This window comes from Natrinema sp. CBA1119, from assembly GCF_002572525.1.
Lineage (GTDB): Archaea > Halobacteriota > Halobacteria > Halobacteriales > Natrialbaceae > Natrinema.
Genome location: NZ_PDBS01000001.1, coordinates 1,862,677 through 1,974,231, shown reverse-complemented (window position 1 = coordinate 1,974,231; position 111,555 = coordinate 1,862,677). Strand labels below are relative to the sequence as shown.

At 64.2% G+C, this 111,555-nt stretch carries 110 protein-coding genes and 3 pseudogenes (1 of these 113 only partly in view); 53 read left to right on the top strand and 60 right to left on the bottom strand.

Annotated elements, in window-relative coordinates; translation table 11 throughout:
* Positions 1-88: 88 nt before the first annotated feature.
* Complete coding sequence (thsB, locus tag CP556_RS09700) at positions 89-1,759, bottom strand: thermosome subunit beta (RefSeq protein WP_098725427.1); 1,671 nt, start codon at positions 1,757-1,759, stop codon at positions 89-91.
* Positions 1,760-2,165: 406 nt separating this feature from the next.
* Between thsB and CP556_RS09695 the strand changes: the two genes are divergently transcribed.
* Positions 2,166-2,918, top strand: a complete 753-nt coding sequence (locus CP556_RS09695) for a hypothetical protein (protein WP_098725426.1) — start codon at positions 2,166-2,168, stop codon at positions 2,916-2,918.
* A gap of 60 nt (positions 2,919-2,978) precedes the next feature.
* On the opposite strand, the pseudogene CP556_RS09690 reads toward CP556_RS09695, so the two are convergent.
* From CP556_RS09690 to CP556_RS09675, 4 genes and pseudogenes are all read right to left on the bottom strand, one after another.
* Positions 2,979-3,200: pseudogene (locus CP556_RS09690) on the bottom strand (HalOD1 output domain-containing protein); the annotation flags it as partial.
* Positions 3,201-3,416: 216 nt separating this feature from the next.
* Entirely contained in the window at positions 3,417-3,746 is a 330-nt protein-coding gene (locus tag CP556_RS09685; protein WP_098727353.1) for a DUF7577 domain-containing protein, read from the bottom strand.
* Between the two features lie 86 nt (positions 3,747-3,832).
* Positions 3,833-4,720 (bottom strand): acyltransferase, encoded by an 888-nt coding sequence (locus CP556_RS09680; RefSeq protein ID WP_098725424.1) that lies wholly within the window; start codon positions 4,718-4,720, stop codon positions 3,833-3,835.
* 76 nt (positions 4,721-4,796) lie between these two features.
* Complete coding sequence (locus CP556_RS09675; RefSeq protein WP_098725423.1) at positions 4,797-5,018, bottom strand: hypothetical protein; 222 nt, start codon at positions 5,016-5,018, stop codon at positions 4,797-4,799.
* Positions 5,019-5,207: 189 nt separating this feature from the next.
* On the opposite strand from CP556_RS09675, the gene CP556_RS09670 reads away from it, so the two are divergent.
* Positions 5,208-6,263 (top strand): aldo/keto reductase, encoded by a 1,056-nt coding sequence (locus CP556_RS09670; protein WP_098725422.1) that lies wholly within the window; start codon positions 5,208-5,210, stop codon positions 6,261-6,263.
* A 27-nt stretch (positions 6,264-6,290) separates the two neighbouring features.
* Here CP556_RS09670 and CP556_RS09665 read toward each other — a convergent pair whose 3' ends face one another.
* Both CP556_RS09665 and CP556_RS09660 read right to left on the bottom strand, forming a co-directional pair.
* Positions 6,291-6,611 (bottom strand): DUF7521 family protein, encoded by a 321-nt coding sequence (locus tag CP556_RS09665; RefSeq protein ID WP_098725421.1) that lies wholly within the window; start codon positions 6,609-6,611, stop codon positions 6,291-6,293.
* A gap of 1 nt (position 6,612) precedes the next feature.
* Positions 6,613-6,956 (bottom strand): annotated as a pseudogene (locus tag CP556_RS09660) (helix-turn-helix domain-containing protein).
* A gap of 102 nt (positions 6,957-7,058) precedes the next feature.
* Here CP556_RS09660 and CP556_RS09655 point away from each other — a divergent pair.
* The gene (locus tag CP556_RS09655; protein ID WP_098725420.1) at positions 7,059-7,484 is read left to right on the top strand and encodes a hypothetical protein; all 426 of its coding nucleotides are present in this window, start codon (positions 7,059-7,061) and stop codon (positions 7,482-7,484) included.
* A gap of 22 nt (positions 7,485-7,506) precedes the next feature.
* Here the strand turns inward: CP556_RS09655 and CP556_RS09650 are convergent, their stop codons facing one another.
* The gene (locus CP556_RS09650; protein ID WP_098725419.1) at positions 7,507-8,283 is read right to left on the bottom strand and encodes an SDR family oxidoreductase; all 777 of its coding nucleotides are present in this window, start codon (positions 8,281-8,283) and stop codon (positions 7,507-7,509) included.
* A gap of 725 nt (positions 8,284-9,008) precedes the next feature.
* Here CP556_RS09650 and CP556_RS09645 point away from each other — a divergent pair.
* The 3 genes from CP556_RS09645 to CP556_RS09635 all read left to right on the top strand — a co-directional run bounded on the left by CP556_RS09645 (position 9,009) and on the right by CP556_RS09635 (position 10,360).
* Complete coding sequence (locus tag CP556_RS09645; RefSeq protein WP_098725418.1) at positions 9,009-9,143, top strand: DUF7560 family zinc ribbon protein; 135 nt, start codon at positions 9,009-9,011, stop codon at positions 9,141-9,143.
* Between the two features lie 206 nt (positions 9,144-9,349).
* Positions 9,350-9,808, top strand: coding sequence for an NUDIX hydrolase (locus tag CP556_RS09640; RefSeq protein ID WP_098725417.1), 459 nt, complete (start codon positions 9,350-9,352; stop codon positions 9,806-9,808).
* A 297-nt stretch (positions 9,809-10,105) separates the two neighbouring features.
* Complete coding sequence (locus CP556_RS09635) at positions 10,106-10,360, top strand: hypothetical protein (RefSeq protein WP_098725416.1); 255 nt, start codon at positions 10,106-10,108, stop codon at positions 10,358-10,360.
* Between the two features lie 340 nt (positions 10,361-10,700).
* On the opposite strand, the gene CP556_RS09630 is transcribed toward CP556_RS09635, so the two are convergent.
* Both CP556_RS09630 and CP556_RS09625 read right to left on the bottom strand, forming a co-directional pair.
* Positions 10,701-12,146, bottom strand: coding sequence for a ribonuclease FAU-1 family protein (locus CP556_RS09630; protein ID WP_098725415.1), 1,446 nt, complete (start codon positions 12,144-12,146; stop codon positions 10,701-10,703).
* A gap of 139 nt (positions 12,147-12,285) precedes the next feature.
* Positions 12,286-12,663, bottom strand: a complete 378-nt coding sequence (locus CP556_RS09625; protein ID WP_098725414.1) for a DUF7532 family protein — start codon at positions 12,661-12,663, stop codon at positions 12,286-12,288.
* Between the two features lie 372 nt (positions 12,664-13,035).
* Between CP556_RS09625 and CP556_RS09620 the strand changes: the two genes are divergently transcribed.
* Entirely contained in the window at positions 13,036-14,049 is a 1,014-nt protein-coding gene (locus CP556_RS09620) for a PrsW family intramembrane metalloprotease (protein ID WP_098725413.1), read from the top strand.
* Positions 14,050-14,201: 152 nt separating this feature from the next.
* On the opposite strand, the gene CP556_RS09615 is transcribed toward CP556_RS09620, so the two are convergent.
* Together CP556_RS09615 and CP556_RS09610 are read right to left on the bottom strand one after the other, a co-directional pair.
* Positions 14,202-14,807, bottom strand: coding sequence for a riboflavin synthase (locus tag CP556_RS09615; protein WP_098725412.1), 606 nt, complete (start codon positions 14,805-14,807; stop codon positions 14,202-14,204).
* Positions 14,808-14,859: 52 nt separating this feature from the next.
* Entirely contained in the window at positions 14,860-16,734 is a 1,875-nt protein-coding gene (locus CP556_RS09610) for a sensor histidine kinase (RefSeq protein WP_098725411.1), read from the bottom strand.
* A 184-nt stretch (positions 16,735-16,918) separates the two neighbouring features.
* On the opposite strand from CP556_RS09610, the gene CP556_RS09605 reads away from it, so the two are divergent.
* Positions 16,919-17,173, top strand: a complete 255-nt coding sequence (locus CP556_RS09605; protein ID WP_098725410.1) for a DUF7533 family protein — start codon at positions 16,919-16,921, stop codon at positions 17,171-17,173.
* 132 nt (positions 17,174-17,305) lie between these two features.
* Entirely contained in the window at positions 17,306-17,491 is a 186-nt protein-coding gene (locus CP556_RS09600; RefSeq protein WP_098725409.1) for a hypothetical protein, read from the top strand.
* Between the two features lie 54 nt (positions 17,492-17,545).
* Here CP556_RS09600 and CP556_RS09595 read toward each other — a convergent pair whose 3' ends face one another.
* The 4 genes from CP556_RS09595 to CP556_RS09585 all read right to left on the bottom strand — a co-directional run bounded on the left by CP556_RS09595 (position 17,546) and on the right by CP556_RS09585 (position 21,222).
* Entirely contained in the window at positions 17,546-18,727 is a 1,182-nt protein-coding gene (locus CP556_RS09595; RefSeq protein ID WP_394340732.1) for a M24 family metallopeptidase, read from the bottom strand.
* Positions 18,724-20,601 (bottom strand): UvrD-helicase domain-containing protein, encoded by a 1,878-nt coding sequence (locus CP556_RS09590; RefSeq protein ID WP_098725408.1) that lies wholly within the window; start codon positions 20,599-20,601, stop codon positions 18,724-18,726. Before CP556_RS09590 ends, CP556_RS09595 begins: the two co-directional genes overlap by 4 nt.
* A gap of 63 nt (positions 20,602-20,664) precedes the next feature.
* Complete coding sequence (locus tag CP556_RS25920) at positions 20,665-20,823, bottom strand: DUF7563 family protein (protein ID WP_176548162.1); 159 nt, start codon at positions 20,821-20,823, stop codon at positions 20,665-20,667.
* Between the two features lie 213 nt (positions 20,824-21,036).
* Entirely contained in the window at positions 21,037-21,222 is a 186-nt protein-coding gene (locus tag CP556_RS09585) for an HVO_0416 family zinc finger protein (RefSeq protein WP_098725407.1), read from the bottom strand.
* Between the two features lie 299 nt (positions 21,223-21,521).
* Here CP556_RS09585 and ubaA point away from each other — a divergent pair, with 299 nt between their 5' ends.
* Positions 21,522-22,385, top strand: coding sequence for an SAMP-activating enzyme E1 (gene ubaA / locus CP556_RS09580; protein WP_098725406.1), 864 nt, complete (start codon positions 21,522-21,524; stop codon positions 22,383-22,385).
* 307 nt (positions 22,386-22,692) lie between these two features.
* On the opposite strand, the gene CP556_RS09575 is transcribed toward ubaA, so the two are convergent.
* The 3 genes from CP556_RS09575 to CP556_RS09565 all read right to left on the bottom strand — a co-directional run bounded on the left by CP556_RS09575 (position 22,693) and on the right by CP556_RS09565 (position 25,095).
* Positions 22,693-23,685 carry a hypothetical protein gene (locus tag CP556_RS09575; protein WP_098725405.1) on the bottom strand — a complete coding sequence of 331 codons (993 nt, stop codon included), beginning with the start codon at positions 23,683-23,685 and terminating at the stop codon, positions 22,693-22,695.
* A gap of 78 nt (positions 23,686-23,763) precedes the next feature.
* Positions 23,764-24,549: an SDR family oxidoreductase gene (locus tag CP556_RS09570; protein WP_098725404.1), complete on the bottom strand. Its 786-nt coding sequence runs from the start codon at positions 24,547-24,549 to the stop codon at positions 23,764-23,766.
* Positions 24,550-24,720: 171 nt separating this feature from the next.
* The gene (locus CP556_RS09565; RefSeq protein ID WP_176548161.1) at positions 24,721-25,095 is read right to left on the bottom strand and encodes a CBS domain-containing protein; all 375 of its coding nucleotides are present in this window, start codon (positions 25,093-25,095) and stop codon (positions 24,721-24,723) included.
* Between the two features lie 151 nt (positions 25,096-25,246).
* Between CP556_RS09565 and CP556_RS09560 the strand changes: the two genes are divergently transcribed.
* Positions 25,247-26,092 (top strand): RNA ligase family protein, encoded by an 846-nt coding sequence (locus tag CP556_RS09560; protein WP_098725403.1) that lies wholly within the window; start codon positions 25,247-25,249, stop codon positions 26,090-26,092.
* 27 nt (positions 26,093-26,119) lie between these two features.
* Here the strand turns inward: CP556_RS09560 and CP556_RS09555 are convergent, their stop codons facing one another.
* Both CP556_RS09555 and CP556_RS09550 read right to left on the bottom strand, forming a co-directional pair.
* Positions 26,120-26,578, bottom strand: coding sequence for a Tfx family DNA-binding protein (locus tag CP556_RS09555; RefSeq protein WP_098725402.1), 459 nt, complete (start codon positions 26,576-26,578; stop codon positions 26,120-26,122).
* A gap of 251 nt (positions 26,579-26,829) precedes the next feature.
* The gene (locus CP556_RS09550) at positions 26,830-27,183 is read right to left on the bottom strand and encodes a hypothetical protein (RefSeq protein WP_098727350.1); all 354 of its coding nucleotides are present in this window, start codon (positions 27,181-27,183) and stop codon (positions 26,830-26,832) included.
* 104 nt (positions 27,184-27,287) lie between these two features.
* On the opposite strand from CP556_RS09550, the gene CP556_RS09545 reads away from it, so the two are divergent.
* Entirely contained in the window at positions 27,288-28,241 is a 954-nt protein-coding gene (locus CP556_RS09545) for an AAA family ATPase (protein WP_098725401.1), read from the top strand.
* Between the two features lie 401 nt (positions 28,242-28,642).
* On the opposite strand, the gene CP556_RS09540 is transcribed toward CP556_RS09545, so the two are convergent.
* From CP556_RS09540 to CP556_RS09515, 6 genes are all read right to left on the bottom strand, one after another.
* Positions 28,643-29,635 (bottom strand): MBL fold metallo-hydrolase, encoded by a 993-nt coding sequence (locus CP556_RS09540; protein ID WP_098725400.1) that lies wholly within the window; start codon positions 29,633-29,635, stop codon positions 28,643-28,645.
* A 106-nt stretch (positions 29,636-29,741) separates the two neighbouring features.
* Positions 29,742-31,469: a DUF7519 family protein gene (locus tag CP556_RS09535; RefSeq protein ID WP_176548160.1), complete on the bottom strand. Its 1,728-nt coding sequence runs from the start codon at positions 31,467-31,469 to the stop codon at positions 29,742-29,744.
* On the bottom strand, positions 31,466-33,022 hold the full coding sequence (locus CP556_RS09530) for a DUF58 domain-containing protein (protein WP_098725399.1): 1,557 nt from the start codon (positions 33,020-33,022) through the stop codon (positions 31,466-31,468). Before CP556_RS09530 ends, CP556_RS09535 begins: the two co-directional genes overlap by 4 nt.
* Positions 33,019-33,756: a DUF7269 family protein gene (locus tag CP556_RS09525; protein ID WP_098725398.1), complete on the bottom strand. Its 738-nt coding sequence runs from the start codon at positions 33,754-33,756 to the stop codon at positions 33,019-33,021. Before CP556_RS09525 ends, CP556_RS09530 begins: the two co-directional genes overlap by 4 nt.
* Positions 33,749-35,254, bottom strand: coding sequence for a hypothetical protein (locus CP556_RS09520; RefSeq protein ID WP_098725397.1), 1,506 nt, complete (start codon positions 35,252-35,254; stop codon positions 33,749-33,751). Before CP556_RS09520 ends, CP556_RS09525 begins: the two co-directional genes overlap by 8 nt.
* 123 nt (positions 35,255-35,377) lie before the next feature.
* The gene (locus CP556_RS09515) at positions 35,378-35,878 is read right to left on the bottom strand and encodes a TRAM domain-containing protein (protein WP_098725396.1); all 501 of its coding nucleotides are present in this window, start codon (positions 35,876-35,878) and stop codon (positions 35,378-35,380) included.
* A gap of 206 nt (positions 35,879-36,084) precedes the next feature.
* Here CP556_RS09515 and CP556_RS09510 point away from each other — a divergent pair, with 206 nt between their 5' ends.
* The 3 genes from CP556_RS09510 to CP556_RS09500 all read left to right on the top strand — a co-directional run bounded on the left by CP556_RS09510 (position 36,085) and on the right by CP556_RS09500 (position 39,062).
* On the top strand, positions 36,085-36,876 hold the full coding sequence (locus CP556_RS09510) for an electron transfer flavoprotein subunit beta/FixA family protein (protein ID WP_098727349.1): 792 nt from the start codon (positions 36,085-36,087) through the stop codon (positions 36,874-36,876).
* Positions 36,873-37,829: an electron transfer flavoprotein subunit alpha/FixB family protein gene (locus tag CP556_RS09505; protein ID WP_098725395.1), complete on the top strand. Its 957-nt coding sequence runs from the start codon at positions 36,873-36,875 to the stop codon at positions 37,827-37,829. The genes CP556_RS09510 and CP556_RS09505 overlap by 4 nt, the downstream gene beginning before the upstream one ends.
* A 390-nt stretch (positions 37,830-38,219) precedes the next feature.
* Complete coding sequence (locus CP556_RS09500; RefSeq protein WP_098725394.1) at positions 38,220-39,062, top strand: polyprenyl synthetase family protein; 843 nt, start codon at positions 38,220-38,222, stop codon at positions 39,060-39,062.
* Positions 39,063-39,109: 47 nt separating this feature from the next.
* On the opposite strand, the gene CP556_RS09495 is transcribed toward CP556_RS09500, so the two are convergent.
* Positions 39,110-40,225, bottom strand: coding sequence for a DUF373 family protein (locus CP556_RS09495; protein ID WP_098727348.1), 1,116 nt, complete (start codon positions 40,223-40,225; stop codon positions 39,110-39,112).
* 193 nt (positions 40,226-40,418) lie between these two features.
* Positions 40,419-42,497: a PAS domain S-box protein gene (locus CP556_RS09490; protein WP_098725393.1), complete on the bottom strand. Its 2,079-nt coding sequence runs from the start codon at positions 42,495-42,497 to the stop codon at positions 40,419-40,421.
* Positions 42,498-42,649: 152 nt separating this feature from the next.
* On the opposite strand from CP556_RS09490, the gene CP556_RS09485 reads away from it, so the two are divergent.
* Complete coding sequence (locus CP556_RS09485) at positions 42,650-43,645, top strand: radical SAM protein (RefSeq protein ID WP_098727347.1); 996 nt, start codon at positions 42,650-42,652, stop codon at positions 43,643-43,645.
* Between the two features lie 425 nt (positions 43,646-44,070).
* Complete coding sequence (locus CP556_RS09480; protein WP_098727346.1) at positions 44,071-44,844, top strand: hypothetical protein; 774 nt, start codon at positions 44,071-44,073, stop codon at positions 44,842-44,844.
* 33 nt (positions 44,845-44,877) lie between these two features.
* Here CP556_RS09480 and CP556_RS09475 read toward each other — a convergent pair whose 3' ends face one another.
* Complete coding sequence (locus CP556_RS09475) at positions 44,878-46,236, bottom strand: helix-turn-helix transcriptional regulator (protein WP_176548159.1); 1,359 nt, start codon at positions 46,234-46,236, stop codon at positions 44,878-44,880.
* A 202-nt stretch (positions 46,237-46,438) separates the two neighbouring features.
* On the opposite strand from CP556_RS09475, the gene CP556_RS09470 reads away from it, so the two are divergent.
* Both CP556_RS09470 and CP556_RS09465 read left to right on the top strand, forming a co-directional pair.
* Positions 46,439-47,671, top strand: a complete 1,233-nt coding sequence (locus CP556_RS09470) for a DUF7096 domain-containing protein (protein ID WP_098725392.1) — start codon at positions 46,439-46,441, stop codon at positions 47,669-47,671.
* A 140-nt stretch (positions 47,672-47,811) separates the two neighbouring features.
* A complete protein-coding gene (locus tag CP556_RS09465) occupies positions 47,812-48,258 on the top strand; it encodes a type IV pilin domain-containing protein (RefSeq protein ID WP_098727344.1) in 447 nt (148 codons plus the stop codon).
* Positions 48,259-48,281: 23 nt separating this feature from the next.
* On the opposite strand, the gene CP556_RS09460 is transcribed toward CP556_RS09465, so the two are convergent.
* Positions 48,282-48,905 carry a methyltransferase domain-containing protein gene (locus tag CP556_RS09460; protein WP_098725391.1) on the bottom strand — a complete coding sequence of 208 codons (624 nt, stop codon included), beginning with the start codon at positions 48,903-48,905 and terminating at the stop codon, positions 48,282-48,284.
* Between the two features lie 156 nt (positions 48,906-49,061).
* Here CP556_RS09460 and ahaH point away from each other — a divergent pair, with 156 nt between their 5' ends.
* The 14 genes from ahaH to CP556_RS09390 all read left to right on the top strand — a co-directional run bounded on the left by ahaH (position 49,062) and on the right by CP556_RS09390 (position 63,975).
* On the top strand, positions 49,062-49,394 hold the full coding sequence (gene ahaH, locus CP556_RS09455) for an ATP synthase archaeal subunit H (protein ID WP_098725390.1): 333 nt from the start codon (positions 49,062-49,064) through the stop codon (positions 49,392-49,394).
* Positions 49,381-51,669, top strand: coding sequence for a V-type ATP synthase subunit I (locus tag CP556_RS09450; protein WP_255291438.1), 2,289 nt, complete (start codon positions 49,381-49,383; stop codon positions 51,667-51,669). The genes ahaH and CP556_RS09450 overlap by 14 nt, the downstream gene beginning before the upstream one ends.
* 488 nt (positions 51,670-52,157) lie before the next feature.
* The gene (locus CP556_RS09445; protein ID WP_394340731.1) at positions 52,158-52,412 is read left to right on the top strand and encodes a hypothetical protein; all 255 of its coding nucleotides are present in this window, start codon (positions 52,158-52,160) and stop codon (positions 52,410-52,412) included.
* 24 nt (positions 52,413-52,436) lie between these two features.
* Positions 52,437-53,018, top strand: coding sequence for a V-type ATP synthase subunit E (locus CP556_RS09440; protein WP_098725388.1), 582 nt, complete (start codon positions 52,437-52,439; stop codon positions 53,016-53,018).
* Complete coding sequence (locus CP556_RS09435; protein WP_098725387.1) at positions 53,015-54,067, top strand: V-type ATP synthase subunit C; 1,053 nt, start codon at positions 53,015-53,017, stop codon at positions 54,065-54,067. Before CP556_RS09440 ends, CP556_RS09435 begins: the two co-directional genes overlap by 4 nt.
* Positions 54,064-54,396 (top strand): V-type ATP synthase subunit F, encoded by a 333-nt coding sequence (locus CP556_RS09430; protein ID WP_098725386.1) that lies wholly within the window; start codon positions 54,064-54,066, stop codon positions 54,394-54,396. The genes CP556_RS09435 and CP556_RS09430 overlap by 4 nt, the downstream gene beginning before the upstream one ends.
* Before the next feature lie 3 nt (positions 54,397-54,399).
* Positions 54,400-56,163: an ATP synthase subunit A gene (locus tag CP556_RS09425; RefSeq protein ID WP_098725385.1), complete on the top strand. Its 1,764-nt coding sequence runs from the start codon at positions 54,400-54,402 to the stop codon at positions 56,161-56,163.
* A gap of 3 nt (positions 56,164-56,166) precedes the next feature.
* Positions 56,167-57,576 (top strand): ATP synthase subunit B, encoded by a 1,410-nt coding sequence (locus CP556_RS09420; protein WP_098725384.1) that lies wholly within the window; start codon positions 56,167-56,169, stop codon positions 57,574-57,576.
* 89 nt (positions 57,577-57,665) lie between these two features.
* Positions 57,666-58,043 carry a hypothetical protein gene (locus CP556_RS09415; protein WP_141551662.1) on the top strand — a complete coding sequence of 126 codons (378 nt, stop codon included), beginning with the start codon at positions 57,666-57,668 and terminating at the stop codon, positions 58,041-58,043.
* Between the two features lie 79 nt (positions 58,044-58,122).
* The gene (locus CP556_RS09410; protein ID WP_098725382.1) at positions 58,123-59,736 is read left to right on the top strand and encodes a long-chain-fatty-acid--CoA ligase; all 1,614 of its coding nucleotides are present in this window, start codon (positions 58,123-58,125) and stop codon (positions 59,734-59,736) included.
* Positions 59,737-59,857: 121 nt separating this feature from the next.
* On the top strand, positions 59,858-61,003 hold the full coding sequence (locus tag CP556_RS09405; RefSeq protein WP_098725381.1) for an extracellular solute-binding protein: 1,146 nt from the start codon (positions 59,858-59,860) through the stop codon (positions 61,001-61,003).
* Positions 61,004-61,009: 6 nt separating this feature from the next.
* Complete coding sequence (locus tag CP556_RS09400) at positions 61,010-61,933, top strand: ABC transporter permease (RefSeq protein WP_098725380.1); 924 nt, start codon at positions 61,010-61,012, stop codon at positions 61,931-61,933.
* Position 61,934: 1 nt separating this feature from the next.
* A complete protein-coding gene (locus CP556_RS09395) occupies positions 61,935-62,882 on the top strand; it encodes an ABC transporter permease (protein WP_098725379.1) in 948 nt (315 codons plus the stop codon).
* Between the two features lie 79 nt (positions 62,883-62,961).
* On the top strand, positions 62,962-63,975 hold the full coding sequence (locus CP556_RS09390) for an ABC transporter ATP-binding protein (protein WP_098725378.1): 1,014 nt from the start codon (positions 62,962-62,964) through the stop codon (positions 63,973-63,975).
* Between the two features lie 36 nt (positions 63,976-64,011).
* On the opposite strand, the gene CP556_RS09385 is transcribed toward CP556_RS09390, so the two are convergent.
* Positions 64,012-64,284 (bottom strand): DUF8143 family protein, encoded by a 273-nt coding sequence (locus CP556_RS09385; protein WP_098725377.1) that lies wholly within the window; start codon positions 64,282-64,284, stop codon positions 64,012-64,014.
* A 63-nt stretch (positions 64,285-64,347) separates the two neighbouring features.
* On the opposite strand from CP556_RS09385, the gene CP556_RS09380 reads away from it, so the two are divergent.
* Together CP556_RS09380 and CP556_RS09375 are read left to right on the top strand one after the other, a co-directional pair.
* Positions 64,348-64,551 carry a zinc ribbon domain-containing protein gene (locus CP556_RS09380; RefSeq protein ID WP_098725376.1) on the top strand — a complete coding sequence of 68 codons (204 nt, stop codon included), beginning with the start codon at positions 64,348-64,350 and terminating at the stop codon, positions 64,549-64,551.
* 96 nt (positions 64,552-64,647) lie between these two features.
* On the top strand, positions 64,648-65,394 hold the full coding sequence (locus CP556_RS09375; protein WP_098725375.1) for a V-type ATP synthase subunit D: 747 nt from the start codon (positions 64,648-64,650) through the stop codon (positions 65,392-65,394).
* A gap of 111 nt (positions 65,395-65,505) precedes the next feature.
* On the opposite strand, the gene CP556_RS25915 is transcribed toward CP556_RS09375, so the two are convergent.
* The 9 genes from CP556_RS25915 to CP556_RS09335 form a co-directional block, all read right to left on the bottom strand.
* Complete coding sequence (locus CP556_RS25915; protein WP_176548158.1) at positions 65,506-65,643, bottom strand: hypothetical protein; 138 nt, start codon at positions 65,641-65,643, stop codon at positions 65,506-65,508.
* A 194-nt stretch (positions 65,644-65,837) separates the two neighbouring features.
* On the bottom strand, positions 65,838-66,233 hold the full coding sequence (locus tag CP556_RS09370; RefSeq protein ID WP_098725374.1) for a DUF5811 family protein: 396 nt from the start codon (positions 66,231-66,233) through the stop codon (positions 65,838-65,840).
* A 54-nt stretch (positions 66,234-66,287) separates the two neighbouring features.
* The gene (locus CP556_RS09365; RefSeq protein ID WP_098725373.1) at positions 66,288-66,773 is read right to left on the bottom strand and encodes a pyruvoyl-dependent arginine decarboxylase; all 486 of its coding nucleotides are present in this window, start codon (positions 66,771-66,773) and stop codon (positions 66,288-66,290) included.
* Between the two features lie 281 nt (positions 66,774-67,054).
* Positions 67,055-68,287 (bottom strand): proteasome-activating nucleotidase Pan2, encoded by a 1,233-nt coding sequence (gene pan2 / locus CP556_RS09360; RefSeq protein WP_098725372.1) that lies wholly within the window; start codon positions 68,285-68,287, stop codon positions 67,055-67,057.
* Positions 68,288-68,409: 122 nt separating this feature from the next.
* A complete protein-coding gene (gene pepF / locus CP556_RS09355; RefSeq protein WP_098725371.1) occupies positions 68,410-70,203 on the bottom strand; it encodes an oligoendopeptidase F in 1,794 nt (597 codons plus the stop codon).
* Positions 70,204-70,257: 54 nt separating this feature from the next.
* Entirely contained in the window at positions 70,258-70,494 is a 237-nt protein-coding gene (locus CP556_RS09350) for a hypothetical protein (protein ID WP_098725370.1), read from the bottom strand.
* Between the two features lie 92 nt (positions 70,495-70,586).
* A complete protein-coding gene (gene truA / locus CP556_RS09345) occupies positions 70,587-71,432 on the bottom strand; it encodes a tRNA pseudouridine(38-40) synthase TruA (RefSeq protein WP_098725369.1) in 846 nt (281 codons plus the stop codon).
* A 308-nt stretch (positions 71,433-71,740) separates the two neighbouring features.
* Entirely contained in the window at positions 71,741-72,262 is a 522-nt protein-coding gene (locus tag CP556_RS09340) for a hypothetical protein (RefSeq protein WP_098725368.1), read from the bottom strand.
* A gap of 100 nt (positions 72,263-72,362) precedes the next feature.
* The gene (locus CP556_RS09335) at positions 72,363-73,109 is read right to left on the bottom strand and encodes an SDR family oxidoreductase (protein ID WP_098725367.1); all 747 of its coding nucleotides are present in this window, start codon (positions 73,107-73,109) and stop codon (positions 72,363-72,365) included.
* Positions 73,110-73,314: 205 nt separating this feature from the next.
* Between CP556_RS09335 and CP556_RS09330 the strand changes: the two genes are divergently transcribed.
* Positions 73,315-73,911: a hypothetical protein gene (locus tag CP556_RS09330; RefSeq protein ID WP_098725366.1), complete on the top strand. Its 597-nt coding sequence runs from the start codon at positions 73,315-73,317 to the stop codon at positions 73,909-73,911.
* A 153-nt stretch (positions 73,912-74,064) separates the two neighbouring features.
* Here CP556_RS09330 and CP556_RS09325 read toward each other — a convergent pair whose 3' ends face one another.
* On the bottom strand, positions 74,065-75,696 hold the full coding sequence (locus tag CP556_RS09325) for a carboxypeptidase M32 (RefSeq protein WP_098725365.1): 1,632 nt from the start codon (positions 75,694-75,696) through the stop codon (positions 74,065-74,067).
* Positions 75,697-75,928: 232 nt separating this feature from the next.
* Between CP556_RS09325 and CP556_RS09320 the strand changes: the two genes are divergently transcribed.
* A complete protein-coding gene (locus CP556_RS09320) occupies positions 75,929-76,297 on the top strand; it encodes a hypothetical protein (RefSeq protein WP_098725364.1) in 369 nt (122 codons plus the stop codon).
* Positions 76,298-76,333: 36 nt separating this feature from the next.
* Here CP556_RS09320 and CP556_RS09315 read toward each other — a convergent pair whose 3' ends face one another.
* Both CP556_RS09315 and CP556_RS09310 read right to left on the bottom strand, forming a co-directional pair.
* On the bottom strand, positions 76,334-77,437 hold the full coding sequence (locus tag CP556_RS09315) for a M20 family metallopeptidase (protein ID WP_098725363.1): 1,104 nt from the start codon (positions 77,435-77,437) through the stop codon (positions 76,334-76,336).
* A 66-nt stretch (positions 77,438-77,503) separates the two neighbouring features.
* Positions 77,504-79,147 (bottom strand): globin-coupled sensor protein, encoded by a 1,644-nt coding sequence (locus CP556_RS09310; protein ID WP_098725362.1) that lies wholly within the window; start codon positions 79,145-79,147, stop codon positions 77,504-77,506.
* Positions 79,148-79,305: 158 nt separating this feature from the next.
* Here CP556_RS09310 and CP556_RS09305 point away from each other — a divergent pair, with 158 nt between their 5' ends.
* A complete protein-coding gene (locus CP556_RS09305) occupies positions 79,306-81,201 on the top strand; it encodes a PINc/VapC family ATPase (protein WP_098725361.1) in 1,896 nt (631 codons plus the stop codon).
* Between the two features lie 726 nt (positions 81,202-81,927).
* A pseudogene (locus CP556_RS09300) lies at positions 81,928-82,844 on the top strand (NAD+ synthase).
* A 51-nt stretch (positions 82,845-82,895) separates the two neighbouring features.
* Here the strand turns inward: CP556_RS09300 and CP556_RS09295 are convergent.
* The 7 genes from CP556_RS09295 to CP556_RS09265 form a co-directional block, all read right to left on the bottom strand.
* Positions 82,896-83,309 carry a hypothetical protein gene (locus CP556_RS09295; protein ID WP_098725360.1) on the bottom strand — a complete coding sequence of 138 codons (414 nt, stop codon included), beginning with the start codon at positions 83,307-83,309 and terminating at the stop codon, positions 82,896-82,898.
* 45 nt (positions 83,310-83,354) lie between these two features.
* Positions 83,355-83,648 carry a MarR family transcriptional regulator gene (locus CP556_RS09290; RefSeq protein ID WP_098725359.1) on the bottom strand — a complete coding sequence of 98 codons (294 nt, stop codon included), beginning with the start codon at positions 83,646-83,648 and terminating at the stop codon, positions 83,355-83,357.
* Between the two features lie 323 nt (positions 83,649-83,971).
* Positions 83,972-85,582 carry a long-chain-fatty-acid--CoA ligase gene (locus tag CP556_RS09285; protein WP_098725358.1) on the bottom strand — a complete coding sequence of 537 codons (1,611 nt, stop codon included), beginning with the start codon at positions 85,580-85,582 and terminating at the stop codon, positions 83,972-83,974.
* Between the two features lie 111 nt (positions 85,583-85,693).
* On the bottom strand, positions 85,694-86,878 hold the full coding sequence (locus CP556_RS09280; protein WP_098725357.1) for a DUF5305 domain-containing protein: 1,185 nt from the start codon (positions 86,876-86,878) through the stop codon (positions 85,694-85,696).
* 161 nt (positions 86,879-87,039) lie between these two features.
* Entirely contained in the window at positions 87,040-88,221 is a 1,182-nt protein-coding gene (locus CP556_RS09275) for a signal peptidase I (protein ID WP_098725356.1), read from the bottom strand.
* A 341-nt stretch (positions 88,222-88,562) separates the two neighbouring features.
* Positions 88,563-89,687, bottom strand: a complete 1,125-nt coding sequence (locus CP556_RS09270; RefSeq protein ID WP_098725355.1) for a CARDB domain-containing protein — start codon at positions 89,685-89,687, stop codon at positions 88,563-88,565.
* A gap of 80 nt (positions 89,688-89,767) precedes the next feature.
* Positions 89,768-90,313 carry a hypothetical protein gene (locus CP556_RS09265; RefSeq protein ID WP_098725354.1) on the bottom strand — a complete coding sequence of 182 codons (546 nt, stop codon included), beginning with the start codon at positions 90,311-90,313 and terminating at the stop codon, positions 89,768-89,770.
* Positions 90,314-90,715: 402 nt separating this feature from the next.
* Here CP556_RS09265 and CP556_RS09260 point away from each other — a divergent pair, with 402 nt between their 5' ends.
* The 5 genes from CP556_RS09260 (at position 90,716) to CP556_RS09235 (ending at position 97,494) form a co-directional block, all read left to right on the top strand.
* A complete protein-coding gene (locus tag CP556_RS09260) occupies positions 90,716-93,352 on the top strand; it encodes a vWA domain-containing protein (RefSeq protein WP_255291437.1) in 2,637 nt (878 codons plus the stop codon).
* A 287-nt stretch (positions 93,353-93,639) separates the two neighbouring features.
* Positions 93,640-94,212, top strand: a complete 573-nt coding sequence (locus CP556_RS09255) for a DUF7344 domain-containing protein (RefSeq protein ID WP_098725353.1) — start codon at positions 93,640-93,642, stop codon at positions 94,210-94,212.
* A gap of 58 nt (positions 94,213-94,270) precedes the next feature.
* Positions 94,271-95,239 carry a hypothetical protein gene (locus CP556_RS25265; RefSeq protein WP_141551658.1) on the top strand — a complete coding sequence of 323 codons (969 nt, stop codon included), beginning with the start codon at positions 94,271-94,273 and terminating at the stop codon, positions 95,237-95,239.
* A gap of 120 nt (positions 95,240-95,359) precedes the next feature.
* Positions 95,360-95,677 carry an EMC6-like membrane protein gene (locus CP556_RS09240; RefSeq protein WP_098725350.1) on the top strand — a complete coding sequence of 106 codons (318 nt, stop codon included), beginning with the start codon at positions 95,360-95,362 and terminating at the stop codon, positions 95,675-95,677.
* Positions 95,678-95,679: 2 nt separating this feature from the next.
* Positions 95,680-97,494 carry a ribosome biogenesis/translation initiation ATPase RLI gene (locus CP556_RS09235; protein ID WP_098725349.1) on the top strand — a complete coding sequence of 605 codons (1,815 nt, stop codon included), beginning with the start codon at positions 95,680-95,682 and terminating at the stop codon, positions 97,492-97,494.
* Positions 97,495-97,550: 56 nt separating this feature from the next.
* Here the strand turns inward: CP556_RS09235 and CP556_RS09230 are convergent, their stop codons facing one another.
* Positions 97,551-98,072, bottom strand: coding sequence for an archaemetzincin family Zn-dependent metalloprotease (locus tag CP556_RS09230; protein ID WP_098725348.1), 522 nt, complete (start codon positions 98,070-98,072; stop codon positions 97,551-97,553).
* Between the two features lie 39 nt (positions 98,073-98,111).
* Between CP556_RS09230 and CP556_RS09225 the strand changes: the two genes are divergently transcribed.
* From CP556_RS09225 to CP556_RS09215, 3 genes are all read left to right on the top strand, one after another.
* Positions 98,112-98,525, top strand: a complete 414-nt coding sequence (locus CP556_RS09225; protein WP_255291436.1) for a UPF0146 family protein — start codon at positions 98,112-98,114, stop codon at positions 98,523-98,525.
* Positions 98,526-98,614: 89 nt separating this feature from the next.
* Positions 98,615-99,244, top strand: a complete 630-nt coding sequence (locus tag CP556_RS09220) for a metalloprotease family protein (protein ID WP_098727341.1) — start codon at positions 98,615-98,617, stop codon at positions 99,242-99,244.
* A 40-nt stretch (positions 99,245-99,284) separates the two neighbouring features.
* On the top strand, positions 99,285-100,166 hold the full coding sequence (locus CP556_RS09215) for a TIGR01548 family HAD-type hydrolase (protein WP_098725346.1): 882 nt from the start codon (positions 99,285-99,287) through the stop codon (positions 100,164-100,166).
* A 37-nt stretch (positions 100,167-100,203) separates the two neighbouring features.
* Here CP556_RS09215 and CP556_RS09210 read toward each other — a convergent pair whose 3' ends face one another.
* Complete coding sequence (locus tag CP556_RS09210) at positions 100,204-100,647, bottom strand: response regulator (protein WP_098725345.1); 444 nt, start codon at positions 100,645-100,647, stop codon at positions 100,204-100,206.
* Between the two features lie 115 nt (positions 100,648-100,762).
* Positions 100,763-101,353: a Rieske (2Fe-2S) protein gene (locus CP556_RS09205; protein WP_098725344.1), complete on the bottom strand. Its 591-nt coding sequence runs from the start codon at positions 101,351-101,353 to the stop codon at positions 100,763-100,765.
* A 213-nt stretch (positions 101,354-101,566) separates the two neighbouring features.
* Between CP556_RS09205 and CP556_RS09200 the strand changes: the two genes are divergently transcribed.
* The 3 genes from CP556_RS09200 to CP556_RS09190 all read left to right on the top strand — a co-directional run bounded on the left by CP556_RS09200 (position 101,567) and on the right by CP556_RS09190 (position 103,333).
* A complete protein-coding gene (locus tag CP556_RS09200; RefSeq protein ID WP_098725343.1) occupies positions 101,567-101,815 on the top strand; it encodes a hypothetical protein in 249 nt (82 codons plus the stop codon).
* A 144-nt stretch (positions 101,816-101,959) separates the two neighbouring features.
* The gene (locus CP556_RS09195; protein ID WP_098725342.1) at positions 101,960-102,385 is read left to right on the top strand and encodes a universal stress protein; all 426 of its coding nucleotides are present in this window, start codon (positions 101,960-101,962) and stop codon (positions 102,383-102,385) included.
* 81 nt (positions 102,386-102,466) lie between these two features.
* Positions 102,467-103,333, top strand: a complete 867-nt coding sequence (locus tag CP556_RS09190) for a GNAT family N-acetyltransferase (RefSeq protein WP_098725341.1) — start codon at positions 102,467-102,469, stop codon at positions 103,331-103,333.
* 22 nt (positions 103,334-103,355) lie between these two features.
* On the opposite strand, the gene CP556_RS09185 is transcribed toward CP556_RS09190, so the two are convergent.
* The 5 genes from CP556_RS09185 to CP556_RS09165 all read right to left on the bottom strand — a co-directional run bounded on the left by CP556_RS09185 (position 103,356) and on the right by CP556_RS09165 (position 108,550).
* Positions 103,356-103,799: a DUF2391 family protein gene (locus tag CP556_RS09185; RefSeq protein WP_098725340.1), complete on the bottom strand. Its 444-nt coding sequence runs from the start codon at positions 103,797-103,799 to the stop codon at positions 103,356-103,358.
* Between the two features lie 48 nt (positions 103,800-103,847).
* Positions 103,848-104,588 carry a hypothetical protein gene (locus CP556_RS09180; RefSeq protein ID WP_098725339.1) on the bottom strand — a complete coding sequence of 247 codons (741 nt, stop codon included), beginning with the start codon at positions 104,586-104,588 and terminating at the stop codon, positions 103,848-103,850.
* Between the two features lie 132 nt (positions 104,589-104,720).
* On the bottom strand, positions 104,721-106,106 hold the full coding sequence (locus CP556_RS09175) for a sodium:calcium antiporter (protein ID WP_098725338.1): 1,386 nt from the start codon (positions 106,104-106,106) through the stop codon (positions 104,721-104,723).
* Between the two features lie 80 nt (positions 106,107-106,186).
* Positions 106,187-106,852, bottom strand: coding sequence for an AIM24 family protein (locus CP556_RS09170; protein ID WP_098725337.1), 666 nt, complete (start codon positions 106,850-106,852; stop codon positions 106,187-106,189).
* A gap of 102 nt (positions 106,853-106,954) precedes the next feature.
* Complete coding sequence (locus tag CP556_RS09165) at positions 106,955-108,550, bottom strand: GMC family oxidoreductase (RefSeq protein WP_098725336.1); 1,596 nt, start codon at positions 108,548-108,550, stop codon at positions 106,955-106,957.
* A gap of 107 nt (positions 108,551-108,657) precedes the next feature.
* Here CP556_RS09165 and CP556_RS09160 point away from each other — a divergent pair, with 107 nt between their 5' ends.
* The 3 genes from CP556_RS09160 (at position 108,658) to CP556_RS09150 (ending at position 110,999) form a co-directional block, all read left to right on the top strand.
* A complete protein-coding gene (locus tag CP556_RS09160; protein ID WP_098725335.1) occupies positions 108,658-109,362 on the top strand; it encodes an alpha/beta hydrolase in 705 nt (234 codons plus the stop codon).
* Between the two features lie 103 nt (positions 109,363-109,465).
* A complete protein-coding gene (locus CP556_RS09155) occupies positions 109,466-110,467 on the top strand; it encodes an LEA/WHy family protein (RefSeq protein WP_098725334.1) in 1,002 nt (333 codons plus the stop codon).
* Between the two features lie 67 nt (positions 110,468-110,534).
* Positions 110,535-110,999, top strand: coding sequence for a pyridoxamine 5'-phosphate oxidase family protein (locus tag CP556_RS09150; protein ID WP_098725333.1), 465 nt, complete (start codon positions 110,535-110,537; stop codon positions 110,997-110,999).
* Between the two features lie 43 nt (positions 111,000-111,042).
* Here CP556_RS09150 and CP556_RS09145 read toward each other — a convergent pair whose 3' ends face one another.
* On the bottom strand, positions 111,043-111,555 hold the 3' end of the coding sequence (locus CP556_RS09145; RefSeq protein ID WP_098725332.1) for an FAD-dependent oxidoreductase. The gene runs 870 nt beyond the window's last position; only the last 513 of its 1,383 coding nucleotides appear in the window; its start codon lies off the right edge, out of view; the stop codon is at positions 111,043-111,045.

The window sequence follows — 111,555 nt, the reverse complement described above, 5'->3', positions numbered from 1 at the left end:
GTGAAACGAGCGGAGAGGAAAGAGGAGTGCTTTTATACTAAATTTTGCCGAGGGCCGCCGAAGGCGGCCCGTAGAGCAAAATTTAGTTTTACATCATGCCGCCCATGCCGCCGCCCATGCCGCCCATGCCGCCGGGGGCACCACCGGGGCCGCCGGCCTCGTCGTCGCCCTTGTCGGTCGACAGATCGCCGGCGGAGATGATGTCGTCGATTTTGAGCACGAGGTTGGCCGCTTCGGCGGCGGAAGTGACGGCCTGCTCCTTGGCGTGGGCCGGTTCGACGACGCCTGCCTCGAACGTGTCCTCGACGTCGCCCGAGAAAACGTTCAGGCCGGCCGTAATCTGGCCGTCGTCGTGGGCCGCGCGCAGGTCGACCAGCGTGTCGATCGAGTCGAGACCCGCGTTCCCGGCGAGGACGCGCGGGACGAGCTCGAGCGAGTCGGCGAACGCCTCGACGGCCAGCTGCTCGCGGCCGGAGACGGAGTCGGCGAAGTCGCGCAGGCGCGAGGCGAGTTCGACCTCGATCGCACCGCCGCCCGCGAGGACGCGGCCGTCGGAGACGGTCTGTGCGACGACGTCGAGCGCGTCGTTGACGCCGCGCTCGAGTTCGTCGACGACGTGGTCGGTCGAGCCACGAAGGAGGAGGGTGACGCCGTGGGCGTCCTCGCCCTCGACGTAGAACAGTTCGTCCTCGTCGTCGCGCGTGACGTCACCGAAGCCGAGGTCCTCGGAAGTCGCGCCCTCGAGGTCGGAGACGAGCGACGCGCCGACGACCTCCTGCAGGAACTCCAGATCGCTCTTCTTGGCGCGGCGCACTGCGAGGATGCCCTCTTTGGCGAGGTAGTGCTGGGCGAGGTCGTCGATGCCCTTCTGACAGAAGACGACGTCCGCGCCGAGATCGACGATGTGCTGGACCTTCTCTTTCAGCTGTTTCTCCTCGCGGTCGAGGAACTTCTGGAGCTGGTCGGGGTCGGTGACGGAGACCTCGGTGTCGACGTCGGCCTCTTCGACCTCGATGGCCTCGTTCAGCAGCAGGATGTCCGCGTCCGTCGCCTCGCTGGGCATGTTGTCGTGGACGGGGTCCTTGTCGATGATGCCGCCCTCGAGGAGGTCGGACTCGCCGGCGCTGCGGCCGGTCTGGGTCTCGATATTGAGGAACTCGAGGTCGACGACGTTGTTGCCCTCATTGTCCTCGACGGTGACCTGACGGATGGCCTCGACGATCAGCTGGGCGAGGTGCTCCTTGTTGACCTCGGTCCCCTTGCCGGTCATCGAGGTTTCGGCGGTCTTCCGGAGGAGGTCCTCGTCGCTGGTGTCGATGTCGGTCGCGATGTCGTCGATCTCCTCGCGGGCCTGCTCGCTGGCGAGGTGGAAGCCCTTGATGATCGCCGTCGGGTGAATGTCCTGCTCGAGGAGGTCCTCGGCGTTCTTGAGGAGTTCGCCGGCGATCGCGACGGCCGTCGTGGTGCCGTCGCCAGCCTCGTCCTCCTGGGTCTCGGCGACCTCGATGATCATCTCGGCCGTCGGGTTGTCGATGTCCATCTCCTTGAGGATGGTGACGCCGTCGTTAGTGATCGTCACCGATCCCATGGAGTCGACGAGCATCTTGTCCATGCCCTTCGGGCCGAGCGTGGACTGGACGGCTTCAGCGACCGCACGGGCGGCGCTGATGTTGTAATCCTGCGCGTCCTTGTCCTTGACGCGCTGGGAGTCCTCGCTCATTACGATCATCGGCTGACCCTGCTGCATTCGCTGACTCATAGTCGAGCGGATGATTGTTTGTGATTCTATATAAGCCTTTTCCAATCCTCGCGAGCGGCGATGTCGAACGGTTCGATCAATAAACGAGAAAAACCGAGGGAGTGCGGGACGATTACCAGGGTTTGCTTCGGTGGGATCCGATCGTCAATCGTTCCCATTCGATCGGCGACACGGCGTTTTTATATTAGGTGATGGCCGGAGCGACGGCGGCGGCACTCGCGAGACCATCCCGATCTCGAGGGAGACTGACGATCGAGATCGGATTCGAGACAGTACCAGTAATACGCACTTTGAACGAGTGAAACGGATTTCTGTCCGGCGTCGCTCGGTCGGTATAATTCTGACTCGGTTCCGAGTCAAGACAACAGAAGGGTTATGCCGGTAGTCACGTATTACCACTCGAGCAATGGACGAGTCCCCGTCCGTGTCCGAATCGTTCGACGACCCCCGGATCACCCCCCGGTTCTGCCGCCGACTCACCGACTCGACCGGCGATCTGGTGTTGGTGGGCGTCGTCCACGACCATCCCGCGAGTATCGCGCGCGTCGAGCGTGTCCTCCAACGCGTCGAGCCGGAGACGCTCGCACTCGAGTTACCGCCCGTCGCGATGCCCCTGTATCGAATCTATGCCCGCAACGGCGACGCCGACGACCCGACGCCGCCCCGGTTCGGCGGCGAGATGAGCGCGGCGATCCGCGCCGCGCCCGACGCTGATCCCGTCGGCATCGACGCCCCCAACTGGTCGTTCTGCCGCCGACTGGTCGCGCGGCTGGTCGCCGATCGCGTCTCGCCCGGGACGGCCCGGCGCGTCATCTCGAGCGTCGGCGGCGCGACCCGCGAGGCCCTCGCCTGCCGGGTGGCCGCGACGCTGACCCACGCGACGTCGATGACGGTCGTCCCCGGCGAGCGGGTCGAGTACGACATCGACCCCGAGGACCCGCCGGACCGACAGGCCGCTCACGAGCGCTCGCACGTCGCCGGCGTTCAGGCGCTGCTGGGCAGCGTCGAGACGGAGGGCAGCGCGTTATCCTATCGTGATGATACGCGCGAGGAGTGTATGATCGATCGACTCGAGACGATTCGATCGAAGCCGGGCGATGCCGTCGCCGTCGTCGGCGTCGATCACCTCGAGCGGCTCGCGGCGGAACTGTCGGCGTAAGCGCGGTCGGGTTTTCTTGGAACGAGTCGCGTGAGAAGCGGAGGGTTTTCGACGGTCGCGTCAGCGGCGGGCGGGCGCTTCGATGAGAATCTCGCCGTCGCCGCGGACCCGGACGTGATGGCCGTTGACGACGAACGAGAGCGTGCCGCCGGCGCGGGGCGTGCCATCGCAACGCGGTCGGAAGAGCGCGTCCAGAGCGTCGGAGCCGACGGTCTCGGATAGCGAGACGCGGCTATCGGTCACGTCAACTCCCAGACAGTCGGTCAGCGCGTGGATTACTGTTCGTCCCCTTCCCTCTCCGTCTGAAGACGAAAAGCGTAATATTTTGTTACCAAAGGAACTAGGAAGATCTAACGGGTAGTATCAGTTAGTACTGGGAAATTTCGCAGCGATCAGAACGAACTGGGAACCGACTGTCGCATCGCTTCGGTCGGATCACCACCCGGATCCGGTCATCAGTCGGACGAGCGATCCAATCGATGCGCGCGTCGGCGATGGTCACTGCCGAAGCCCCGAGATACAGTTCCAGCAGTACGTGAACGTCTGATCGGCCTCGTTGGGTGCACCACAGTGAGGGCATCGAATCGTCTCCCCCTCGATCTCGAGGTCGGGATCTGCGTACTCGGGATCGGTGTCTCCAATATCGTCGGTCGCGCGCGGGTACCGATCGGAACCCGGCGAGGATCGAACGCTCGCGCGATTCGGGTCGGCGAAAGAGGGGGTGCGCTCGCCGTCGTCATCGTCACCTCGGGCGTAGATGTAGTACAGTAGCAGGTGGAGCAGGGCGAACAACACGACGTAACCGATGAGCCAGCCCCAGAGCGCCATCGGCATGTGGTACGTTCTCGAGGCACTTGGATATTCCCCGATTTCCGACGCGAAGAGAGTCACGGAGCGGGGAACTAGCAGAACAGCTACAGGTCTCGGCCGAACTCGTCGAAGACCGCGAAATCGTCGGGGAGGTCGTACTCGAGGTGACGCTGTTCCTGTCGGTTGGTACCGGCGTCGTCGACGGGCGTTGCGATATCTTCCCAGCCGGGTTTGATCTTGACGCTCTGGGCGGGCATCCCGACGGCGATGTGGTGGGCGGGAATATCGTACTGGACGACGCCGCGCGCGCCGACGATTGCGTTCTCGCCGACCTTGTTGCCCGCCTGAACCATCGAGTCGTAGGTGAGCCGAACGTCGTCCTCGACGATCGTGTGATAGTTGCGAACCTCGGTCTGATCGACGACGTCGTGGTCGTGGCTGTAGATGTGGACGCCGTCGGAGATCGACACGCGGTCGCCGATCGTGAGTTCGCCCCGATCGTCGAGGTGAACGTCGTCGTGGACGACGGTGTTGTCGCCGATCGTGATGTTGTGACCGTAGGTGAACGAGATTCCCTTGAAGAAGCGACAGTCGTCCCCGCAGTCCGCGAAGAGGTGGTCGGCGAGCATCCGACGGAATCGCAGCGCGAACTCGACGTTGTCCGCGATGGGAAGGCTGTCGAACTGCCGCCAGAGCCACTGGAGGTGTTTGGAGCGGCGGAACTTCGCTTCGTCCTTCTCGGCGTAGTACTCGCTCTCGAGGGTCGTGTTACAGGGATCGTAGCTCTGCAGGCGGACGCGTTCGGCCGGGGAAACCGACTCGCCGGCCTGCCAGCGCTCGTAGGCTTTACGGTCGCCCGAGAGGTCGATCAGGACGTCTTCGACGACGGAACAGGTGTCCTCGTCGCTCGCAAGCCGTCGATCGACCTCGTCGATGAACTCGCGCATCCCCGCTTCGGCCTCTTCAGGGAGCGACACGTACCGCTTTGTCATACTTTGAGGTATTGCCCGCCGAGTTGATAGTGGTTCGGTTGTCCGACGGCGGTTGCCGGACCCACTGGCATATGGGTTACCTAGATTCCCTCTCGGATTGCCACCGGGCCAAGAGCAATGCGGGGAGCGCGATCGCCCCGACGAAAAGGAGAACACCGACCGCGACCGCACCGACCGTGACTCGGTCGCCTGGAAACTCGAACACCTTCGCAGCGAGGAGTCCCAGCGGAACGATAACGACGAGAACCGCCAGCAGGAGATGACTCGGCCGGAAGGTGCGGAAACGGCGGTCGTCCATACGCATACGTGTCAGGCGAGTAGCCAAGAGCGGTTCGACTCGCAGGGATGGAGGCGACTCGGGCACGGGGGTCAACACGCGGGCTCACAGTTCGCAGTTCGACCTGCGGGGCGGTCACGACCGAACCGATTCGGGCGGCATCTCGAGCGTTCCGTTCACCCTAAGTTCCCCCGCTTCGAAGGAGCGTATATGCAACACAGCGAACTGGGCGACTCGGGCGTCGAGGTCAGCGAGGTGGGCTTTGGCGCGTGGGTCGTCGGGACCGACTGGTGGGGCGACCGCTCGGAAGACGACGCCATCGAGATGGTCCGGTACGCCGTCGAGCAGGGAATTACGTACTTCGACACGGGCGATGTCTACGGTCACGGCCGGAGCGAGGAATTACTCGGCGAGGCCCTCTCGGACGTTCGCGACGAGGTCACGATCGCCACCAAAGTCGGCTACGACTTCTACAACAACCCGCAGGCCGGCCACGGCGAACTCCCCAAGGAGATGGATCCGGAGTACCTGCGCGAGGCCGTCCACAAGAGCCTCGAGCGCCTCGAAATCGACTCGGTCGACGTGCTCCAACTCCACAACGCCGACGTCGACGAGATCACGCCGGACGTCCTCGAGTTGCTGGACGAACTCGAGGAGGACGGGCTGATCGACGCCACCGGCCTCGCGCTCGGTCCCTCGATCGGCTGGCTCGCGGAAGGCGACCTCGCGATCGAGGAGGAGTTCGACTCCGTCCAGCTCGTCTGGAATGTGCTCGAGCAGGAGGTGGGAAACCACTTCCTCGAGACGATCGAACGCACGGGGTCGTCGACCAGCCTCATCCCCCGCGTGCCACACTCCTCGGGGATCCTCAACGAGCAGGTCACCCCCGAGACCGAACTCGGCGAGGGCGACCACCGCGGGTTCCGACCCGAGGAGTGGTACGAGACCGGCTGGGAGAAGCTCGAGGCGCTTCGGTTTTTGGAACGGGATGGAGAGCGGACGATGGGACAGGCCTCGATCGCGTGGCTCCTGAGTCACGAGTCCGTCGCGACCGTGACGCCGACGTTCCGCACCACGGACGACATCGACGAGTGGGCGGCCGCCAGCGACGTGCCCAAACTCTCAGACGAGGAGATGGCTCGCGTCGCGGAACTCTACGAGAACGACTTCGAGATCGATCGCGACGACGGGATGGACTCGCTGCGCTCGTCGGTCGACGGCGAAGACATCGAATCGGCCGGGCTGGACAAACTGGCGGCCGACTGATCGGGCGGGTCGCTGTTTCAGAGACCGTCAGACAGGCATTCGAAGCGCGTACAGGATCGCGAGGAGTCCCGATACTTGACTCGCTTGGCTGAGGACGGCAACGAGTGATTCCGACACGAACGGGAGCGCCACGTAGAGGACCACCAGCAGGAACGGAACAGCGAGCGCGAAGAGGAATCCGACGGCGATCACCAGCATCGGTCGGCTGTCGTTTCGTCGGTATCCCCGATACGCCTGATACGCGATGAACAGGCCGATGAGTGCGCTCAGTACGTCGGTCGCCTGCACGAACGTCGCGACCCACTCGGCGGGCGACGCCTCCCAGAGCTGTAGCGGTGCAGTGACCACGTCAGATCCCCTCGATCAGGTCCGTAAAGCGATCAGCCATATCCTCGCGGCGATCGATGCGGAGCTGTAGTCCGTCGCCCGCGAGATCGATCGTAATCCGTTCCAGGTTGGTCGAGTAGATGGTCCGATGGTGGCCCCGTCGGGGTCGGGTTTGGTCCGCTCGGCGAGGAGGCCACACTCCCGGAGGTCGTCTAGCCGCCGGTACACCGTAGGTTGTGACGCGTCGCAGTGGTCGCTTAAAGTAGTCGCTGACATGGGTTCCTGGCTCGTCTGGGTGAGGATCGTACGGACCGTCGGGTCCTCGAGCAGCCTCCCGATCGTCTCGATGTCCGGCTCCTCACTCACGGTATCGATCTGTAGCGAGAACACACATAAAGGGATTTTCACGGCTGCAGCGGCTGTAGTCGTGCCTGCCGAGTCTTTGTTCAGTGTCCCGTCGGTCGACGTATGCCATCGACACACGGCTTCGGACAATTCGTCGAACGACTCCGTCGCGTCGCGATGAGGGTAGAATCGCTGTGCTCGAGTCCCGCTGGCGGCCGGCTTCGGCCGACAGCGGCCGGCGGATTGCTGGCCGTGCTCGCGAGCGCTGCAGTGAGTATCGCGTCCGCCCAGGTGCTGGGAGACAGCGTTCGAATTCGCTGGAGTGTCGGCACCTACTACGGGCCGGAGTACGCGCCGACGGCCGCCGCGCTGGCTTGCTTTCCAGCCGTCGTTGCGGTCACCTATGTCGGACTGCGAACCCTCGGAACCGTCCTCGAGGGGACGACGGAGTTCGACCGCCACCGCGGCTACTACGAACTGTGCGCGCTGGCGGTCCTCACAGTGCTCGTGCTCGTCCAGATCGCGTTTGTCGCGGCGAATCTCTGGTGATCGCAGCGGGCGGGCGCGGCGATCAGTCGTATCGAGCCGCGACCCACTCGTTCCACGTCACCGTTCCGACGGTCCGGTCCGGACAGATCGCCCCGCCGGCTCGAAAGCCGGCGGCCGTCTTCCCGGGAATCGGAAGGCGAACGATCGGTCGGCGAAGCCCCCTCGCGTCACGGTAGGTCCGCGCGAGGTCGCCGACGGTCCGCACCTCTGGACCGCCGATGTCGGGCACCCGGCCGGCCGCGTCGAGCGTCGCGTCGTCGACGATTGCGTCCGCAGCCTCACCCACGTCGATCGGCTGGAGCCGAATGCCGGTGGGCAACGGCCAGACCGGCAGCCGGGAGACCGTCTCGAGCAGTTCGCCCACGAACTCGTGGAACATCGTTATCCGGAGGATCGTCGACGGGACCTCCCTCGCCTCGACGAGCCGCTCGGCCGCCAGCTTGTGCTCGTAGTACGAGTACGGGATTTCGTCGATGCCGACGATGGAGACGTAGACGACGTTCGACACGCCGGCGTCGGCGGCCGCCTCGAGCAGCCGTCGAGTACCGCGGACGTCGACGGTCTCGCTGTCACCGCGGGGCGCGCTGGCCGCGTGGACGACCACGTCGATGTCCGCGACGGCCTCGCGGATTCCCGTTCCGTCGGCCAGATCCGTCGCGATCCACTCCGTCTCGTCATCGCCGCTGGCCGGCGGCGATCGGCTCGCCGCTCGAACGTCGTGTCCTGCATCGGTCAGCCGAGGGGACAGCGCCGTTCCCAACATCCCGGTGGCCCCCGTGAGGAGCGTCTGACAGGTCATAGTGTATTCAGACAACACCCAGCTACGCAAAACCGTTTAGTAGTCATTGAAAGTCACTGTATACCTGATCGCGCGATGGCATTGCGATCAGTGTGTAAATCGTTTCAGTGACTATTATAGCGAGTCCACGGTCTCTGGAGACTTCTCAAACTGCCTCGACTAGACAGTGCCCTCCATAATTTAGTCTCCTGAGCGAATGATAGATTCAGCCGCAAACGAAAGCAGAATGAGACCAAATATCAAGAAGACCAAGCCTTTCCGAGGTATTTGTGGAAACCCAAAAACTCCATTGGACAATATAATCACTCCAATTAGGAGCAGCAAAGTGCTCGTCACGTTTCGAACATCTATCTCGGGCATATAAGTCAATAGTAGGGATGGGACAAAATACTTCTGACCTTACTTATTTGGTGAAATATTATACTTAGCTATTACTATAGAAATACGCGTCAATCCCTTTGAAAACGTGGTTCCCACTGAGGCGAAGTATGAGTTCACTGAATTCTCTCAATCGACGATTCGCCCCAAAAACGACGGTTTTTGACTCCTCGAGCACTCTCCCTCGAACGCCGACGAACGGTCGGACCCACCCGTCTGCGATCGGTGCTGGACGAATGATCGATCCCATCCATCGGCCGCTCGCTTATATAGACCCCTCTATATCTGGGTGAGTCTCATAACTCGAGCGGGAGCGACAGTCTAGACGGAGACCACCGACTGTACACATGAAACCGTACGAATTCACCTGTCCGGACTGTCGGCGAGAGATTCCGGTCACCGACGCGATGCGCGAGGCGACGCTGACGAACGGCTGTCCCGTCTGCGGGCGCTCGGTGGCCGACCGCAACTTCGCGAACTGATCGCGCCGTAACCGGCAGCGGTACGCGCGAATCGAGACTTCGGCTCGAGCGGAGCGCCGTGCAGGTGTTCCCATCCGTCGCTGTTCTGCCCGTCCCCATCCACGGAATCAGGACTGAGCGCCCGAGCCGAACGCATAATCCCCTTAATGTCATTTAACACCCCCTATGATAGGTTTTTACGTCGGAACGGTGTGTCACAGTATATCATGACCGACGTCACGTACGTCCAGAAAGCGTGCGCGTACATCACTCGCGCAACGGGCGAGTTGCTGGTATTCGAGGGACCGGGACACGACGGCCTCCAGATCCCGAAGGGAACGCTCGAGTCGGGCGAATCACCGCGAGAGGCGCTGTTCAGGGAGGTCCTCGAGGAGAGCGGCCTCGGAACGCTGAGCGGGACCCAACATCTGACGACCGACATCTGGACGCGCCGCGAGGAGCCGCCGAAGCGCTACGTCCGGCACTTCTTCCACGCGACGGTGCACGAACCCCGCGACCGGTGGACGCACACCGTCACCGACGGCGGGGAGGAACACGGGGCCGAGTTCGAGTTCCGCTGGATCCGGCCGCCAACCGGGCGGGAGTTCGCGCTCGACCTCGACGAGTACGTCGGCCTGCTCCCCACCACCGCCGGACCGGGCCCGGTCACGAGCGCTTCGGATTGAGCGAGTGACTCCTTCTGCCGCTCGAGTGCGCGGCCCCGACCGCGGTCGACAGCCGACTCGAGTCATACGGTCTGCTGTAAGTCATTTCCGGCGCGACCGCAGGCCGGATCGCGGTCGCGCCAGTAAATCGTTACAGCAAACCGTATCAGGCCACGATCGGCCCGCGCTGAGTGATACCATCGATATACGTCGATCACGGACTCGAGTGAGGAGAGGAGACGGGTTCCGGCGAGCACCGATCGAGTGCACTGCCCGCGCGGCCAGAAAAGCTATGCCCGGATCGGCGCGTCCCCGGGTATGGCCCTCCACCGTCGGGAATATCTCAGCGTCACTGCCGAGGCGCTCCACCCCGGAACGACCGTTCGCTACTCCTACCGAACCGGACGCTCGCTGGCCACCGTCGTCGAACGAACCGACCGCTTCGTCACCTTCGTCGGCGAGGACTGCGACGGGAAATTCACGCACGGCCAGATCGATCGGCTATTCGCAGATGAGCGTCTCGAGATCGTCCTCGACGACGAGATCCACACGCCGGACGACCAGGCCGAATAAGTCGCCGTCAGTAGACATCTCTCATCTCACACCAGACCAGCCAACCGGTATGCGGTGGCGCGCGCTGTCGGCCGACCGAGGGCCGCGAGGCGCGAACGGAGTGAGCGCCTCGGAAAGCGAACGGTGACCGCAGGGAACCGTGAGCACAGCGAGGACGGCCGACGATATTGCGCGAGGTCGTCGCGAGTGAAACGAGCGAATCGGTTGGGGAGGGCGTGGCGATTCCCTGTTACCACGATAGCAGGACGCTTTGTCCCGCTCATTCCCATCAGAGGCCACTGCAGAATTCGTGTCCCTTTCTATTGCGATATGCGATGAGAGTGTAGAGAACGTCCCTCTGTTATTTCGAAAGCGCGCGCTCGACGGCTTCCGCCACGTCCATCGCATTCTCGGCCAGTTCGTCGGAGACGAGTCCGTCGGAAACGGCGTCGGCGAGTTCGTCAGCGTCCACGATCTCGACCGTCCCGTCGCGCTGCCGGATGACGTCGACGTAGAGGTCGACGTACCGTACGGTATCCGGAAAGAGCTCGACGGGCGTGCAGACGTTGACGTAGGTCCCCTTCGACGTGCCGTCGGCGGCCCTGTACGTCGTCGGATACCACCACCGGCCCTCGCGGAACTTCGTCACGGCGACGTCGCCCGACTCCTTGGAGACGCCGAGCGCGTCGTAGCTCCCGCCGCCGCTCATAGAGCGCTCGAGGGTCACCTTCCCCTCGGGGTCCCACTCGGTCACCTCGCCGCGACCGAGCGAGATGAGTCGGCCGTCGGGTTTGCCGTGACCGATCTCGAGGCGGTCGCCCGCCGTCGGGCCGAACTGCCGAGCGACCGCCGCGAAGGGAAACTCGCCGGTTGCGTCAGCACCGCCGTCACCGGTTCCGGTCGACTCGCAGACGGCCTCCGCGAAGTCGACCGCCGCGCTCGCGGCCCGATCGGCCGCCTTCGTTCGATGGTGGCCCGGCATCGTGGTCTCCACCCGACGCCGCACGCCGTCCAGCGCGAACCGGGCCTCGCGACCGAACCAGCACCACTCGGTCCGGCGGGGCGCGGCCAGCAGTCCCGTCTCGCCGGGTTCGTCCGGTGCATCGGCCAGCGCAGCCTCGAGCGCCCGCGCCCGATTCGCGGCGTCCTCGAGCGCGGTTCCCATCGCCTCGAGGTCGGCGTCTGCGGCCGCGTGTTGCCAGCGGACGCCCCATCCCTCGGGTACCTCGACCGAGAGGAGGTCGGTCATGCCGACGAGTTCCTCCGCTCGCTCGCCGCGGAGCGCCGCCGAGACACCGGTTCGGTCCCGCGAGAGGGTACAGAGCCCGCCCTGAATCTCGAGCGTCGGCCGTACGAGGGGCCGGTCGTCGTCCCACGGCGGCGCGGGCTCGTGGACCTGTACCCGATACCGGTTTCCGGCGTCGACGTAGCCGTCGGCGTCGTCGTATTTCAGAAAGCCGCGCCGACCGTCACCGAGGTCGACGACCGCGCCGCTGCCGCCGCCCGCCTCGAGCACGTCCGCGTCGAAGACCGCGCCGCGGGACGCGTCGTCCGCCCAGCGGAACGTATCGATCGCGAGCCCCTCGAGTTCGCCCGCGACCGTCTCGACCGCGTCCGGCGTACCCGAAATCTCGACGCCCTGTCGATCCCGGGTCGTCTCGATCGAGACGTCGGCCGGCGCGGCGTCGAACGATCGCTCGAATCGGTCCCGAATCGGTTCGGAGGCCTGCACGACCTCGCGGCCGGTCTCGCTCAGCAACCGGGTGATCGCCGTCGTGTAGATGCCGCGGACTCGAGCCGTCGTCATCGGGCTCCCTCCGCGATCGCTCGCCGCGCCGCCGTCGACGACCGCCGTCGCTCGTCGGACCTTCGTCGGGGCGCTCGATCGTCGATCCCTCTTCTCGACTCTCGGTCGAGCGATCCGACCCCCGCCTCGCAGACGGACGTCATCGGAGCGTGTCGCGGTCGGCTGCGAACCGCACCCGGTCGTCGATCGTCGGCCCGAGCGAGAGTTCGACGTGTCCGTCTCCCAGAATTCGGCCGTCCTCAACGGAGACGCCCCACGTCTCGAATCGGAGCCAGCCGCGCATCTCGTCGGCGTGAGTCGGGATGTCGGCGTAGTCGACGTCGTGTTCGGGGTAGTCCGAACTCGAGTGGGCCATCTCCATGTCGGAGTAGACGGTGTCGTGCTCGTCGAAGAACGCCTCGAGCGCCGCCGCGTCCTCGGCGACGGCGTCGACGACCGCCTGCGAGGCGGCCCGGAGCTCGTCGGTCTCGAGGCCGACATCGCGAAGCGCTCGCTGAGTTCGCTGGTCGAAGTGCATACGTGCCGGTTGGGCCGGGACGCCTTTGATAATTCCGAGTTCGCGCTGGCGGTCTCGACTCCATCTCGGTCGTCCTGACTTCGCGTCGTCACTCGAACGGTCGCGGAGTCAGTTTCCGACACCGACCCGTCCTGCCGGATGTATACGCCGCAGCCGACTCGATCGAATACGGTTTCGGCAAGAGGCACCTCCAAGAGGCACGCGAACGGTAGTTTCCAGCGGCCGGTTCCCCTGGGCGTCACCGCCAGTCCGATCGCACAGCCGTCCGCCCGAGTACGCAACCGTCTGCCGATCGGTGTGAAAACCGTCGCAGTCGGTCCAGATCGTCGCCGAGCACCAACCTATACCGGGCAGGCGATCATACGGCCGCCCATGGAACGTAGGCGCGACCCGGTCGAACGGGCCGAGGAGCGGACCGGTGACGGGTCGGTCGACCTCTACGACGTCTCGACGTGGGAGCCGCGATCGATCGGCGACCTGGTGGCGTACACGCTCTACAACGCCGTGAGCTACGGATTCCGTGCGCTCGTCTTGCTGATCGCGATCGCGATCACCCTCGTCTTACTCGTCTCGCCGGCCGCGGTCGTCCTCGAGGATCCGTTCGTCGCCCTCTTCTTCGGACTCTCGATCGTCCCCGCGGGGTTGCTCGCGGCGTACATCTGGTACGCGGACATCACGACGAGCGAACCGCTCTGGTTGCTCGTCGTAACCTTCATGCTCGCGGTCCTGTTCGCGACGTTCGCGGCGCTCGTCAACTCGTACAGTCAGGCACTGCTCGGGATCAGTGGAGTTCTCTTTTTCTACCTGATCGTCGGCCCGATCGAGGAGACAGTAAAGCTACTCGCCGTTCAGGTGTTCGCCTACCGGAACGACAGTTTCAACGCCGTCATCGACGGCGCAGTGTACGGTGCCGTCGCCGGGTTAGGGTTCGCTGCCATCGAAAACGCGCTCTACATCAGCCGCGTCATCGGCGAGGCGAACCCCGAGACCAACATTTTCGTCACCGCAAGCGGGATCGCGACGGTCCGTGCGCTGGCCGGACCGGGCCACGTCATTTACTCGGCGATCGCGGGCTACTACCTCGGACTGGCGAAGTTCAACCGCGACTACGCCGGTCCGATCGTCCTCAAGGGGCTGCTCGTCGCCGCGTTCGTCCACGGGACGTATAACGTCACAGTCGGGATCGTTCCGGGGATCGTCACCGACCTCCTCCCCATCGGCTACGGAATCGCGTTCGTCGGCTACGTCGTTCTCTACGACCTCGCGATCGGCTACTACCTCTATCGCAAGATCGATCGCTATCGCCGGACCTACCAGTCCGTCACGAGCGATCGCGATGGCGACTCGCGACCGGAACTGACCGAGTTCGAGCCGCCCCAGCGCTGACCGCGACTTGGTGGCGACATCCCGAAAACGCCGGTTTCAGGACTCAGCAGACGGCTTCGAGCCCCTCACGGACACGCTGGCGGGTCGGGCAGCAAGAACTGCTCGAGGAGTGCCAGCGACGACTGGATATTGCGGACGAATAGACGGCCCAGTTACTCGAAGCGGGCCTCGAGCAGCCGTTCGACGTACTTCGCGAGCACGTCGACCTCGAGGTGGATCGGGTCGCCGGGTGCTTTCTCCGAGAGCGTTGTCAGTTCGTAAGTCGTCGGGATGATCGCGACCGTTACCCGGCCGTTCTCGGTATCGAGGTCGGCGACGGTCAGGCTGATGCCGTCGAGCGTGATCGATCCCTTCTCGACGACGTAGCGGTCGTACCCCTCGGGGAGGTCGAACTCGAAGAACCAGTCCTCGTCGACGGACTCGACGCCGGTGACGGTCGCGACCGCGTCGACGTGGCCCTGCACGACGTGGCCGTCGAACCGGCCGTCGGCCGGCATCGCCCGCTCGAGGTTGACCGTCTCTCCCTCGGCCAACTCGCCCAGATAGGTCCGCTCGACGGTCTCGGTCGCCAGGAAGACCTCGAACCACTCGCGCTCCGCGAAGCGTTCGACCGTGAGACACGCGCCGCTGACGCTGATACTCTGGCCGTGCTCGAGGCCCGTCGCGACCTCGTCGGCCCCGATCCGGAGTCGGAGGCCGTCGTCCGTTCGCTCTCGAGCGACGATCTCGCCGGTCTCCTCGACGATCCCCGTGAACATACTCGCAACTGGCGGGCGACGGGAGAAAGCCGTTCCGGGTCGGGCCGGCATCCTACGTCGACTCGAACGAGTCGTCGTACGGGACGGTACGAACCCCGGAAAACTCGAACCGCGCACCGCCGGACTCGCTCTCGGTCACGTCGACCGACCAGCCGTGAGCCTGCGCGATCTCGCGGACGATGTTCAGCCCCAGTCCCGTGCCGTCCTCGCCCGTCGTCCACCCCGGTTCGAGCACCCGGTCGCGCTTGCCCGGCGGGATGCCGGGGCCGTCGTCGGCGACCGAAAACCCGTCGGCCGAGAGCGCGAGCGAGACGGTGACGTCCGCGCCGCCGTGTTCGACCGCGTTCCGAAAGAGGTTCTCGAACAGGTTGCGGATCCGACTCGAGTCGGCGTAAAAGAGCCCGTCGGACTCGACGCGAATCGTCGCGTCCGCGGTCGCCACGTGCTCCCAGCAGTCGTCGGCGATCGAGCCGAACTGGATCGACTCGACGTCGTCGACCTCGTACCCGCTGCGGACCATCGTTAACACGTCGTCGATGATCCCGGCCATCCGATCGAGGACGGCCTCAATCTCGTCGGCGTGGCAGTCGCCGCCATCCGCTCGCTCGGTCTCGAGTAGTGCCTGGGCGACGTTGAGGGGGTTCCGGAGGTCGTGAGCCACGACGCTCGCGAACTCGTCCAACCGTTCGTTCTGTCGCTCGAGGTCCCGCTCGTAGGCTAGGCGATTGAGCGCGATTTCGGCGTTGACCGACAACACCGACGCGAGTTCCTCGTCCGACCGATCGAACGCCCCGACCGCGGGATCGACGATGCTGATCACACCGTGATCGCCCATCGGGTGGTACATCGCCGAGCACGCCTCCCCGCGGTCGTAGCCGTCCTCGAGGTCACGGACATCGGCATACCGGAGCGCGTTGCCGTTGCCGTAGGAGTGACTGACCGGCGACGGGCCCTCGATCGGGTACGCCGGCCGTTCGCCCATCTCCGTCTCGGCCCCATCAGTCACGGCGACCGGCCGCAGTCGATCGTCCTCGACGAGTCGGACGACGTTGTACTCGTATCCGAGGATCGTCTGCGCGGCGTCGGCGATGAGGGCGGCGATTTCCTCGCGATCGTCCGCGGCGACTAACTCCCGCGTCGCCGCGTGAAGCGCTCGGAGCTGTCGCTCGTACTCCTTCCGGTCGGTTACGTCGCGGAAAACGCCAGCGACCAATCGGCGGTCGTACAGGTCGAAGACGTGGGCGTTGATCTCGACCGGGATCCGCTCGCCGGCGGCGGTCTCGACGTGAATGTCCGACCCGTCCGGGAACTCGTGGAGAATCGGCTGGTCGGAACGTGGATTGGCGATGTACTCCTCGAAGAGGGCCCGATAGCGGTCGGCCTCCTCGGACGGATGGAGGGCGGTCTGTGGCCGGCCTACGAATTCGGCCGGGTCGTCGCCCAGCAGCTCCGCGATCCGTTCGTTCGCCTCGACGATCTCGCCCGTCGCCGCGTCCGCGACGACGACCGCGTCCGGGACCGCCTGGAGAATCGTCTGGTACTTCGCACGGAGCGTCTCTCGGTCGCGGACGTCTCGAACGACGACCATGTATTCGCGTCGACCGGCACTCTCGATCGGGCTCAGACTGATATCGATCGGGATCTTGGATCCGTCCTTCCGTCGGCCCGAGAGATCGAGACCCGCGCCCATCGGTCGGGTTTCGGGGTCGGCGATGTACGCATCGCGCTTGGCAACGTGTTCCTCCCGGACAGACTCCGGAACGAGGATCTCGATCGGTTCGCCGACGAGTTCGGACGGTTCGTAGCCGAATAAGTCGGTGACGCGTGCGTTCGCGTAGGTGATCCGCCCGCCGTGATCGACGAGGATGATCGCGTCGGGCGAGGCTTCACAGATCGCTTCGTATCGCTGTTGCGGGTGCTGTTGCATGGAGTCTGTCCGTCGGTATCGGGCCGATATGGATACCTGAATCCCGATCGATTTCAATGTTTTAGTAAATAACCTGTAACGTTCACTGCAAACGAAATCGCCGACCGAGGTGGCGACCGCAACGGTCGGTAACGGGCCGACATCGTCGCTGCGTTTTTGACGGTCGGCGCGCTAGCCCACTCCAATGGCCGGTATCATCGATACGATCAAACTCGCGGGCACGCTCGTCTTCGCCATTCCCGCCGCGCTCGCCGGGCTCGACTTCCTGCTCATTCGCGACGATACGGGAATCGGCCTGACCCTCATCGGCCTCGCGATCGGGCTCGTGGTCATCCAGCACTGGCTGACGATGCCCACCGACATTCCCGAACTCGTGGCCAACCGGGTCGTCGGCACGGTCGCGAAAGAGCCCGAATCCGATTCGAACGACGACCGGTGACTGGGGTTGGCGATCGTCACTCCTCACCGACCGCTCGAGCAGAACGCCGCAACTGCTCGACGGAAACGGAACGGGGCTACTCGAGACGACACGGGCACAATCCATTCCCGGCTCGAGCCGAAATAGAACGATATGGGTACCGAGTGCACGTACTGCAACAGCGATATCGAACGACACGATCCCGTCTACGTGAACGAAGGCGAGAACGAGAGCACCAACCAGACCGGGCAGTTCTGTAACTACGCCTGTCTGGACAGGCACATCGAGGAGGAGAGCCTGATGTCCGGTGACGCCTGTGAATGGTCACCGGAATCCTGAGCCGAGGTCCCTACCGGTACTCGAACACCAGTCTGAGAACCATCGCCGTGTGACTCACTCGAGCAACGCGGTCGGCTCGAGCGACTGCGACGGGGCCGCGAGCCAGTCGGGTCGCTCACCCTCGGCATTCACGGCCAGCACGTCGGCGATCCGAAGCCAGTCGTCGTCGACGCGTGCGGCCACGTCGAGTCGCGCGACGGTCCCGGCATCCAGCGAGTCGCCCCCGTCGATCGGCCGCTCGCGAGCCTCGAGCCCGACGCCCGAAACCCGCGTCTCGATCGCGTCGCCGTCGCCGAACCCGAACGAACGTACCTCCGCCTCGAGGTCGGCTTCGACGGCGGTGACGGACTCCGGACCGGCGGTCAGCATCGACCGCGCCGAGCGAAACGACTGGGTGACGGCGACGTGAACCCGTCGCTCTCGGCCGCCGTCGGCGTCCACGACCAGCGTCCGAACCAGCCCGCCGTAGTAGCCGGCCGGCCCGCGCGGTGCAGTCTCGAGGACGATCGGCTCGCCGGGCCGAAGCGACTCCGCGTCGGTTCCAGCGCTCGAGTCCGGATTGACCGCGGTGTTGCCGTCCGGAAACGCGCCCGAACCGACGACGGCCTCGTCGATGGCGATCCGCAGCCGATCGGGCGTCAACAACTCGGGCTCGGACCCTGCATCGGCGCTCGCAGCGGTCGCGAGTCGACCGTCGATCACCGTCGCGTCGGCCAGCACCGACGCCGCTCGCCGAATCCCGGCGCTCGCCGCCCGCTGAGCTGTCGCGATCCGTTCGCGCTCGCCGTCCGTTTTCGTTGCTCGCGCCCGCTCGAGCGCGTCGGTCGACGCCAGTTCGAACTCCTCTCCCTCGAGGTAGAGCGCGGCGTCGTGTGGGACTCGCGGCGGCGCGAGAACCGCGCCCTCGAGCCCGCGCTCGGCGAGCGTCGCGGCGAGGCGATCGGCGGGATGACCGCCGGCCCCGTCGGCCGCCGAGCGGACGAGCCACTCGCGCTCGACGCCGTCATATGCGACTGCGGTGACGCCGCCCGCTGGCGTTGGACAGATGTACTGAATCCCCGGATCGCGGTCGGTCCCGACGTGAACGAACGCGATCGCGTCGCGCTGCTCGAGCGTGTCGGAGAGAACGGTTGTCGCGTGGTCACGTCGCTCGCGGGCGAGGTCGATGGTCGCGCTCGAGGCGGCGGGGTCGGATGGTCGGTCGCGCTCGAGACTGCGTTCGTTCCCACCGGTCACGGCGCTTCGGCTTCGGCCTCGAGTTCCTCCGCGTCCGGTTCGTCCATCGGCTCCTGGGCCAGTTCGATCAGTTCCTCGAGGGTCGAATCGGTCAGCCGGTTCTTGAGCAGGACGTCGATCGGCAGCGTGGGCGCGCCGTCGACGAGGTTCTCGAGAAGGACGAGCCGCTCGCGGGCTCGAGACATGCCGACGTAGAAGACGCGGCGTTCGTTGTCGGTCAGGACGGGAACGGGCGAGGAGGTCTTGGTGAACTCCTCGCAGCCGGGGATGTCGGTGGGGTCGTCGACCGTGGCGACCATCTGCTCGACGACCTTCTCGGTGAGGTCGGTGCCGACGAAGACGTGGTCGGCTTCGCGACCCTTCGCGGAGTGGATCGTGCCGACGCGGACGCGATCGGTGTCCATCCCCTGGTACTCGCCGATCGCGAAGTAGGATCGGACGCTCTTCTTCTGGAAGTTCGTGACCTTCCGGAGCATGTCCGAGGCGGAGGCCGGGTCGGGCATGAAGGGTGCGTGGTCTTCGATAACCCCGGCGGGGATCATGAGTTCCTCCAGGTCCTCGATACCGGCTTCTTCCTGACGCTCATCGATTTCGTCGAAGAGGGCGTCGCGTTCGTTGGTACCGAAGGCCGAATCCTGCAGCATGTCCGCGAGTCGACGGGCCTGCAGGCCGGTGACGTCCTCGCCAGCGTCGAGCGCCTCGACCGCGTAGACGTACTCCGTGAGTCGGTCGGTCCACATCCGCTGGTCGGTCAGCGACGTGAAGGGGACGCCCTCGGTGATAAACTCGTCGATGAACTGGAACATCTGGTAGCGCGCCCGGAACAGCACCATGATGGTGCCGTCGCCCTCGACGAGCGCCCGGCGGACCATCCGGACCACGTCGAGCATCGACGCGTTCGTTTTCGCCTCCACGGCTCCGCCTTCCGTCCGCGGCTTGAGGTCCTTGTCCTGACGCTGATCGATGTGGCGGATCTCCTTGTTGACCGCGTTGAGGACGTTCGACGGCAATCGGTAGGAGTTCGGCAGGATGACGTCCTCGTCGACCTCCTCCTCGAGCAGGAGCGCGGGATCGGCTCCCTGCCAGGAGTAGACGACCTGATCGTCGTCGCCGGCGATCAGGACCTGCTTCATGTGGGGTTTCCACTCCTGATAGACATCGTACTGCAGCGTGGTGATGTCCTGAAACTCGTCGATCACCAGGTAGTCGACGCTGGGCAGCAGCGAGCGCTGCTCGACTCGCTCGAGCATGTCCGCGAAGCCGATCTTGCCTTCGTCGCCCTTGTAGGTGCGCCAGGCGCGAATCGCTTCGGGGATGTCGATCCGGTCGTCGTCGCTGGGCCAGGTCGGGGTGTACTTGTTGCCCTCTTGGGCGTTGTCGTCGATCTCGGGCGGGAGTCGAACCTCCTCGTCGTCCCACTGGAAGGGGACGTCGTACCAGTCCGAGACCTCGCGGCTGGTCCGCTGGAGCCACTGGCTCGTCGCGATGATCTTGTTCCCGATCGTCGTCGACCGGGCGGTCCGGCGGCCGGCGCCCGAGTACTCGTCTTCGTAATCGATACCGTACTGATCGCAGAAGTCCTCTTTGTCGGATTCGCCGATAACGTCGGCTCGGGAGAGATCGAGCAGTTCGTAGGCCTTCGCGTGCATCGTACAGACGTTGCCCTGCAGGGCGCGCGGGCTCTCGTCGAGGCGGTCGGCGAGGCGTTCTCGAATTTCTTGGGCCGCCGCTCGCGTATACGAGACGACGAGAATGTCGCGAAAGGTGACGCCGTCCTGCTCGAGGATATCTTCGACGCGGTCGAGAAGGGCGGTCGTTTTCCCGCTTCCCGGACCACCGAACAGGCGGGTAACCGTCGTGTCCGTCGGAGTCATTGTAGCCAAACAAGAGCGCGACACCTATAAGTGACGTGGGTTTTCTTCGACAGAAACGAGCGGTTATGGATCGCGCGGCGAGCGGGCGTCTCGGACGTTGGCACCGTCGCGGATCTTGTCCTGACAGTCCGGACAGACGCGCGGATCGTCGACGCCTCGCGGGGTGAACACCCGGGCGTATCGTTCGGTGACGAACGCACCGCAGTTCTGGCATTCCGGCATAGTTCTTCTCACTACGATTTGGCCGGCAACAGGTTATAATTGTGTCGGAATTGGTATTATAAAAACGTGAAAGCGGCGTGGTCAAAGATCGTCGCGGTTCGTTCGACGCGTCACCGACCGAGACGAGTTGCGACGATACCGTACGCGGTCCCGTCGGGACGCGACGAACCGAAGAACGTGTACGACGGTGCTGATTTCCGACAGCGCCGGCCCTTACGTCGCGGGTTCCCACCCGCAGACGGTACAGGAACTGGCGGACGTATCGTGGAGACCGCCACAGTCCGGACACTGCTTCTTGTTATAGTCGTGATCCCACCCTACTTGTTCGACCGAGTGACCGCGATCGGACAGGAATTGATCGATGACGTCGTCACCGGCATCACTGGGTGAGGTTGCCATAGGTGTGTGAATGCACACCACGCTATTAAATCGTTGGGTCGGTGAAGATCCTGCCACCTCCGCGAGGCCACGGGTCGTCGCAGCGACGACGGAAGTAGCAGCCTCCCGGAAGACGGGGTTAGCCGCCCCAAACGACGGAGTGAGCCGCCCGCCAGTGCCGGTGGATGAGACGGTCCGCTGTACCGATATCCCGGCGGAATCGCGGGGCGGTTCGCGATTGCTCCGGAACTGCCTGGCAACCGACCGTCCGGGAGCATTCGACCCGCGTCCTTTTCTCGCACTCGGCCGAACGGTACCGTATGAGCGACCTGCGCCTCGACGCGACCCAGCTCGATCGTTACTCGAGACACGTCATCATGGACGAGATCGGCCCCGAGGGCCAGCAGCGACTGCTCGAGGGGAGCGTCCTGATCGTCGGTGCCGGCGGACTTGGCTCGCCGGCTATCCAGTATCTCGCAGCGGCCGGCGTCGGTCGGCTGGGAATCGTCGATGACGACGTCGTCGAGCGCTCGAACCTGCAACGACAGATCGTCCACGGCGACGCCGACGTCGGGCGGCCGAAGGTCGAGAGCGCCGCCGACTACGTCGACCAACTGAACCCCGATATCGACGTCGAGACCCACGAAACCCGCGTTACCGCCGCAACCGTCGGGTCCCTGGTCGCCGAGTACGACGTCGTCCTCGACGCCAGCGACAACTTCGCGACCCGCTACCTGCTCAACGACCACTGCGTCCTCACCGAGACGCCGCTGTTTCACGGCGCAATCTACCGGTTCGAAGGGCAGATCACGTCCTTCACTAACGACCGCGGCGGCGACGGCCGCGGCGACGCGGACGGAGACGAAACGTCGCCGCCGTGTTACCGCTGTATCTTCCCCGAAGCGCCCGAACCCGGGACCGTTCCGGACTGCGCCACCACGGGCGTCCTCGGCGTCCTCCCCGGCACCGTGGGCTGCATCCAGGCGACCGAGGTCGTCAAATACCTGCTCGAGAAGGGCGACCTGCTCGAGGGGCGCCTCCTGCTGTACGACGCGATGGACATGACTTTCGAGGAGGTCCCGGTTCAGCCGAACCCGGCGTGTCCGGTCTGTGGGGACGACCCCGAAATCGAATCGGTCTCGGACGTGGCCTACGAGGGCACCTGCGAGATTTCGGCCGACTGATACGGACTGCTGTAACGATGTACCGGCGCGCCCGCAGATCGGATCGCAGTCGCGCCGCAAATGACTGACGGCAGTCCGTATGAGCGGAGCGAGACGCGATCGGAGTGAGGGACTCGGAAAGCAAGCGGTGACCGAAGGGAACCGTGAGCAAAGCCACGACGATCGGTTCGTCCGCCCGCACGCCGCCGCGGTGACGACAGTTACGGGGTGCCGACGTGCCGGCGTCTGCCGTTCAAGTAGACGAGCGCCGAGAGCCAGAGCGCGACGATGGAGGTATCCCGAACCCGAGCGGAACCGGAGACCACGTTCACTGACTCGCAGCGAAGCGACCGACGCTCGAGCGGGCGACGGCCGTCAGCTCCAGCGCGCCGGCGAGTGCGAGACAGGAGACGAACGCGGTTGTCCCCAGCTTGCCGCCCGCGCCGGCGAGGGCGGGTGCGACCGCGAGGTAGACGAGTCCACAGACGAGGCCGGCACCCGCGACCTGTCCCGTGGTTTCCAACCGTTCGGCGCTCGACATTCCCACGAACGAGGCACAGAAGGCGACCGCGGCCAGCGTCGGCCCCAGTTCCGGCAGGACCGGCGGGAACCCGACGCCGGCAACGACCCCCACCGCAGCGGAAGAGACCACCGAACTCATCCCGCCGCGAGTGCGCAGCGAGACGGTCGCGACCGCAGCGACGACGGCGACGGCACCGATCGCGGGTGCGAGCCCCCACTCGAGCGAGCGCCCGGCGGCGTAGTCGACATCCGTTAAGAACACCGCCGAGAGACAGCCGAAGAGCGCGAGCGTGCCGTATTTGCCGCCGAAGCCGCCGAACGATTCGGCCGTCGCGACGAACGCGAGTCCGGAAACGAGTCCCGCCAGCGCGACCCCCTCGAGCGAGGGAAACACCGCCGGCGAGGCCATCCCGACGAACGACCCGCAGTAGGCCGCGCCGTCGATCCGCGGGAACCCGAGGCCGACAATCAGTCCGACGAGCGCGGACGCGAGAACCGGACCGAGATCGGCGTGGACGCTCAGCCCGTAGGTGAGCACCGCCGCGGCCGGGACCGCGAGCGCGTCGACGGCGTCCGTGCGATCGAATCCGGTCGCATCGAACTCCCAGCCACCCGTATCGAGCGTCCAGAGACGGTGGCGCTCCATCGCGGCGACGACGGTTCCCGCGAGAACGACCCCGAACTGGACGCTCAGCAGTCCAATCGGCGGGTCGGTCGGCGCACGAACGGCACCGAAGAGCAACGCGGCGGGCGTCACGACCAACGCGAGATATCCAGCGATCTGAGCCGGCCCGTACACACTCCGACTCGGCCGAGGGGAACCGAGAATATTTCGATTCGAAACCAGACGGCGTGTCAAGCTGCAGTGGTGACCACCTCAGCTCCGCAACAGGCCGCCATCGATCGGGATCTCGACCCCGTTGACGAAGCTCGCGTGCGGACTCGAGAGGAAGGCCACGACGTCTCCGAGCTCTCTGGGCTCGCCAAGGCGGTCCATCGGAATGTCGCTCGCCAGTTCGGTCAGCCCCGCCTCGTAGTCGTCGTAGGTGCCGCGCTCGATGCCGGACTCGACGAGTTCCTCGATCCGGGCCGTCTCGATCGTCCCCGGCAGGACCGCGTTGGCTCGAATCTCGGGCGCGAACTCCCGTGAAATCGTCTTGACGAGACCGATCACGCCCCGTCGGACCGAGTTCGAGAGCAGGAGGCCGTCCGCGACCTCTCGAACTGTTCGCGAGGTGATGCACGTGATCGTTCCGTACTCGGACTCGAGCAGGTGCTCGTGGCTCTCCTCGATCGTCCAGACGACGCTCATCACCAGCAGGTCGTAGGCCTGATACCAGTCCTGTTCATCGGTCTCGAGGAAGGTCGTACTCGGCGGGCCTCCCGAAGAGGTGACGAGGTGATCAAGCCCCCCGAACGCGTCCACCGTCTCGCGGACGAGTCGGGAGACGTCGTCGGGATCCGTGAGGTCGGCCCGGACGGCGAGCACGTCGCCCGTCCCCGTCGCGTCGAGTTCGTCGCGCGCGTCCTCAAGTCGGTCCGCGTCCCGGCCACAGATCGCGACGTTCGCGCCCTCCTCGGCGAGCGCCTGTGCGCTCGCGAAGCCGAGGCCGCTCGAGGCGGCGGTCACCAGCGCCGAATTGCCGTCGAGTTCGAAGTCCATACCCGTGCCGACAACCGGGGCGTACAAATCTCTCGGGGAGCCGGCAGGCAACCGATACGCCACCGTCGGTAGCGATAGTCGGCCGACCAGCACGGGTGACGGAGCAATCACTGTGATCGACGCGCACACGACACCCGCGAGCGTCCGTCGAGAGCGAGCGGCCGACCGCGACTACGAGAGGTGGGCGGTGACGTCGGTCGAGGAGACCATCCCGACGTAGTCGTCGTCGACGACCGGAAGGTGTTTGATACCGTACGTGGTCATCATCGCGGCGATTTCCTCCATGTAGAGGTCCGGGGCGGCAGTCTCGACATCGGTCGTCATCACGTCGGCGACCTGCAACTCCGTGATATTCCGGCCGTCAGCGACGGCATCGAGAACGTCTGTACTGCTGATAATCGCTCGCGGTGAGTTCCCCACGACCAGTGCGCTGATGTCCTTCTCGCGCATCCGCTGTGCTGCTTCCATTACCGTTGCGTCCTTCGAGATCGTCTCCAGGGGCGTTGACATCACGTCTTCGACGGTGACTCTGTCGTCGGCACTCATATCCGTACGCACGGACACGGGAGGTATGACGTTTTCCGTCGAGTCGGCAGATCGCGACTCGACGAACGGTATCCTCCCGGTGAGCGGTTCCAAGAGACCGGGGAGGTGAACAGGAGATAGAAGACGGTGGAGCCCCTCGAGGACGACACAGTTGAAGCGATATCCATCCATCCCGCGCGTCGAGAATGCGCCCCGCGAACTCTTCGATGACGGGCATCTCTGGCTCCTCGAGAAAGTCGACGGGGCGAATTTTCGGTTTCGGTTGCAGCGGTCGGGGCTCGTCCGCTTCGGCGATCGAGACCGGTGGTTTTCGGATCCGGACGCGATTCCGGAACCGTACCACCACGCCGTCCGCCACGTTCGGGAGCGGCTCGACCGGGACGCGCTTCGACGCGCCGTCGACGACGTCGAGTCGATCGTCTTCTTCGGCGAGGCGATGCACCGGCACGCGATCGAGTACGAGTGGGACCGCACCCCGTCGGTCCTCGGGTTCGATATCTGGTCGGACGAGAACGGCGGGTTTTACCCGCCCGATACGACCGAACGGATCTTCGAGCGGGTCGGGCTCCGGCCCGTGAACGTCTTCGAACGCGAGCGGCACACGCGAGATTTCGATCCGGAGTCGTACGCCGTCCCGCAGTCGAACTGGTACGACGGGCCCGCCGAAGGCGTTATCATTCGGAACAAACGGGGACAGCGGGCGAAACTACTCCATTCCGCGCACCGAGACAACGAGGAGACGACTCCGGTCGACGCGTCCGCTCCGGAGCTGGCCGCGACGTACGCGACGCGACAACGGATGGAGAAAATCGCGAGGCTACTCGAGGACCGCCAACAACCCGTGACCGTCGAGACGCTCCACGAGCGCGTCCTCGAGGACATCGTTCGCGAAGCGCACGACCGGCTCTATCGCGGGAACGGAACCGCCGAGATGGACCAGTTTCGATCGGAGGTCGGACGGTTAGTCCGACGGTTTCTCGAAAAGCGCTACGAGTAGTCGTACGGTTTGCAGCGGCGAGACGTTTTAGTCGTGATGGCGAACGCGGACCATTCCCTCCGAGGTCACCCCCACGATCAGCGGCGTCGATATCTGCCGGCCGGAGACGGCCGACCCCGCGGCGTCACCGACGACTTTCATCAGATCCGGCGCGGTGTGGTCGACCTTGACGCCGGCCTCGTCGCAGGCGTCGTACACCATCTGGGGCACGTCGTAGAGGTCGGTGCCAGCGGGGACGCGAACGCGGACCGGCGCGCGAAGCGCCTCCGCAAAGGCGACGGTTTCGCGGGCCTTCGAAACGTTTTCCCGAGCGCTGGACTCGATCGAGGAGACGTTCGCCCGCGAGGTCCCCAGCGCCTCGGCGATGTCGGCCTGCGAGACGCCGCGTTCGCGCAACGCGAGCACCTGCGCCTGCCGGTAGGTCAGGACGCTGGTCTCGGGATCGAACCCGATCTCCTCGAGGAGTTCCCCGACATCGTCGATCACGGCGACTGCCCTCCCCCGAATCCGCAGGCTCGCGTGTGCATAGTACTATACTCTAGCTTTCGGCGGGATCAAAGCTTCCCCGGTCTCGACACCGGGCTGCTACGGTTTCGGCACGGTGGCTACGGTTTCAACACAGCTGCCACGGCCTCAACACGGCTGCCACGATTTCCGCGCTGGACCGCCACGCCTCCGTCTGCGGTCGAGAACGATCCGGGCTCGTGAGAGAACGGAGCGAACCGCAACGCCGGTCGTTAGTCGGCCGATTGGCCGGGTGCGGTGTACTCGTTTTCAGTCGGCGTCTCGGTCCCGGAGCGACGCGCCTGCCGGAGCAGCGAGCGGACGAATCGACCGACGTTCGCGGGGCCGTCGTGCGGTCCCGGCGAGCGGTAGGAAACGATCAGCGACCACATCGCTGCGACGCCGAGCGAACCGAGCGCAGAGAAGCGCATTCCCATCGTCGCATACGTGACGGCGTAGACCGCGCCGATCGTCATCGACGGCACGCTCGAGGCGAGCGGGATGTTCGCGGTCACGTCCCGCACCGTCGGTGCGAGGAAGACGATCGAGAGGACGCTACCGGCCAGGAAGATCAGGTCTTGCCACATCATACACATTTCTAACTCGGACATGAGTAAATACTTCTCGGTATCAGATCGGGGTCGACGTGTCGGCCGAACCGTATATAACGGTCGGGAGACAGACGGCGAGCATGAACGTTTCCGCGGCCGCCGAGACGTGTCAGGACGTCCTCTCGGAGACCCAGACCGCAGTCATCGGCGACCAGCAACGCTTCGAGACGATTCTCACGGCCATCGTCGGCGGGGGTCACGTCCTCCTCGAGGACGTGCCCGGGACCGGGAAGACCCTGACGGCGCGGACCCTCGCGACGGCGCTCGACCTCGAGTTCAAGCGGATTCAGTTCACGCCCGATCTGCTGCCGGCCGACATCACCGGCACCCACGTCTACGACGAGCAGGCCGGCGAGTTCGAGTTCGAGGAGGGACCGATCTTCGCGAACGTGGTGCTGGCCGACGAGATCAACCGCGCGCCGCCCAAGACCCAGGCCGCCCTGCTGGAAGCAATGGGGGAGAAACAGGTCTCGATCGGCGGCGAGACGCGCGAGCTTCCGGACCCGTTCTTCGTCATCGCGACGCAAAATCCCGTCGAGCAGGAGGGGACCTTCCCGCTGCCGGAGGCACAGGTCGACCGCTTCATGGTCAAGACGACGATCGGGTACCCCGACCGCGACGGCGAGCTCGAACTCCTCGAGCGACGGGCGAACCGGGAGACCCGGACGCCCGACGTCGGCAGCGTCGTCGACCGCGATGCGGTACTCGATCTGCAGACCGTTCCCGAATCGATCAGCGTCGACCCCGAGATTCGAGAGTACCTCGTCGACGTCTGTCGGGCGACCCGCGAGGACGAGCGCGTCGAGGTCGGTATCTCACCGCGCGGTCTCCAACGACTGTTCGAAGCGAGTCGCGCTCGAGCGACGATCGCGAGCCGCGATTACGTCGCTCCGGAGGACGTCCGCGCGGTCGTCCACCCCGTGCTGGACCACCGCATCGTCCTGACGACGGAGGCGGACGTCCGCGACGTCGATCCTCGCTCGATCGTCGAGGGTGCGCTGAACAGCGTGCCGGTCCCATCGATGGGAGACTGAGCGGTACCGGTGACATCCCTCGCGACCGCCGCGTCTCTGGCTCGTATACCGCCGAGTGTTCGATACAGGGGAGCCACGTATTACTCCAGACAGGTCATCCGGATGCAGTGGCGCGCGCTGTACCGCGGTGAACTGCGAGGCCTGAACGAAGTGAAGGCCTCGATAGTGTGAGCGGTGACCGCAGGGAACCGCGAACCACCGGTGAACCGCGGTCCGAAGTCGTGCGAGGGATGAGTGAGCGAGTAGAACGAGCGAACGAATCGGCTGGGGAGGGCGTGGCGATCCCCTGTTGCCACGATAGCAGGACGCTTCGTCACACGAACCCCCGTCAGAACCCACGCTTCCATTCACAGATCGAGCTAGTGATTACGCGGAGAGGATCAATCGAAAACGGCGACGGCTCAGTACTCGAGGGGCCATCGCTCCGCCTCGAGCCCCGAAATCTCGTCCGAAACGCCGTCGGCGAGGCGATACTCGCGCCCCTCGCGGACGACGGTCCCCTCGCGCTCTAAGTGCTCGAGGTGGGCGTAGGACTCGCCGGGGCCGTGGAGGATATGGATGCTGTCGAGTTCGCCGAACAGCTCCGCGCTGACGGTCCACGTCTCACAGGGCCCCGTTCGATCCAACGCGTCGAGCACCCGCCAGGAGCGCTCCTCGTGGTGGTCGATGATGTACTGCGCCCGCCCGGTGGGGTCGGCGATCGGATCGCGGTGGCCCGGCCACGCGCGGTCGTAGTCCGCGTCGACCATTCCCCGCAACGCGCGGAGGTACTTCTCGAGCGGTCGGTCGACGCGGACGTCCGCGCCGCCGACGTTCGGCGTATATACCGGCAGGAGCGTATCGCCGGAGAAGACCACCCGCTGGCCGTCGATCTCCGCCTCGAACATGCTGAGGCCGGCCGCGTGGCCGGGCGTGTGAACGACCTCGAGTTCGGTCCCGTCGACGGCGAACGTCTCGCCGTCCTCGAAGGGGGTGACGGTCGGCGTCTCGACGGTCGCCTCGTCGTGGACCATCCGCTCGAGGAGGACCTCCTGCTTGGCCTCGGGCATCCCCCACTCCTCGAAGTAGCGCTTCTGGCGGTCGTACATCGCGTCCCAGGCATCGTCGTCGCCCTCGATGAGCGCCGCGTCGGCGGCGTGTGCGTACACCTCAGCACCGCTTTCGGCCTGAATCTCGCCGGCCAGTCCGCAGTGGTCGTGGTGCCAGTGCGTGAGAAAGATCCGGTCGACGTCGGCGAGTTCGAGTCCCCGATCGGCGAACGCCGCCTCGAGTTGCTCCCGAGTCGTCGGCATCCAGTCGCCGGTATCGATCAGTACCGTTTCGTCTCCGTCCGCGAAGAGATAGGCGTTGTTGTCACCCTCGAACGCCGAGTTCGATAGCGAAATGCGTTCCATGCACCCACATCTCACGCGAACCGAGAAAACGTTGTCTGAAGCGGAACGATGTGGATCGATGATCGGACCCCTGCCGGTGACCGACGGTCCCTAGCCGTGAAGGTCCCTAGCCGCGAAGCGCCCACGTCACGAGGACGACCGCGAACAGTCCCGCCCCGACGGCGACGGCCGCGAGGGCCGGGTCGGTGATCGACACGTCGGTCACGCCCCACCGGGAGAGGGCAACCGCCCCGCCGGCGACGACGCCACCCGACAGCACCGTCCCGCCGACGTGGACGAGTTCCGCTCGCATCGTCGCCGCGTCGCGGCCGAGTTCCGTCCTGATTCCGTCCGCGTACTCGCCGATGTCCCAGAGGACGAACGCCGCCGCTGCCGTCCAGATCGCCGGCTCGAGCCGGCCGACGACCGCGAGGCCGATCGCCAGCGCGAACACCGAACCCGCGGCGAGCGCGGCGGCGATCCCCCGCCGGGGAAGCACGCGGACCACTCGCAACATCGTCACGGTCCACAGCAGCGAGGAGAGCGAGCCCAGCGCGAGGATCAACACGATCGCCACCAGCACGAAGGCGGGAACCGAGGTGAGGAATTCGAGGACCGACGGCGGTGCCACCCCGCCGAGGCCCGTCGTCAGCGCCGTCCGAATTTCGGCCTCGAGCGCCGAGCCGGCGAGCGCCCGTGCGAGCACGAGCGCGACGAGTGCGCCGCCGACGATCGGCGCAAGCAGTCGGGCGATCACGGCGGCGGGGCCGCGACCGGCCGCGCGGCGGGCCCGCTCGAGGACGAGGATCGCGACCGCGATCGCCGCGAGGGCGAGCAGTGCAACGCGGAGGTCGGCGGTCGTGACGAGCGTCGCGACGGCGTCGCCGACCGGTGCCGGCAGTTCCGTCCGCAGGTCGACCGGCGTCACCGTCGGTCCCTCGAGTCGATCGACGGCGAGCGGTGCGCCGACGGCGGCGATCACCAGCGCGATCGCCCCTCGAATCGAGAGCGAACACCCCCGGCGAACGGCGTCGACGGCCGTGGCAAGCGCGTCGCGGCGATCCGGCGGGACGAACCGCTCGAGCGGTACCGCAGCGAGCGCACGACTCGAGAGGACGGCGGCGACGAGCATCAGGCCGGCGAACGACACCACCGTCCACGGCTCCGGCGAGGTGACGAGAGCGGCCCAGAGCCGCCCGACCGTGTCCGTCACGGCCGCCGCGGCTCGAGCGCGGAGGTCGGCCCGCGGAACGATCGGCACGGCGGCGACGGCGGCGACCCCGATCGCGGCGAGGGTCGTCCCCGTCGACCCGCGTCGAACGCCGCCGCGTCCGAACCGCTCCCACGAGATCAGCCCCGCGGCGAACGCGGCGACGACGAGCGACCAGACCGCCGCGCCGGCGATCAGCCCGACGCCGGACGAGGTCAGGGCGAGCGCGCCGGCGAGGAGGGCCGGCGACGAGACCAGGACGGCGGTCGGGACCGCGAGGATCCCGCCGATTCCGCGGACGAGCGGTCGCCGGCTCGCCAGCAGTGCGGTCGTCACCGCCGCCGCCAGTCCGGCACCGACCGCGAGCGCCGCCAGCTCGAGACCGACCAGCGTCGCCCCGACCGCGAGGCCGACGGTCAGCGTACAGCAGAGCATCGCCACGTCGCTCGCCGTCGGTCGGCGCAGCGCCCGCCGAAGGCCCCGAATTCCCGACCCGAGGCTCTCTCTCCCTGTCTCGAGCGCAAGCGCACGCTTCGATTGCGGTCCCGTCGCCGCCCCCGCTGATCCCGCCGCGTTCGAGTCGCGCGCGTCCGGACTGCCCCGACCGTCCCGACCGGCCGAGCCGGCGATCGTGTCTCCCGTCACGGCGATCTCCCTCCGGATCGGCCGGAGCCGGCACGAAACGCCCGCGCCAGATCGACCGAGAGCGGGTCCTCGAGCTGCCAGTCGACGACGGTCGTCCCGAGCCCGCGGAGCTCGTCGACCCGGTTGGCCCGCTGCAGGCCGGCGACCTGCATGCCGGTCGTCACCGTCGACGCGACGCCGGTCGTCAGGTCGGGCGAGACGACCGTCACCGCCCGCCCGCGGGTCCGCAGCGTCTCGACGAGATCGACCGCCCCCGCCTCCGACAGCGGCGTACAGAAGACGACCTGTGCGCGCCGGGGTAATCGCCGCTCGAGATCGACCGCGAGCGAGCTCTTGTCGGATCGGGAGTCCGCTGCTCCCTCACCGCCGTCGGAACGCTGTTCCGACAAGGATCGAGAACATGTCGTTCCCTCACCGCCGTCGGAACGCTGTTCCGACAAGGATCGAGAACATGTCGTTCCCTCACCGCCGTCCGCGATCGGCCGATCGGTCGCCGATCCCGGGGGCGAGGCCGAGCCCGATGGCGACTGGGTCGCCGCGTCCTCGAGCGCGTCCTCGACACGGCTTCGAGTGTCCGAACCACCGCCGGGCTCGATCCACGTGTCGCCGGAGAGGGTCACGAGACCGGTTCGATTACCGTCCTCGAGCGAGGCGACGACGCCCCGGGAGGCGGCGTAGAGCGTCAGGTCGTACGAATCCGGCCCGCCGCCGGGGGCGTCGCGATGCACCGACGCGCGGTCGTCGATCACGAACACGATCGTCACCGCCCGCTCCTCGCGGTATTCGACGGTCGCGAGATCGCCCGTCCGGGCGAAGCGGTGCCAGTCGATTCGGTTCATCGGATCGCCGCGGCGGTACTCCCGGGTCGAGAAGAACTCGACGCCGCTCCCGCCGTCGTCGGTCGGCGTCTGGCCGACGTACTGGATCGTCCGGTCCTGGAACGGGAACGAGTCGAGCAGCGTCTCGCAGGTGAACCCGGTCTCGCCGGCCGGTTCGAACTCGTCGGTCGTCACCGCCGTCGCCGACAGCGACCGACAGCGGACCGTCGCCGTCCCGAACTCGTACTCCCCGCGCGGCGGCGTGAGTTCGTACTCGTGGGTAACGGTCTCACCGGGCCGAACGGCCGTCGCGAACGCGGGCGACCCGGTCGTCACCGGCACGTCCGCGGGCGGGTGATCGACGACACGAACGTCCGACGCGACCCGGTCGCTCTCGTTGGTCACCGACAGCGTCACGGTCACCGACCGACCCGGTCGCACGCGGGCGTCCTCGATCGCCCGCTCGAGGCGCAGGCCGGTATGAGAACCAGCAGAACCGCCCTCCGCGTCGGTTTCATCGGGAGCGTCGCCAGTAGCGTCGGCGTCGGCATCCGCTTCGCCCTCGCCACCGCCGAGAGTCGGGACCGAACTCACCTCCCCGACGAGGGCGAACCCGAGCGACACGACGCCGAGGAAGAGCAGGGACGGGAGGCCGAGCACGACCGCGAGCAGCGCGGTCACCAGCGTGACGACGAGCGCGCCGTGCCAGCGAGCCTGGCGGATCGCGTCCGTCACGCTGTGCCCTCCGCGTCGGCCGTCTCCGTCCGCTCGCTCGCGGATGTCCCCGCTGGTGCCGCCGGTGCCGCGACCGACGGCGTCGACTGCACCCGCTCGATCTCGTCGATCGCGTGCTCGAGGCTCCGGACGACCGGATCGGCCGCGCTCACGAGATCGAACAGCCAGAGCCACAGCGGCGTCGACGGACCGTCCGGGCCCCCGAGGAAGGCGGCCGCGCGGGGGTCATCGGTCCACGAACCGGCCTCGATCGCGGCCATCGCGTCGTCCTCGGTCAACCCCGCCCGATTCGCGTAGGCGGTCGCGGCGACGGGGCGCAGCGATTCGACGAGCCGTCGGCGGGCGTCCTCCCGCGCCGACCGCGACTCGTCGTCGTACGCCGTGGCCTGCTCGAGCCACCGATCGAACGATTCGCCGACGATCCGCCGGCGCGCGGCCCGATCGTCGAACCGAGACGGATCGAGATCCGACCCGGCCGTCGGTTCGACCAGCGGCGACGTCGCCGATGACCGGAGTCGGCCGGCGATCCCCAGCGTCGGTGCGAACACCACGAGCACGAGCGCCATCGCCAGCACGACGAGCGCGGGATCGAGCGCCGAGAGCACCGCCTCGAGTTCGGGCACCCGCTCGAGTACCAGTGCCGGACGAACGGCCATCGCCGCGCCGACGGCGAGCGACGCCGCCGCGAGAACCGAGACGATCGCGAGTCCGGTCGTCGACGGCGATCTACTCATCGGGATCACCCGACGAGTCACTCCCACCACCATCGGTTTCATCGGCCGATTCGAGCGCGTCGCGGAGCCGATCGTGTGCGGTCGCCGTCCGCTCGAGGTAGGCGTCCGGATCGCGGTCGCCGTACTCCACGTCGCGGAACGAGTCGGTGATCGTCTCGACCGGCTCTCCGGGTGCCCCGGCGTCGGTCGCGCTCCGGGCGACGTCTCCGGGGGTCGCGGTCGCGACGCGGGTTCGGTACATCGGCGACGCGTCGATGACGCTCTCGAACGCCCGCCGGATGCGTTCGCGAGCGCCGGGCTGTGCGTCGCCGGCCGCGTCGGTATCGGTCGCCGCTTCAGCACCGCCGAACAGCGACGTCGACACCGACGAGCCGACCTCCCGTGCGCGCGTCCGTGCCGAGCGGATCGCGTCCGTAATCGTCGCGAGAACGAGCCCCGGCAAGTCCGCGATCGAGCGCAGGCCGCGCAATGCAACCAGCGCCCGCTCGAGGGCCTGTGAACAGGCGACGACGCCCGCCAGCGCGAGCGAGACGAGTCGCCCCGGGATCGCGAGCAGCGTGCCGATCGGATCCTCGCGCGTGTAGAACACGTAGCCGACGATCAGCGTGGCGACCACCACGAGGCCGGCCGTCACTGCGCGGTCGGAGACGGAGTCAGTCAGCGACGAGTCGTCGCCGTCTTCACCGCCGTCCGAGTCCTCCGAGTCACTCCCGTCGTCCGCTTCGCTCTCGTCAGCACCGGCGTCGGACCCGTCCTCGCCTCGCGCGGCGGACGTCTGTCCGTCGGCCCCGCCCGCTTCTTGCTCGCTGGTCGATTGATCGCCGTCCGTCCCCCCGCTGCTCGAGCCCGTTTCACCGCCTCCGTCGGTCGAATCCGTCCCGCTCGAGTCGTCAGTCGAGTCGGTTCCATCGGAGCCGTCAGTCGAGCCGGCCCCATCGGAGCCGTCAGTCGATCCCGTCTCGGCCGAGCCATCGGTCGAACCGGTTCCATCAGAACCCTCAGTTGAGCCGCTCCCATCAGAGCCGTCAGTCGCTCCCGTCTCGCCGGAACTATCAGTCGAACCGGTTTCACCCGAACCGTCCGTCGAATCCGTCTCGCCGGATGTTCCGTCCGACTGCATCCCGGCGTCATCGCTCCCCTCGAGATCGTCCATCGAGGCGCCATCGACATCGGGACGAGGCTGGGACCCCGCGGAGCCATCCAGCAGATTGCTGAGTACACCGCCGATGAGCGGACTGTCCGCGAGACTGGCCATGAAACCGGAATCCAGTCCCGACGTTCCGCTCGAGCCGGACGCAGCGCTGCCGGCAGCGGCCGCCGATGACGTGGTCGTTTCACCGGACGCCTGCCCATCGGCCGCACCATCGAAAATGCCACTCGCCGGCGAGTCCGACGCGAGGGTGGGCAACGCCCCTGCTGCGAGAATCAGTCCGCCGATCGCACAGACGAGCGCGATGACCGAGAGTAACTGACGGCCACTTCGAGATCCACTCCCCATCGATTACCGTACAGTAAACAGAATCGATATTTACATCTTGTTGCCATCGGATCGAGAATCGCCCGAACGGGCGTCCGGACTCCGTGAGAATCCACCGCGTCGACTGTCCACTCGAGGCGGGTGTTAGGAGCCCCAGAAGTTATCGCGGCTGCCGAGTCGCTCGCGCTGCGGGCCGCCATCATCGTCGCTCGCACCGGTTTCGTCGTCGATGACTGCATCCTCTTCCGTCTCCGCGCTCTCGTCTCCGTCCGCTTCCGCGTCTGCCGCTTCGGCTTCGTCGTCGTCGGGATCCATCGGCAGGATCTCTAGCTCCTCCGCTCGTGCGTGATTGCTGTGTACCCGCGTAATCTCGACTCGAGCGCGGGCTTCCGGTAAGATACCGTCGACCATGACGATGAATCCGTCCTCGGTTCGGCCGACGCCGGCGCCGCTTTCGTGCATGTCGACGACGTCGATGACGACTTCCTCGCCCGACTTGACCGGCTGGGTCTTGAGATCGTCGATCGGCTGATTGTATTGGTTGCACCACTCCTTGCCACCCCGGTCACCGTAGTGTTGACATCCCATTCCCGAGATCCGTTCGGAGAATTCTGGGCAGTCATCGGCGAGTGGACAGTCTGCCATGAGCGGCACTACCAGCGGTGGCGTTAAACCGTTTCCGTCTTCCGGATCGCGAACGAGAGCGGGCGAAACACTGGTAGCCATCCGTTGGAGAATCGACTGCAGACATAACGAATTATGAATGGTATTTGAAAGATGGTAACTGAACGCCTTCTGGGTGACGGGCGGTTTCGAAAAGGTTTACGGTATGGACGTTGCAGTGATGGATGATGAAAATTCTCGTTACGGTCAAAGAGGTATCGACCGTCGAAGACGAGTTCGAAATCGAGGGAACCGAAATTGCCGACCAGTACCTCGGTGCCGATCTCAATGAGTGGGATGACTACGCGATCGAAGAGGCCGTCCAGCTCCAGGAAGACGGTATCGCCGACGAAGTCGTCACCGTCACCATCGGTCCGGAAGAGTGCGAACAGACCATCCGACAGGCCCTCGCAAAGGGCGCCGACCGCGCCGTCCGCGTCTGGGACGACTCCCTCGAGGGCGTCGACCTGCTCGACGTCAACGCCAAGACGGAGATCCTCAGCGCCGTCATCGAAGCGGAAGATCCCGACCTCGTCCTCTCGGGCGTCCAGGCCGGCGACGACAGCTTCGCCGCGACCGGCGTTTCCGTGGCCGAGAACCTCGGCTTCCAGTGGGGCGCCGTCGTCAACCACCTCGAACACGACCTCGAGGAGGGCGTCGCCTCCGTGCGCCGCGAACTCGAGGGCGGCGTCGAGGAGCTCACCGAACTCGAGCTCCCGGCCGTGTTGACGATCCAGACGGGGATCAACGAGCCCCGCTACGCCAGTCTTCGCGGTATTCGGCAGGCACAGCGGAAAGAACTCGACGTCAAGGCCCTCGCCGATATCGGCGTCGACGAGAGCACTATCGAATCCGAACTCGACCTGACGGCCATGTACGAGCCCGAAAGCGAGAGCGACGCGACCTTCTGGGAGGGCAGCGCCGACGAAACGGCGTCTGAGCTGGGAGAACTGCTCCGCGACAAGGGGGTGGCACAATGACGGACGTCCTCGCGGTCACGGACCACCGCCGCGGCGACCTGCGCGACGTCAGCTACGAGATTATCACCGCCGGGCGCGAACTCGCCGACGAAACCGGCGGCGACCTCCACCTCGCGGTCATCAGCGGTACCGTCGACGACTTCGCCGACAAACTCAATCGCGACGGCGTCGACGCTATCCACACCGTCTCCCACGGCGAGGAGTTCAACCACGACGTCTACACGCAGGCGATCACGCAGCTCTACGACGACCTCGCCCCGCAGTACGTCCTGACGCCCAACAGCGTCAACGGGCTCGACTACGCCCCCGCCGTCGCGAACCAGCTCGATCTCCCCGTCGTCACCGACACGATCGACCTCGAGACTGACGGCGAAACGCTCGTCGCCACCCGCGAGATGTACGGCGGCAAAGTCGAGACGACCAACGAACTCGAGGGCGAGGCGGTCGTCACGATCCGAAGTGCCGAATGGCCTCAGGCCGAAGGCACCGGCGACGCGTCGATCGAGGCCTTCGACGCCGACATCGACGAGGACGCCATCGGCTCGACGGTCAGCGGCTTCGAAGAGGTCGGCGGCGGCGACGTCGACATCAGCGAGGCCGAACTCCTCGTCTCGATCGGCCGCGGGATCGAAGAAGAGGAGAACCTCGACCTGATCCGCGACCTGGCGGACGCGCTCGGTGCGACGCTGTCCTCGTCCCGACCGATCGTCGACAACGGCTGGCTGCCCAAGAATCGACAGGTCGGCCAGTCCGGGAAGGTCGTCACGCCCGACGTCTACATCGCCATCGGTATCTCCGGCGCAGTCCAGCACGTCGCCGGCATGAAGGGCTCCGATACGATCGTCGCGATCAACACGGACCCCAACGCGCCGATCATGGACATCGCCGACTACGCGATCGTCGACGACCTCTTCGATGTCGTCCCCGAACTCATCGACGAGTTCGAAGGCTGAGCAGGCGTCACGGTCGATTCGAGTCGATTTTTTGCAGTCGCGGTATCTCGAGGTTGTCGAGCAAGCGATAGTACCGCGAGCGAACGATTTCGCGGCGCGAAGCGCCGTGGACAGGCGAACGGCGGAGTCGTTCGAAACGCCTTCGGCGTTTCGTGATGACGAGAGAGCTTTGCTCTCTCGAACCACCGTGAGCCAGTGAGCGAGCGGCATTTTTTGGTCGAGATTTTGCGCCAGCGCGGGACCGGAGGTCCCGCGTGACGTGCGAACGGGCGCTTCGCGCCCGTGAGCAGAGAGTGGTGAACGCAGTGAACCCGAACGCAAAAAAGGTCGGTACAAAAGGGTCGTGGATGATCCGTTAGCTACTTTTCCACCGCATCCTAAGCCCGGGTGATGGAACTGCTGGAGCGCCGACGGGCGCTGATCGAGACGCGTCTCGTCGAGGTGGTCGAGGGGGTCGAACCCGAGACGCTCTCCGAGGAAGTTCGCCACGTCGCGCTCTCCGGGGGAAAGCGCGTCCGACCGATGGTGACACTGCTGGCCTGCGAAACCGTCGGCGGACGGGCCGAGGACGCCGTGGAGTTCGGCGTCGGGATCGAACTCGTTCACACGGCGTCGCTGGTCATCGACGACATCATCGATCGCTCCGAACTGCGACGTGGGACGACCAGCGCCTGGGCCGAGTTCGGCCACGGGCCGGCGATTATCACGAGCGACGGACTGCTGGGCGAAGCCTTCGCGCTCTTTTCCGCCGATCCGGACGCGACCCGGGTCGTCGCCGACGCGATGGTCGAACTCGGCGTTGGCGAGGCGACCGAACTGTCGGCCGAACCCGCGAACGAGGACGAGTACATGACCCTCGCTCGGCGCAAGACCGGCGCGCTATTTCGAGCCGCGGCGGAACTCGGCGCGATCGCCGCCGACTCCGACCCCGTTACCGTCGACGCGCTCGGCGAGTACGCCGAACGGGTCGGCGTCGCATTTCAGATCAGGGACGACGTGTTAGACGCCGTTGCCGATCCAGAAGCGCTGGGCAAACCGACCGGCCACGACGCCGCCCTCGAGCGGCCGTCGGTCGTCCAGGTGACCAAGCTCACGCCCGAGGAGGCGAACGATCGCGCCCGCAGCGAAGTCGACCGGGCGATCGAGGCCCTGGACCGGGTCGAGGTCGCCGATCCCGACGCGCGAAAGTACCTGCTCGAGCTGGCGGAGTTCGTCGTCGAGCGCGAGCGGTAAGGACGGCATCGTCATAGAGGCGGCCCACAACAAGAGGCGATGCGAGGTTAGACCCGCTCAGCTCCCCGCGTCCCTTCCTCTCGGTCCGAGTCGGAAAACCGCGATTCCGCGACGGCGAACGTGAGCGTGCTCACGATTCCCAGGAGCGTTCCCGCCGTCAGCGCTGCCGCGAGATATGCTATTTCGACGTCGCCGAGGAAAAACGCGCTCACCGCGTGGAGAACGACCGCGATCGAGAGCACGTAAAACGGCGCGTTGAGGTATCGCCACTCGAGCGAGCCCGCGATGTACTCGTCGGTGATCTGGCCGAGGCTGGTGGTCAGCCCCGCGGCGGCGAACCAGTGGATCGAGCCGTAGACGAGCGCGGCGAGCATAACGGGGACCCCGAGGTCGCCGGATGTCGATCGACGGACTGACTCGAGCGTGTCCATGCCGCTGACGCCGCCGAGAACGAACAGGGCAGCAGCAACGATGTACGCCAACAGAGTCGTCCGCCCGGCGTACAGCGAGCGGCGGGCGCGTTCGACGGTCGCGTCCAGTCGGTCGCCGAGACCGAGCCCGCGCGAGATGAGATAGAGCCCGAGCAGCGCCGACGTCGTCCCCAGCACGAACCCCGGCAGGTTCAGGAAGGTCCCGATCAGCGCGAGCGGATAGATCAACAGCAGGATTCCCAGCGGAATGAGCACCGTTCCGCGCGTTTCGGGGTCGTTCAGCACTTGCTTGATCGTGTAGTACATCGACTCTAAGTTCTGCGCCTGTCGAACGACGACCCGCCGGACGCCGTCGATGGGGACCCGCGAGCGGATGATCGGAATGACGGACTCGTCCTGGGCCCCGTCGGTGACCACGAGTGCGGTGACGTCCTCGCCGGTCGAGAGGCTCGCGAGGACGGTGTCGACCTCGTCGCCGACCTCGCGGTTGGCGCTGACGTCGCCCTGGTCGTTACCGGTGACGACGGCGACCTCGACGCTCTCGTCGCGCTCGGTGAGGTCGTCGTAGACGTGCAACCCCTGAAAAATGACGTTGACGTCCGAATCCTCCGGGTCGGCGGTCGCGAGGGCGACGGCCGCTTCCTCGACGGGCTCGCGACCGATGACCGGCGTCGAAAAACCGGTCTTGCGGCCGAGGTCGTCGTCGAGGTCGACACAGAGGACCAGCAGCATCGGGTTGTGGTTGCACGCCGCGGTATTTCCGTCTTCTGGGACGGAGAACGGATCAGTCAGTCGACGCGAACCCGTGTATCGGCGTCGATCAATCAGCGCGAGAACCGTGACCGAATCGAAGGTCGGGTGAATAGCGGTCGGGCGAACGGCAATCGGAGCGAACGACGGCCGAGACGAATCGTGTCCAGTCGACTCAGGGAGTGCCGTCAGTCTCGGTTTCACCATCGATCGCGAGTCCGCCGTCAGCGTCGGCAGTCGCAGTTCTGACGCTGTCGATCTCGAACCGTGCGCCGCCGGACGACCCGTCTCGAGCCGTGATCGACCAGTCGTGGGCCGTCACGATCCCGTCGACGATCGCCAGTCCGAGTCCGGTTCCGTCCGCCTCTGTCGTATACCCGAACTCGAACAGCGATTCGCGATCGGCCGGCAGTCCCGGTCCCGTATCCTCGACGTAGAACCCGTTCGGACGCGTCTCGTTGCCGGCAGCGTGATCGCCCGCCTCGAGCGAGCCGACGGTGACGACGATGGGGTTGGCCCCATCATGGTCGCCGTCCGTCTCGTGTTCCTCGGTGTCGTCAGCGCGGGAATCGAGTTGATCGCCTGTCGAGCGATGCTCGACGGTGTCCTGACGAGCCTGCGAGTCGGGGCTCGTGGAACTGTGTTCCACGGGGTTCTGCTGAGCCTGCGAAGCAGGGTTCGTCGAGCTATGCTCGACGGCATTTCGAAACAGGTTCTCGAGCAGCGTTCGAATCCTTGCTTCGTCACCGTAGATCTCGATATCCGTATCGATCTCGAGGCGAGCGTCGCCGGTATCGACGGTCGACCACGCTTCCCGAGCCGCCGACGCGAGCGGGAGCCACTCCTGCTCGCCGATCGTCTTCCCCTGGCGGGCCAGTTCGAGCAGTCCGTCGACGAGTTCCTCCATCCGCGACAGCGACCACCGCATTTTGTCGACGTGTTGGCCGTCGGTCCGCTCGTCGAGCAGTTCGAGGTGTCCCTGGGCGACGTTCAGCGGGTTCCGCAGGTCGTGGCTCACGAGGCTGGTGAACTCCTCCAGCCGGTCGTTTTGCCGCTCGAGTTCGCGCCGGTAGTGACGCCGACGGGTGATGTCGCGGATGGCGTGGATCGTCCCGGCGAACTCCCCGTCCTCGAGCGGGAGCAACTTGGTATGGACGTCGTGAACGAGCACCGTGTCGTCGGCCGAGTAAAACTGAATCTGATACTTCGCTCGGTCGCGGTCGCTTGTCGAGGAGAGGAGTGTCCGTACCTCCTCGGCGTACTTGGACATCACCTGCTCGTCGTAGTAGCCGCGGTCGACGAGTTCCGGGAACGGCGTTCCGAGTAGCGCCGCCTTCTCCTCGGCGAACGCGTCGGCGAACTCGTCGTTACACCAGTCGATCGACCCGTCGGCGTCGAGGATGAAGAGGGCGGTCGGTGCGAGTTCGATAATTCGTTCGTACTGCGCGAGTTCGCGTTCGCGTTGCTTCCGCGACGTAACGTCGCGGATGACCGCCGTCGAGCCGGCAAACTCGCCGGTATCGTCGGTGATGACGGACACGTTGGCCTCGTAGACGCGCTGCCCGTCTGTGGAGGTCTCGAGAACGCATTCGAAGTAGTCCGACTCTCCGCCGCCGGAATGCAGTTGGTGAACCGTCTTGATACCGCGCTCGAATGAGTCTCTGCTGATGAACGTCGAAATGTGACTGCCCACGACGCGGTCGTGGTCGACGTCGAGGAGATCGCAAAACGCGTCGTTCGCGATAGTCACGCGCCCCGCGTCGTCGAGGACGTACATCGCGTCGGAGGCCGTCTCGACGAGCACGCGGTACTGCTCGAGCTCGCGTTCGCTCTCGCGTCGCGCCCGGTCGGCGCGGCGTTTCTCGACGGCGTTTTCGATTCGGTTCGCCAGCACGGTGTACTGATCGCTGGTCCCCTTCTGAAGGTAGTCGGTGACGCCCGCCGAGATCGCTTCGCTCGCGATCGTTTCGGACCCCTTTCCGGTAAACAGAATGAACGGCATCGTCCGATCGCGCTTTCGGACCGCCGCGAGCAACTCGAGGCCGTCCATGTCGGGCATCTCGTAGTCGCTGACGATACAGTCGATCTCACGATCGGGCTCCGCGTGACCCTCGTCGAAGACGGCCAGCCCGTCGCGACCGCTTCGCGCGGTCTGCACGTCGATGTCGTCGTTGCGACGCTCGAGAACGGTGGCGGTCAGCTCGCGGAAGTCTGGGTCGTCGTCGACACAGAGAACGTGGATCCCGCCAGTCATCAGATACCCATCATTAGGGACGAGACGTATAATAGTGTATGGCCTATCAGATCGGCGAGTACCGTCGCCGCACCCACGAGATGGACCAACAGGGCACAGCGACGCTGCGGATTCGCACTGCTTTTGAGGCTCGGGCGGGTACGTTTCCTCGAATGATCTCGAAGGGCTGTGAGCAGTGCGCGAAAGGTGGCAAGATGGTGCTGTTCGTCTACGGTTACTGCGACCAGCGCGACTGCTTTTACTGCCCGCTCGGCGAGAACCGCAAGAACGTCACCGACGTCTACGCCAACGAGCGACTCGTCGAGAGCGACGAGGACGTTCTCACCGAGGCGAATCGGATGGACGCGCTGGGCACGTCGATCACCGGCGGCGAGCCCCAGGAAGCCCTCGACCGGACCTGCCACTATCTCGAGCTACTCAAAGACGAGTTCGGCGAGGACCACCACACGCACCTCTACACCGGCATCACCGGCGGGCGCGAGAACATGCGCCGCCTCTCGGAAGCCGGTCTCGACGAGATTCGCTTCCACCCGCCGTACGAACAGTGGGGCGACCTCCACGGCACCGAATGGGAGGACATCCTCTACATCGCCCGCGAAGAGGGGCTGACGCCGGCCTTCGAAATTCCCGGCATCCGCGCCGAACCGGAGTTCCTCGAACTGATCGACGAGGGGGCCGCCGAGTTCTGTAACGTCAACGAGTTCGAGATGAGCGACGGCAACTACCGACGGATGCAAGAGCAAGGCTTCGAGCTCAAAGAGGATCACATGAGCGCCGTCGACGGCTCCCGCGAGGAGATCCTCGAGGCCATGGGCGACCACGAGAAGGTCTACTTCTGTACCTCCGTCTTCAAGGACGCGGCCCAGCACCGCCGCCGCCTCAAACGCATGGCCCGCAACGTCCGCCGCGAGTTCGACGATGTCACCGACGACGGAACGCTCGTCTACGGCAAGGCCTACACCGACCCCGAGCGCCTCGAGGCCCTCGGCGTCCCCGAGGAGTTCTATACCGTCAAAACGAACCACGTCGAGGTCGCCTGGTGGCTCTTAGAAGAGATGATCGAGGAGGGTGACCTCGAGGATGGTGAAATCGTCGAGCAGTATCCGACATACGATGGGCAGGTCGTCGAGCGGACGCCGCTGGCATAAGTGCCGCGAACGAGCGGGGCGCGGTTCGGAGCGAGCGCGGTTCGGAGCGAGCGCGGTTCGGAGCGAGCGCGGTTCGGAGCGAACGTAGTGAGCGAGAACCGCGGGGATGCGAACGGCGAGCGGAGCGAGCCGTGAGCGAACGTAGTGAGCGAGAACCGCGGGGATGCGAACGGCGAGCGAAGCGAGCCGTGAGCAAACGGAGTGAGCGAGGGCATAGAGGAATTCTACTCGGCAGATATTTTCGTCAAAAGCGGTCACGAGCGAACTGGCTCACAGCATTTGTGCACAGTCTAAGGATCGTCCCGCAGCGTGCAACGGACGAAAACGGCCGTTACGGACCCGTTCTATCCCCGCAACCGTCGAACGGGTCACTGTCGCTTATCGGGGTTGTAATAATGGCAACCGACCGGGTACGACGGGATACGATGCAATTCCGAACCGTCGCTGTTATCGCAGTCGCACTGCTCGTCGCGCTCTCCGGGTGTAGCGGCCTCGGGGGATCACAAGCGGACGAGCCGTCGAGCGAAGATGATACGGAATCATTGAACGAGAGCGAAACGGAAACGAACGGATCCGACGACTCCGCCGATTCGGACGGATCCGAGGGAGACACGAACGACGGAGACGGCGGCGGGGACGACACTGCGAACGCGGAGTGGCACCCACCGGAGGAACCGAACCGACCGATGGAAGACAAACGCGGGGATCGGATCAAATCGATGACGTTCGTCGACAAAGAGCCCGCGGCGAACGGTGACGGCTACTCGAACTTCAACCTCGAGGTCGTCGCCAACACGAGCATGGAGAACGTCGATCCGCCGGAACACGGTGACGTAGAGGGTGAGCCGTACTTCTTCGTCAAGATCAACGAAGACAAGCAGAAACTGATCGAACGCACGGGCGAAGTCCGCATGGAAGAAAACGGCACGTTCCACATCGATGTTCGTCCCGCTGGGATCGAAGAGTTCGGGGCCGGCCCGTTGACCGTCGAGGTCTACCTGATGGACGAGGACAAGGATTGGGACGACATCTACGCCTCCGTGGGCAAGAACATCGACTACAATCCGGAAACAGAGACCGACGACTCGGCTACTGCCGATGATTCCGATACTACCACGGATTCAGAAACTGAGACCGACGACTCGACTACTACCAACGAGTCCGACAATTCTACTGATTCGGAAACGAGCGACAACTGACCGGTAAACCGACACCACAGCGGTTCGAACCGCTCAGTTAGTTTCGGTCGGATCGACACCGGGCAGCGTGATGAGGTTCTCCCGGCCGATACGGAGCTTCTCGATTTCGTCGTCGTCGTCCATCTTCGAGAGTAATTGCGACACCTTGGCGTTCGACCAGCCGGTCTCCGAGACGATGGTTGCCTGCTTCATCCGGCCGCCGTTTCGCTCGAGCAGGCGGAGGACGCGTTCCTCGTCGCTCAACAGTTCCGGATCGATGTCGTCGGCGACCTGCTCTTCGAACTCGAGGCGAGTGCCGGAGCCGGTATCGCTATCGTCGATACTGGTCCGGCCAGGCGCGGGCGCTTGGCTCGTGGAACTTGCCGCACCGGTCGCGGGACCGGGACCGTCGGACGCGTCACCCGACGAGGTCCGCTCGCTAGCGCTCCGGCCACCGATCCCGATCGACTCGAGCACCGGGAACCGCTCGGTCGGAATCGGCAGGTCGCTCAGCCCGTCACGTCGGAACAGGAGATACCCACCGATCCCAGCGGTGACGACAATTCCACCGATAACGAGAAGCCACCACCACGACAGGTCCAGGGGCCCCCCGTTCCCACCTCCGCTCCCGGTCTGGACGAACACGATCTCGAGTTCGTCGCTCGTGAACTCGTACGGACCGTCCCACGTGAGCGGAGTCGGGGTTTCGAGCGCGTAATTCGACTGCGTCTCGACGACGAGCCGTTGGCCCCCGTATAACCCCATCCACGTACCGCTGTCGGTCCGGAACGCGTCACCGAAATAGATCCGGTCGTCCTCGACGGTGGCGAAGTTCGTCCACGTAACCGAGTACGAGATGACGCCGATCCGGATGTCCTCGCCGTCGGCTCCGCTCGGCGAATCGACGATCCGCGGCTCGTCCCAACCGGCGTCTTCGATCGACATGTCACGGCCAGTCGTCCGCTCGGCGGTCTGTCGAGCCTCATCGAATCGGTCGAGATCGAACGTGGCATCGTGCCGACCGGCCTCGAACTGCTCGGCATAGTCTTCGAATAGCGCTTTGTCTTCCGCGCTCGTTATGCGAAAGCGGCTCTCGAACGTCCACCGGACGTCACCGTTATCCTGAACGGAGAGCCGAATGATCTGACTCGGTACGGGCCGCTCGAGCGGCGGATCCGATTGCGCGGTAGCCACGGACGGAAACGCTGACTTAACCGGGAGGGATCGGGGCGAAGTGACGAAGTGGGAGGGCTGTGCGACACCTGACAGCGAATGGGACCGATCGCCGACCGTAGCCGCCCGATCGTATTCGGACGGCGTCTCGGCTGCAGCCGGCGCGACGGCCACCGCCCCAAAAAGGGACATCGTGAGGAGGGCTGTGAGGGCGAGTGTGACGGCGGTGGTTACCCGCATGCGTACCAACGGTGGTTTCCCGGGGGAAAAAACACTTTCCATCGGAAAATAAAACGTTACTAACGGCCGTGAAGGGTTTCCGCGGCGGAGAGAGGGTTTCCAGTGAGCGGTAAGCAGTTGATATACCGATCTTTCGATCGGGGCACTCGCAGTTACTGGGAGTGCGACCGGTTTTTATATCAGGAGAGCATAGAGTCGGCCGATGAACCGCGCGATTCCGCCACTCCTCGCAGTACTTCTCGGTTTCTCGCTGCTCGTCGCCCCCATCGTTGCGGCTCCCGGAAACAGCCTGTCGGCGACCCCCAATTCTTCCCTTCAGCAGCTGTCGACCGCAGATGGATCCGACTCCGATCTACAGGTGTTAGAGAACACGACGAACCGCCTCTGGCTCAAGAACGCAGCTAGAAGCGAGCACGCCAGACCCAGCTACGGTGTCGGTACGATGCTCGCAAGTATGGACGACGAAATCCAGGCCGATCACGCGCAATACGCCATCGTCGACCGAGGGTTCGACGATGCGACGGCCGAGGAAAAACGAGTGATGCTCCGGGACGCGTTCGATCGGATCAAAGAGCGATCCGACGCGATCGAGTCACGCGAACGGCGGGCCGTGAGAGCGCACGCGAACGGGGCCCTGTCGAGCTCGCGGTTACTGGAGACGCTGCTTCGAAACTACGAGGAAGCCGCAGTCCTCTCCAAGTCACTCGAGAAGCTCGATGACCGGTCGAGCGGAGTCTCGAACAGCTCGCTGCCGATCGAGGACGAACAGGGAAGACTCGAGATGCATCGGACCGAGGCCCGATCGCAGCTGGCGGCGGCGACGCGCGGACAGGAGAGGACCGACAGCGAGACCACTGTTACCGTCGAAACCTCCGAGAACGGCTACGTTATCTCGATGCTCAACGAGAACTACGTTCGTGAGGCCGTCCGATTCGACAACCGAAACGTCTCAGAACCGTCCCAATTTAGCGGTCTCACCGACGCGTACCAGTATACACTCGAGATGTATCCGTGGGCGAACGAGACGAGGTCGTCACCGTCATTTAACATGCACACGACGGTACAGCTGTACAAGCTCGACATTAGCCACGATCACGGTCACCTCCAGACGTACCTTGACGGAGGAACCAGTGACATTTACCGGGAAGCGCAGTTCCTGAATCATGATTCGTTACCGGTGGCGTCGCAGCAACCCGTAACAAAGGGAGGACTGGATCTGATGGTCAACAAAACGGTGGGTGACGGGCCGAGCGAACTCATCGTCTCGGATTCGGAGACCAGTGAGTTGCGATCGGCGACGATCAGTATCAATGGGGCAGAAGTCGGCAAAACAGGCGCCGACGGGACGCTGTGGTTCGTACCACCCGGAGGCGGATACGAGCTGACCGTGGAGACGACAACCGGGAAGCGTATCAGCACGAGCATCAGCGGATAGATTGAGAGTAGTCGACGGCGGCTCCCCTCGACGAGCTCGAGCGACTCTTTATATCGGATCGGGCGGCCACGGGACGTGTGACAACTGGCCTGCTGACCACGGGATCCGCGTCAGCGAGCGCACCCGAGTCGAACCGGGGCATTAGTCCGGTCGTCGCCGTCCTCATACTGGTCGCACTCACCGTCTGTCTCGCGGCCGTCGTCGCGGTCGGCGTCGGCGCGTGGTCGCTCGAGTCGCCCGGGCCGACAGCAAACTTCGAACTCGAGGCCGACGGAAACGACTCATCGATCGCGATCGAGCACGTGGCCGGCGATTCGATCGACGTCGATGCGCTGTCGGTAACGATCGAAATCGACGGCACGGAGTTGGACGCACAGCCGCCGATTCCGTTCGTCGGTGCGAAGGGATTCGACGGCGCGCCCGACGGCCCGTTCAACGCGAAAAGCGATTCGACGTGGACGTCGGGGGAACGGGCCGGCGTGTCGATCGCTAACAACAGCCCGACGCTCGCGGCGGGCGATTCGGTCACGGTTACGCTCACCGTCGATGGGCGACGGGTGGCTACCCTCGAGACGACGGCGACGTGACGAGGGCTGCGATGGCCGCTTGATCACTCCGGTGCGCGACCGATCGTCGTGATGGCGACATCGGGATCGTACGACGGTCCCATGAACGCATGTTTCACGTCCTCGAAGCCGGCGGTTTTGAACATGCGATCGGCCTCGTACTCGTCGTAGAAGAGCATAATCGAGTCGGCCACCAGCTGACTGACGACGTTGTCGGGATAGTTCGGTCCGACGACGAGCACCTGTCCGCCGGGTTTGAGGACACGACGGAACTCCCGCAATGCGAGGATCGGGTTCGGCCAGTACTCGATTGAGCCGGAGGACCAGACGACGTCGAACGTATCGGTCGCGAACGGCAACCGCTCGGCGTCGCCGCGGTGGAAGTGCACCGGCGGCGCGCGGGTGCCAAACTTCTCGTACGCCTGTGCGAGTTGGTGTTCGCTCTGGTCGAGCGCGTAGACCTCGTCGACGTGTTCGAGCAGCCCCTCGGTCGCGAAGCCGGTACCGCAGCCGACGTCGAGGACGGTCATGTCATCCTCGAGTTCGAGCAGCGAGAGGGCCTCGCTACGCATCTCCGCGTTCCAGATGAAGGGGTTCACCCGATCGTAGACCCGCGAGAGGTACTTGTAGAACAGTCGGGCGCGGGCCTTATTCTCGAGAAGTCCCATTTGTGACGAGTTTCGGTCCGATCGCCATATGTCTGCTGTTCCCGGCGCTCCGAACGTGATGTAAGTAGATATTACCGCCCGTTTGGACCGGGTCGCGCTGAGTTAGTTTCGCAACTACCATATACGCGCTCTGGCAAACGTCCGACTGCTTAGAGTATGCCGAGGCCACAGGTTCTCGAACGAATTAAGTCGGCGGAAGCGGAGGCCGACGAGATCGTCGCACAGGCAGAAAACGACCGCGACGAGCGAATAGCCGAGGCCCGGGAACGAGCCGAGGAGATTCGCACGGAAGCGGAACAGGAGGCCCAAGAGTTGACGGAGCGCCGCCTGGAGGACGCTCGCGAGGAGATCGATGCGGAGTGCGAGCGGGTCCTCGAAGAAGGCGAACGCGAGCGCGAGGCGCTGGCCGAGCGCGCCCGGGATCGGGTCGACGAAGTGACCGACCACGTCGTCGAACTGTTCCAGGAGGACGTCCATGCTCAGACCTGAGCGGATGAGCAAGGTCTCGGTGACCGGGTCCAGGGGCGTCATGCCCACGGTTATCGAGACGGTTCACGAACTGAATCTCGTCCACCTCTCGGACTACGACGGCTCCTGGGAGGGGTTCGACAACGGCGACCCAATGGCGGGTGCCGAGCAGTCCTCCGAGAAGTTGGTGACCGTCCGCGCCCTTGAGAGCACCCTGGAACTATCGGCCGACGAGGCCGAACCGGGAACGCTCGAGACGGGCTGGGAACAGCGACTCGAGGAAGTCCGGACGCGAGTCAACGAACTCGACGATCGCCGCGGGGAGATCAACGAGGAACTCCGGCAGATCAACGAGAAGATCGACCGCGTCGCTCCGTTCGCGGAGCTCGGTATCGACCTCGACCTGCTGTCGGGGTACGAGACGGTCACCGTCCTCGTCGGCGAAGGCCCCCTCGACGAGGTCGAGGCGGCCGTCGACGCGTCCGAGGATATTCGGGCGTTCGAGACGTTCACCGGTGGCGATATCGTGGCTGTCGTGGCCGCACCCACCGCGGACGCCGACGAAGACCCGATCGACGATGCGCTGGTCGGTGTCGATTTCACCCGTTACGAGGTTCCCGACACCGAGCGGAGTCCGGACGACTACGTCGACGAACTCGAGACGCGCAAGCGTGAACTCGAGTCACGTATCGACGAGATCGACGCGGAGTTCGACGTGATCAAGGGTGAGGAAGCCGCATTCCTCCTTCGCGTCGAGGAGGAACTGACCGTCGAGGTCCAGCAATCCGAAGCGCCGCTGCAGTTCGCGACAACCGAACACGCGTTCGTCGCGGAGGGCTGGCTCCCGACGGACGAGTACGATCGACTCGTCACCACGCTGAACGACGCCGTCGGCGACAGCATCGAAGTCGAGGAACTCGTGCGAGCCGATTACAACGATGAAGGGTATCCGACGCACACGGAAGACGTCGACCACGGCGGACCCGGTGGCTCGGACGAGACGACTGACGAGGAGGAACGAGAGGCTGCGACTCGAGAGGTGGCCGCCGACGGTGGCACGACGGCGACCGGTAGCACCGGCGTCGTGACGATGGTGGACGAACCGCCCGTCGTGCAGGACAACACCGGTGCGGCGAAGCCATTCGAGTTCCTGCTCAGGATGATCGACCGACCGAAGTACAGCGAACTCGATCCGACGATATTCCTGCTGTTGACGTTCCCGGCGTTCTTCGGGTTCATGATTGGCGACCTCGGCTACGGGATCCTGTACACGACGATCGGGTTCTTGCTGTACAGTCGCTTCGACAGCGACGTGATTCGGAGCCTCGGTGCGATCGGGATGTGGGCCGGCGGCTTCACGATGCTGTTCGGTATCCTGTACGGGGAGATCTTCGGCATGCACGTCCTGGGAGATATCCTCTTTGGCGGCTCGCCGCCGATGCACAAGGGTCTCCAGCCGGTGTACTCGAAGTACAGCCAGACGTGGCTCATGCTGAGCGTCCTGCTCGGTCTGCTCCACCTCACCGTCGGCTACATCCTCGGCTTCATCAACGACATGAGCCACGGTGTCGCCGAATCCTACTTCGAACACGGTTCGTGGGCGCTGCTCATGCTCGGCTTCTGGGCCTGGATTTTCAGCCTTCACGGCGTCGGATCGGCGCCGGAGTACGACGGCCCGAAGCCGTCGTTCCTCTACACCTCGCTCGGTAACGGATCCGAGGCGGCGTACGAACTCGGCTTCACGGGCCTCCCAGCCGAGGTTGGTCTCTACATCGGCATTCCGGTCGCGGTGATCGGGCTGGTGACGATGATCTACGGCGAGGTCCGACACTACGGCGTGCTCGGGATCATCATCGGCGCGCTCGAGAGCTTCAGCGTCCTCGGTGACGTGCTCTCGTACCTGCGGATCGCGGCGGTCATTCTCGCGAAGGCAGGTATGGCGTTCGTCGTCAACATGCTGTTCTTCGGGGTGTACGTCGTCGAGACGGAGTCCGGTGCCGAGTGGCACTTCGGAACGAGCCACGCGCCCCAGCACATGCTCGAGCAGGGAACCTATCACGGCCACGAGGTAACGGAGGTCATGTTCAACGGCCTGCTCCACGGCGGGATCGGCATGGCCATCATCGGCGTGTTCATCCTCGTCCTCGGCCACATCGTCGTCCTCCTGCTCGGTGTCACGAGCGCCGGCCTGCAGGGGATCCGCCTCGAGTACGTCGAGTTCTTCAACAAGTTCTACGAGGGCGGCGGCCGAGAGTTCAGCCCCTTCGGCCACGAGCGTTCGTCCGACGACGACTGAGACGACCGCTCACCGTTCTCTGCTGTATCTATCAACTGTCATCGGCTACTCGAGCGGCAGCTCGCAGTGTTCTTGGACCTGCTCGGAAGCGAGAACGAGTCACAATCGCTATACGGTATTCGATGTCACTCGTTAATAGAGCGAAATAGAGCGCGATAGTAGCCACTGAAAGTCACTGCACACCTGATCGAACGACGACGTTGCGATCAGTGTGAAAATCGTTTCAGTGGCTACGATAACGACTCGTCGGCGAGAGCACCTCTCGATTGGCCCCGGTCTCGAGACGAGTGAACGAGCGACACAGCCGGTCGGAAATCGGAAAATGTAATATCCTCCGTGAAGGGAGCTCAGCGGCTACACGACGGGATTCGGCAATATGGTTTGGGAAGTTTTATGAAGACGGTGGGGAGTAGTAGAACCTGTCCGGTTTCACAACCACAAGAGAACACGTAATCATGATCGAACCTCTACCTGACATCGCGATCGCCATGAACAGTCTCGCAGAGAACGTCGTCCTGCAGCAAGACGGTGCCGCGGGCGGCGGCCCATCGATCGAGCAGGGGGCGGCAGCTGCACTCGGTATCGGTCTCGCAGCGATCGGCGCAGGGTATGCGGAGCGCGGTATCGGTGCCGCAGTCGTCGGCGCGCTCGCCGAAGACTCCATCTCGCCAGGTATCGGGATCCTCCTGACAGTCCTGCCCGAGACGCTCGTGATCTTCGCGCTGGTCGCGCTCTTCGTCTAAAGCGTTCTATCGAACTTTCTTACTATGAGTCTGGATACAGTCGTTGAGGACATTCGAGAAGAGGCTCACGCGCGTGCGGAGGACATCCGATCGGAGGGCGAAACGCGCGCCGAAGAGATCGAGTCGACCGCCCAAGCAGACGCAGACGAAATCGTCGCCGACGCCGAAGCCGACGTCGAACGCGAGATCGAGCAGTTGCGCGAACAGCGACTCTCCAGCGCGAAGCTGGAGGCGAAACAGAAGCGCCTGGAGGCACGCCGTGACGTCCTCGGCGAGGTCCGTGACGCGGTCGAATCGGAACTCGCCGCACTCGAGGCAGACACCCGCGAGGAACTCACCCGCGACCTGCTCGACGCAGCGAGCGCCGAGTTCGACGAGGGCGACGACGTCAACGTCTACGGTCGCGACGAGGACGCCGAACTGATCGAGTCGATCATCGACGACTACGACGGCTACGAGTACGCCGGCGAGTACGACTGTCTCGGCGGCGTCGTCGTCGAGAGCGACCAGTCCCGCGTCCGAATCAACAACACGTTCGACTCGGTGCTCGAGGACGTGTGGGAAGACAACCTCCAGGAGATCAGCAACCGACTCTTCGAACAATGAGCGCAGGTGCCTCAAATCCGGAATATGTGAACGCTCGCGTTCGGTCACGCCGAGCCACGCTGTTCGCGGACGAAGACTACCGCAAGCTGATCCGGATGGGGCCGAGCGAGATCGCGCGGTTCATGGAAGAAACGGAGTACGAGCGCGAAATCAACGAGCTCGGAACGCGGTTTTCGGGCGTCGACTTGATCGAGTACGCACTGAACCGCAACCTCGCGAAGCACTTCGACGATCTTCTGGAGTGGTCGAACGGACGACTCTACGACCTCATCGCCCGGTACCTCCGGAAGTTCGACGTCTGGAACATCAAGGTGATTATCCGCGGGATCTACACCGACAGCGATCCCGAGGAGATCCGGACGGACCTCATCCGCGCCGGCGAACTCGACGAGCGGACGATCGATCGGCTGGTCGAGGTCGACGAGATCGATGACGTGATCGAGCTACTCGACGGATCGATATTCGGCGAGCCGCTGGCGTCCGCCACCGAAGCGTTCGAGGAGACCGGTGCGCTCATTCCGCTCGAAAACGCGCTGGACCGAGCGTTCTACGAGAACCTGCTCGCAGACCTCGGCCGGCCCTACGAGGGGCCGGAGGCGAACTACGTCGAGTTTCTCGAGGCCGAAATCGACTTTCGAAACGCTCGGAACGCGTTGCGTCTCGCACGGAGCGGGGCCGACCTCGATCCGGCGAGCTACTACATCGAGGGCGGCGTCCTGTTCAGCGAGTCGGAGCTAAGCCGACTCGTCGGCGACTACGACGCGCTCGTCGATCACATCGCCGAAAACGGCCGCTACGGCGACCGGCTCTCGGACGCGCTCTCGCGGCTGCGAGAAGCTGATAGCCTTATCCAGTTCGAGCACGCACTAGACGCTGCGTTGCTCGAGTACGCGGACACGCTCTCGAGCATCTATCCGACCTCCGTGTCGGCCGTGCTGTCGTACATCCTCGCGAAGGAGCGCGAGGTGGAAAACATTCGCGCGATCGCACGGGGTCGCGAAGTCGGCCTTTCCGAGGACGAAATCGAAGAGGAGCTGGTGATTCTATGAGCCAGGAAATCGCAGTCGTCGGCAGCCCGGAGTTCACGACCGGCTTTCGCCTCGCGGGCGTCCGCCGATTCGAGAACGTTCCGGACGACGAGAAGGATGAACGGTTAGACGACGCGGCGATGACTGCCCTCGAGGACGAGGGCGTCGGTATCGTCATCATGCACGACGAGGACCTCGACTATCTGTCGCGGAACGTTCGACAGGACGTCGAAACGAGCGTCGAGCCGGTCGTCGTCACCATCGGCAGCGGCACCGGTGGCGGCGGCCTGCGCGACCAGATCAAACGCGCGATCGGGATCGACCTGATGGACGAGGACGAAGACAGCTAAACTATGAGCCAGGCAGAAGACATCGAATCCGTCGACGAAGACGGTGTAATCGAAAGCGTGAGTGGTCCCGTCGTGACCGCCACGGACCTCGACGCCCGGATGAACGACGTCGTCTACGTCGGCGACGAAGGACTGATGGGCGAGGTCATCGAAATCGAAGGGAACCTGACCACAATTCAGGTGTACGAGGAAACCTCCGGCGTCGGCCCGGGCGAACCCGTCCAGAACACGGGCGAACCCCTGAGCGTCGACCTCGGACCCGGCATGCTGGACTCCATCTACGACGGCGTCCAGCGGCCACTCGACGTCCTCGAGGAGAAGATGGGGACCGCGTTCCTCGACCGCGGGGTCGACGCCCCCGGGATCGACCTCGAGAAGAAGTGGGAGTTTACCCCAGAAGTCGAAACGGGCGATACCGTCGAACCCGGCGACGTCGTCGGGGTCGTCGAAGAGACCGTCACGATCGACCACAAGGTCATGGTGCCCCCGGACTACGAGGGCGGTGAAGTGACCACCGTCGGTGACGGCGAATTCAACGTCGAGGAGACCGTCGTCGAACTCGACAACGGCGAGGAGATCCAGATGCACCAGGAGTGGCCGGTCCGCGAGGCCCGACCCGCCGGTGACAAGGAGACGCCAACCGAACCGCTGGTGACGGGCCAGCGCGTGCAGGACGGCCTCTTCCCGCTCGCAAAGGGCGGGACGGCGGCGATTCCCGGCCCCTTTGGCTCCGGGAAGACCGTCACCCAGCAGCAACTCGCCAAGTGGTCCGACGCGGACATCGTCGTCTACATTGGCTGTGGCGAGCGCGGCAACGAGATGACGGAGGTCATCGAGGACTTCCCGGAACTGCCGGACCCCCAGACCGGGAACCCGCTGATGGCCCGAACCTGCCTCATCGCCAACACGTCGAACATGCCCGTCGCAGCGCGTGAGTCCTGTATCTACACGGGAATCACGATCGCGGAGTACTACCGCGACATGGGCTACGACGTCGCGCTGATGGCCGACTCCACCTCGCGGTGGGCCGAGGCCATGCGGGAGATCTCGAGTCGACTCGAGGAGATGCCCGGCGAAGAGGGCTACCCCGCGTATCTGGCCGCTGCGCTCTCGGAGTTCTACGAGCGCGCCGGCAAGTTCCAGCTAATCAACGGCGGCGAAGGGTCGATTTCGGTCGTCGGCGCGGTCTCGCCGCCGGGCGGCGACTTCTCCGAGCCGGTCACCCAGAACACGCTGCGTATCGTCAAGACGTTCTGGGCGCTGGACGCCGACCTCGCGGAGCGTCGGCACTTCCCCTCGATCAACTGGAACGAGTCCTACTCGCTGTACAAGGACCAGCTCGACCCGTGGTGGGAGAGCAACGTCGCCGGCGACTGGTCGGAGACCCGCCAGTGGGCGGTCGACGTGTTAGACGAGGAGGACGAGCTTCAGGAAATCGTCCAGCTCGTCGGCAAGGACGCGCTGCCGGAGGACCAGCAGCTCACGATGGAGGTCGCACGCTACATCCGTGAGGCCTGGCTCCAGCAGAACGCGCTCCACGACGTCGACACCTACTGCGAACCCGAGAAGACCTACCGGATGCTCGAGGCCATCAAGACGTTCAACGACGAGGCCTTCGAAGCGCTCGAAGCGGGCGTCCCGGTCGAGGAGATTCAGGACGTCGACGCCGCGCCGCAGCTCAACCGGATGGGCACGGCCGAGGAGTGGAACGAGTTCATCGACGACATCGAGAGCGACCTCGCAGATCAACTGCGCGCACTGTATTAAACAATGAAAGAGTACCAGACTATCACGGAAATCAGCGGTCCGCTGGTGTTCGCCGAGGTCGACGAACCGGTCGGCTACGACGAGATCGTCGAGATCGAGACCGAGGACGGGCGAACGCTGCGCGGCCAGGTGCTGGAATCGAGCGAAGGGATCGTTTCGATTCAGGTGTTCGAAGGGACGGGCGGGATCGACCGCAACGCCTCCGTTCGCTTCCTGGGCGAGACGATGAAAATGCCCGTCACCGAGGATCTGCTCGGACGGGTGCTCGACGGCTCCGGCAACCCGATCGACGGCGGTCCGGAGATCGTTCCCGACGAACGACAGGATATCGTCGGCAAAGCGATCAACCCCTACTCGCGGGAGTACCCCGAAGAGTTCATCCAAACCGGCGTCTCCGCCATCGACGGCATGAACACGCTGGTTCGGGGCCAGAAGCTCCCGATCTTCTCCGGCTCGGGGCTGCCCCACAACGAACTCGCGCTCCAGATCGCCCGACAGGCGACGGTTCCGGAGGAAGACGAATCGGGCGAGGGCTCGGAGTTCGCAGTCATTTTCGGCGCGATGGGAATCACGGCCGAAGAGGCCAACGAGTTCATGGACGACTTCGAACGCACGGGCGCACTCGAGCGCTCGGTCGTCTTCATGAACCTCGCGGACGACCCCGCAGTCGAGCGGCAGGTCACGCCCCGACTCGCGCTCACCACGGCCGAGTATCTGGCCTTCGAGAAGGACTACCACGTGCTCGTCATCCTGACGGACATGACCAACTACTGTGAGGCACTGCGGGAGATCGGTGCCGCACGCGAGGAGGTCCCGGGACGCCGTGGCTACCCCGGATACATGTACACCGACCTGGCGCAGCTCTACGAGCGTGCCGGTCGAATCGAGGGCAAGGAGGGGTCGGTCACACAGATTCCGATCCTGACGATGCCCGGCGACGACGACACGCACCCGATTCCGGACCTGACCGGCTACATTACCGAGGGCCAGATCATGATGGATCGGGACCTCAACAGTCAGGGGATCGAGCCGCCCGTCAACGTCCTGCCCAGCCTGTCGCGGCTGATGGACGACGGGATCGGCGAGGGCCTGACCCGTGAGGACCACGGCGACGTCTCCGACCAGATGTACGCCGCCTACGCGGAGGGTGAGGACCTGCGCGACCTCGTGAACATCGTCGGTCGCGAAGCCCTCTCCGAGCGGGACAACAAGTTCCTTGACTTCGCCGACCGCTTCGAGACGGAGTTCGTCCAGCAGGGGTACGACACCAACCGCTCGATCGACGAGACGCTCGATATCGGCTGGGATCTGCTGTCGACCCTGCCGAAAGAGGCGCTCAACCGGATCGACGAGGAACTCATCGCGGAGCACTACCGCGAAGACGAGACGGCCGAAGCCGTGCAGGCCGACTAATCGTCGCGGATCGCCCGCGTCCAGTTTTTGCCGTTTCAATCGTCCATTTGTGACTCAGCGACGCCTCGAGCGCCAGCCGACGCGGACCAGTGAACAGAGAAGTAACCTGGAAAGAAGGGGTGCTGGAGAGATTCGATTCCTGTTGGAATAGAAAAATAAATGCAGTGGAGACGCGGTATCTATTAGTGATGGCTGATTCAGTAGTCGCCCTTTGTATCGGTGTCATCTTTGGGTTTGCATTACTCATCTATGAGTCCGTTTTGACAGTATATATCGAAAATCGAATCGATGAACGTGGGATAACCGTTCTACAGATATTGGGTACAGGTGGCGGATCGGGAGTGCTGATCTGGCTCACGGACACCTATCTCTCGTCGTTCGTGTACGGGCTCGCCGGACTCGTACTCGTGGTTGTTGCGGTTGCTATCGGTAGCCGATGGGGAACAGGTTGGCTGGCTTCGGAGTGAAGGCGCTCGACTCGAGGAACTATCAGAAAATACGATAGATCGAAACAACCGTATGCCCCGCCGATGAATCGTGGTATGTATGCACAAGCCACTGCTCGTCCCGGAGTTCCTCGACCGGGCGCGGACGCACTACGGCGACGACGAGGCGGTCGTCGCCACCACGGGCGAACGGTTCACGTACGACGAACTCGGCGAGCGCGCCGATCGGTTTTCAGCGGCGCTTCAGGAGCGCGGGATCGAAAAGGGCGACCGCGTCGCCGTCCTCGATCCGAACACGCACTACCACCTCGAGGCGGCCTACGGAATCATGCAAACGGGGGCGGTCCACACCCCGCTGAACTACCGGCTCACACCCGACGACTTCGAGTATATCCTCTCGGACGCGGGCGTGGACGCGATCTACGCCGACTACGACTTCGCCGAGCGCATCGAGGCGGTTCGCGATGAGGTGCCGACGGAGACCTTCATCACGAACGATCCCACCGAAGTGGACGGTGACTGGGAGAGTTTCGACGGCGTGCTCGAGGACGCGGGCACCGAGTACGACCGCCCCGAAATGAGCGAGGACGAGATCATCACGATCAACTACACCTCGGGGACGACGGGCGATCCGAAGGGGGTCTGTCGCACCCACCGCTGTGAGACGATTCACGCGTACCTGCTGGTCGGTCATCAGGAGATCACCGACGACGACGTCTACCTGTGGACGCTGCCGATGTTCCACGCGAACGGCTGGGGCCACATTTTCGCGGTGACGGGAATCGGCGCGACCCACGTCTGCACGCGCGGGATCGACGCCGGAGAGATCTTCGAGACCGTGCGGTCGGAAGATGTCTCGTACATGTGCGGTGCCCCGACGGTGTTGAACATGCTCGTTGATTACTATGAAGCAAACGAGCCAGAGACGACCGGCGACGCGGACGTCCGACTCGCCACTGCCGGCAGCGCGCCGCCGGAGGCGACCATCCGAACCGTCGAGGACGAGTTCGGCTGGTACCTGAAACACGTCTACGGGGCGACCGAGACCGGGCCGCTGATCACTACCTCCGACGCCCGCCGGCGCTTCGACGACGACAGCGACGATCGGTTCCGGATCAAGAAGCGGCAGGGACTGGCCTATCTGGGAACCGAAATCCGAGTGGTCGACGAGGACGGAAACGACGTCCCTCACGACGACGAGACGCTCGGCGAGGTCGTCGTTCGGGGCAACCAGATCATGGAGAAGTACTGGGAGAAGCCCGAAGCGACCGAGGAGGCCTTTACCGACCGCGTCGAGGGCTACTACCACACTGGCGACCTCGCGACCATCGACGAGAACGGGATGATCGCGATTCAGGACCGCAAGAAGGACATCATCATCTCCGGCGGCGAGAACATCTCGAGCATCGAACTCGAGGACGCGCTCTTCGACCACCCCGAGGTGTCGGACGTGGCCGTGATTCCGGCACCGAGCGACGAGTGGGGCGAGACGCCGAAGGCGTTCGTCGTGCCCGCGAGCGGCGATCCGGACGATCCGGGCGTGACGGAGGGGGATCTCGAGGCCTTTACTCGCGAGAACCTCGCGGGCTACAAAGTAGTCCACAGGGTCGAGTTCGTCGAGGAACTGCCGACGACCGCGACGGGAAAGGTCCAGAAGTACGAACTCCGCCAGGAGGAGTGGGAGGACGAAGAGCGGATGGTCGGACAGGGGTGACGCTCGAGGCGGGCGCCCAGATAGGGATCGGACCCGACCGGTCCGTGTCGCTACGGCGTTCTATATAGGTCAGTAGTCCGAACATAGCAACGGATTAGTAGGTTTTGGCGGATTCTCGAGTATGTCCGACCCGACAGGGACGACGCGACGAAAAGTGCTTTCGAGTGGGGTTGCCGCCGGGACCGTCGCGGTCGCGGGCTGTCTGAGCGATCTCACCGGCGGGGGGAGCGGCGAGACCTACACCGTCGGCCACGGCGAGTACGAGACCGAGATCGACTCCTCGTCGTTCCCCGACGAACTACAGATCTACTGCGTCCAGACCGGCTGGTCGAACTGGGGAGCAGTCATGGAAGCCTTCGAAGAGGAGTACGACCTCCCGCTGTACGACGCGCAGGGCTCCTCCGGCGAGGCCCTCGAGGATATGCGGGCCAACGCCCGAAACCCGACCCACTCGGCGTACAACGGCGGCTACTCGTTCGGCCTCGAGGCGATGAACGACGAGCTGACGAGCGATTACAAGCCGGCCAACTGGGACGTCGTTCCCGGCGATCTGAAGACCGACAACGGCCACGTGACCGCGACCCGACAGATGACGACCGCGGTGACCTATCGGGCCGACATCTACGAGAAGCGGGGACTGGACGCGCCCGAAACCTGGGAGGACCTGAAACACCCCGACATCGCGCAGGACCTCGCGTTCACGCCGCCCCACACCGCCAACGGACAGGCCTCCGCACTGTCGGTCAACCGGGCCTACGGCGGCGACCTGGACGACCTCGATCCGGTCATCGAGTACCACGAGGCGATCGCCGACCACGGCGCTGACTTCCGGCGCAACGTCGAGGGGCCGATGACCGCCGGCGAGATCTCGACCGTCGTCGAGTACGACTACACCGGGCTGAACCTCAAGTACAACAACGACGAGTTCGACGAGGACCAGATCGAGGTCGCGATCCTCGAGGGGCCCGACGGCGAGCCCGGCGCGATGAACGTCCCCTACGGCTACGCCCTCCTGCGGAACGCGCCCAATCCCGAGGCGGCGAAGCTGTTCATGGACTACGTCCTGACCGAGGAGTGCCAGGAGCTGTTCTTCGACGCCTACGTCCGCCCGATTCGGGCGAACGAACTCGACCAGCCCGACGAGTTCCCGGACAAGTCGTCCTACGAGGCGGCGGGCTTTACCGTCGATCAGGAGACGCTCGTCGAAAATCAGGAGGGCATTCAGGAGGAGCTCGTCGACCGGACGCCGCTGCAGGGAGCCCAGTGATTGCGGATGTCAGTCCGGAAATCGGCGACGGCGTCGGTCCGTCGAGTCGCGACGCTGGCGTCGACGACCGCCCGTCCGACGACCGAACGCGAGCGCGAGCGCCGGCGGATCGCGGTCCTCTGTCTCCCCTTCTTCGCGCTCGCGATCGTGGCAGGGTTCGTCCCGCTGGCGATGCTCGTCCGGATCAGCCTGGCAGAGGACACGATCTGGATGGAAGGCTGGTCGCTCGAGGCCTGGGAGACGCTCGCGACGACCCCGGAATACTGGCGGGTCGCCTGGAACACGCTATGGTTCGTCGGGCTGGCGACGGGGGTCAGCGTCGCGCTCGGCGTCGCCGTCGCACACGCCCTCGAGAAGTACGACCTGCCGGCCGAACGGGTCGTCGTCGCGGCGGTGTCGTTTCCGATCGCGCTGCCGGGGATCATCGTCGCGTACCTGATCGTCGTCCTACTGGGACGGCAGGGCCTGGTGACGAACGCGGTCGCCGTCGCGACGGGCGGGGCACCGCTCGACCTCGCGAGCGCGACCGCGATCACCGGCCTCTTTCTCGGGTTCGTCTACTCGTTGCTCCCGCGGGCGACCATGGTGTTGCGCGGAACCTACGCGGAGATCAACGCGCAGGCCGAAGAGGCGGCACGCGCGCTCGGCGCGAGCCGGTGGCGGACGTTCTATCACGTCACGCTTCCCGAGATCCGCCCAGGGATCGTCGCGGCTGTGATCCTCACGTTCCGCTCCGGGCTCGCGATCTTCGGGACCGTGTTGATCCTGCAGAGCCATCGGGTGATCACCCTCCAGATACACAACGAGATGAGCGTCGGCTCGTACAACCCGGACGTCGCGGCCGCGATCGGGCTCGTCTACGTGGTCTTTATCGTGGCGTTCACGTTCGTCGGGCTTCGGTTCGTCGAAAACGACGCGGTGGAGATCTGAGATGACCGGACCAACGGAATCGGACGAGAACGGCGGCGACCCGACATCGGCTCCCGGATCGGAACGGGTCGGTCCGCGCCCGGACGGCGGCGCTACCGAAGCGGCCACCGGCGAAGAGTGGTCACGGTCCGGAACGGCGCTGTCGACAGCGGTCGGCCGCCCGCTTCTGGTCAGCGTCGTCGCGATCGTCGTCGCGTTCCTGACCGTCCCGGTCATCGTCACGTTCGTTTCGTCGTTCGCGCAGTCGGCGGCCGGCGTCGTCCCCCGAGGGTTCGTTACGTTCGAACACTGGCGACAGGTCCTCGGTTTCGGCGATCACGGCGTGCAAGCGAACGCGATCCCCGGGCTCGCGTTCAGTCTCGCGATCGCGACCGGCGGAATGCTCCTGAACGTGATCATCGGCGTTCCGGTCGCGTACGCGCTCGCGCGGTACGACTTCTATGCGCGGGACTGGGTCAACACGTTCGCAATCCTGCCGCTCGTTCCGGGGCTAATCCTCGGGATCGCGTTCGTACAGACCTACCCGGAACACGGCCGCTCGGCGCTGGGGCTGATCGCCGGCTACTGTCTCCTCAAATCGCCGTACATGGTCCTGACGGTCCAGAGCTCGTTCCAGTCGATGGATCTGGTCCGCCTCGAGGAGAGCGCCCGATCGCTGGGAGCCTCGTGGCCGCGGGCGTTTCTGACGATCGTCGTCCCCCACGCCAAACGGGGGATCGTCGCCGGCTGTATCATCACCTGGACGCTTGCAGCCGCGGAGTTCAACTTCACGTACATGGTGGCGAGCGGCAGCCCGGATCCGTTCGCGGTCTTCCTCTACCGGAACATCTCGAACGCGACGCACCTCCAGTCGGCGGCGGCCGTCTCGGTCTACTTCGTGATCGTCGTCGCCGCGATACTCGTCCTGCAACTGCTCGGCAAACGGGGGTTCTCGACCGCACACCAATGAGACACGCTACGAACGGAGTACGGCGTCGAATCGCTCGCACACCGATCGACCGAAGCGCGCTCGAGGGTGGTGAGCGCCCGTGAGCGACGTCACCCTCGAGTCGCTGACCAAGGCTTACGGCGACGAGGTGGCCGTCGACGGGATCGACCTGACGATCCGGGACGGTGAGATCCTCGGGGTCGTCGGCCCCTCGGGCTGTGGAAAGACGACGACGCTGCGGACCATCGCCGGCTTCGAGACGCCGACCCACGGCCGGGTGCTGTTCGACGGGGTCGACGTGACGCACGTCCCACCAGAAGAGCGGAACGTCGGCCTGGTCTTCCAGTCCTACGCCCTGTTCGACACCATGACCGTCCGTGAGAACGTCGCGTTCGGGCCGAAAATGCAGGGGGTCCCGAAGGCCGAGCGCCGCGAGCGGGCCAACGACCTGCTCGCTCTGCTCGACATCGCCGAGCTGGCCGACCGGCGGCCGACGACGCTGTCGGGCGGCCAGCAACAGCGGGTCGGCCTCGCGCGCGCGCTCGCGATCGAACCACACGTCCTCCTGCTCGACGAACCGATGACGGGGTTGGACGCCGAACTCAAGACCCGGCTGCGCGACGAGATCGGCGAATTGCTGTCCGACCTCGAGGTGACCGCGCTCTACGTCACCCACGATCAGGAGGAGGCGATGGCGATGTGCGATCGGATCGCGGTGCTGGCGGACGGGACGCTCGAACAGGTGGGCCAGCCCGCGGAGATCTACCGCCGGCCCGCCAACCCCTTCGTCGCGAACTTCGTCGGGAGTTCGACCCTCCTCGAGGGGGTCGCCGAGAACGGCCACGTCGATCTGGGCTTTACCGAACTGCCCGTGGCGGCCGAGACGGACGGCTCGGTGCAAGTCGCGGCCCGGCCCGCCGCCTTCGAACTCGGCGAGGGACCGATCGAGGCCAAAGTGACCGGCGCGACATATCTCGGAGACCGAACCCGGCTCACGGCGACGCTGCCCGACGACACGACCGTGACGCTGCATACCGACGGGATCGACGGCTATCGGATCGGCGAATCGATCCCGCTCTCGATCGACGAACAGCGGGTCCACATCCTCGAGTAGGCGGTGTTGCGAAACCCCATCGAAAAGAAACGATGGTCATTCGTCGCGCTCGCTCCGATCGAGTCCAGCGGATCGATCCTGCTCGTCGTCGCGAACACGGCCGTCGACAGCCGTGCGACGGCTGTCGACCGAGCGACTCCGGTCGCGGGCCGAACGCGACGATTCTCGGCCACCGCGATCTTTCGCGATCCGTTCCGCTTCCCGCCGATCCACGACGGTCGGGTCCGACGTTTCCCGACTGATCGCCAGCCACAGGACGAGCGAGATCGCGAGGGAGACGAGGAGCAGGATCACGACGGAGACAGCCATTTCTCGTCGATACTCGAGAGCCCGAGCACAAAAGATTTGTGAGATGATACGAATGGAGCACGTATGCGAGACGACGATCGCGGCTGTCCGAAGTGTGGCCACACGGAGACGGAGATCGACAAAATTTCGACGACCGGGAGCGGCCTCTCGAAGCTCCTCGACGTCCAAAACCGTCGGTTTCACGTCGTAAGCTGTACGGACTGCGGCTATTCGGAACTCTACAAGGGCCAGTCATCGGGCGACATGGTCGATCTGTTTCTCGGGTAGCCCGACCCTCGAGGTCGAGTTCCCGCCGTTCGGCGGCGAACGGTGCGCGGAAAACTGTAAACAGTTATCCGGCTGGGGGAGCTAGCCCCCCACAAGATGGCCAACGACGTCAAGCCCACCCGCAAGAACTTGATGGCGATCGAGGATCGCATCGAGCTCTCCGAGCGGGGCCACGGCACGCTCGAGAAGAAACGCGACGGGCTGATCATGGAGTTCATGGACATTCTGGACAAGGCCCAGGACGTCCGCGGCGAGCTCGCGCAGGACTACGAGGCCGCCCAGAAGAAGATCAACATGGCCCGGGCGATGGAAGGTGACGTCGCAGTCCGCGGTGCCGCGGCGGCGCTACAGGAACACCCCGAGATCACCACCGAATCGAAGAACATCATGGGCGTCGTCGTGCCCCAGATCGAATCCTCCAAAGTCACCAAGAGTCTCGACCAACGAGGCTACGGGATCATGGGCACCTCCGCCCGCATCGACGAGGCCGCCGAAGCCTACGAGGACCTCCTCGAGAGCATCATCCTCGCCGCCGAGGTCGAGACGGCGATGAAGAAGATGCTCCGAGAGATCGAGACCACCAAGCGCCGCGTCAACGCCCTCGAGTTCAAGCTCCTGCCGGAACTGTACGACAATCAGGAGTACATCGAGCAGAAACTCGAGGAACAGGAACGCGAGGAAACGTTCCGCCTGAAGAAGATCAAGGAGAAAAAGGAAGCCGAAGAGAAGGCAGAACGAGAGGCCGAGGCGGAGGCCGAAGCCGAAGAAGCCGAGGAGAAACAGGACGAACTCGAGGAGATTCAGCCGGACACCGCCGCACAGTCCCCGACGAGTACCCAGTGAGGCGTACCAGCTGACTCGCTCGGTCGATCGACCGAACGTTCACCCGCTGATTAGATCTCCACAGCCCGTTCAAAGTGCGGTTCGTTCCCGATTCAGTTTTCCGTCCGTGATTCAGTTTCCGGCCCCGACGAGCACCGCAAAGATGTACCGTCGGACGCCGCGTTCGGTTCCGTCCGTCCGCACCGTCTGATCCTCGAGCCGATCACAGCCGAGACGCAAACCGATTAGCGTCCCGGATGTCTCACGCATCAGCGACCGGTTCCCGACGGACCCGAGCGTGAGATCCGGCTCACGCTCGACCTGTGTTCGTCGCTCGCGACGGACCGCGTCGCCGCTCGAGTTCGAGCAAGTGCACTATTGATCGAGCTAACGCGTCGAAAAGCGATGTGTTCCGTCCCGATGGGACGGACCGATCGAGCGCGGACCCTCGATGTCGGGACCGGCTATTTCCCGGTCGGCCGCACGTTGTTGCTGATCGCCTGTTTCACCTGCAGTGCCGCGCTCGCGGCCAGCCCGCGGGCGACTTCGTCGCGTTCGTCTGCGGTGATGACTTCCTCGGGGGCCGCCTCCTCGAGGTCGGGCGTGAAGCCGGCACTGACCGCGTGACCGACCGGCGGTCGGACGGCGACGGTGACCTGCGGGCCGGTCATCCCGGTCGAGACGTCGGCGTCGACGACGTATTCGTTGGGAAGGAACTCGCGTGTACGGGCCGCGATCCGCGAGACATCGCGGTGGAGCAGTCGTTTCTGTGCGCTCGAGAGGTCCGGAACGTCCGCCGCTGCACGCTGCCCAGCACCAGTCTCGCCCGGTAGCCCTGCGTACGGCGTATTTCCGTTCATGAGAAGTGTGTGCCCGTAGCAATGCGCCGCCGGGTCAAAAGGGTTCGCCTTCGGTCAATTCGGGAGGATCGGCTCGCTATCGCCGTATACTGCGAGGACGACCGCCGTCGTGTACCGACCCGAATCGGCCTGCCGACTCTCGACGGCCGCCCGCGGGTCTGCGAACTGCCAGTCACGAAGTTCCTGTCCCGCGGCCAGTCCCTCGCGAACCCGGCGTTCGACGTCCTCGCGATCCATCTCGCCCGCGGTCTCGTAGAACAGGCCCGGGCCGTCGTTGACCGATTGCACCCAGGCCAGCGCCGCGCTCACGCGACCGGGGCCAGCAATGGTGGCTCGAGCCTCGACGACGGTCAGGCGCTCGCCGGCGGGCCCGAGGTCGGGGGCGGTGCCGACGGCCTCGACATGGGTCTCGGCGGGAATGACGGACGAGACCGAGACGAGATTGTAGTTCTCGACGCCGGCCTCGGCGAGGGCCGCGTCGTAAGAGGCCATCGCCGTGGGTGCCGACGCGGACCCCCAGACGACTCGAATCGTGCTCATATTCGCTTTCGGGGACGAGCGGCGTAAGGCGTTGCGATCCAGTCCCGATGCGGAAACGGATCGGTTCAGTGGCCGCGAGCGGAGCCCGAAGAACCGAGGGCTCTGCGAGTCGGGGGAGGGCAGGCAACTCACCGACACTCACCGCGAGTGAGCGAAGCGAACGAGCGGGCCGACGACTGACCCGGAGCGAATGAAGTGAGCGGCGGGGAAAGAGGAGTGCTTTTAATCGAAATTTTACCGAGGGAGCGGCGAAGCCGCGACCGCAGCGTAAAATTCCGGTTCTATTGATAGAAGTAACCCGCCGACGAAATCACGTCGCTCGAGTCATCTTCCTCGATCTTCTTGAGGGCGTCCGCGAAGTCCTGGTGGGTGACCTGATCGCGGTCGTTGCGGATGGCGAACATGCCGGCCTCGGTGGCGAGGCTCTCGATATCTGCACCGGAGTAGCCGTCGGTGTCGGCCGCCAGGTCGGCGAAGTCGATGTCGTCGGCGACGTTCATTCCGCGAGTGTGGATCGCGAGGATCTGCTCGCGGCCCTCCTCGCTGGGTTCGGGGACTTCGATGAGGCGGTCGAACCGGCCGGGACGCAGGATGGCGCGGTCGAGCATATCGAATCGGTTGGTGGCGGCGATGATGCGGATCTCGCCGCGGGCCTCGAAGCCGTCCATCTCCGAGAGGAGCTGCATCATCGTCCGCTGGACCTCGGCGTCGCCGGAGGTCTTGGACTCCGTGCGACGAGTCGCGATGGCGTCGATCTCGTCGATGAAGATGATGGCCGGTTCGCGCTCGCGGGCCATCTCGAAGAGGTCTCGAACGAGCCGGGAGCCCTCGCCGATGAACTTGCGGACGAGCTCCGAGCCGGCCATCTTGATGAAGGTGGCGTCGGTCTCGTTGGCGACGGCCTTGGCGAGCATTGTCTTGCCCGTTCCCGGTGGCCCGTAGAGGAGCACGCCGCTGGGCGGATCGATCCCGACCTCGTCGAACAGTTCGGGCTCGGCGAGGGGCTGTTCGACGGCTTCGCGGACCTCGCGGACCTGCTCGTCGATGCCGCCGATGTCGGCGTAGGTGACTTCCGGCTTCTCCGTGATCTCCATCGACTGGGCGCGCGCGTCGGTCTCGGTGTTCAACACCGTCTGGATCGCAAAGGAGTCGTTGACCGCGACGCGGTCGCCCGGCGCGACGCTATCGACGATCCGAGCGGAGACGTCCGTGAGCACCTCCTGGTTGTTGCCGTGCTGTTTGACGATGACTTGCTCGTCGTCGAGGACGTCCTCGACGGTGGCGATGTACAGCGATGAGCTCTTCAGCGTCTCGTTTTCGCGTTCGACGCGGTCGACTTTCTCCCGGAGGCGTTCGCGGCGATCCTCGGCGTCATCGAGCTGGGCCGACAGCTTGTCGTTGACGTCCACGAGCTCTTCGTAGTGCCCGCGAAGCGCCTCGAGCCGCTCGTCGTCGGGGAGATCGGCGTCGATATCGCGGTGAGGTCGGTCGGGAATAGACGGGCTTCGAGACATCCTGATATACGCCGTTAAGATAGCGACAGTAAATGTGCCTTTGGGTCGCGGAGGAATTTCTGTCGGTTGGCAGTACAGTTGACCCGGCTATGGCAGGCCACCGGGGAAGAGCGGAGCCTCGATCACTCGAGCAGCGACTCGAACTCCTCGAGGCGCTGGCCGTAGGTCTCGAGCGCGCGATCGATCGGCTCCGAGGTGCTCATGTCGACGCCGGCGATCCGCAGGAGCTCGAGCGGGTACTCCCGGGAACCGCGGCGGAGGAACTCGAGGTAGTCGTCGGCGGCGGACTGACCGTTCTCGAGGACGTCATCGACGATCGCGAGCGCGGCGGAGATACCCGTCGAGTACTGATAGACGTAGAACGCGCGGTAAAAGTGCGGGATACGCATCCACTCGGTGGCGATGCGGTCGTCGATCACGGCGGGCTCGTAGTACTCTTCCTTGAGTCCGCGATAGACCTCGTCCAGTCGATCGGCGGTCAGCGGCTCGCCCGCTTCCTCGAGGCGGTGGGTCTCGTGTTCGAACTCCGCGAACAGCGTCTGGCGGTAGAGCGTCGAGCGCACGCGCTCGAGGAACTCGTTGAGGACGTGTTTCCGGAACTCGGGGTCGTCGACGGTCTCGAGGAGGTGATTGGTCAGCAGGGCCTCGTTGACCGTGCTGGCGACCTCGGCGACGAAGATCTCGTAGTTCGAGTAAATGAAGGGCTGTTCCTCCTTCGTCAATTCGGAGTGCATCGAGTGGCCGAGTTCGTGGGCCAGCGTGTACATCGAGGAGATGTCCCGCTGGTAGTTCAGCAGGATGAACGGCTGGGTGTCGTAGGTACCTCCCGAATACGCGCCGGATTGCTTCCCCTCGTTCTCGTAGACGTCGACCCACTGAGAGTCGAGCCCCTCGGCGACGCGGGACTGGTACGCCTCGCCCAGCGGCGCGAGCGCGTCAACGACGTACTCGGTCGCCTGGTCGTACTCGAGGTCCGGGCCCTCGTCGCCCGTCAGGGGCATGTAGAGGTCCCACATCTGCAGGTCGTCGACCCCCAGCGCTTGCTCCTTGAGTTCGGCGTGGTGGTGGAGCTTGTCGAGGTTGTCGTGGACGGTGTCGACGAGCGTATCGTAGACCTCGACGGGGACGTTCGGGCCGTCGAGGGCGGCTTCGCGCGCCGTGTCGTAGTTGCGCGCTCGAGCGGTCTTGACGTCGGCTTTGACGCTGTTCTTGTAGGACGCGGCGACCGCGTTCCGGACCGACGACCACTCGTCGAAGTAGCCCTCGTAGACGCGCTGTCGGAACTCGCGATCGGGTCGCTTGAGCAGGTTCGTGACGTTGCTCTGGGTGATTTCGACCGCCTCTCCCGTCGGATCCTCGACCGTCGGGAACTCCATGTCCGCGTTCGAGAGCATGTTGTAGACCTCACCCGTCGCGCCCATCACTTCGCCGAGGTCGGCTAACAGCGCCTCGACCTCGGCCGAGCGGGTGTGGGGCTTCATCCGGAGGACGTCGTCGACGTAGTGGTCGTAGGTCTCGAGGTCGGACTCCTCGTCGACCATCGACTCGAACTCCTCGCGGGTCAGCTCCTGGATTTCGGGGTCGATAAAGGAGGCGGCAGACTGGGCGTCGGCCGCCAGTGACTGCGAGCGGGCCGTCAGCGCCTGGTACTGCTGGTTCGTCGTATCTTCGTCGCGGCGCATGCGGGCGTAGGCCGCGACCGTCGATACCTCGCGCATGATCTCGTCGCGCAATTCGAGCACCTCCAGGAGGGTTTCGGCGTCGTCGGTGACCCGCCCCTCGTAGGACTCGAGGTCGTCGACGCGTTCGGCGACCGCTTCGTAGGCGGACTCCCAGTCGTCGTCCATCGCGTAGATGCTCTCGAGGTCCCAGGTGTACGCCTCGTCGACCTCGGAGCGCTCGGGGACGGAACTCATACCCCGAATTTTGAAACGGAGGAGGTAAAGGGTATCGGACGCTCTCGCGGACGCCTACGTTTCCGCGTCGACCGCAGTCCGGACGACTCGAGCGACGCCGAGCATCGCGACGTACGTTCCGACGAGAACGAGTAAGACGAGCAAGATGACGCCCAAAATGGACGCACCCGCCTCGGGATGGGTCCGTAGCGGTGACGTGAGACGGAGGCCGAAGAAGAGGACGAGCACGCCCGCGGCGACGCGGATCGACGCGCGCCAGTAGGCACCGTACTCGTCGGGCGAGAGGTCCATGCGCCGACGTGTGTCCTCGCCCGTGAAAAACACTCGTACACAGCCAACCAAGGGCCGGTGATCCGAACGCTCTCCGCTCGACTACTTTCCCGTCAGCGGATCCCGTCGGCCACCTGTCCAGCGACTCGAGCCCCGGTCTGCCGGTCGATTCGGCGACGTTCGAACACCGCTCGAGCGCTCTCTGCTGCCGCGTCGTCGGTCTCGAACTCGAGACTGGGGTAGTCCACGTCGGTCAGCACGAGCGGTTCCGGCGGCGCGGGTGCGATTCCCTCGTGGCCGGGCAACGGCTCGGGGTCGAGGACGCGGTCGATTTTCGCGAGCGGGGCGTCGCCGGCACCGACGTCGCGAGCCAGCGACACGAGTCGGCGGACGAGTTCGCGGGCGAAGCCGTCCGCGCTGACGGTGACGAGTAGATAGTCGCCGTCTCGGACCGCCTCGAGCGACGGCGAGCGTTCGGTGTTGTGGTCGTCCGGCGTCAGATTGTGGAAATCGTGGGCACCCGAGAGCGCCTCGCAGGCCGCGCGGAACCGGTCGTCGTCGAGAGAGCGGTCGGGCGTCTCGGCGTTCGACGGCGGAGCTCGCGGTGCATACAGGTGATAGGTGTATTCTCGACGGCTCGCGTGGTGTGTCGCGTGGAACGCCGCCGGCGCGTCGGCGGCCGCCCACGCGCGAACGTCCGCGGGAAGTTCGGCGTTTAGCGCCCGCGGCGCGAGCCAGTCCGGGGCCTCGAGCGCGATCGTCTGGGCGAGCGCGGAGACGCCCGCGTCGGTCCGGCCGGCAGCGGCGTAGCCCGCGGGTTTGTCGGCCTCGGGGGCGAGGGTCTCGAGTGCGCGGAGCGCGTCGAAGATCGTATCCTCGACGGTCGGGACGTCGGGCTGGCGCTGGAAGCCGTGATAGCCCGTACCGTCGTAGGCGATTCTGAACGCGCGGAGTGGCATTCGGTCTCGAGTTGATCCAGCGCGGCCAGCGGGTTATACGGTTCGTTCATATTCGGAGACGCTACTGACCGCACGGTACAGGCGGAGGACTTACCGCTGCTAGCATCCGCGAGCGAAGCGAGCGGTTTGCTACGAGAGAGCATCGCTCTCTCGGCATCAAGCGAAACCGAAGGTCTCTCGAACCATGAGGAATCCCGAGGCGCAAAAAGGTACGTAGACAGATCCACTGAGCGGATACCACGCCTACCGGAGCGTATTGAAAATAACCCGAATCAGAAAACCGATTCGATGACGGTCCTGCCAACGACTCACAGCTCGTCGTCGGGATCGAACCGGTCGTGATCGGGCTCGTGAACGTCGAATTCATCGGTGCCGGACTCGCCGATATCCGAATCCTCGAGGTCGAAGGCATCGGTCTCGAGCGCCGAGCCGTCGGCGCTGATGGCCCCGTCCTGGACCTCGATGGTGACGCCGTCGTCGTCCGAGGACAGCCCCAGTAACTGTCCCGTCGCCGACTCCACTTCCTGATTGACCGACCAGACGAACCGCAGGACGGACTCGAGTTCGGTCCCGACCTCGCGGACGCCGCGCTGCCGGGAGAGATCGCCCAGACTCCGTGCCCCCTCCGGATGGAGGTACTGGATCGGATGATCGGTCGGTACCTCGCGGAGGTCGACGTCGAACGACCAGATGTAGGGAAGGGCCTGAAGCGCGTAGCCCTGCGGTTTCGGTGCCCGTCGGCCCGCGGCGCTCAGCGCGATGGTCTTCGCCGTCGATTCGCCGTCGGTGTCGAAGTAGACGCCCGGAACGCGCGGAATTGAGAGTCGCATACTCGTGGTAGGGGGCCGGGAACGGGTGAGTCCCGACCCGGCACTCCCAGCCTCGTTTTATAGGGGGCGCGGCGGATTCGGGCCGCCCGTTTCGCTCCCGTCAGTGGAAGGTATCCGCGAACTTGTCTCGCCGATTGATATCGAGTTCGCTCACGCTCGAGCCCCCGCGAGTCGCGGCGAAGCGAATCGCTTCGGCGACCTCCTCTGGTTCGGTGACCTCGCCTTCGTCGAACCGCTCGGCGAAACTCTCGCCGTCAGCCGCTCCGAACGCAGAGCGGACCTCCGCGGGGTTGACGATCGTGATCCCAACGTCGTCGTCACCGATCTGGGCCGCGAGGCTCTTAGCGAAGCCCCGGACCCACCACTTCGTCGCAGCGTACACGGGATTGGACGGCCGCGGGTGCTTGCCGGCGAAACTGGCGACGAAGATCAGGTGTCCCTCGCGCTCGCGGACGTGGGGAATCGCCGCCCGCGTCGCGTAGAAGACGCCGTCGACGTTGGTCTCTTGCATCGTCTCGTAGTCGTCGGTCGACAGCGATTCGACGTCGCTCCCGCGGCCCAGTCCGGCGTTGTTCACCAGTACGTCGATCCCGCCGAAGCGGTCGACGCCCGCCTCGAGAAGCACGTCGACGTCGTCCTCCTCGCGAACGTTCGTGGGAACGACCAGCGTTTCGACGTCGTGGGTCGCTTCGAGGTCGTCCGCGAGATCGGTCAATCGGCCCTCGCTGCGGGCCGCGAGGACGACGTTCGCTCCCGCGGCGGCGAGTTCGCGACAGGTCGCCGCGCCGATTCCCGAACTCGCGCCCGTGACGATCGCCGCCTTCTCGGCAAGTGACGTATCGACCATAGCCGACAGTACTGAGCACCGGCCCCTAAAACCGGGGCCAGCACTGGCTATCTCGTCCCGAACCGATCCGCGCTGACGAGACGAGGCAGGGCGGAAATCGTTCGACAGCGATATATAGACAACTGTGAAACAGTTCCGTACAATGGGGGGCCATTGGGGGACGAGCAGCGGCAGTAGCGATCGCAGTATCGTTCGAGCGCCACAAGTGGCAGCGGCGCTCGAGGAGTGGACGTATTCGACCAGTCCGTCGGACAGGGACGCCATCGCGCGGCGGCTCTCGACGACGTTTCCGGCGGCAGACGTGCGGCGGAGTGACGCATCAACGGCCGACGACGTTCGCGTCGACGGCGTCCGCGTCGTCATCGCGCATCGGCTGGGTTCGGCGTTCAGGCGCGATTTCCACATGCTTGCCGACCGGTTCGACGACGTGGTCGTTTACTCGACGACCTGTCACACGTCGACGCCGAACGAGTGGCGGGAGTTCAAACACCGTCATCGCGGGGACCACGCTGGGGCCCGAGTTCGGTTCGTCCACCGACGGGAAGCCGCTGCGGACGACGGTGGGAGCACCGTCCGAGCGCTCGCAGCGCTAGCGCTTCCGATCATGGGGATCGTCGGCCTGCTCACAGCGTCGCTCGGCCTGTTCTCGGTGCTCTTCGCTCGCGCCCGCGCCGTGCCGCGACGACTGGAACGGCCCGTGCAGCTGGGGCTCGAGGGATTTCTTGGCGTCCTCGTTGCGCTCGGACTGTTCGCGTTCGCGAACAACGTGACGGTGGTCGTGCTCGGACGGGGTCTCTTCTAATCGATCACAGTTCCCCTCTCGTCCGAATGTTTGACGGCGACTCTGACAACGACATTCCCCTCTCGTCCGAATGTTTGACGGCGACTCTGACAACGACACTCCGACGACCGTGGAAACGGGAAGTAAGTGAGCGGGGCGACAGAGTCCGCCGGTTCAGTAGCTCTCGAGGTCGTACAGCTCGCCGTACTTCGAGGTGACGTACTCGAGGAAGTAGTCCGCGGTCAGTCCCTCGCCGGTGGCTCGTTCGATCAGGTCGGGCGTGACGTAGCGCTTGCCGTGGCGGTGGACGTTCTCGCGGAGCCAGCCGTTGAGTTCGTCGAACTCGCCCTCGCGGGTCTGCTCGTCGAAGGTGCCCCGATCGTCTTCCGCCGCGGCGTACAACTGCGCCGCGAGCACCGAGCCCAGCGAGTACGTCGAGAAGTAGCCGAAGTCGCCGTGAGACCAGTGAATGTCCTGCAGGCAGCCTTCCGCGTCGGTTTCGGGACGAACACCGAGATATTCCTCGTACTTATCGTTCCAAACCTCGGGGACCTCCGAGACCTCGAGATCCCCCCGGATCAGGTCGCGTTCGATCTCGAAGCGAATGACGATATGGAGGTGGTAGGTGAGTTCGTCCGCCTCGACCCGGATGAGATTGTCGTCGTGGACCTGATTCGCGGCCTCATAGGCCTCCTCGGGGGAAACGTCCTCAAGTTCCGGAAACCGCTCGCGGGCGATCGGCAGGAAGTGCTCCCAGAAGGGACGAGAGCGGCCAACGTGGTTCTCCCAGAGTCGAGACTGGGACTCGTGGACGGAGAGGTCGCGAGCCTCGCCCAGCGGCGTGGCGTACCCCTCGTCCGGGAGACCCTGCGTGTAGTTGGCGTGGCCGAACTCGTGGATCGTCGAGGTGATCGACCCGAGCAAGTCGTCCTCCTCAAAGCGGGTCGTCACGCGCGCGTCGAATTGCGTTCCCGAGGAGAACGGATGCGGTGCCGTATCGAGGCGGCCGCGATCCCAGTCGTAGCCTAGCGAGTCGAGCACGTCGCGGGCCAGCGCCTCCTGATCGTCGTCGTCGAACTGCCCGGCGAAGGCATCGGTCGTCAGCTCGGCGTCGCTCTCCTGGACCGCATCGATCAGCGGGACGAGATTCTCGCGCAGGCGCTCGAGAACGCGCTCGGCCGTCTCGAGGTCGATGTACGGCTCGTAGTCCGCGAAGAGCACGGCGTAGGGATCCGCGTCCGGATCGATGTGCTCGGCGTACTCCCGCTTGAGTTCGACCAGTTTCTCGAGCGTCGGCGCGAACCGCTCGAAGTCGTCTTCCTCCCGGGCCTGCTTCCACGTGGGATGGGCGTTCGACGCCGTCGCCGAGATCTCCTCGACCAGTTCCCCCGGGACGCTCGTCTCGCGATCGTACGTGCGACGAACCTCGCGGACGACCGCGGCCTGTTCATCCTCGAGGTCGGTGCTCGCGGTTTCACCGTCTTCTCGCGGGCTTCGCCCGCTCGAATGGTCCGCGGAACTCCGTTCCGCGCTACTCGCTTCTCGAGACGACACAGTCGTCTCGCCTTCAAGTTCCGAGAGCAACTCGCCGGTCTCATCGGCGGTCAGGAGTTCGTGACTGATCGAGGACAGCGTCGAGAGCTGCTGTGCGCGGGCGGGCGTCCCCTCATCGGGCATCACGACCTCCTGATCCCACCGCAGGATTCCGGCCGCGTTGCCCACGTTCGAGATGCGCTGCACCCGGTCTTCGAACTGTTCGTACGTGTCGGCCTCGCTCGCGTCGCTCGGAGCCTGATCGGTCGCCATAGGCATATCGTTCGCTCGGAAGCGGCATCAACGTCGTGGTTCCGGTCACTTCGAAGCGATCGAATGCGAATGGCGGGCGGGCACTCGAAGACCTGTCGACTCTCGAGACGATCAGTACACCGTTGCAAAGGCGTTGCACGCTGCTGTCACGCTGCGCTCGCCAGCCCATGAGAGACAGATGGAACGTGCAAGCAGCGGACTGTTCCACCGAGCTGACGTAAGCCGTCTCACTATGGTCGTTGCATCACCAATCGCGTCAGCTATCGTATTCATCGTAAGCCTGCTGATCGGTGCGCTCGGCATCTACGCGGGTGCGCGAGTTATCGTTGGTCGGGGAGACTACGATCACGCCATCGTCACCGCGTTGATCGGAGCCATCGTCTGGGCGATCGTCGGTTTCGTCGTCGGCTGGATACCACTCGTCGGGCCGCTACTGGCACTGATCGCTTACGTCGCGGTCATCAACTGGCGGTATCCCGGCGACTGGACCGCCGCGGCGATGATCGGGCTCGTGGCGTGGGTCACCGTCCTGATCGTGCTCTACGCCCTCGCCGTGCTCGGCGTCACCGGTTTCGAGGCGGTCGGCGTCCCGGGGGTCTGAAAATCGACGATCAAAGAGCCGGCTACCGCGACGACGTCACCGCGATGGCGGCCACCGCTCCGCGAGTCCCCGATAGGTCTCGAGGCAGCGCTCGAGGACGGCGATCGAGACGCTCTCGTCGTCGGTGTGGGCTTCGCCGGGTTCGGACGGGCCGTAGATGACACACTCCGTCCCGGCCTGCGAGAGCCAGCCGGCGTCGGTCGCGTGCGGTTTCGTCACGAGTTCGGGCTCGCTCGCCTGCGCGTCGGTTGCGGCCGCCAGAACCGCGTCGGCGAACGCGTCGTCGTCACAGCGCATCGGCGGCAGATCCTGGTCGACTGTCCACTCGATTCCCTCGAGGTCTGCGACCCGCTCGAGGGCCGCACGTTCCCCCGGCACCGTCCGCTCGTCGACGGTGAACGCACAGCGGGCCGGAACGACGTTCATCGCCGACCCGCCCTCGATCTCCGTGACGGTGAGCCGGCCCTCGAGCGTGTCGCCCGCCGCGTCGACCGACGGGGGCTCGAGGTCACGGACAAGGTCGACGGCCGCAGTAGCGCGGTAGATGGCGTTCTCGCCGGCGTCAGCCTCGCTGGCGTGCGCCGCCGTCCCGCGGGCAGTGATTGTGCTCCCGCGGCGACCCTTGTGTGCGACGGCCACGTCGGTGACGTCCGGCCCCGAGTAGTTCGTCGATCCCTCGCCGACGACGGCGTAGTCGGGTGAGAACCCCTGCTCGATCGCGTGCCGTGCGCCGACGCCGCCGACCTCCTCGCCGACGAAGCTCGCGAAGACCAACTCGCCGGCGGGGTCGGCGTCGCGAAAGGCGAGCAGCGCGGCCGCGACCGCACCCTTCATGTCCGCCGTGCCGCGACCGTAGAGGCGACCGTCGCGCTCGTCGACGGCGTACTCGTTCGCTCCGTCGCCGTCTCCGCCGCCGCTCGCGACCTGTGACTCGGCCGGCGCTACGACGTCGTGATGTCCGACCAGCGCGAGCGTTTCCTCGCCCGTTCCCGTCCGAGCGATCACGTTGCCAGCGGCGTCTCGAGTCACGTCGGCGTCGGTCTCGCGACGGAGCCACGTCTCGAGGAAGTCGCCGGCAGCGGTCTCGTCCTCGTGGCTCGGGATGGCGACGAGTTCGCGCGTCAGATCGACGAGAGTCATACAAGAAGTGTCGGCCCCGGTCGTGTTCAGTGCACCGACGCCCGCAGTCGGTGTCTGCGGTCCGGATCAGCCGAGTCGCTCGTAGACCGGCGGCTCGGATTCGGGCTCGTCGTCGGTCAAGCGCGCGACCGACTCGCGGACCTCGCTGAGGCTGGCCGTCTGCTGTTGGCTCGCCGCCGCGACCGACCCCGCGGCGCTCGCGACCCTGTCTGCCGACTCCGAGAGCTCCTCGATCGTCTCCGCGGTCGCCTCGACGCCGCGGGCCTGTTGATCGGTCGCGGCCGCCACGTCCTCCATCCCCGATGCCGTCTCGCGCGCCGACTCGTGGATCTCCTCGAGCGAGTCGACCGTCTCCCGGACGCGGTCCGTCCCGGTCTCGACGCGGCTCACCGTTTCCTCGGTCGTCTCGACGGTCGCCGCCGCGTCCTCGCGGACGGCTTCGACCGCGGTTTCGATCTCGGCGAGGTCGGCTTTCGTCTGCTCGGCGAACGAGCGGACTTCGCTCGCGATGACGCCCATCGTCTCGCCGCCGTCGGCGTCCGATCGCGAAGACTCGATCTTCGCGTTCGCCGCCAACACCGTCGTCCGTTCCGCGAGGTCGTCCAGCCGGTCGACGATGTCGTCGATCTCGTCCGTCCGCTCTGCGAGGGCGTCGACGGCGTCGGCGACGCGGTCGGTCGCGTCCTCGATCGCCTCGAGTTCGGACAGCGCGTCGTCGGCCGCATCGACGCCCTCGGCGGCGAGTCGCTCGGTCCGGTCGCTCTCCTCGCGAACCTCATCGGCGACGCTCGCGACCTCCTCAACCGCGGCGCTCACGTCGTTGAGTTCGCCCGCGGCCCGCGTGACGCCGGTCGCCTGTGACTCGGTGTGCTCGCTGATCGCCTCGGCGCGGTTCGCGACCGCCTCGCTCGAGTCGTGGAGTTCGGCGATTGGCCCCTGAACGTCCGCTTCGACCTCGCGGGCGAGTCGCGTCCGGCGTTCGATCGACTCCTCGAGTTGCTGTGCGTACGAGTCGACGTACGTGTCGACCGCGACCTGCATGTCGAGATTGATGATCCGCAACAGCGAGAGGACGTCCATCATGCCGTCGTCGATGGCGTCTCTGACGGTTTCCTCGAACGACTCCTCGAGGCCGTCTTCCGCGTCCTCGACGCCGCCACCGAGTCCCAGCGCGCCGACGAACCGCTCGAGACCGCCGTCTCCCTCGGCGTCGCGCTCTTCGGCCCACTCCTCGATGGCGTCGACGACCTGTTGCTGGACCCGCTCGTTTAGCCGGGACAGGATCAGATCGTAGTAGACGCCGTACTGTCCCACGTACTGCTTCAGGGGCATGTCCAGTAGCTCGTGGAGTTTGCCGATCCGCGCCCGATTCATGAAGAACTCCCGGTCGTACTCCCCGGCGGCCAGCGAGACGAGATACGCCTGCTGCGTTTGCTTGAGGGCGTCGACATCTTTCGGCGACCGGTCGACGATCGCTCGGGTCTGCTCGTAGTGCAACACGTTCTCGTAGAAGTCGTCGGCGATCGCCTCGGCGTTCGCCTGGACCAACGGCTCGAGGGCCGACAGCCGCCGCTCGTCGTCCGCATCGAATCCGATGAACTCCTTTCGCCACGCGATTTCGTCCTCGTCGAGCCCGATACGATCGACGAGTTCGTCGACGTCGAGAAAGCCGTTGAGTCCGCCGCGTCCGAACGTCTGCTGCGATTGCATGATCGAAACGTGTTCGGTCGATCGAGTAAGTTTCCGTGAGTGTTCCCGCTGAATAGGAATGTGGGATTCAGTCGCACGGATCGGGGCGTGTGGAGTGGAAACGAGGAGCGTAGGTTTGCTGTGGACACCCTTATAGGCGTACGTCGACCAGTTTACGTATGAACGTCGTGCCGGATACAAGCGTGGTTATCGACGGCCGCGTTTCGGCGACTATCGAAGACGGGCAGTTCGAGGGAGCGACGATCTGCGTCCCCGAGGCGGTCGTCGCGGAACTCGAGGCGCAGGCGAACGACGGGATCGACAGCGGCTGGGACGGCCTCGAGGAACTCCAGCGGCTGGCTGACCTAGCCGACGAGGGCGTCGTCGACCTCGAGTACGTCGGCGAGCGGCCCAACGCCATTGAGCGGGGCCACGCCTCCGAGGGCGAGATCGACGCCCTGATCCGCGATCTCGCGGAGGAACTCGACGCGACCTTCGTCACGAGCGACGTCGTCCAGGCCGAGGTCGCCGAGGCGAAGGGGCTCGACGTCGAGCACGTCTCACCCGAGGTTCGCGAGGTCGGGACGCTGGCCGTCGAGGAGTTCTTCGACGAGCAGACGATGAGCGTCCACCTCAAGACGGACGCCGTACCGAAGGCCAAACGCGGCGAACTCGGCGAGATGAGCTACGAAGAGATCGCCGACGAGCCCCTCGATGAGGCGACGATGGACGAGTACGCCCGTGAAGTCGTCGACGGCGCGAAGGAGTCCTCCGACGGTTTCCTCGAGCTCTCGGAGCCGGGGATGAACATCGTTCAGTTCCGAGACTACCGAATCGCGATCGGCCGTCCGCCCTTCTCGGACGGCATCGAGATCACCGCCGTCCGTCCGATCGCCCAGACCGACATCGACGACTACGAGCACGCCGACGAACTGAAAGACCGGCTGCTCGAGCGCCAGCGCGGCGTTCTCATTTCGGGTGCGCCCGGGGCCGGGAAGTCGACGTTCGCGCAGGCGGTCGCCCGCTACATTTCGGACCACGACTACTCGGTCAAGACGATGGAGAAACCGCGGGACCTGCAGGTCGGTCCGGACATCACCCAGTACACGGAACTGGGCGGCGAGATGGCCAAGACCGCCGACGCCCTGTTGATGGTCCGACCCGACTACACCATCTACGACGAGGTCCGCAAGACCAACGACTTCGAGGTCTTCGCGGACATGCGACTGGCCGGCGTCGGCATGATCGGCGTCGTTCACGCGACGCGAGCGATCGACGCGCTCCAGCGGCTCGTGGGTCGCGTCGAACTTGGGATGATTCCGCAGGTCGTCGACACCGTCGTCTACATCGAAGCCGGCGAGGTCCATACCGTCTACGACGTCAAGACCGAGGTCAAGGTGCCCGCAGGACTCACCGAGGAGGACCTCGCTCGGCCCGTGATTCAGATCACGAACTTCCAGACCGGCGAGCCCGAGTACGAGATCTACACCTTCAACCGACAGGTCGTCACCGTCCCGCTGAAAGATGAGGACGGCGGCCCGGCGAACGAGTCCGGCGTCGACCGCATCGCCAAACAGGAGATCGAACGGGAGATCCGCTCGATCGCCCACGGCTACGTCGACGTCGAACTCAAGGGCCAGGACAAGGCCGTCGTCTACGTGGAAGAAGACGACATCTCGAGCGTCATCGGCAAAGGTGGCGGCCGCATCACCGACGTCGAGAACCGGCTGGGGATCGACATCGACGTCCGAACGCACGACGAGAACCCGAACTACGGTGCAGGCGGTGGTGCCGGCGGAGCCAGCGCGAACGGCCACGGCGGTAGTGGTGGTGGCAGTAGCGGCGGTTCCAAGGCCGGTCAGATGGTCCAGCCCGAAATTACCTCGCGGCACATCGTCATCCCCGTCGACGGCAACCACGGCGAAACCGTCGAGGTCCAGGCCGCCGGCGAGTACCTGTTTACCGCAACGGTGAGCCGCGGCGGCGAGATTCAGGTGTCTCGAGGGAGCGCGATCGCGGAGGAACTCGAGCGAGCGATCGACCGGAAAGATCCGGTAACAATCGTTCCATCGTAGGATACTGTACCGCGAGAGGTGTGCGGTTCGAAGCGAGCGCGGTTTGGAGCGAACGAAGTGAGCGAGCGGTTTTTAGCGTAGATTTTTGGAGGAGTGGTGAGCGAGTGCAACGAGCGAACCCGACGAGAAAAAGGTACGTGTGCGAGATTCAGGTGTCTCGAGGGAGCGCGATCGCGGAGGAACTCGAGCGAGCGATCGACCGGAAAGATCCGGTAACAATCGTTCCATCGTAGGATACTGTACCGCGAGAGGTGTGCGGTTCGAAGCGAGCGCGGTTTGGAGCGAACGAAGTGAGCGAGCGGTTTTTAGCGTAGATTTTTGGAGGAGTGGTGAGCGAGTGCAACGAGCGAACCCGACGAGAAAAAGGTACGTGTGCGAGATTCAGGTGTCTCGAGGGAGCGCGATCGCGGAGGAACTCGAGCGAGCGATCGACCGGAAAGATCCGGTAACAATCGTTCCATCGTAGGATACTGTACGGCGGACCGCGCGCGAGCGCGTTCCGACAATTAAGACGCAGATGTGGATCCCTCTACCGGCCCAACGTAACCACGAATGGAGAGAACGTTCCCTTCAGATCGGATTGGAATGGATAAACGGTCACCCGTCGGCGACAGAATCGATCCGTGTGATGAGGGACCACACCATAATTGACTATAATTTAGGCAGTAGCTTCATATACGATACGATCGTTTGGAGAAATAGAGAACAACATGGTGTTCCACACGTATGGGAGCAGATAGTAAGACGCTCGTCTATCAGAGTATCGAACGCACGAACGGGCCCTTTTTCACGGATCACCGATCGCTCGAGGCGGTTCGCGAACGGATCGTCGCCGATATCCGGGCGACCGTGGCCGACGCCGGCGTGGACGGGGTCGTCGTCGCGATGAGCGGCGGCATCGACTCGACGCTGACGACGGCGCTGGCGGTCGAGGCCGTCGGCAGCGAGAGCGTCCTCGGGCTGGGATTGCCCTGCCACATGACCGAGGAGGCCCACGTCAGCGACGCGCACACGATCGCCGAGGGAATGGGAATCGACTTCGAAGAGATCCAGTTGCGCCCGCTCCTCGAGGTCTTCGACGAGACGGTCGCGAGCGAACTCGAGTCAGAGACCGAGGCCGACAACCGACCGAACGAGCGGAACCGCGAAATCGGAAACGCGACCGCGCGGCTCAGGATGCTCACCGCCTACTACGCGGCTAACCGTCAGTCACGGGTCGTCCTCGGCACGGCGAACCGCTCGGAGTGGTTACTCGGCTACTTCACCAAATACGGAGACGGCGCGGCCGACGCCTACCCGATCGGCGACTGCTACAAAACGGAGGTTCGGGCGCTCGCAAAACACATCGGACTCCCCCGCCGGATCGTCAGCAAGGAACCGACGGCGGGCTTTTGGGCCACCCAGACGGACGCCGACGAGCTCGGCGCGCGCTACGACGTCATCGACCCGCTGTTGTACCGGCTCGTCGAGGAGGGTCGCTCGTTCGACGAGGCCGTCGCCGAACTGCAACTCGATCGCGACACGGCCGAGGAGATCGCCTCGCTACACGCAGACACCGAACACAAACGCGCCACCCCCCGACACCGGGGATCGCTGGCCGTGGCAAGGAAGGACTCCTCGACGGTTCGGACGCGCTCGAGTGATCGCAACGGCACGCGGCCGCGTCGATCCGTGATCGTCCCTCGATAGCGGATTCAGCGTGCCGGCTCGTCGGTATACAGGCCCTGGTTGCGCCACCAGAACAGCCCCCACGACAGGAGGAAGCCGACGCCCATCGCGAGGATATCCATCAGGAAGTTGGGGAGCCCGAACCCGACGATCGCCACGAGCACGAGCGCCGACCCCATCGCTGCTCCCGTCACGACGAACAGGACGTCACCGGCGATCTTCGCCCGCGAACTCGTCCAGTACCGTTGTCGATCCTCGTCGTACCAGATACCGACGTAGATCAACACCGGCGACATGATCGCGATAACCGTAATCGATCGGTACGCCTCGGGAAGCACAGTCGGCCCCAGCACGAACAGGTTCAACAGATTCGCGACCATCGCCGCGAGAAACAGGCCGATCAGCAGCCAGCCCCATCGCGGGAGCCGTTCTTTCTCCATACCGGGGACGATCACCGCTGGAAAATAATACTGCCGTTCTCGCCGTTATTCGGCGCAGCAAGCGTCCTTTTTCGGGGAGTCCTCGACACCGTTCCCGTCGGCCGCGACCGGCTCCTCGAGCCGGTAGAGACTCTGCCGAGCATCCGCAAAGTAGATGTCCTCATCGACGATCCCGATATCTTCGAGTCGCTCGAGCGCGTACCGTACCGTCCGGGCCGAGAGCATCGATTCCTCGACGATTTGTTTCTGCGTCAGTGGCCCATCGTACTCGAGAACCTTGAAGACGAGTTTCGCACTCGGTGGCAAGTCTTCGATTTCCTCCCCGTCGGTCTCTGCCATATTACGAATCGAAAGGCCCCAGCAGTATAAAAGTTGAGCCTTACCCGACGAGTACCGGAATAGAATGTAATAGTTTTACTCGTGTAAATTGTCCCCTGAGTCGCCGAACCGTTCGATATCACTGTTGTGTCTGATCCGGCAGAGAGTATCAGCAACGACGTGACTCTGTGAATTGGATATGTTCGCCTCACAGCGTTCAAAACGAGGCTGCGATTCGGTCAGCGACCGATTCGTCAGTGTTCGCCCCGCGGAAATCGTCCTCGGCCAGTCCGCCTCGCCGCTCAGCCCTCGCCGCTCAGCCCTCGCCGCTCAGCCCTCGCCGCTCAGCCCTCGCCGATCATCCGGTCTTCGTCCTCCCACTCCCGCTCGCGCAGTTCGTACTTCTGGGTCTTTCCAGTCGCCGTTTTCGGGAGCTCTTTGACGTATTCGACCCGTCGGACGACTTTGTAACTCGCCAGTCGGTCACGGGTGAACTCGGTCAGTTCGTCGGCCGACACCGGCGGATCGGTCGGATCCCCGTTCGAGGGGACGACGAAGGCCTTCGGCGTTTCGCCCCACTTGTCGCTCGGTGCCGGGATCACGGCCGCGTCCGCGACCGCGTCGTGATCGAACAGCGCGTCCTCGAGTTCGATGCTCGAGATGTTCTCCCCGCCCGAGATGATGATATCCTTCTTGCGGTCCCGGATCGCGATCAGACCGTTCTCGTCGATCGACGCGAGATCGCCGGTGTGGTAGTAGCCCTCGACGCGGTCGTTGAACGCGTCGTCGGTCTCGTCGGGCTTGTTCCAGTAGCGGTCCATGATCTGGTTGCCCCGGACGACGATCTCGCCGAGCGTCGCATCGTCGCGCGGGACGTCGTTCCCCTCCTCGTCGACGACGCGAACGTCGGTGCCGAGAACGCCCATCCCCTGGCGCTTCTTGATCTCGAAGCGGTTCTCGTCGTTCATGAGGCGCTTGGTGTCGGAGATGGTGATCAGCGGTCCCGTCTCGGTCGCCCCGTAGAGATGTTTCAGATACCAGCCGAAGCGGTCCTCGACGGCCCGAATGGTGGCTTCCGGCGGCGCACTCCCGGCAGTCGTTACCCGAACCCGCTTCTCGCCGGTCATCTCGGGTTCTCCCTCGGCTTCGTAGTAGTCGATCAGTTGGTTGAGCACCGCCGGAGCCGCACAGAGGAAGGACACGTCTTCCTCGCGAATCGACGAGACGACCTCGTCGGGATTGACCCCGCGCGTACAGACGTGGGTCGCGCCCATGCCGGTCACCGCGTAGATATGGCCCCAGCCGTTGACGTGGAACATCGGCAGCGTCCACAGATAGGTGTCGTCATCGGTAATTTCGTGGTAGATCGACATCAGATACGCGTGGAGCGTCTCGGTCCGATGCGTGCGACAGACCCCCTTCGGATCGCCCGTCGTCCCCGAGGTGTAGTTGATCGTGATGATCTCGTCTTCGGCCATCTCGGGCTGATCGAACTCGGTCCCGGCATCCTCGAGGACGCCGTCGAACTCCTCCCAGTTCCCCGCCACCGCGTCCGCGTCGTTCGTGACGAACGTCTCCGTCGGCACCTCGTCGCGGATCGCCTCGATCTTCTCTGCGAACGCGTAGTCGGCGTAGATCGCGTCGACGCCCGCGTCCGACAGAATGTACTCGTAATCGGCCGGCTCGAGGCGGTAATTCAGCGGCGTGTGGACCGCACCGAGTTGCATCGCACCGAAGGCCGCCTCGAGGTGGTAGTGCGTGTTCGGGTCGAGAACGGCGACGCGGTCGCCCTTCTCGATTCCGCGGTCCTGGAGCGCTGACGAGAACCGGTCGGCGCGCTCGCCGAACTCCGCGTAGGAGAACCGGTCACCGTCGACCCCCACGATCGCTTCCTCGTCTCCGTAGTGCTCCCGCGCCTGCTCGAGGAAATCAGTGACGACGAGTGGCGTTTCCATGTGCCGTAGTTTTTGCGAATCAATCCTATACGTATTTCGTTTATTATCGAACGTGAGGAACGGCCGATAGGATGGCGCGCTCAACCGTCGCCTCGGGAAGCGTCGTCCGGTTCAGAGTCGCTCCCAGACGTTCCGGTCGTCCTCGAACCCGTCCGGATCGTCGGCCGCCGCGAACTCGTCGCTCGGGTCGAGCTCCGAGAGATCCTCGGGCGACAGGTCCCCGTCGCCGTCGATGACGGCCGGCTGTTCCTCGAGGTCCATCTCCGGCCAGGCGGTCTCCTCCCAGAGGCCGCGGTCGCTGTAGTAGTAGACGACGCCGTCGTTGACGACCGCGAACAGCCCCCGCTGCGTGTCGTGGACGACGCGTTCGTTCGTATCGATCGCGACGTCGACCACGTCCTCGAGCGTGTCGAGCGAGACGTGATAGTCGCCAATCCACATCGGGATCGAGCCCTGCGAGATCCACTCGGCGTAGCGCCGTTCGTGGACCGCACGACGGGCCGCCTCGAGATCCGCGGGAGACCGGCGGGCGACGAGCGCTGCACCGGCCAGCGACAGCGTTCCGAGCACCGAGAGACCGCCGACAAGCGTCGCACTGCGGGACTCGGTCGTCCGCGCCGTCCCGCTCCGATGGCTGTGCGTCGCCGAATCCGACAGCGAGTTCCCGAGCCAGTAGGCGTCGTCCGTTATCTCTACCGGCGTCGTCGTCGTCACTGTCCCCTGCTGACGGCCCGTATCGTACTCGACGCGGAGCACCATCGACAACTCGACCGAACCGATGCCGGAGACCTCGCGCTCGAGTTGTCGCTGTCGCTGCCGGTAGGATTCCACGTCGATCGTCGCGTTCGACGTTGCGACGCCGTTCTCGACCGACGCCGACTCGGCGACCACCTCGTGGCTCTCGTTCCAGAACGTTGAGCCGTCGCGGGTCGCCTCGAACCGAAGCCGTAGTTCGTGCGTCACGTCCCCGTCCTCGATAGGGGTCCCGCCGGTTTCGTTACGGAGCCGCGTCTCGGGCCGGATCGTCAACTCCGGCGTGGCATTCAGAAAGTAAACTGAGCTATCCTCGAGGCGCTCGCCCTCGGTCCAGAGCGTGCCGTTCTCGGTGACGACGGCGCTCGTTTCCGCGTCGGTCGTGACGCGTTCTTCGCTGAACTGGGCCGCAGTCGTCGTCACCGGATTCGCGACTGCCCAACCGGTTGCGGCGATCGCGAGAACGCCGACGACGACCAGCGCGATCGCGATCGCGCGTCCGTGTCTGGCGAGCACCAGTTCGAGCCGCGGGCTGTCGATCATTTGCCACCCCTTCCGATTCGGCCTCGTCGTCCGAACTCGTCCGCTGGCCGACCACGCCCGCCCGCTGGCCGAGCTGTCCGTTTCCGAACTGGTCGGTCACCGGAACAATACATGCGTGTGTGAAAGAAACCGACCATTATAAGGGTAGTGGCCTCGAGCGGCTACTCTCGGTCGCGAAGCCACTTCCGCAGTCGTCGCTCGAGGCGGGTCGAGAGTGGGACGTGACCCCCCGCAGACCGAACCCGGAGATCGCCGCTGCCGAAGATCACGAGGACGATTGCAACGGTGATCCCGACGATGACCCCGTTTACCGCGGCAATCGCGGCGAAGGGGTGAATCCCGTGGAGCCAAACCAGCACCGACGGCGGGAGAACGGCGAGATACCGGTATTCACCGAGATGACGCGTATATTCTCCCGTTTCCTCAGGCGCGGACAGCGTCACCGTCGTCTCTCCGCTCCCACGAATCCCGAGCGTCTGCCACCCGGGATCGGCCGCGATCCCCTCGCTTTCGGCGTCGTGGACGACCACTACCGGCAGGTAACCGGCGTTATCGACCGACCTGGTGAGTTCGGTTGTCGCACCCGGCGCGACGATCTGGGGGTCGTCGGTCGGTGATTCGGTGCTCACGAACCCGTACTCGGACGTCCCAGACGGGACGACCATCGCAGCGGTTGCCAGGGTAGCAAACAGGAGCAGGATGAGGCCGAGCGTCGTCCAGAACGCGATCACGTTCTCTCGCGAGCGCCGTCTGCTCGTCTCGCGCCGCGTCGGACCGAGTCGCTCGAACACCGTCCCGAAGCCGAGCATGGCAACGCCGATCGCGACCAACATTGCGCCGAGCCCGTTACCGGAGGCGGTCGTCGTCAGGCCGAGGATCGACGCGACGGTTTCGTAAGTCCCCGTTGCGAAGCTCTGAATGCCCATAACGGCCGTTCCGAGGTGAGGGATCGTCACGACCTCCCCGTTTACCTGCCAGGCTTTGGCGACGATCTGGCCGTCCGTGACGTGGGGCTCACCGCCGTCCTGATCGGTAAACGGGTTCGCGTCGCCCTTCGTGACGTACCCCTCCTCGGTCTCGCCGACCACGCGGTGAGTCGTCAGCCCGCCGCCGTGGAGTTCTTTGGCCTGAAAGACGACGACGTCGCCCTCCTCGATGTCGCCGGTGACGGCGCTGGGAACGGAGACGAACCCGTCGCCGGCGTCCACCGCAGGCTCCATGCTACCGGTCGCGACGTAGCCGAGCAGAATCGGCTGTCCGAGGAGCTGCCCGACGATCAGCAGGACGACGACCAGCGCGAGGCCGAACCCGAGCCCCCGCTTGAGGAGTGACGCGGTAGTCATCGACGAGTGACGAGTACGATCATGGCTGGCTGACTGTTCGACTACACTATGTTACTTCACCAGTATAAAGCCCGCGAGAGTTCCGACGGGGAGTCCCATCGTCCGTCGCGTGCTCGAGAGACCTCGCGTTTCGGCTCCACTGACTGTCACCCTGCGGTGGCGCGCGCTGGCGACGCGCTCGAGAAAACTCGAGAGTGCGTCGGTGACATCGTGCGAGGGATGAGTGAGCGAGCCTGCGAGCGAACGAGTCGGCTGGGGAGGGCGTGGAAATCCCTAGTTGCCGGCCTGAGCAGGACAGTTGTCCGTACTGGTCGTGGTTTCGAGACGTGGTGACAAACGAACTAGCGGAAAACGGTCCACCGCCGGTTCGCGACGACCGCCAGGGCCAACAGTCCGGCCGTCGCGGGCGGCGCGAGCGCCGCCGTCGTCGCCGCCGAGAGCTCGCGGTTCTGGATCGAAAACGGCCCCGGTTCCTCGACGGTCACCGTCCCTGCGGACACGCCGCTGACCCCGACCTCGTAGGTCCCCGCCGCCGCGAACCGCCGCTCGAAGGTCACCGTCCGCTCGCCGTTGGCCGGGATCGAAACGGTTCTGGTATCGACGACGATGCCGTCGACCGAAAGCTCGAGCGTTCGCTCGAGTGATCTGTCGGACGGGTTCCGAACCGTCGCCCGGACGGTGGCGGTCTCGCCGGCGGTGATCGTTGCGTCGTCGATGGTGGCGCTCGAGACCTCGACCTGCGGACCCTCGACGGTCACCGACTGATGCCCGAGTCCCTCGATTCCGACATCGTACGTGCCGGGCCACTCCATGCGTCGCTCGAAGCTGACGGTCTCTTCCTCGCCCGACGAGAGGGCGATCGTTCGCCGGTCGACGACGGTCCCGCCGACCGTCAGCCGGGCCGTTTCGGTGCCCCACCCGTCGCCGTTATTTCGGTAGGTCGCGTTGACCGTGACCGTCTCGCCCGCCTCGACGTTCGTCGGCGAAACGCTCAGGTTAGAGCCGTCGATATCGGACTCGGTTTCGTCCTCGTCCTCGTACTGCGCGACGACCGTGAACGTCTCCGTCCCGTTGACCGCCTCGTGCGTGTCAACCGCGACGCCGATGCTGGTTGTCGAACCCGGCATCGGCTCGAGGGGGTTCGATCGGCTGATCGTGTTCGTCGGATCGTCGCCCCTGTAGAAGGTGAGTCCGGGAACGTCGTTCTCGATCCAGATCCGTTCGACATCGTCGTCGGTGACCGAGATGGTGAAGACATCGTCTACGCGGGTGATTGCACGGTCGTTGAGTTTCTGGAAGTCGATTTTGATTTCGCCGTCATCAATCGAGGCGTATTGGGTGTCGGTCGGCTCCAGAATGACATCAGCAGTGCCCCGTTCTTCGCCAATCGTGACCGCTGCGGTGGCCGGTACTACGACAATAAGAAGAATGCAAATAACAACGGATAGTTGTGTAGACAATCCCATTCTAGTTTTAACCCCATCACACACTTACATACACGGTATCAGTATCCAATACGTTCTCAGGAGAGCACTCAAGTATCGATTTATGCGCTTTCCGCGTAGAGCGAAATAGAGTCGTCAGTTCCTGGACTGTCAATAGTTGTGTCAACAGTAACGTCAATCGCTACCGAATTCTCAGTTGTGAGGGTATAGTAGCTTTCACCAGTATCAGTAGTACTTAACTCAAAGGTGACTTCTGCGACATCGTCTACGCCGATTGTTGTGCTGTTATCGTGTGCCGAACTATCACCAAGACTGACTAAAACGTCTCCGCTATCGGCGGCATTATTTTCAAGCGTTAGAACGCCGTTTATTCGAGTTGTCGCCGAATCGTTATAGCTATCTCCGAGGTTGACTTCGACTGCATCGCCTCCACCGTTGTCTGTCGCATAGCTCCCATCAACTGAGATACCGATATATGCGCTACTATCACCGGAGGTACTCACAGTCACGGTCCGATCCGCTTCCACACTACTAAACGCGCCCGTTCCGAGCGCGGCTCCGCCGCCCGCGACAATCGTACCCAATCCGACTAACACATTACGACGATTCATTCTCATGATTATGGTCACCGTTCCACGCCCCAGCATCAACCTCCGAGGGATGCCAGAACGCAGTTCCTACTCGCTCCCACGAACGTCACCCACTTTGTATTGAGTATCCAGAACATCCGAAAGACCGGCCATACGACCGTTCAAGCCGAGCCTGAAGCGGTGATCGAGATCGTCAATCAACACAAGCACCCCCTGAACACCGTCGGGTGAACCGCGTGTGCTCGAGACTCGAGGACGGATTGCTCGACCAGTGGCGAAATAATTTCCCGATCCCATTTCAGGTGCGATTTGTAAGTAAAAGTGATACACTCGGCTATTCCCCGACTGCGCCAGTAGCAGCGCAAGCACCACACAAGAGGTACTTGACTGTCCAGTAATCATCCTTGATAACTAAAATATCATGTATGCTTTTATGAAGTAACCGCTATTAAGCTGAAAATGGCCGACAAGGAAAGGTGCAGGTGGGGAGATACCCGCGAACGTCGGGACACGCATGCCGCGAGTCCGCTCATCGGGATCATACTGTTGTTCGCGCTCGTGATGATGGGCGCGATGCTGGTCTTCGTCGCCGGCTCGGCGATGTTTGACGTGCTTCAGTCACAAACACACGCAGAACAAACCGAGCAAACGCTGAAACAGTTCGATTCGGATTTGGCGACGCTCGGGATGCAAAACGATACGCCGAAATCTGTCTATCTCGATGAAGGGACTGAAAACGAAATCGTAATAGATGGCGAACTTACAGTAACGGTATCGGACGGCTACGTGAAAGACGAGAGCGATCCTATCGAACTTCGCACGCTGGTTACAACTGACGAGAGTGGGAACGAGTTCGCGTATCAAGGAGGAGGCCTCTGGCGCCTCAACGATGATCGAGCGACGGCGGTGACGGATCCGAATCTCAGATACTACACCGAAACCGTCAACGGTGAACACGTCGGACGAGTCGACGTTTCGCCCACGACGATTGACGGGTCCATCGGGAGCGGAGAACACAGTGCGCAGCAAACCGGCTTGAACACGTTCGACTCGTTCGGTGAGGACATCGAGTACGTGAACTACGTGACGGTCGAGGTTACCGGCACCTCATACCATCACGGATGGTACGACTTTTTGAAAGAAGAGTTCGATGCGACCGACGAAAGTAAGGTCTCGGCAAACTGTACTAACCCCGGTAACGTCGACGAGAACATCATCTGCCACGACGAACTGGGAGAGACGGTTACCGTCGTCGCGACCGTCGACGGGGAGGCACCGCTCGCGAACCTCGTAGATATCGAACCGACGGTATACGGCGGCCTGTATATCGAAGGAACGTCGGACCGCTTCAGTAACCGACTCGAGGTGAACGGATACGACGGTCATAGAACTGGAACCAATGAGAGCGAGGACCTCTTCCTGGCGAACTACGATACGTACACTCTCGACAACCACGCGAACATAGCGGGTGTACCAGTCGTAAATGGTGATCTCAGTTCTCTTGGCAATCCAGAGCTCTCTTCGATCGGATACGGTCTCACTGTCAACCCGGTACATAACAGGGGTCCGTTTGACGAGGATAACAACGCGTACTGGTTAGGTGCGAGTGAAAGTGACAGGGATGCACTTGCAACCGAGTTGTCCACCTCGTACAGCGACATCGACGAGGTCAACAGTGAAATCGACGACGTTCAAACGAACTACCTCGGCGGGAACCCAACTGCTGACGGAGCCGTCACCGCAGGATTGTACGAGGGAACCGGATCTATTGATACCCTCGATTCGTCGGACGGAAACGTTCACATTGGCGTCGATAGTGACGTCGATCTCAACAATGTCGAGGTGAAAGGGGACAACCGGACGAGCATCTACGTCGATGGCGACGTCGAGCTCTCGGACGTCGATATCGAACCCGACGACCGAGCGAACGCCCTCTGGATTTACGCCTCAAGCGATTCGGAGATAACGATCGATGGCGACTTCCAAGGTGTGATCTATGCGCCGGGTGCCGATATCGAGATCGCAGATAGGACGACGATAGACGGCGCAATCGTCGCCGGCAACGATGCGGGGATCGGCGACAACGTCGAGATCAACTTCGATCGGTCGCTCCGGACGGACACACCGCTTTCGGACGCCGATGAAAACAAGATGTTCGAGTACGGTGATACGAGAGCGCCTATCGACGCGACGTTCGTGCTGGATCGATCCGGCTCGATGGGGCCGCACAACCCCAATAGACCGTGGAACACGTACACGCCTATCGATGAGGAATATATTTACGGCGACGACTGGCGACCGATTCCCGTCGACGAGCCGTTCCGAAACGTAGACGGTGACGACGTCATACTTAGAAATACGACTACGGGTGAGACAAAGCGACTTGAACGCCGAGATCCAGCCGATCCGGACAACTGGCAGGAAATTCGCGTCGAATCGTGTTATCGGTGTCACCCTGATGCGATACTCGGCACGTATAATCATCCGGGGAACGATCCATCGGGAGTCCGCGTTGAAGCGACAAGGAATTTCATTGAGTTGATGAAGGAGAGCAACGGTGATCGCGTGGGAGTATACGAGTTCGAACAGAACGCTAACGTTCTCCACGAGCTGGATGGTGACCTCGAGGCGGCGAAACAAAGCGTCGAAGGCAACGCATATTACGGCACGAACATGGCCGCTGGACTGGATGAGGCCCTCGACGACTATCGCAAAAACGAAGACACGGACCAGGAACGCATTACAGTGTTGCTGAGCGACGGGAAAAACAGCGACGACGACTACAATGATGACATGGACGATCTGGTAGACGAGGCAAATACGCTTAATACGACCATTTATACCGTTGGACTGACCGGACCAGAGGATGCACCTATCCCCGAGTCTCAACTCGAGAACTGGGCACAGGACACCGGAGGGGAGTTCTACAAAGCCGACAACGCCGATGCTCTCCGCGAAATCTTCGAGACGATCGCCAAAGACGAGGTTGAAGTCGATGCGGACACGCAGATCGGAATCTCTGTCACGAACGAGCAAGAGACGACGAGCGGTTATGCGATCAGCGTATCCGAGCAGACGATAACGATTGACGAGTGAGCGGGCGATTCCAGAACCGGTTTCGTATAACTCACGGACTGAACTGATCTTATCACGGACTCATCGGCAGTTTTCGAAAGGAGGGTGCTCCCTTCTTTCAGTTCGGTACCAGATCGATATGGCTAACGAAGATCTGACCGACGTGTTTAAATACCGACAACCGTTTGCAGCCATTACCGAACTGACGGTTAAGCAGACTACGTCGATAGTATTTTTCGAGCTAGACGATTACGAGTGGGCAGCAAGGGTTATGTATCAGCGGTCCTGTTATTCTACTAATCAGGGGAATGGCAACGACCAGCGAGAGCCAGCCGACCAAAACAGGACCTGCGAGCAACGACACTCAGTCGCGGGAAGGTGAAATTTTTGACCTGTTAAGCAACCAGCGCCGCCGGTACGCCATCCACTACTGCAAGCGCGAGGGCGAACCCGTCACCCTGGGCGACCTCGCCGAACACGTCGCCGCCTGGGAACTCGAGAAGGACGTCGAAGCGATCACGTCCGCCGAGCGAAAGCGCGTCTACACCTCGCTCCAGCAAACGCATCTCCCGACGCTCGAGCGCGCGGATATGATCGAGTTCGACGATCGAACGATCGAACTCACGGACGAGGCGGCCGAACTGGACGTCTATCTCGATATCGTCCCAGGCGACTCGGTCCCGTGGGCCGTCTACTACCTCGGGTTAACTGCGGTCGGCTCGGTCGTGATGGCGGGGTTGTGGCTCGAGGTCGTTCCGACAGAGATGATACCGGAACTTGCCTGGGCAACGCTAGTATTTGCGTTGTTTGCCGTATCAGCGGTTGTCCATGTGATAAAAACCAGACAAATGCGGCTCGGGGAGATAGAGCGACTACCGTAATATGACAAGAGTCAATACTGTAATTGCAGCCAGTTTGATCATTGCTGGAGTGATCGCGATGGCTGGACCAACATTTGGTTTCTCGTCACTTGCGGCCGATCGCGGTACGAGTGTTACGGTCGCTGATGACCAGTCGACTGCACTCCTCGGAGTGAGAGAGACCGGTCAGACGCCGAGCAATCAGAATAATGCAGTTGTACTCGAACTCGTAAATAATGCTAATGAGGACTTCGAGACACTGAACACTGATGTTAGTCTTTCTGATCCAAGAAACGCACTCGAAATCAGCGACGGATTTCAAACCAGTCTCGGTCAGGGAGAGACGACAGGGCTGGAGTTGACATGTACCGGCGGTGGCAGCGGAACTGCGGTGATCAATACCGCTGCATCTGCATCTAGCCAACAACTAGAGATTCATGATTTAAATCATAGTTATACATTTGACTATAGTTGTACTGGTGGGAATCCAGACCCTGGTGGATTCCAAAGCGTCAGTGCGAGTGATATCCAAGATACAACGCCAGCAACTCAAGAGATTTCGTTTACGATGAACGGAAGGCTCTCCAAGGGAGGAACGGTTACTATAGCGATTGAAGGTCTTAGTGGTGTTAATTACGATGCTGCTGAGGTAATCGCAGTAGATGGTCCAAGAAAGAAGGACTCTGCAGATTTCATAGCGCGAGATGGCGGGAGCGCGACTATCGAATTTACCCCACAGACCCAACTCAAGGCCGGTGATCAGGTGACTATTTCCATCGCCGGAATCAATACCGATGGGTTTGGTTACGGGATTATAACTGCAACAGAGTCAGAAACTGGCCAAACAGGGGGAGACTTCTTCTTGAGTACAGGATCGTTTGGTTTCTCCTCCACGAGCACTGCTACAACCGCTGATGCAAGTAACACTGACCAAGCGACAGTTACCGACTCAGACCTCAATAGGATAGTAGACGAAACCGGTTATGAGACCCGGCTAGAGGTGATGGAACTGATCAAAGCAACAGATGGCATTGAGTATGTAGGATAGCGGTTTAATATAGTACACTAGCGGTTCACCGTACAATGATACCGCTTCGGGGACCCCGTTATTGCTTAAGCCTTCGTAGAATGCGAACGCCTTTTTAGCCCCGCCTCCACACTTTTTACCATGTCGACCGAATCGATCAGCGACCGACGCGAACACATTCGCTCGGTCAGCGTAACCGCCCTGTCCGCGCTGCTGGGCGTCGGCGCGGCGCTGGCCTCCGCGTCCTGGGTCGGAGTATCCAGCGCCGCGGCCCAGAACACGCAGGCGCTCGCGTTCGTCCTGGGGGCGATCCTCGTCCAGTACATCCTCATCAACGTCTCGGGGATCTACGGCGAGGACGAGTTCGGGGCGAAACACTACCTGTTCATCGCGTTCATGACCTTCTCGCTGTGGTTCGTGACGTGGGGCATCCTGCTGACCGCGGAGTTCTCGGGCTAACCATGGCGGACGACAGCATCGCCGTCGTAGACTTAGACCGGTGTCAGCCCGATCGGTGCAGCTACGAGTGCAAGAACTACTGCCCGCCGAATCGAACCGGGAAGGAGTGTATCACCCTCCGCGGCGAGGAGGCTGCCGAGGGCCAGCCCGAACAGATCCACATCTCCGAGGAGATCTGTCTGGGCGAGACCTGTGGCATCTGCGTCGAGAAGTGTCCCTTCGACGCGATCGAGATTATCAACCTCCCGCAGGAACTCCAGGACGAGCCCGTCCACCGCTACGGCGAGAACGCCTTCTCGCTGTACGGCCTCCCCGCGCCACAGGAGGGCCAGGTCACCGGGATCCTCGGTCCCAACGGGATCGGAAAGACGACCGCCGTCCGCATTCTGGCCGGCGAACTCGAGCCGAACCTCGGCCGCCACGAGGAGGAACCGGGCTGGGACGAGGTGCTCGAGGCCTATCGCGGAACCGAACTGCAGGACTACATCGCGGACGTGCGCGACGGCGACATCACGATCGCGAGAAAGCCCCAGTACGTCGATCAGATCCCGAACAGTTTCGACGGGAACACCCGACAGCTGCTCGAGCGAACCGACGAGCGCGATGCGCTTGACGAACTGGTCGAACGGCTCGAGATCGGGCCGGTCATGGAGCAGTCGATCGACGACCTCTCGGGCGGGGAGCTCCAGCGGGTCGCCATCGCGGCCACGCTCGCCCGCGATACGGACTTTTACTTCCTCGACGAGGTCACGCCGTATCTGGATATCGGCCAGCGCGTGACTGCGGCGCGGCTGATCCGTGAACTCGCCGAGGAAGCGGGGAAGTCGGTACTCGTCGTCGAACACGACCTCGCGATTCTCGACTTGCTCGCGGACACGCTCCACGTCGCCTACGGTGAGCCGGGTGCGTACGGCGTCATCACCTCGCCGAAATCGGTCCGCAACGGGATCAACGAGTACCTCTCGGGCTACCTCGACAACGAGAACATGCGGATCCGGCCAGATCCCATCGAGTTCGAGGAGCACGCGCCCCGAACCGAAACCTACGGCGACCCGCTCGTGGAGTACCCCGACCTCACCAAGAGCTACGGCGAGGGCGAGTTCTCCCTCGAGGTCGAGGGCGGCGGGATTCGCGAGAACGAAGTGCTGGGAGTCGTCGGTCCGAACGGGATCGGGAAGTCGACGTTCGCGAAATTGCTCACCGGGAACCTCACGCCCGACGGCGGCGATACCGACCTCGATCTCGATATCTCCTACAAGCCCCAGTACGTCACGATCGACCAGCACATGCGGGTCGACGCGTTCCTCTCGTCGATCACGGACCAGTTCGGTTCCTCGTACTGGAACACCGAGATCGCCCAGCCGCTCCAGTTAGAGCGGATCATGGAGCAGAACCTGTCGGATCTCTCCGGCGGCGAACGCCAGCGGGTGGCCATCGCGGCCTGCCTGTCGGACTCGGCCGACCTCTACTTGCTCGACGAACCCTCGGCCCACCTCGACGTCGAACAGCGAGTGCAGGCCTCCAAGGCGATTCGGCGCTACGCCGAACAGCAAGACGCCACCGTGATGGTTATCGACCACGACATCTACATGATGGATCTGCTCGCGGATCGACTGATGGTTTTCGACGGCGAGCCCGCGGTTCACGGTCGTGCCGGCCAGCCACAACCGATGCGCGACGGCATGAACGAGTTCCTCGCGAACCTCGAGGTGACCTTCCGCCGGGACGAGCGCACCTCGCGGCCGCGGATCAACAAGCCCGACTCGCAGCTGGATAGTCAGCAGAAAAGCGAGGGCGAGTACTACTACGCGCCGTAGGCCGGCGGCTCGGAATTCGGCAGTCGGTACCGCGTCAATACTATAGCTGGCAGGAATTAGCTAATCAGTCGCTGACAGCTCCCGCAGAGATTCTCCTCTTTGATGTCGACTTCGCGGACGGTCGGCGAGAAGTTCATGACACAGCGGTTGTTGTCACAGTGCTCGAGGCCGTAGGTATGGCCGATCTCGTGGACGATCTCTTTGCGGACGCGGTCTTCGAAGATGTCGGCGGCGCTCTGGTTCGAGAAGCCGCCGTCGCTCGAGGTCTGCAGCCGGTAGGTCGAGACGACGCTCCCGCTGCCGTCGAGGTAGGCCAGTCCGAAGACGTAGTTGCGCCGTCGGTAGAAGAGGTCGTGAGGAGTGATCGCGATGTTTTTGGTGCCGCGGCCGACCCGCTCGGCGAGCTGAATGAACGTCTCGGCGGAGTACTGGTTTCGATCGGAGTCGTAGGCTCCGTTGGGGACCGACTGCGAGTCGTTGACCGACACGTCGCAGTCGTAGACCGATCGCAACGCGGTGGAGGCCGCCCGCTTGACCTCGGCGGGGACGTTGCCGACCGGCACGATATCGACGAGCATAGCAAGTGCTATGGCCGCGGGTGGCATAAACGTCCCGCCGTGGCCCACTCTCGCCGGAATCTCGAGACCATGAACGATCACCTCGCGCGCTACGAGCGCGCCGTCGAGATCGGGATCGGTCGCCGGACCGACTCCGCTCGAGCGCTCGCGGAACGGGGAGTGTCGGTCACCGCGACCGACATATACGATCGCGACGTACCGGAGGGGGTACAGTTCGTTCGCGACGATATCGTCGATCCCGACCCCGCGATTTACGCGAGTGTAGACGTGGTGTACGCGCGAAACCTGCCGCCGGAACTCCACCGGCCGGCGCTCGAGGCGGCCCGCAACGCCGACGCCGATTTCCTGTTTACGACGCTGGGCGGTGACCAGCCCGCAGTGTCGGTCGAACGGAAGACGATCGCAGAGGGGACGCTGTACGTCGCTCGAGCGCTGCCGTCAGCTTCGGAGTGACTGCGATTGGCGGCACGGTCGTGCCGGAACGGCACAGCCGAACGGACCGGCACGAATGAATTATCCCCTTGCGGTACATTCCGGCGATCGTGAACGCCGAGTACGTCACCTACGCGCTCGCAGCCGTGCTCGCCGTTGCGGTGCTGGCGGTGGTAGTCGTTGGTATCACCGTCCTCGCTCGATTCCTGTTCCGGCTCTTTACGGCCCCGGGCGTCGTCGTCCACGAGTTCGCCCATAAACAGGCCTGCGACCTCGTCGGAATCCCCGTCCTCGAGGTCGCGTACTTCCGGTTCGATGATCCGCCGGGGTATGTCCGACACGTCACGCCCGAGCGGTATCGGGCGTCGTTCGTCGTCAGCGTCGCGCCGTTTCTCGTCAACACGGTGGTCGCGTTCGCCGCGTTCCTGGGTCTCACAGCGCTCGTCACGGCGGTCGGTGATCTCCGGACCGTCCCGAACGGGACGATCGCCGCCGCAACCGTCCTCGGCTGGCTGGGGCTCTCGATCGGGATGCACGCGTTTCCGAGCAGAGGGGACGCGAACGTTCTCTGGACTCGGTCGCGCGCCGAGTGGCGGAGGTCGCCGAGGGTGTTACTCGGTGTTCCGATCGTCATCGTGATCTACGTCGCGAACCTGCTCTCGTGGCTCTGGGCGGACGTACTCTACGCGATCGGCCTGTTCGTCCTGGCGGCGTGGGTCGTGGGGCTCGGCCCGCTCTGAAATCGGTCTCTTTTATCCCCGTCGGCCCGTTCGGACGGCTATGAACGCAGATGCCGTCGTCCTCGATATCGACGGGGTACTCGTCGACGTGGCCGACTCCTACCGGCGAGCGATCGTCGAATCCGTCGACGCGGTCTACGACCGGACGATCCGCAAGGACGACATTCAGTTGTTCAAAGACGCGGGCGGGTTCAACAACGACTGGGAACTGACGGACGCCGCCGCGCTCTACATCCTCGCGACCGAGGAGGGCTATCGCGACTCGCTCGAGGAGTACACCGACGGGATCGCCGCGGCGGGCGGCGGCCTCGAGGCGGCCGAAACCGTCGTCCGCGAGGCGATCGGCGCGCGGGCGACCCAGCGCGTGACGAACCGCTGGGACCGCGAGCGGCTCCGCGACGTCTTTCAGCAACTGTATCTCGGCGACGAACTCTATCGCGGCCTCGAGGACGGCGAACCCGACCTCGAGCGTGAAACGCCGGGCTTCATCCACGACGAGCCGGTGTTGCTCGACGCCGAGGCGAGAGATCGGCTGCTCGAGGGGGACGACGTCGGCGTCCTGACCGGTCGGCCGGAAGCCGAAGCCGAGATCGCGCTGGACCGAGTCGGGCTCGACGACGCGATTCCGGTCGAACACCGCTTTACGATGGACGACTGGGAGGAGGGGAAGCCCCATCCGCGGGCGTTGACGACGCTCGCGGATCGATTCGACGCCGAGTCGGTCGTCTTCGTCGGCGACACGCTGGACGATATCCGGACGGCGGTCAACGCCGGCGACGCCGATTCGACCCGGGAGTACCGCGGAATCGGCGTGCTGACCGGCGGGCTGACCGGCGAGGAGGGACGGCGGAAGTACGAGCGCGAGGGCGCGGCGGCGGTCATCGAGTCGATCAACGCGCTACCGGACCTGCTCGAGTCGTAGCCGTCTCGATCGGGGCGGTTCCGACCGTCTAGGGGGATTATTCGCCGGGGAGACGCACGAAGGTCAGCCAGAAATTTTCGAACGAGCGGCCGAGGTCGATGAATTCGTCGGGTTCGACCGGTTTCTGGACGTACGCGTTCGCGTGGAGGTCGTACGAACGGGCGATGTCCTCTTCCGACGCCGAACTCGTCAGCACGATCACGGGGATCGACCGCAGCGCCCGTTCGGACTTGAGTTCGGAGAGGATATCGGAGCCGTCGACATCGGGGAGGTGCACGTCCAGCAGAATCATGTCTGGACGCGGGCTCTCGGCGTGGTCGTTGCGCTGGTGGACGAAATCGAGCGCCGCTTCGCCGTCGGTGACCGTGTGAATGTCGCTTGCGATGTTTGCGTCCTCGAACGATTCTGAGAACAGCCGCGCGTCGCCGGGGTTGGGTTCGACCAGCAGAATGGTGATCGCGTCCTCGATCGGTGGAGACATACACCTGTTTGGAGCGAGTCGGAAAAGAAGTATACGGTTCTCGAAGCTGAATGTGCTCGTTTGTACACGGTTATCGGGAAGTGATGGTTCCCGATCGAACGGATCGGTCGGCCGATCACGCGACCGGCTCGTCCAGTCGGCGACACGAATCGAATCGATCGTCGGTCAGATAGACGGTCTCGTCGCGAACGGTCACGGCGACGGCGTCGAGCGTCGCACCGCGGCACGGCCCGGCCGTACAGACGCCGTCACCGCACTCGAAGCGCGCGCCGTGTTCGTGACATACCAGCTGATCGTCGCGGACGATCGCGCCGGGTCCGGGATCGAGTCGAACCGTCGGCCTGTGCGGACACGAGTTTCGCCACGCGGACACCTCGTCGCCCGTTCGTCGGAGGATCAGTTCGGTTCCCTGATTCCCGGCCCGAGCCTCACACCGAAGCGTTCCGTTCGTCGGAACGGCCGCGAGCGGAGCGATGCGTCGGGGGCCGTCGCTCGCCGTCGCCGACCGTCCGGGAGCGATCCCGTCGGTTTCATCGGCTCCATCAGTCGCATCGGGTTCGTCGCCGCTCGAGCCCCCATCGCTTCCCCCGTCGACGCTGAATCGAAACGTCGCGTCGTCGGTCGAGACGTCGCCCTCGTCGTCGTAGACGCGAACGGAGGTGGATTCGTCGCGTCCCTCAAGCGTTACGCGGACAGGATCGCTCATACGCCCTATTTTCGGCCAGCCTAAAAGTGCGTTCCGGACCGAGTTGCCGCCCCCGAGATCGCGATCGAGCAGTCTATAGTAACAACTGCAACATTCACACACTGATCACACAGCCGTCGTGCGATCAGATGTGCAGTGACTTGCAGTGGCTACTATATTTCGGCCTTCGAGAACACGCGATATTCCTTTAGGGACGACGGGTGAACGACACGTATGGACGAAAACGTCACCGTCGACGTCGAGGTCGAAGTCGAAGTGGACTCAAACGAACTCGAGATCGAGGTCGGCGACGAACGGGAGTTCGAGGGTGAACTCGAGGCGAACGGGCTGACGATCGAAGTCGAAGCGGAGATCGAAGTCGAAGGCGAAGGCGACACGAGCGAGGAATCGACCGGTGGAACCGACGGGGACGAGAAGGCAGCGGAACGCGAAGCCGAAGAAACGGACTCCGAAGAAGACTGATCGGACTCGTGTCCGTGCTGGCGCACGGCTGAACCTCACCTCGAATTTATCAGTTCTCGAGTCTCGCACGTATCGAAACTGCTGTGTGCCGAAACGGTGAGAGTCAGAGCGGGTTTTATTGTCACCCCATCCGAACGTCGGGCCATGTACCGCGTGTTAATCCCGGTCGATACGAACGAGGAACGTGCGCTGGCGCAGGCCGAATACGTAACGTCACTGCCGAACGCCGCGGAGTCGGTCGAGGCCTACCTCCTGTTCGTCTTCACTGAGGACAGCGACGACCTCCCACAGGAGTTCGAGACGTTCAAGTCGGCCTCGCGGATCGGCTCCGTCCGCCGCGCTCAGGAGGCACTCGAGGACGCCGGCATCGAGGTGACGATCCTCGAGGACAGCGGCGACACGGAAGACGACATTCTCGCGGAAGCCGAGGCCTACGACGTCGACTCGATCGTTCTCGGCGGCCGAAAGCGCTCGCCGGTCGGGAAAGCGATCTTCGGCAGCACTACCCAGGGAGTCATTCTCAGTTCGGATCGTCCGGTGGTCGTCACCGGCGGCGGTGGTGAGGAGTAGCCACTCACGGCCGGGTAGACTCGGAGCGTCGCTTGTTTCCGCCGGCAGCCATCTTATCCGGAACGGGACCGTTCATCCAGTATGGAAATTCGGGAACCGAAACCCGACGAGGCCGAGCGGGTTCGCGAGGTCGCGGACAGTTCGATGACGAGTTCGTTCAGGCTCAGTCCACAGCAGATCGACGGGATTACCGACGGTCAGTTCGCCGACGAGGCCATCGTCGAGAAGATCGGCGACGAGGACACCCTGCTTCGCCTCGTCGAAACCGGCGAGGGGATCGACGGCACGACCATCGCTGGCTTCGTCGAGGGCCGCCTCGAGGACGAGTGGGGCGAAGTGAACTGGCTGTTCGTCGACCCCGAGCACCGAGGCAAGGGTATCGGAACGGAGCTGTACGAGACCGCGACCGAGGCCCTCCGCGACCGCGGTGCCGACCACGTCTGCGTGACCGTCCTCGAGGCCAACACCGAGGGCCACCAGTTCGTCGAACGGTTCGGCCTCGAGCACGACGGCGACCGCCGTATCGAGGTCGCCGGCGAGTCCCTGGTAAAGTACGTGTACACGGATTCGGATATCGACGTGGAGCTCCCGACGGAGTCGCGGGCGGATGAATCGGGTGACGAGGAGGAGGCGGAAGACGAATCGGGTGCGGAGGACGCGGAGGCGGACGAATTCCCCGAAACGGGGACGAAAAACGGTCATCTGTCGGCGACGAGCGACGACGGGAAAACGGTGTACATCGCTCGCGACGAGGAGGAGTCTGGCACTGCGGCGTCATTTTACGTCACCTACGAGGACGAGGCCCACGAGGAACAGTACGGCTACTACTGTGCGAACTGCGGCTCGCTCGACGTCTCGATGGACAACATGGAACGGCTCGAGTGTCGCGACTGCGGGAACTCCCACGCGGAGCGATCCAAAGAGTCGTACGACGACTCACACCTCTGACGTCGAGGGCAGCCGAGCGCCGTTACTTCGCAAAAATGCTGTCGGCCGTCGCCGCGCCGATGACGCTGAAGACCGAGCCCACGGCCACGGCTTTAAACGTGACCTCGGCGAACTCGCCGTTCGTCTCGGGCTTGAGGAACGTCTCGGGAGCGCCGAACAGGAGCGCGAGGATGGTGACCGACCCGAAGGTGACCAGCATCAGCGAGATGAAACGGATCGGGATCCCGGCGACTTCCTGTTCGTCGTCCGCGTCTCTGGTCGTGTCCGCCTTGTACAGCGCCGCGTAGCCGATAGTGAAGACGATAGCAACGATCGCCAGCGCCTGCAGGTCGTGCATGTTCCCCGCGAGCGTCCAGACCTCTTCGGTGACCACGAACGGACCGGCGAGCAAGAACCCGCCGACGACCTGCTGGGCCGAGTCCGCGAGCCGGAAGTCCTGCGGACGGCGCGGCCGGCGAAGCTTCATAGCGGGAAATTATGGTGGAGCGATAAAACGGTCCCGTTTGCGGCGGGCTCACACGAGCAACAGCAACGCGGCGTAGCCCGTCGCACCGCCGGCGAACGCCCAGAACCGGCTTTCGCGATCCGACGGCAGTTCCTCCTTGATCACGTTGAGTATAATTCCGCCGGCCAGAAACGGGACGGACACCGCGATGAGGAGTTCGACCGCCTCGAACGCGTACCCGACACCGGCACCGGCGATCACCGCCGCCGACAGTATCCACCGGCCGCGGCGGTGGTACGTCCGCCCGTGGTGGTCACGGAGGCTATCGTCCGTGACGAGAAAGTGCAGCGCCATCGCGACGGCAAACAGGAGGACACTGCCGAGTTCGCGGTCCCACAGGAGATAGCCGATGATCGCGTTGTAGGCGGCGAACGATCCGACGTGGATCCAGAAGACGCCGGTTCCGGCCGATTCGACGATTTCGTCCGGATCGGTATTCGACTGCCGAGTGAGCTGTTCGAGGCCGTAAAAGGTGACGAATCCGAGCAGCGCGATCAGATACCCGTGGTGTTCGGCAAAGGCGGTCGGGTCCCCGCGTTCCGCAAGCGTCGCCGCCGCGTCCCCGACGTCCGGAAGGAGGTGAACGAAGACGTACGCGACCGAGATGCCGCCGGCGATTGACAGCCATCGGCTTCGGGGTACCCGGCCGCTGACGCCCAGTCGGCCGGCGAAGAGGTGAATCAGGGCGAGGGCGATCGCGATCGCGAAAACGATCACAGCGTCGGATCGTACCGGACCGATCGAAGGCATCGACGGTGACGATACCACCGCCGCAAACGTAGGTCTGTGGCCGGCCGATTCATACGGTCTGCTGTAACGATTTACCGGTGCGACCGCAGGCCGTATCGCGGTCGCACCGGAACTGACTTACAGCAGTCCGTATCAGTCGTCGACGCTTTGTGGTCGATCTCCGCCAATCGGCATCGCGTCGCCGACGGTCCCCGCCGTCCGCTGGATGAGACGGCCGAACGCCCGGCGCCGGCTGACGAACAGTACTGTCCCGAGGACGATGTAGATCGCGCTGTAGACGAGCAACAACTCTGTGCTCGAGACCGGCAGCGTCGCGTAATCTCTGATGATGATGAACTCGAGGAGGACCTGCGAGAGGAACAAGACGAGCAGGGTGAGCGCTTCTCCGACCGAGATTTCGAACCGGACTAGCAGCGAGACGGCGAAAAATGACTGGGCGGCGGTCAACCAGATCTCCGCGGACTGCTTGAAGTCGAAGGCGAGCACGCCGTAGCGACCCAACGCGAGTGAGTGAACGACGACGAGGGTCCCGATGAGCAGCGTCCACTGGTTGAGCTTCGACGAGATGAGCGCGTTAAAGCCCGCGGTCGAGCGCGCCTTGTTCACCAGGTAGACGACGACGATGAGCTCCGGCGCTTCGGAGGCCAGTGGTGCGATCCACTGGATCATGAAAAAGGAGGGGATACCGACGCTCTCACCGAGGGACTCGAGCCCGTGTGCGAAGGGCTCGACGGCGGTAAAGATCATCACGCCGGAGTAGGCGAAGAGCACGAGGACGGTCGCGATTCGGCCCGGTCTCGAGAAGCCCTGAAGGTACGCCGGCACGCCGACGTGGTCCATGTCCGGTTCGACCTCGCCGCGGAGGATGACCGCGATGTAGCTGACGTAGAGGCCGACCAGAAACAACATGTCGAAGACGTCGATTCCGCCGTTGAGCGGGACGAGGAACGCCCAGAGCGTCGCGATGAGGAGGAATACGATCTCGAGGCCGATCTCTCGGTCGAGGATGACGACGTCAGTGAGGAAGCCGGGACGGTTCTCGACGGCGGGATCGGCCGACGACCCCCGGCGGAAGATCGTAAAGAGGGCGACGCCGGCCCAGCCGATTCCGATGAGGATCCGGTTCGCGCCGGTCATGTTGGCGACCGCCAGATTGCCGGCCTCGACTCCTCGTTCGGTTCCCGCGAACACGCCCGCGTTCCACGCGTAGAGCGCGTCGACGGCGTATTCGGGCGCGACCGCCAACACGGCGAGGACCGCGATGGCGAACGCTCGTGGCACGTCCTTTTCGGCGGTTTCAGCGGCCCACGCGAGGAGGAACGCCGAACCGAGGACGGTGAGTCCGGTCACGGTCACCGTGGCGAGCGTCGAGAGCGTTCGGAGCGCAGCCGGCGCTCGATACTCGAACCCGAGGACCGTCGCGAGCCAGGGGAGGAGATCGGTGGCCACCACCACGGCGACCCAGGGGAGTGTCAGTGCGACCGCGGCCGAAATCGCGCCGAGCGCTCGTCGTCTCATGGAACTCGTCTCGAAACGGGTACCGAACGAAAGAGCATACGTACTGCGATCCGATGTCGATACTGCCTGCTACTGCGGCGCTACTGCTGTGGTGTCCGTTCCTCGTAGGGCTGGACGACGACGAATCCCTCCGAGCCGGTGAACTCGAGCTGGTAGGTCTCGTCCGAGGACTGCCCGATCATGTTCGAGAGGGCGCTGTCGACGTGACTACTGGGAGTGGTCCCGCTCCAGGCGACGGTCGCACTGGGATCGGTCCTGACGGGAGGTGTCAGGACCAGCGGTTCGCCGTGGGTCGTGATCGCGACGCTGCCGGGACCCTCGAGGAAGACGTTGGTCATGCCGCCGGCCGAGAAGCCGGCGATGCTCTTGACGGTCCGAATCTCGTAGTTCACGCTCGACTCGAACGCGAGCACGTCGTTCCCGTTGACCGAGATCGACTGGCCGGCGTCGAGTTCGAGGAGCTGGATCTTCTTTTCCCGATCCGCCAGATAGAGATGCCCCGTACCGGTTGCCTCCATCACGGGCGTTCCCTCGCTCGTGGCTTTCTCCTTGAGGAATCCGGTGATTCCGCCTTCGGCGGAGGACTTCCCCTTGAATGAGATGTCCCCGTCGTACGCGATCATCGATCCGGCCTTGGCAGTTACCGAACCGTCGAGGTCGACGTCCAGTAGCTTGCCGTTCTCGAGCTGGAAGGTCTCGCCGCCGTCTTTCGGTTCGTTCGCGCTGACGAATTCATCGACGTTCATGGTATCTCGAGCCAGACGGCTCTCCTGACCCTTGGGCGGGAGCGGAGAAATAGTTACTGATACACCACTTTCAGGGCGACGTGAACGACTGCTCGGCGTCGCTCAGGCACCGCTCCGAACGAAATCGGCCGCCTTCTCGGCGATCATCGTCGTCGGCGCGTCCGTGTTGCCGCTCGTGATCGTCGGCATCACCGAGGCGTCGACGACGCGTAGCCCCTCGATCCCGCGGACCCGGAGCCGGTCGTCGACGACGGCCATGTCGTCATCGCCCATCTTGCAGGTGCCGACGGGATGGTACAGCGTCTCGGCCGTCTCGCGGATGTGCTCGATCAGTTCCTCGTCACTTTGCACATCGGAGCCGGGGAGGACCTCCGCCCCGCGATACTCGTCGAACGGCTCCGCCTGCAGGATCTCCCGGACCAGTTTGACCCCCTCGAGCAGCACCTCGAGATCGTCGCCCTCGGTCAGATACCGCGGATCGATGGCCGGTTCGTCGAAGGGGTCGGCGGACTCGAGCGCGATCCGGCCGCGGCTGTCGGGACGGAGCCGGAGCGCGCCCAGAGAGAAGCCGTGCCCGTCGGGGTTGTCGAACCCGTGATCGACGAAGTACGACGGGGCGAAGTGAAACTGGATATCGGGCCGGTCGGCGTCCTCGGCGACGGTCGCGAAGCCGCCGGCTTCGGCGATGTTCGAGGTCAGCGGTCCCTGCTTCAGCACCAAGAACGTGAGGAGGTTCCGGATCGAGTCCGCGTCGGCGAGACTGATCGATTGTTCGCACTCGTAGTTGACACCGACCTGCAGGTGATCCTGGAGATTTCGGCCGACGCCGGGAAGCGCTTCGACGACGGAAATACCGTGTTCCGCGAGGTGGTCCGCCGGGCCGACGCCGGAGAGCATGAGCAGGTGAGGCGAGTTGACGGCACCGGCCGAGAGGATGACTTCCTCGGTCGCATCGACCGTCGCGGGACTCCCGTCGGCATCGTCTCGAGCGTACTCCACGCCGACCGCCGTCGTCCCGTCGAAGCGGACCCGCGTCACCCGCGCGCCCGTCACCGCGGTCAGGTTCGGCCGATCCAGCGCCGGTTTCAGGTACGCGTCGGCGGCACTGTGGCGACGGCCGTCCTCCTGGGTGACCTGGTAGAAGCCGACCCCGTCCTGCTCGCCGGCATTGAAGTCCTCGTTGCGGGCCAGGCCGCCCGCCCGTCCGGCATCGACGAACGCCTCGCTGAGTTCGTTCGGCGACCGGAGGTCGGCGACGTGACGCGGCCCGCTGATCGAGTGGTAATCCGAAGGGCCGCGCTCATTGTCTTCGGCCCGCATGAAAGAGGGGAGGACATCCTCGTACCCCCAGCCGTCGTTCCCCAGATCCGCCCAGTGATCGTAGTCCGCGGGCTGGCCGCGCACGTAGATCATCGCGTTGATCGAACTCGAGCCGCCGAGGGTCTTCCCGCGGGGCCAGTAGAGCTCCCGGTCGTTGAGTTCCGACTGCGGTTCGGTGTGATAGTTCCAGTCGACCCCCGATTGGAACAGGTCCGAGAACGCCGCCGGAATGCCGATCTCGCGGTTCTCGTCCGGCGTCCCGGCCTCGAGCAGCAGTACCTCGGTGTCGGCGTCGGCCGACAGCCTGTTCGCGAGCACACACCCCGCCGGCCCCGCGCCGACGATCACGTAATCGGCGGACCGTCCTTTCCCTGACATGTTACCTCATACCATATTGCGAGACTGTAATAAACGTTTCACTGAGAGAACGATGACCGAGAGGGCGGTTGGAATTATATACGGGGTCTCCGAATATGCTGCCTCGAATGCAACACGAGGTGTGCAACGAGGCGGGCGACCGCGACCTCGTCTTCGTGCTGGGGTGGGGCAACAGGATCGAACACGAGAACGTCCGGTGGCTCGTCGACCGACTCACTGAGGCCGACTACCGCGTCACCGTCTTTCAGCTACCGACCGTCGTCACCGACTTCGAAACGGAATGGGTGAAACCGATCGCCGACGTCGTCGACGAACTCGAGTCGTACCGACTGTTCACCCACAGCACGGGCGGCCTCGTCGCCGAGTACCTCGAGGGGGCCGAGCACCGAGTCTACCTGAGTCCGTGGTGGGGGTTCCACGCGGACATGCGGAATCCGATCGTCTCGCTGGCGATGACGCTCCCCCTCTCGCGATCGATTCTCCCGACCGGGGGCACGGACCGGGAGATGCTGGGCGCGCTCGCCACCGACCGGCAACTCGAGGACACGCCGAGCCGCGTCGCGCCGACCTTCCTGCGGGAGGCGAAGCGCGCCCAGTCGCACCTGCCGCCGTTCCAGTTCGAGGAGACCGGCGTCGTCTTCTACACGCCCGACGACGCCGTCGTCAGCGCTGCGACGATCGAAGAGCGAGCGCCCGAGGCGAACCGAATCGCCTACGAGGGCGGCCATCAGCTGTTCGACTCGCCCGCGCGGGACGAGCACATCGAAACGGTCCTCGCGGCGCTTGAGGACGGCCCCGCGGCGCTGCAGTGACCGCGGTAGTCCCGTCCGTGACCGGGGAACGATCACCCCGGATATCAACGGCCTGAACGTGTAACGCGACGCCGGAACTGCGAGCGGATGGAAGGCGCGGTAGATGGTTCGTCGGAGAACTGGAATCGCACTGCTCCTCGCAGTCGTCCTGCTCGTCGCAACCGCGGCCTACGGCGTCCTCGCGGTGGACCGGCCGCAGGTCGAATCGGTCGACAACGAGTGGGGGACCGTCACGAACGACCGGACCGAAGTCGAAACGCGGATCGGCGTCGACAATCCGCTGTTGCTCCGCGTCGGCGACGCCGCGGCGGACGTCTCCTATACGGTTTCGATGAACGACATCGAGTTCGCGACGGAGCGAGAAAATCGCGTCCACCTCAGTGGCGACGAGAGTACCGTCAGCGTCTCGACTCGGCTCGACAACGACGAGCTCCCCGAGTGGTGGGCCTCCCATATCAATCGCAACGAGACGACGACGGTGCGAGTCCAACCCGACGTCGTCGTCGACGTCGCCGGCATCCGCCTTCCGGCGGACGAGTGGACGCGCACTCGAACAGTCCACACGGACCTGCTCGAGCCGCTCGAAACGAACGAGAGTCAGGAGTTTCAGGCGTACGGTCGGACGGTACTGGTCGTCAACGAGACGAACGCGGCGTGGGGGAACGCTACCGCGAACCGAACGCCGATCGACGCGTCGGCAACGGTGACCAACCCGACGCCGATCCCGGTCCCGATCACGGAGATCAGGTACACGGTCCAGTTGAACGGAATCGTCGTCGGAACGGGTACCGCCGCCGACCGGACCGTGCTGGGGCCCGACGGGACGCAATCGCTCGAGGCGACTGCGGCCATCGATAACTCCAGACTCGACGAGTGGTGGGTCACGCACCTCCGGAACGACGAGGCGTCGAACCTGACCGTCGACTTCGACGCGACCCTCGAGTACGGCGGCGTCGAGCGCACGGTCCCGCTCGATTTCATCTCGTACGAACGGACGTTCGAGACGGACCTGCTCGGCGCGGCGGACTCGAGTGCGAACGAGTCGGCGGGGAACGAGTCTGCGGGGAACGAGTCGGCGAGTGCGATGAGACCGATCGATCCGTGAACATCAAGCGCGCCGAAACAACCACCACCCGGTCGGCTTTTTCGGACTCCGCCACGTGTACCCAGACATGACCGACTTCCGCGGAGCGTGGACCGAAGACGAGGTCGAGGAGTTCCTACAGGAGGCGACGATCCCGATCCGAATCGCCACCCGACGGCCGGACGGCTCGCCGTGGGTCGTCACGCTGTGGTTCCGCTATCGAGACGGCGTGCTCGAGTGTGCAACGGGGGCGAACGCGGACGTGGTGAGCTTCCTCCGACGTGATCCCGAAGTCGCCTTCGACATCTCGACCAACGACATCCCCTACCGCGGGATCAGGGGGAACGGAACCGTCGAGCTCTCGTCCGACAGCGACAAGACGGTCCTGCGAGCCCTCATCGATCGATACCTCGGCGGGACGGGGTCCCCGCTCGCACAGCGACTGCTCGACGACGACCGCGACGAGGTTCGTATCCGACTCGAGCCGCGAGCGGTCTACAGTTGGGACTATAGCGAACGGATGGGGAAAGTCACGAGCGAAAAGTCCGAATAACGTCCGGTAGTACGTCCGGTTCCGTCTCGCGGTGTCCGGTCGGTCAGTCGTCGGCGCTGGGTTTGATCGCCTTCGGCCCGTCGGAGTCGTCGCCGCGCGGGAAGTTGTCGATCGTCTCCTCGCGGAACGCCTCCTCGTCGAACTCGTACTCGTCGCCGAGGAACTCGAGCACCGTGTTCGTGTCCCGCATGGCGTTCTTGAGACACGTCGAGGCACCCGGCGACGGCGTGATGTTGAAGATGACGTCGTCGCCGACGATCTTGGCCTCGCCCATATCGAGGGACTTGTTCTTCGTGTCGACGATCTGCGGGCGAACGCCGCCGTAGCCCTTGGCGCGTTCGATGTCCTCGAGTTCGACGCTCGGGACGACCTTCTGAACGTGGGGCAGGAACTGTTTCCGGCCGACGTTCGGGAGGTCGTAGACGAGGTTCCGAAGCACGTACGGCAGGAGGATCCGATCCGAGAGGATGTTGGCGTAGCTCAGGAACGCCGCCGCGTTCAGTCCGAACACGTCGAGGAAGTCTTTGACGGTCGTGATGCGCCCGCGCTCGAGCGT

What these genes read in the sequence shown, in the direction of transcription:
- thsB (WP_098725427.1), bottom strand. Translation starts at nt 1,759, where the DNA reads ATGAGTCAGCGAATGCAGCAGGGTCAGCCGATGATCGTAATGAGCGAG.
- CP556_RS09695 (WP_098725426.1), top strand. Translation starts at nt 2,166, where the DNA reads ATGGACGAGTCCCCGTCCGTGTCCGAATCGTTCGACGACCCCCGGATC.
- CP556_RS09685 (WP_098727353.1), bottom strand. Translation starts at nt 3,746, where the DNA reads ATGGCGCTCTGGGGCTGGCTCATCGGTTACGTCGTGTTGTTCGCCCTG.
- CP556_RS09680 (WP_098725424.1), bottom strand. Translation starts at nt 4,720, where the DNA reads ATGACAAAGCGGTACGTGTCGCTCCCTGAAGAGGCCGAAGCGGGGATG.
- CP556_RS09675 (WP_098725423.1), bottom strand. Translation starts at nt 5,018, where the DNA reads ATGGACGACCGCCGTTTCCGCACCTTCCGGCCGAGTCATCTCCTGCTG.
- CP556_RS09670 (WP_098725422.1), top strand. Translation starts at nt 5,208, where the DNA reads ATGCAACACAGCGAACTGGGCGACTCGGGCGTCGAGGTCAGCGAGGTG.
- CP556_RS09655 (WP_098725420.1), top strand. Translation starts at nt 7,059, where the DNA reads ATGCCATCGACACACGGCTTCGGACAATTCGTCGAACGACTCCGTCGC.
- CP556_RS09650 (WP_098725419.1), bottom strand. Translation starts at nt 8,283, where the DNA reads ATGACCTGTCAGACGCTCCTCACGGGGGCCACCGGGATGTTGGGAACG.
- CP556_RS09645 (WP_098725418.1), top strand. Translation starts at nt 9,009, where the DNA reads ATGAAACCGTACGAATTCACCTGTCCGGACTGTCGGCGAGAGATTCCG.
- CP556_RS09640 (WP_098725417.1), top strand. Translation starts at nt 9,350, where the DNA reads ATGACCGACGTCACGTACGTCCAGAAAGCGTGCGCGTACATCACTCGC.
- CP556_RS09635 (WP_098725416.1), top strand. Translation starts at nt 10,106, where the DNA reads ATGGCCCTCCACCGTCGGGAATATCTCAGCGTCACTGCCGAGGCGCTC.
- CP556_RS09630 (WP_098725415.1), bottom strand. Translation starts at nt 12,146, where the DNA reads ATGACGACGGCTCGAGTCCGCGGCATCTACACGACGGCGATCACCCGG.
- CP556_RS09625 (WP_098725414.1), bottom strand. Translation starts at nt 12,663, where the DNA reads ATGCACTTCGACCAGCGAACTCAGCGAGCGCTTCGCGATGTCGGCCTC.
- CP556_RS09620 (WP_098725413.1), top strand. Translation starts at nt 13,036, where the DNA reads ATGGAACGTAGGCGCGACCCGGTCGAACGGGCCGAGGAGCGGACCGGT.
- CP556_RS09615 (WP_098725412.1), bottom strand. Translation starts at nt 14,807, where the DNA reads ATGTTCACGGGGATCGTCGAGGAGACCGGCGAGATCGTCGCTCGAGAG.
- CP556_RS09610 (WP_098725411.1), bottom strand. Translation starts at nt 16,734, where the DNA reads ATGCAACAGCACCCGCAACAGCGATACGAAGCGATCTGTGAAGCCTCG.
- CP556_RS09605 (WP_098725410.1), top strand. Translation starts at nt 16,919, where the DNA reads ATGGCCGGTATCATCGATACGATCAAACTCGCGGGCACGCTCGTCTTC.
- CP556_RS09600 (WP_098725409.1), top strand. Translation starts at nt 17,306, where the DNA reads ATGGGTACCGAGTGCACGTACTGCAACAGCGATATCGAACGACACGAT.
- CP556_RS09590 (WP_098725408.1), bottom strand. Translation starts at nt 20,601, where the DNA reads ATGACTCCGACGGACACGACGGTTACCCGCCTGTTCGGTGGTCCGGGA.
- CP556_RS25920 (WP_176548162.1), bottom strand. Translation starts at nt 20,823, where the DNA reads ATGCCGGAATGCCAGAACTGCGGTGCGTTCGTCACCGAACGATACGCC.
- CP556_RS09585 (WP_098725407.1), bottom strand. Translation starts at nt 21,222, where the DNA reads ATGGCAACCTCACCCAGTGATGCCGGTGACGACGTCATCGATCAATTC.
- ubaA (WP_098725406.1), top strand. Translation starts at nt 21,522, where the DNA reads ATGAGCGACCTGCGCCTCGACGCGACCCAGCTCGATCGTTACTCGAGA.
- CP556_RS09570 (WP_098725404.1), bottom strand. Translation starts at nt 24,549, where the DNA reads ATGGACTTCGAACTCGACGGCAATTCGGCGCTGGTGACCGCCGCCTCG.
- CP556_RS09565 (WP_176548161.1), bottom strand. Translation starts at nt 25,095, where the DNA reads ATGAGTGCCGACGACAGAGTCACCGTCGAAGACGTGATGTCAACGCCC.
- CP556_RS09550 (WP_098727350.1), bottom strand. Translation starts at nt 27,183, where the DNA reads ATGTGGCAAGACCTGATCTTCCTGGCCGGTAGCGTCCTCTCGATCGTC.
- CP556_RS09545 (WP_098725401.1), top strand. Translation starts at nt 27,288, where the DNA reads ATGAACGTTTCCGCGGCCGCCGAGACGTGTCAGGACGTCCTCTCGGAG.
- CP556_RS09540 (WP_098725400.1), bottom strand. Translation starts at nt 29,635, where the DNA reads ATGGAACGCATTTCGCTATCGAACTCGGCGTTCGAGGGTGACAACAAC.
- CP556_RS09525 (WP_098725398.1), bottom strand. Translation starts at nt 33,756, where the DNA reads ATGAGTAGATCGCCGTCGACGACCGGACTCGCGATCGTCTCGGTTCTC.
- CP556_RS09520 (WP_098725397.1), bottom strand. Translation starts at nt 35,254, where the DNA reads ATGGGGAGTGGATCTCGAAGTGGCCGTCAGTTACTCTCGGTCATCGCG.
- CP556_RS09515 (WP_098725396.1), bottom strand. Translation starts at nt 35,878, where the DNA reads ATGGCAGACTGTCCACTCGCCGATGACTGCCCAGAATTCTCCGAACGG.
- CP556_RS09510 (WP_098727349.1), top strand. Translation starts at nt 36,085, where the DNA reads ATGAAAATTCTCGTTACGGTCAAAGAGGTATCGACCGTCGAAGACGAG.
- CP556_RS09505 (WP_098725395.1), top strand. Translation starts at nt 36,873, where the DNA reads ATGACGGACGTCCTCGCGGTCACGGACCACCGCCGCGGCGACCTGCGC.
- CP556_RS09500 (WP_098725394.1), top strand. Translation starts at nt 38,220, where the DNA reads ATGGAACTGCTGGAGCGCCGACGGGCGCTGATCGAGACGCGTCTCGTC.
- CP556_RS09495 (WP_098727348.1), bottom strand. Translation starts at nt 40,225, where the DNA reads ATGCTGCTGGTCCTCTGTGTCGACCTCGACGACGACCTCGGCCGCAAG.
- CP556_RS09490 (WP_098725393.1), bottom strand. Translation starts at nt 42,497, where the DNA reads ATGACTGGCGGGATCCACGTTCTCTGTGTCGACGACGACCCAGACTTC.
- CP556_RS09485 (WP_098727347.1), top strand. Translation starts at nt 42,650, where the DNA reads ATGATCTCGAAGGGCTGTGAGCAGTGCGCGAAAGGTGGCAAGATGGTG.
- CP556_RS09480 (WP_098727346.1), top strand. Translation starts at nt 44,071, where the DNA reads ATGCAATTCCGAACCGTCGCTGTTATCGCAGTCGCACTGCTCGTCGCG.
- CP556_RS09475 (WP_176548159.1), bottom strand. Translation starts at nt 46,236, where the DNA reads ATGCGGGTAACCACCGCCGTCACACTCGCCCTCACAGCCCTCCTCACG.
- CP556_RS09470 (WP_098725392.1), top strand. Translation starts at nt 46,439, where the DNA reads ATGAACCGCGCGATTCCGCCACTCCTCGCAGTACTTCTCGGTTTCTCG.
- CP556_RS09460 (WP_098725391.1), bottom strand. Translation starts at nt 48,905, where the DNA reads ATGGGACTTCTCGAGAATAAGGCCCGCGCCCGACTGTTCTACAAGTAC.
- ahaH (WP_098725390.1), top strand. Translation starts at nt 49,062, where the DNA reads ATGCCGAGGCCACAGGTTCTCGAACGAATTAAGTCGGCGGAAGCGGAG.
- CP556_RS09450 (WP_255291438.1), top strand. Translation starts at nt 49,381, where the DNA reads ATGCTCAGACCTGAGCGGATGAGCAAGGTCTCGGTGACCGGGTCCAGG.
- CP556_RS09445 (WP_394340731.1), top strand. Translation starts at nt 52,158, where the DNA reads ATGAACAGTCTCGCAGAGAACGTCGTCCTGCAGCAAGACGGTGCCGCG.
- CP556_RS09440 (WP_098725388.1), top strand. Translation starts at nt 52,437, where the DNA reads ATGAGTCTGGATACAGTCGTTGAGGACATTCGAGAAGAGGCTCACGCG.
- CP556_RS09435 (WP_098725387.1), top strand. Translation starts at nt 53,015, where the DNA reads ATGAGCGCAGGTGCCTCAAATCCGGAATATGTGAACGCTCGCGTTCGG.
- CP556_RS09430 (WP_098725386.1), top strand. Translation starts at nt 54,064, where the DNA reads ATGAGCCAGGAAATCGCAGTCGTCGGCAGCCCGGAGTTCACGACCGGC.
- CP556_RS09425 (WP_098725385.1), top strand. Translation starts at nt 54,400, where the DNA reads ATGAGCCAGGCAGAAGACATCGAATCCGTCGACGAAGACGGTGTAATC.
- CP556_RS09420 (WP_098725384.1), top strand. Translation starts at nt 56,167, where the DNA reads ATGAAAGAGTACCAGACTATCACGGAAATCAGCGGTCCGCTGGTGTTC.
- CP556_RS09410 (WP_098725382.1), top strand. Translation starts at nt 58,123, where the DNA reads ATGCACAAGCCACTGCTCGTCCCGGAGTTCCTCGACCGGGCGCGGACG.
- CP556_RS09405 (WP_098725381.1), top strand. Translation starts at nt 59,858, where the DNA reads ATGTCCGACCCGACAGGGACGACGCGACGAAAAGTGCTTTCGAGTGGG.
- CP556_RS09400 (WP_098725380.1), top strand. Translation starts at nt 61,010, where the DNA reads ATGTCAGTCCGGAAATCGGCGACGGCGTCGGTCCGTCGAGTCGCGACG.
- CP556_RS09395 (WP_098725379.1), top strand. Translation starts at nt 61,935, where the DNA reads ATGACCGGACCAACGGAATCGGACGAGAACGGCGGCGACCCGACATCG.
- CP556_RS09385 (WP_098725377.1), bottom strand. Translation starts at nt 64,284, where the DNA reads ATGGCTGTCTCCGTCGTGATCCTGCTCCTCGTCTCCCTCGCGATCTCG.
- CP556_RS09380 (WP_098725376.1), top strand. Translation starts at nt 64,348, where the DNA reads ATGCGAGACGACGATCGCGGCTGTCCGAAGTGTGGCCACACGGAGACG.
- CP556_RS09375 (WP_098725375.1), top strand. Translation starts at nt 64,648, where the DNA reads ATGGCCAACGACGTCAAGCCCACCCGCAAGAACTTGATGGCGATCGAG.
- CP556_RS25915 (WP_176548158.1), bottom strand. Translation starts at nt 65,643, where the DNA reads ATGCGTGAGACATCCGGGACGCTAATCGGTTTGCGTCTCGGCTGTGAT.
- CP556_RS09370 (WP_098725374.1), bottom strand. Translation starts at nt 66,233, where the DNA reads ATGAACGGAAATACGCCGTACGCAGGGCTACCGGGCGAGACTGGTGCT.
- CP556_RS09365 (WP_098725373.1), bottom strand. Translation starts at nt 66,773, where the DNA reads ATGAGCACGATTCGAGTCGTCTGGGGGTCCGCGTCGGCACCCACGGCG.
- pan2 (WP_098725372.1), bottom strand. Translation starts at nt 68,287, where the DNA reads ATGTCTCGAAGCCCGTCTATTCCCGACCGACCTCACCGCGATATCGAC.
- pepF (WP_098725371.1), bottom strand. Translation starts at nt 70,203, where the DNA reads ATGAGTTCCGTCCCCGAGCGCTCCGAGGTCGACGAGGCGTACACCTGG.
- CP556_RS09350 (WP_098725370.1), bottom strand. Translation starts at nt 70,494, where the DNA reads ATGGACCTCTCGCCCGACGAGTACGGTGCCTACTGGCGCGCGTCGATC.
- truA (WP_098725369.1), bottom strand. Translation starts at nt 71,432, where the DNA reads ATGCCACTCCGCGCGTTCAGAATCGCCTACGACGGTACGGGCTATCAC.
- CP556_RS09340 (WP_098725368.1), bottom strand. Translation starts at nt 72,262, where the DNA reads ATGCGACTCTCAATTCCGCGCGTTCCGGGCGTCTACTTCGACACCGAC.
- CP556_RS09335 (WP_098725367.1), bottom strand. Translation starts at nt 73,109, where the DNA reads ATGGTCGATACGTCACTTGCCGAGAAGGCGGCGATCGTCACGGGCGCG.
- CP556_RS09325 (WP_098725365.1), bottom strand. Translation starts at nt 75,696, where the DNA reads ATGGCGACCGATCAGGCTCCGAGCGACGCGAGCGAGGCCGACACGTAC.
- CP556_RS09320 (WP_098725364.1), top strand. Translation starts at nt 75,929, where the DNA reads ATGGTCGTTGCATCACCAATCGCGTCAGCTATCGTATTCATCGTAAGC.
- CP556_RS09315 (WP_098725363.1), bottom strand. Translation starts at nt 77,437, where the DNA reads ATGACTCTCGTCGATCTGACGCGCGAACTCGTCGCCATCCCGAGCCAC.
- CP556_RS09310 (WP_098725362.1), bottom strand. Translation starts at nt 79,147, where the DNA reads ATGCAATCGCAGCAGACGTTCGGACGCGGCGGACTCAACGGCTTTCTC.
- CP556_RS09305 (WP_098725361.1), top strand. Translation starts at nt 79,306, where the DNA reads ATGAACGTCGTGCCGGATACAAGCGTGGTTATCGACGGCCGCGTTTCG.
- CP556_RS09295 (WP_098725360.1), bottom strand. Translation starts at nt 83,309, where the DNA reads ATGGAGAAAGAACGGCTCCCGCGATGGGGCTGGCTGCTGATCGGCCTG.
- CP556_RS09290 (WP_098725359.1), bottom strand. Translation starts at nt 83,648, where the DNA reads ATGGCAGAGACCGACGGGGAGGAAATCGAAGACTTGCCACCGAGTGCG.
- CP556_RS09285 (WP_098725358.1), bottom strand. Translation starts at nt 85,582, where the DNA reads ATGGAAACGCCACTCGTCGTCACTGATTTCCTCGAGCAGGCGCGGGAG.
- CP556_RS09280 (WP_098725357.1), bottom strand. Translation starts at nt 86,878, where the DNA reads ATGATCGACAGCCCGCGGCTCGAACTGGTGCTCGCCAGACACGGACGC.
- CP556_RS09275 (WP_098725356.1), bottom strand. Translation starts at nt 88,221, where the DNA reads ATGACTACCGCGTCACTCCTCAAGCGGGGGCTCGGGTTCGGCCTCGCG.
- CP556_RS09270 (WP_098725355.1), bottom strand. Translation starts at nt 89,687, where the DNA reads ATGGGATTGTCTACACAACTATCCGTTGTTATTTGCATTCTTCTTATT.
- CP556_RS09265 (WP_098725354.1), bottom strand. Translation starts at nt 90,313, where the DNA reads ATGCTGGGGCGTGGAACGGTGACCATAATCATGAGAATGAATCGTCGT.
- CP556_RS09260 (WP_255291437.1), top strand. Translation starts at nt 90,716, where the DNA reads ATGGCCGACAAGGAAAGGTGCAGGTGGGGAGATACCCGCGAACGTCGG.
- CP556_RS09255 (WP_098725353.1), top strand. Translation starts at nt 93,640, where the DNA reads ATGGCAACGACCAGCGAGAGCCAGCCGACCAAAACAGGACCTGCGAGC.
- CP556_RS25265 (WP_141551658.1), top strand. Translation starts at nt 94,271, where the DNA reads ATGGCTGGACCAACATTTGGTTTCTCGTCACTTGCGGCCGATCGCGGT.
- CP556_RS09240 (WP_098725350.1), top strand. Translation starts at nt 95,360, where the DNA reads ATGTCGACCGAATCGATCAGCGACCGACGCGAACACATTCGCTCGGTC.
- CP556_RS09235 (WP_098725349.1), top strand. Translation starts at nt 95,680, where the DNA reads ATGGCGGACGACAGCATCGCCGTCGTAGACTTAGACCGGTGTCAGCCC.
- CP556_RS09230 (WP_098725348.1), bottom strand. Translation starts at nt 98,072, where the DNA reads ATGCTCGTCGATATCGTGCCGGTCGGCAACGTCCCCGCCGAGGTCAAG.
- CP556_RS09215 (WP_098725346.1), top strand. Translation starts at nt 99,285, where the DNA reads ATGAACGCAGATGCCGTCGTCCTCGATATCGACGGGGTACTCGTCGAC.
- CP556_RS09210 (WP_098725345.1), bottom strand. Translation starts at nt 100,647, where the DNA reads ATGTCTCCACCGATCGAGGACGCGATCACCATTCTGCTGGTCGAACCC.
- CP556_RS09205 (WP_098725344.1), bottom strand. Translation starts at nt 101,353, where the DNA reads ATGAGCGATCCTGTCCGCGTAACGCTTGAGGGACGCGACGAATCCACC.
- CP556_RS09200 (WP_098725343.1), top strand. Translation starts at nt 101,567, where the DNA reads ATGGACGAAAACGTCACCGTCGACGTCGAGGTCGAAGTCGAAGTGGAC.
- CP556_RS09195 (WP_098725342.1), top strand. Translation starts at nt 101,960, where the DNA reads ATGTACCGCGTGTTAATCCCGGTCGATACGAACGAGGAACGTGCGCTG.
- CP556_RS09190 (WP_098725341.1), top strand. Translation starts at nt 102,467, where the DNA reads ATGGAAATTCGGGAACCGAAACCCGACGAGGCCGAGCGGGTTCGCGAG.
- CP556_RS09185 (WP_098725340.1), bottom strand. Translation starts at nt 103,799, where the DNA reads ATGAAGCTTCGCCGGCCGCGCCGTCCGCAGGACTTCCGGCTCGCGGAC.
- CP556_RS09180 (WP_098725339.1), bottom strand. Translation starts at nt 104,588, where the DNA reads ATGCCTTCGATCGGTCCGGTACGATCCGACGCTGTGATCGTTTTCGCG.
- CP556_RS09175 (WP_098725338.1), bottom strand. Translation starts at nt 106,106, where the DNA reads ATGAGACGACGAGCGCTCGGCGCGATTTCGGCCGCGGTCGCACTGACA.
- CP556_RS09170 (WP_098725337.1), bottom strand. Translation starts at nt 106,852, where the DNA reads ATGAACGTCGATGAATTCGTCAGCGCGAACGAACCGAAAGACGGCGGC.
- CP556_RS09165 (WP_098725336.1), bottom strand. Translation starts at nt 108,550, where the DNA reads ATGTCAGGGAAAGGACGGTCCGCCGATTACGTGATCGTCGGCGCGGGG.
- CP556_RS09160 (WP_098725335.1), top strand. Translation starts at nt 108,658, where the DNA reads ATGCAACACGAGGTGTGCAACGAGGCGGGCGACCGCGACCTCGTCTTC.
- CP556_RS09155 (WP_098725334.1), top strand. Translation starts at nt 109,466, where the DNA reads ATGGTTCGTCGGAGAACTGGAATCGCACTGCTCCTCGCAGTCGTCCTG.
- CP556_RS09150 (WP_098725333.1), top strand. Translation starts at nt 110,535, where the DNA reads ATGACCGACTTCCGCGGAGCGTGGACCGAAGACGAGGTCGAGGAGTTC.